This window comes from Suipraeoptans intestinalis (assembly GCF_034091795.1).
Classification (GTDB): domain Bacteria; phylum Bacillota; class Clostridia; order Lachnospirales; family Lachnospiraceae; genus Suipraeoptans; species Suipraeoptans intestinalis.
This window is the reverse complement of sequence record NZ_JAXFXH010000019.1, coordinates 230,686-316,444: the sequence shown is the minus strand read 5'-3', so window position 1 is coordinate 316,444 and position 85,759 is coordinate 230,686. Positions and strand designations below refer to the sequence as shown.

Below are 85,759 nucleotides of genomic sequence, written 5' to 3'. Positions count from 1 at the left end.
GGAAAACCTACTATTTTGACGCCGCGGGAGCTATGAGGACAGGCTGGCTGAAAAAGGGAGAGGACTGGTATTATCTGGGAGATAACGGTCTGGAAGTCTCCGGCTGGATACAGGTGGCCGGCGGCTGGTACTATCTGAATCCGGAAAGCGGAAACAGAATGGAGAAAAATGGCTGGAAAGTTATTTCAGGAAATTATTACTATTTCCATTCCTCCGGATGCATGGCAGAAGGCTGGACTTACGTGGCGGGAGAGTGGTATTACTTTTTCCCGGGAGACGGACGTATGGCTACCGGCTGGCAACAGATTCAGGGACACTGGTACTATCTGTATTATGAAGGGGATGGATATGGATTTGGACATGGGACGATGGCCAAAAACAGATATATTGGTTCTTTTTGGCTGGATATTTCCGGGAGATGGATCCCATCTTACCTGTATTCCATGCAGGTAAGAGCCAACGGATATTCCAGCCCCACGCCTTACCTGATCCTGGTAGACTGTACCGCCAACAAGGTGGCGATCTTCCATGGATCCCAGGGCAACTGGAGCAATGTACAGTATTGGGACTGCGCTTCGGGAGCACCGGGAACCCCCACAGTCAAAGGTGTGTTCCACGTGGGAAGTAAGGGACATCATTTTGATTCAGGCGGAGTGCGCCTGTACTGGTACACCCAGATCTATGGAGATTATCTGTTCCATTCTCTGCCTTACCTGAAGAGTAACGGGCGGCTCTGGGACGGACGGCTTGGAATCGGCACCTCTCACGGGTGTGTACGTCTTCCCATCGAGTGTGCAAAATGGATCTATGACGTTGTTCCTTACGGAACTACTATTGTAACCTACTAAAAGCACAGAGCATCTGCAGAAAAGAACAAACAGATATTCAAAAAAAAGACCCGAGCCGGAGGCGTATTCTCCGACGGGTCTTTTTAGCTGTCAGGATAAATGGCGGGCGATCAATAAGAAGGAAAAAGGATCGCCTGCGAGTTATAGGACAAAACGCCTGCGGCAGTGTTTTGGAGAAGAGAGATTATCTGTGAAACAGCTTTCGGGAAAACCAGTCTCTCACATAATCAAAGGTATACCGAATCAGCTGCCATTGGATCTGACAGTAATGGAAAAAATGAGAGGGCTGAAAGGGTACTTTTTTTTGCGTGGAAAGGGTGCGGATCCCCTCGGACAATCCCTTTCGGTAATCTTTGCCGTAACCGATCCTGACAAAAAAGGCATATTTAACCAGATAGCCCAAGAGAAGGAAGGGACTGTTCAGCAAAAGCTGCAAAAACGGCATATTTTTGTAATTCAGATAAACACTGTTGCGGGCAGACAGCTTTACCTTGAAGGAATTATATTTGGAACCACTGGTCCCGCTGCCTACATGAAAGACCAGGGCGGTAGGACAGTAGCGGTTCTGATATCCGTAGATCCTTGCACGATATCCGATGTCAATATCCTCCAGATAGGCGAAGTGGCTTTCATCAAAGAGCCCGATACGCTGAAAGGCATCTCTGCGGTAGATGGCGGCTCCGGCGCAGGCGGTAAAGACAACATCCGGTTTGCTATAATTTGAAACCGGACGTCCGCTGCCCCGGCATACGCCCCATCCAAGGAGGGTATAAAGATCTCCCGCACTGTCGATCAGATCCGGGTGATACATCTGGATCATTTTGCTGCTGACGGAAAAGATGGAAGGAGACTGTTCTATGGCGGCCACCATTTCCTTTACATAGTCAGGATCCACCGTGGTGTCATTGTTCAGAAGAATGACATAAGGAGTGGTGCTGTGGCAGATCCCGGTGTTGACAGCCTTGCTGAAGCCGTAGTTTTTTTCCAGACAGATCAGGCGGATTCGGGGATAGTGCTCCTTCATGTAGGATACGCTGCCGTCGGAGGACGCGTTGTCTACTACCAGAATATCAAAATCCCTGTAGGTTTGCCGCATCAGAGACGCAAGGCAGGGCTCCATAAAATGCTTTCCGTTATAGTTTGGGATCACGATCGTTACTTTCATGTTCATTGCCTCATTCTTCTTTCCATAAAATACTGATGTCAGTATAACAAAGAACAGAAAAATGTTCTATAAAAAAATGGAAAAGAAGAGGGAATCCCTCCCGGAAAAAAGGATGAAAGTGGCAGCGGAGAAGAAATAAGTGTTTCGCAAATATTACAATTATTAAGAAAGTGTTAAGAGAAAATCATGTGCAATGGGTTGTCGTAGGAGGAAAAATATTGTATGATGTTTGTTGACATTTATGATTTTTCTTGTCAAATGCTACAGAATCTTAAGAAAACAGGTGAATTACGTGATTAAGGATAATCAGAAGCTACTAAACAGACTGCACGTGGTGTTGGACGGCATCGTAATCGTTTTTTCTTATATATCTGCATGGTATCTGCGATTTAAGAGCGGGATCTTCCAACTGGATCCCTGGTTTTTTTCCTTGAAGGAGTACGCTAAGATCCTTGTGGCCATCGTTCCGGTCTACCTGCTGCTGTACTTTTTGTTTCAGCTTTACACACCAAAGCGGGTACAGGGAAGACGACTGGAAGCATGGAATATCATCCAGGCCAATGGAATCGGGCTGCTTCTGTTTATCCTGGGGCTGTATCTGCTGAAATATTCCGATATCTCCAGAACCATGATCTTCATCTTTTTTTGTGTGAATGTGTTTGTGGAGATCACTGTCCGGAACCTGATCCGGGAAGGTCTGCGGGATCTGCGAAGGAAAGGATACAACCAGAAACATATCCTGGTGATCGGCTATAGCCGGGCGGCAGAGCAGTATATCGACCGGATCAAAGCCAATCCGGAGTGGGGGTATATCATCCGAGGGATCCTGGCGGACAATGTTCCCAGAGGAGGAGAGTACAAAGGAGTCAAGGTACTGGGACGCACGGAAAATCTGCAGGTGGTACTGCCGGAAAACAAGCTGGATGAGATTGCCATTGCCCTGGGACTGGCAGAGTATCATAAGCTGGCTCATATTGTGGGAATGTGCGAAAAATCAGGAGTACATACCAAATTTATACCGGACTATAACAATATCATCCCTACCAAGCCTTACACGGAAGATCTGCAGGGACTTCCGGTGATCAATATCCGAAGGGTGCCCTTGAGCAATCCTTTCAATGGGTTTATGAAACGGATCGTGGATATTTTTGGTGCTCTTGTGGCACTGATTTTGTTTTCGCCGATCATGCTGGCGGTAGCTGTCATTATCAAGGTGACGTCACCGGGACCTTTGATCTTTAAGCAGGTGCGCATCGGACTTCAGAACCGTCCTTTTCCTATGTACAAATTCCGCTCGATGGTGGTACAGGAGGCATCTGCCGAAAAGGCGGGCTGGACTGTGAAAAACGATCCGAGAGTGACCCCTATAGGAAGATTTATACGGAAGACCAGTATCGACGAATTTCCACAGTTTATCAATGTGCTGAAGGGGGACATGAGTCTGGTGGGGCCGCGCCCGGAACGCCCGCAGTTTGTGGAAAAGTTTAAGGAAGAAATCCCCAGGTATATGATCAAACACCAGGTGAGACCCGGGCTGACCGGCTGGGCGCAGGTAAACGGATACAGAGGCGACACCTCTATCAGCGGAAGGATCGAGCATGATCTGTACTACATTGAAAATTGGACCATGGGATTTGATTTTAAAATCTTGTTCCTGACATTTTTTAAAGGGTTCATCAATAAAAATGCATACTAGCGTATCCCTTTGAGAGGAAGATACAGACAGTTAAAGGAGAAGCAGGATGAGTAGAAAACATACAGACAGAATGACGGAGAAGGAACGCAGAAAGCTGAGAAAAAAAAGGGGAAGAAAGCGGGCGTTTATCCTGATATCTGAACTTATCATATTGTCCGTCTTGTGCGTGGTGGCCTACGGGATCTTCAAGCTGGATATGCTGGATACCAGGACACTGGACAAAGAAAAGCTGGAGGTGTATAAGGACACCGGAGAGTACACCAACATTGCCTTGTTTGGTCTGGATTCCAGGGAAGGGGAGTTGGACGGCGGAGTGCAAAGCGATACCATTATGATCGCCAGCATCAACAATCAGACGAATGATGTGAAGATCATATCTGTCTTTCGAGATACACTGCTGCAGCAGTCGAATGGAAGCTACGAAAAGGCGAATTCTGCCTACACTATGGGAGGACCTCAGGAAGCTATCAGTATGTTGAACCGGAATCTGGATTTGGATATCCAGAGTTATGTCAGCGTCAACTTTAACGCGCTGGTGGATGTGATCGATGAGCTGGGCGGGATTGAGGTCAACCTGACGGCAGAAGAAGCGTTCTATACCAACGGGTATGCGGCAGAAACGTCCAAGGTAGTGGGGCAGGAAATGAAGGATATCAAAGAAGAGGCGGGGGTTCAGCTGCTGGACGGCGTCCATGCGGTGTCCTATGCCCGTATCCGGTATACGGAAGGAAATGACTTTAAACGGACAGAACGTCAGAGGATCGTACTGGAAAAGGTGGCGGAGAAGGCGAAGAAGGCAAATCTCTTTACGCTGAACAAGATCGTAGATAAGGTGTTTCCGCAGATTTCTACCAACCTTACCCTTCCCAATATGCTGGGATTTGCGGCAAACGCTGCAAAATATAACATTGTGGAAACCTCCGGCTTCCCTTATTCTGTCACTACCAGTGAAGAGGTGGCGGACCACGAAGGATCCTATGTAGTCCCCATTAACATGGCGGATAATGTAAAACGTCTGCATGCGGCGCTGTTCGGGGACGAGCTGTATGAGCCTTCTTCCAAAGTCTGGGAAGTTCATTCGGATATTATATCCCTGACCGGAATCACAGAAGATACATTAGAGATGCAGACAAGCTTTGGAGGGGAAGCGTCAAATGAGGAATCGCAATAAGATCATAATGGAATACGGAACATATATGCTGGCATATTTTGCCAGCTATATTGCGTCTTTGGCAGGACTTTATATACTGTCCGGTCTGATTTTAATGGGAGAAGCCCTGTATCTTTACATCCACCTGGTCAGAGAAAGCAAAAAGCTAGTAGAGCTGCGCGCCTTGTTTAGCCTGGCCTGGATCGGAGGGCAGGGGCTGGCTTGCCTCAAATTGTCTGAAATTCAGACGGACTGGCATTATCTGACCTGGCTTTGCTTTTTTCTGGCGTATATTGGCTTTGGGATCGGATATGAATGGAAAGAAAACTACCAGGAGATAGAAGACAGAGAGCCGGACAGAGAGCAAAGGCGGGCGGATCGGATGTTCGTGTGTATTCTGGTACTGTTTTTTGTGTCAGCCATTTGCTTTGTGATAGAGATCAGCCACATTGGATTCCTGCCCATTCTGGCTTCTAAAAATCTGGCTTACTCGGAACTCCATATGGCAGGCGTTCACAGCCTGACACTAAGCTGCATCCTGATTCCGGCCATGACAGTGCTGTATAGCAGGATCGCAGAAAAAAAGAAAAGGACGAGAGGGGGACTGCTGGCTGTCATAAACAGTATGGCGATCCTGATCCCGGCTCTTTGCCTATCGCATTTCCAGCTGGTGTTTGCAGTTTCTTTTGCGCTGATCACCTATATCATGACCAGAAAGGGCATGTCTTTAAAAATGATGGCAAAGCTTCTGGCGGTGATCCTGCCGGTTTATGTGATCTCCACGCTGCTCAGACAGCATGATCTGGAATACATCAACAGGATCTTTGCCATGAAATGGACCGGAACGCCGTTGTTTATTTCTCAGCCTTATATTTATATCACGAACAACTATGACAACTTTAATGTACTGGTAAAGGGACTGACAGGGCATTCCTTCGGACTGCGTATGCTGTTCCCGTTTTTTGTGCTGACCGGTCTGAAGTTCCATTTTCCGCAGGTTGCCAGTCTGCCGATCTTTATCACAAAACCGGAGCTCACCACATTGACCCTGTTTTATGATGCATACTATGATTTTGGCGTGGCAGGGGTATTTCTTTTTGCGGCGGTCCTGGGGTGGATTTCCAAAAAACTGATGAATTTCGTGAAGAAAAGCGATAATCCCATTGCCTGCCTGTTTTATGGACAACTGGCCATCTATCTGGGATTCTCCTTTTTTACCACCTGGTTCAGCAATCCGGCAACCTGGCTGTGGTTTCTACTGACGGGAATCATATATGTGGCAGTAGGCTGGGACAAGAAAGAAAAGAGAGGATAGATGGATGAAAACACCGGTAACAGTGGACGTGGTTATCCTGACCTATCGCCCTGATGAGAGGGTGAGAGAGATCATAAGGCGATTGGGACGTCAAAGCTATCCTATCCGCCATATTCTTTTGATCAATACAAGATCGGATTATTTTCCGGAGGATTTCTATAAGATCCCGGGGGTGAAAGTACACGAGATCCCTCAGGATCAGTTTGACCATGGGGGAACCAGAGATCTGGCGTTTCAGCTTTCAGATGCGCCCATTCTGACTTTTTTAACGCAGGATGCAGTCCCGCATGACGAGAAGATGCTAGAGGCGCTTCTTAGGCCCTTCTGGGAGGATGGAAAGATCGGGGTATCTTATGGAAGGCAGCTTCCCTGTGAGGACTGTGATGAAATAGAGCGGTATACCAGACAGTTTAACTACCCGGAAACGTCACGTGTAAAGAGCGGGGAGGACCTGGAAGAACTTGGGATCAAGACATTTTTCTGCTCCGATGTGTGCGCGGCCTACAGAAGAGATATCTATGAGTATGTGGGAGGCTTTCCCAGGAAAGCAATTTTTAACGAGGATATGATCTTTGCTGCAAGACTACTGGAAAAGGGAGGGAAGGTAGCTTATACGGCAGAGGCAAAGGTGGTACATTCCCACAATTATTCCGGGGTTCAGCAGTTTCGGAGAAATTTTGACATGGGAGTTTCCCAGGCGGATCACCCGGAGATTTTTTCAAAGGTTTCTTCGGAAGGAGAGGGAATCCGTCTGGTAAAGAAAACGGCGAGGCATTTGCTTACCAGCGGAAGGTTTTACCTTCTCCTGCCATTTTTCTACAAGACCGGATGTAAGTTTTTAGGATATCAGTTGGGAAAACGCTATAAAAAGCTGCCCATGTGGCTGGTACGCCGGTGTTCTGGGAGTGGGTGGTACTGGAAGAAGAAAAAAGCCGTTTAAAGTTTCAGATACCGAAGAAAAAGAAAGGAAAACAGGCGGCACAGGGGAATTCCCCTGTTTTTCTTGAAGTTATCAAAGAAATAATGTAAAATGATACAGATATGTATAAAGAACAGAAAGGACAATCAATAATGGCGAAGAGGAGAAGACGTTACAGACGAGGAAGAAGAGAGAAGAGGGGATTTTCTTCATGGTCGCTGGGAAAGAAAATTGGAGCCATTTTTGGAGGAACCCTGGCTCTTGTAGCAGCCGCAGGGGCGATTCTTTTAGCAAGTAAGCTGTCAAAAATGGAGACGACAGTACTGAATCCTGAGAAGCTGAATGTTTCCAAGGAAGCAAGAGAGCGGGGAACCGGTTATCTAAACGTAGCGTTGTTTGGAGTGGATTCCAGGGACAACAAGCTGGATGAGGACACTAGAAGCGATGCCATCATGGTGGCCAGTCTGAACCGGGAGACGTTGGAGGTTAAGATCGTATCCGTGTACCGGGATACGCTTCTGGAGCAGGATGACGGAAGCCTGAACAAGGCTAATGCAGCGTATTCCTTCGGTGGACCGCAGGAAGCCATTGCCATGCTGAACAAGAATCTGGATCTGGACATCGAGCATTATGTAACAGTCAATTTCAATGCCATGATCGATGTGATCGATGCGGTAGGCGGCGTGGAGATCGATGTACAGGAGGACGAGGTTCAGCTGATCAACGGATATTCGGATGAGATCATGCGGGTAACAGGGAAGACATCTCAGCAGGTACAGGCCACGGGAGTGCAGACGCTGAACGGGATCCAGGCCACAGCTTATTCCAGGATCCGTTACACGGCGGGAGACGACTTCAAGCGCGCGGAGAGACAGAGAGTGGTGCTAAGCGAGATCATCAAGAAGTTGCAGCATGCCAGCCTTCCCCAGATCAATAAGATCATTGACAAGGTATTTCCGCAGGTATCCACCAACTTTACGATTGCAGAGATCTTTGATTATGCGAAAGATGCATTTTCTTATAAATTAGGGGAGATGACAGGGTTTCCTTTTGATAAGACGACAGACACCTTAAATGAGGTGGGAAGCGTAGTCATCCCGGTTACGCTGGAGGACAATGTGATCCAGCTGCACAAATTTCTTTACGGGAACAGCGTAGACTATTCTCCATCCTCCACGGTAGCAGGGATCAACGGAAAGATCCTGTCCAAAGCAGGAGATCGTAATGCGGATTCCAATGAGATGAATCAGGAGATCATGAAGCAGCCGGAGGAGACCTATAATAACGGCCAGTATTACTACAATCAGGGCACTCTGGAAAATACCGGCAATTACAATAATTCTAACACCGACACCAGTCAGCAGTATAACCAGGGAACCGGAACCGGTACCGGAGGCGGAACCGGCGGAAATCAAAGTGGAGGCACAGATGTCACGGGCGGCGGAAATGCACCACAGAACTTTGCGGACCAGGCATCGCAATACTAACAGGGGAAGTATAAAAAAGGAGAAGGATAGGAATGAAAAAAATGAGAAAAACGATTGTGGCATGGATGATGTTATGCGTACTGTTTTGCGGCAGCCTGCTGACAGTGCATGCGGCAACTGCGGAGCTGTGGTTTTCAGACCCGTCTGCAAAGGTAGGAGATGAGGTGGAGGTGGAGGCGAACCTGGGTTCTTCTTCCAATATCAGCTCCGCCAATATCAAACTGAACTATGACGCTTCCATGCTGAAGTTTATCAGCGGAGACCAGACGACAGGAGGAGACGGAAATCTTACGATCACGGGAAGCGGCAGCAGTTCCAAGCTGACGTTTCGACTGAAATTTCAGGCGCTGAAAGAGGGATCTGCCAAAATAGAGGTTTCCAGTTCTGAAGCAAAAGATACATCGGGAGCGGCCATGCAGATCACAGATGGCAATTCTACCGTTACGATCGCAGCAGGAGATCCTTCCAAGATCAAAGAAGACAAAGAGACTTCCACCTCCAAAGCGTCGGGAGACGGACCGAAAGTGGAAGTGGACGGAACTTCTTACAATATCAGCAACGACTTTTCAGACAGTATCATTCCTCAGGGATTCACCAAAGGAGAGATGAGTTACGAGGGAGAGACCTGTCAGGTGGTGACGCAGGAAGCCAGCGGACTGTCGGCATTTTATCTGACACCTGTGGATGGGGGAGACAGCGATTTCTTCCTGTATGACAAAGAAAAAGGAAGCTTTCAGCCTTTTGAGCAGGTTTTGCTGTCTCAGGAGAGATATATCGTACTTCTTCGCAACGACGGTTCTGTGAAGCTTTCCAAAAACTATCAGGAAACGACTTTGACACTGAATGGAAAAGATTTTGCAGCATGGCAGAATATGGATGAACCGGACTATTATGTGGTGTATGCGTTAAATTCAGACGGAACCAAAGGGCTGTACCGGTATGATACGGTGGATGAAACGTATCAAAGATATACGGCGCCTACGGCAGACAGCAGTCAGGAAACCAAGACGGCCAGGACAGGACTTCTGGGAAAAGTGTTGGATTTTGTGGAAAATCATCTGAAGCTGGTAGGAATCGGCGTGGCAGCCTTATTTGCCCTGCTTCTTCTGCTCCTTCTTGTTGTGGCTGTGAAGCTTCGCCACAGAAACCTGGAACTGGACGATCTTTATGACGAATATGGGATCGATATGGAGGAGGAACCGAAAGAAGCCTTGGAAACTCCGGCAAGAGAAACAGTGGGAGGAAAGGCGTTGGGCCCGGCGGTGCGCAGACCGGTAAAGGGAGAGTTTAAAGAAGACGACTTTGAAGATTTTGCAGAGATGGATGAGTTTACCGAGGACGACTTCGCAGAGGAAGAGGATCCGGAAGACAAATTCAAAACAGAAGCATATCCGCCATATGAAAACTACGATGAAGAAGACGAGATGATCGATGATCTGGACGATCTGTTGAGCAATCAGCCCAAGAAAAAGAGAGGGCATATGGAGGACGACGATACCTTCAAGGTGGATTTTGTAGATCTGGATTAGGGAGCAATCTGTAAAACGGCTGATGATACAGGCGGCCTTTGACGAAAAGAAAAGGGGAGGCGTGATCCGGAAGGAGGCCCTCCTCTTTTTCATTTACTTTTAAAAGAAAATTTGGTAAAATCTGTATGATAGTGCAAAAAAAACGGATGTTTGTACAAACAGAGAAGAAAGGAAACGATAACATGTGTGGAATTGTAGGATATATAGGAGAATCACAGGCGGCGCCGATCCTTCTGGACGGACTGTCCAAGCTGGAATACAGGGGCTATGACTCGGCGGGAGTCGCAGTCTATTCGGAAGATAAGATCCTGATGGCCAAATCCAGGGGAAGACTGAAGGTATTGAAAGAGCTGACTCACGACGGAGAAATGCTTCAGGGAACGGTGGGGATCGGCCATACCAGGTGGGCCACGCACGGTTCGCCCTCCGATGTGAACGCCCATCCTCATTTTAACCGGGAAGAAAGTATCGTGGTGGTACATAATGGGATTATTGAAAATTATCTGAAGCTGAAAAAAAAGCTGGAAAAGAAGGGATATGTGTTTGTATCCGAGACAGATACGGAAGTGATCGCCCATCTTTTGGACTATTATTACAAGGGCAATCCGCTGGAAGCGGTCACAAAGATCATGCACCGGATGGAAGGCTCCTATGCGCTGGGGATCATCTTCAAGGAGCATCCGACGGAGTTGTATGCCGTAAGAAAAGACAGTCCTCTGATCGTAGGGAAGACAAAAGACGGACATATTCTGGCCTCTGACGTACCGGCAGTGCTGAAATACACACGAGACGTGGTTTTTATTGAAAATGAAGAGATCGTGCGGATGACGAAGGAGGATATGGAGTTTTATACGGTAGATGAAGAGCCCATTCAGAAGGCGACAACGCATATCGAGTGGGATGTGAATGCGGCGGAGAAGGGCGGATATGAACATTTTATGCTGAAAGAAATGTATGAGCAGCCCAAAGCCATTGCAGATACCTTTTCTCCCCGGCTGAAAAACGGTGAGATCATTATTGAAGAACTGGGAATGTCCCCGGAAGAGATCAGACAGGTGGAGAAGATCATGATCGTAGCCTGTGGTTCCGCTTCCCATGTGGGGCATACCGCCAAATATATTTTTGAGGATATGGCAAGGATCCCGGTGGAAGTGGACGTGGCTTCGGAATTTCGCTACAGAAATCCGATTCTAAACGACAGGACTGTGGTAGTGGTCATCAGCCAGTCGGGGGAGACGGCAGATACTCTGGCAGCTCTCCGGGAGGCGAAAAAGCAGGGAGCAAGAGTACTGGGGATCGTAAACGTAGTGGGAAGTTCCATTGCAAGAGAAGCGGACAACGTGATGTATACCTGGGCGGGACCGGAGATCGCAGTGGCAACTACCAAGGCGTATTCCGCACAGCTTACGGCTGTCTATCTTCTGGCGATGAAGTTTGCGTATGAGAGAAATGAGATCAGCAGGGAAATGTTGTCAGAGCTGATAGATGAACTGAAGGCGCTGCCGACACAGGTGGAAATGTTGCTGAACAACCAGGGAAAGATACAAAAGTTTGCAAACCGGTATCTGGCAGCCAAGAATATCTTTTTCATCGGAAGAGGGATCGACTATGCCATCTCCATGGAGGGATCTTTAAAACTAAAAGAAATCTCCTATATCCATTCAGAAGCGTATGCGGCGGGAGAGCTGAAACACGGAACGATTTCCCTGGTGGAGGAAGGAACGCTGGTGGTATCCCTGGTAACCCAGAAAGAACTGTACAAAAAGATCATGAGCAATATGGAAGAGGTACGTACCAGAGGCGCATTCGTTATGGGCGTGACGCTGGAAGGGAACCTGGAAGCGGAAAAATCGGCGGATTATACCGTTTATATTCCGGAGACCAGTCCTTATTTCACCAATTCTCTCGCCATCATACCACTCCAGTTGTTTGCATACTATATTGCAGTAGGAAGAGGCTGCGATGTGGACAAGCCGAGAAATCTGGCAAAGTCGGTTACGGTGGAATAACATGTGGGAGAAACAGCAGGGGCAGATCTGTCCGGAGGTTCTTTACGAAGAAGGAAAAGACGGCGTGATGATCCTGGGCTGCAAATCTGTAGACGGGATCTTGATCCTGCCGGATGAGATCTGCGGCAGGGCAGTGACGTCTGTCAAGGCATATGCGTTTTCCTCCTGGCAGGCAGGAAAGGACAGCCGGATCTGGAGGAATCCACAGAACTGGAAAGAAGAAGGGGTACATCCTGTGTTTGGGGAGGAGGTACGGGAAGTCTGGCTTCCCGCCTCTGTCTCCCATCTGGGAAGGTACGCCTTTTATCGCTGTAAAAACCTGAAAAAATTGACTCTTTCCGACAGGCTTCAGGAAGTCGGAGGCGGTGTATTTACCGGATGTGCGCCGGAAAAGATTGAGATCTATCACTGGGAAGGAGAAAAAAACTGTCTGAAGTCTATTGTGGATGAGGTACGGTTTTCCATAGACGCTACTCTGGTCTATGACACAAAAGAGGTGCAGGGAAGGGCAAGGGTCCTGTTTCCCGAGCATTATGAGGAAGCGGTAGAAAATACACCTGCCAGACTGCTGTTTACCAGGCATCACGGATCCGGAGGATACTACAGGCAGTGCTTTTATGACCGGACCCTGGACTATGGAAAATATGATCTGGCTTTTTTTCATGCAAAGGCAGAGGAAGAGAGAAAGACCACGGTAAAGCTTGCCGTCAACCGTCTGCGTTTTCCTTTTCGACTTGGAGAGGAAGCAAAAAAGATGTATACTGTCTTTGTGAAAGAAAAATTTGAACAGGGAATCCGGATGATGCTGGAGAGGGCAGACATAGACGGGATCCGGTTTTTGGTCAGAGAAATACAGCCGGAAGAAGAGGCGCTGGCAGCTGCCGTCCGGCTTGCGGGAGAGTACCGTCTGCCGGAAGCGGCAGGATATCTGCTGGAAGAAAAGAGGAAGCAGACGAAAGGCAGTCGGCTGCAGGAACGGTTTTCTCTTTGAGAAAAACGGACAGCCTTCTGAAAGGAAGCGGATGGAAAGAAAGAAGATCGGTGAGAAAATAGCAGAAGGGAAAGGGACGGGCTGGCGGGAAAGAGAAGAGCAGGTGGCAAGAAAGATTCTGCAGCTTTCCAGAACGAAGCTTTATTTTAGTATGCGCTTTCTGGATATGGCGTTTTCTGCTCTTTTGCCGCAGGCCGACTGGCAGGAGCAGGGAGTGGGAACAGACGGGGCTGTCCTTTATTTCCACCCGGCTTTTTTGTGTACCCTTTACCGCAAGGAACCGATACAGGTCAATCGGCTTTACCTGCATACGGTGTTACACTGCCTGTTTTATCATCTCACCAGAAGGAAAGGGCGGGAAGAGCGACTGTATTTTCTGGCCTGTGATATTGCGGTGGAATCCATTATCGAAAGTCTGAACCATCCGCCTCTTCGCAGAGGCCGGGCCTGGCTCAGAAGACAGACATATCACAGACTGGAGGATGCCGGGAAGGTACTTACCGCTGAAAGAATCTATGAGAAGCTGAAGAAATGGGAACTTTCAGAAGAGGAGATGTTTCGTCTGGAAGAGGAATTCCACCGGGACAGCCACAGCTTCTGGCCAAAGGAAGAGGATGAAAAATCCAGGGAGATGGAGAACCGCTGGCGGCAGCTTTCGGAGCAGACCCAGACGGATGTGGAGACTTTTGCGAAAGAATCAGCCGATTCCAGCAAACCCGTAGTGAAGCAGCTTCAGATAGAAAACAGAAAGCGGTATGATTACCGGGAGTTCCTGAGAAAGTTTGCAGTGCTGAAAGAAGAAGTGCAGATGGATGAAGATTCTTTTGATTATGGATTTTATACCTATGGCCTGTCTCTTTATGGGAATATGCCGCTGATCGAGCCGCAGGAATGGAAAGAGGTAGAAAAGATCGAGGAATTTGTGATCGTGGTAGATACCTCCATGTCCTGTTCGGGAGAGACAGTCCGCCGGTTTCTGGAAGAGACCTATGACATTTTGGCACAAAAGGAAAGCTATTTCAGGAATATCCATATCCGCATCCTGCAGTGCGACGATCAGATCCGGTCAGATGACCGGATCACATCGGCAGGAGAACTGAAAACATATATGGAAGGATTTCGACTTGTAGGCGAGGGAGGGACAGATTTTCGACCGGCATTTGCGTATGTGGAAAAGCTGGTGGCAGAGAAGCAATTTCATAAGCTGAGAGGATTGATCTATTTTACAGATGGAAAAGGAATCTACCCCGCCCGAAAACCTCCCTATCAGACGGCTTTTGTATTTATGAAACAGGATTATCAGGAAGAATCTGTACCGCCGTGGGCCATCCGGCTGATCCTGGAGGAAGAGGAGTGGAATGGATAGAAAGGAACAGAAATTGTGGATATAAAACGAGCAAAAAAAGAAATGAAAGATTCCCTGGAGGCCTATCTGGCAAAGGATGCATACGGGGACTATAAGATCCCGGCCATCCGTCAGAGGCCGATCCTTTTGATGGGACCGCCGGGGATCGGGAAAACCCAGATCATGGAGCAGGTGGCAAAAGAGTGCAGGGTAAACCTGGTCTCCTATACCATCACCCACCATACCAGGCAGAGTGCAGTGGGGCTTCCCTTTATCCGGGAAAGGGTGTACGCAGGAAAGACCTGCTCGGTAACGGATTACACCATGAGTGAGATCCTGGCTTCCGTCTACGAGAAAATAGAGCAGACGGGAAAGGCGGAAGGGATCCTGTTTATCGATGAGATCAACTGCGTGTCGGAGACTCTGGCGCCTACCATGCTGCAGTTTCTGCAGTGTAAAACCTTCGGAAATCAGAAACTTCCGGAAGGCTGGGTGATCGCAGCGGCGGGAAATCCTCCGGAGTACAACAAATCCGTGCGGGAGTTTGATGTGGTGACTCTGGACCGGGTCAAATGGATCGAGGTGGAAGAAAACTATCCGGCCTGGAAGGAATATGCACATCAGGCAGGGATCCATCCTGCGATCCTGGCATATCTGGAGCTGCGGAAAAACTATTTCTATGTCGTAGAAACAACAGTGGATGGGACGGCTTTTGTGACGGCTCGGGGCTGGGAGGATCTGTCCCAACTGTTGTTTGTATATGAAGATCTGGGGAAAAAAGTAGATGTACAGGTAATCCGGCAATACTTGCAGCATGAAAAGATCGCAAAAGATTTTGCGGCCTATCTGGAACTGTACGCAAAATACAAAAAAGATTATGGCCTGGAGAAAGTACTGGAAGGCGGATATGGGAAAGAAACGATAGAGAAGCTGAAATATGCCCCCTTTGACGAAAGACTCAGTATCGTAAATCTTTTGTACGGAAAAATGGAAGAGTGGTTCAGACGCTACAAAGAGCAGATGGACTATGTGACCGAGCTTCACAAAGAACTGCGCCGATGCAAGGAAGGGAGTTCCCTTTGTCAGATCCTGGAAGAAAGAGAACAGTGGCTAAAAAAACAAACCAGGGAGGAAGCCCTGTTCCCGGAAGAAAGGCATCTGCACAGGAGGGTTCAGGACAGACTGGAAGATATGCAGCGGATGAAAAGCGGCAGTGATCTGCCGGAACCGGACAGCGTAAAAGCCTTCTTCCAAAAAGACCTTCTGCAGTTGGAGAAGATAGAGGAAACCGTTCAGCGCTCTCTGGATACTGCCTTTGATTTTCTGGAGGAAGCATTTGGAGACAGCCAGGAGATGGTAGTGTTTGTTACCAGCCTCAACAGCGGATCTTACAGCCTGTATTACCTGAAAGACCATCTGTGTGAGAAGTATTTTCTGTACAACAAAAAACTTTTAACAGAAGAGCAGCATCAAACGATTATGGAAGAGATCAAAGATCTGGAAGGAGAAAAAGAAGATGAGTTTACTATTCATACATTATCCTAAGTGTACTACCTGTAAAAAAGCAAAAAAATGGCTGGAGGACCGGGGAATTGCCTTTGAAGAACGAGACATCAAACTGGATCGGCCCACCAGAGAAGAGATCGAGCAGTGGCACAAAAAAAGTGGACTGCCCCTGAAAAGATTTTTTAATACCAGCGGAAACCTTTATAAGGAGCTGCAGTTGAAGGATAAACTGCCTTCCATGTCGGAAGAAGAGCAATATGATCTTCTGGCAACAGACGGAATGCTGGTAAAAAGGCCCGTCATCGTAGGAGATGCCGGAATCAGAACCGGATTCAAGGAAAAAGAGTGGCTGGAGATGGGATTGTAAACCAAGGGATCCCTGTGAGAACATGAAAAGACACAGGAAGCAGTCTTTGTGTAGGGACAGGCTGTCCGGAAGCAGCGAACTTCCGGTAAAAAGCAAGGCAGGATAAGGGAGGGAGAAAGATGAAATGGAAACAATTTCGTCTCCATACGACGGTGGCGGCAGAGGATCTGGTCATTGATAAATTAATGGAACTGGGAATAGAGGGAGTGCAGGTAGAGGACAGTGTTCCCATGACCCGGGAAGAAAAGGCACAGATGTTTGTGGATATTCTTCCGGAGACCGGACAGGAGAGGGAGGAAGCGGTAGTAACCTTTTATCTGGAGGAGGAAGAGGGGAAAGAGCAGATATTGAAAGCGGTAAAGGAAGGTCTGAAAGAACTGGCTTCTTTTATCGATGTGGGAAATGGAGAGATAGAAGAATCGGAGACGGAGGATGTGGACTGGGTCAATAACTGGAAGCAGTATTTCCACCAGTTTTATATTGATGATATCCTGATCACGCCTTCCTGGGAACCGGTCAAGCAGGAAGATAAGGACAAGATGATCATCCACATTGATCCGGGAACAGCCTTTGGAACCGGGATGCACGAGACGACACAGCTTTGTATCCGCCAGCTGCGAAAGTGGATCAAGTCAGGAGATACCCTGTTGGATATCGGATGCGGAAGCGGAATCCTGGGAATGCTGGCAGTCAAATTTGGCGGACAGTTTTTCACGGGGATCGATCTGGATCCCTGCGCCATTACAGCCACCATGGAAAACATGGAAGAAAATCAGGTAGAATCCTGTCAGTATGAGGTGCTGTCAGGAAATCTCATAGAGGATCCGGCGCTTCCCGGCAGGATGAAGTATGAAACCTACGATGTGGTGGTCTCCAACATCCTGGCGGATGTGCTGGTACTCTTAACACCGTTTGCTGTCAGATTTTTGAAAGAGGACGGCGTGTATATTACCAGCGGGATCATAGAAGGAAAAGAGCAGACAGTGGCAGAGGCCATGGAGCAGGCAGGACTTCAGGTGATAGACATCTGTCGGCAGGGAGAATGGAGAGCGGTGATCGGAAGAAAGTCGCATACAGATCACACAGCAGGATAAGAGGAAGAACATGCATCATTTTTTTGTGACACCATGTCAGGTGGAAGAAACAGAGATCTTCATAGAAGGATCAGACGTAAACCATATCAGGAATGTATTGCGGATCCGGGAAGGGGAGCAGATATCCGTCAGTGACGGGCATAACAACACCTATCGCTGCCGACTGGACCGATATGAGGAAGACAAGGCAATCCTTGCAATAGAAGACCGTCTGGAAACGGATCGGGAATTGCCTGCCAGGATCTATCTGTTCCAGGGGCTTCCGAAGCAGGAGAAAATGGAGTGGATCGTACAAAAAGCGGTGGAATTAGGTGTATTTGCCGTGATTCCGGTGGAAATGAAACGGTCTGTGGTAAAGCTGGATGAAAAAAAGGCGGAAAAAAAGCAAAAAAGGTGGCAGCAGATCGCAGAGAGCGCCGCAAAACAGTCGGGAAGAGGCTATATTCCACAGATCGGGAAGGTCCGGACATTTTCAGAGGCGGTCAGACAGGCAGAGGAGCTGGATATGATCCTGTTGCCCTATGAACTGGAGCGGGGAATGGAAGAAAGCAGAAACAGGATGGCTCTTGCAGCAAAAGCAGGTTCCGTCGGGATCTTCATCGGACCGGAGGGCGGTTTTGAACAGGCGGAAGTGGAAGAAGCGGAAAAAGCAGGCGCTAAAAGGATCAGTCTGGGAAAACGGATCCTGCGGACGGAGACGGCAGGACTGGCCGTTCTTTCTGTCCTGATGTTTGCAATGGAGGAATAAAGCATGAAAAGAGAAGTATATCTGGATAATTCTGCCACCACCAGGGCTTATCAGGAAGTGGCGGAAAAAATGCAGGAGGTACTGTGCCGTTCTTATGGGAATCCATCCTCCCTGCATCGAAAGGGCCTGGAGGCAGAGCATGAAATCAGGGAAGCAAAGCGGATCCTGGCAAAGCTTTGGAAGGCGGAAGAAAAGGAAGTGTTCTTTACTTCCGGCGGAACAGAAGGAGATAATCTTGCCATTATCGGTGCGGCGAAGGCGGGAAGACGAAGGGGGAACCATCTGATCACCTCCTGCGTAGAGCATCCGGCGGTGCTTCAGGCTATGGCAGCTTTGGAAGAAGAGGGGTTTTCTGTCACTTACCTTCCTACGGATCCGAAAGGAAAAATCTCCCTGGCTCAATTGGAGGAAGCGTTGACAGAGGAGACCGTTCTGGTTTCCCTGATGCATGTCAATAACGAGATCGGGACGGTACAGCCGGTGGAAGAGGCAGGCAGGCTGATCAAACAGAAATGTCCGGAAACATTATTTCACGTGGATGCTGTCCAGAGCTATGGGAAATATGAGCTGTTCCCAAAATCGGAGAAGATAGACCTTTGTTCTGTCAGTGGCCATAAGATCCACGGACCGAAGGGAGTGGGAGCCCTGTACATCAAAAACGGAGTCAAACTCCGTCCTCTTTTGTATGGAGGCGGGCAGCAAAAAGACATCCGTCCGGGCACGGAAAATGTGCCGGCAATCGCGGGACTTGGAGTGGCGGCACAGAAGATCTATGAAGGCAGAAAAAGCAAGACGGAAAAAATGAGGAAATTAAAGAGCAGGCTGTCCGAAGGAATCAAAAGCCTTCCCGACACGGTCCTGCATGGAGGAGAGGGGGAGGAAGCTGCTCCACACATCGTCAGTGCAGGATTTAAAGGAGTCAGAAGTGAAGTCATTCTTCATGCACTGGAGGAGCAGGGGATCTTTGTATCCTCCGGCTCTGCCTGTGCGTCCAATCATCCCAGGATCAGCTCCGTATTGAAAGCGATCGGAGCAAAGGCCGAATACCGGGAGTCCACTTTGCGGTTCAGCCTGTCTGAGTTTACGACAGAAGAAGAGATTGACTACACTCTGGAAAATCTATATAATATAATACCAATGCTTAGACGATACACACGCAGATAGGAGAAAAAGAATGAGGTTTCGTACATTTTTGTTAAAATACGGAGAGATTGGTATCAAAGGGAAAAACAGATACCTGTTTGAGGACGCGCTGGTCCGGCAGGTAAGGCTTGCCCTGAAGGACGTGGAAGGAGAATTCCAGGTCTATAAATCCCAGGCCAGGATCTATGTGGACTGCAGTGAAGATTACGACTATGAAGGAGCGGTCCGGCACCTGAAAAGAGTATTTGGACTGGTAGGGATCTGTCCCGTTCTGCGGCTGGAAGATAAAGGGTTTGCACAATTGCAGGCAGACGTAGTTTCCTATATGGAAGAAATGTATGAAGAAAAGCAGATCACATTCAAGGTGGAAGCAAGAAGAGCAAGGAAGAGCTATCCGAAAAATTCCATGGAGATCAATTGTGATTTGGGGGAGGCGATCCTGGAGGCATTTCCGGAAATACGTGTGGATGTACACCATCCGGACGTCCTCTTAAATGTAGAGATCCGCAATGAGATCTACGTATACTCCCAAACCATTCCGGGAGCCGGCGGGATGCCGGTAGGGACCAACGGAAGGGCGACGCTGCTTTTGTCGGGAGGAATAGACAGCCCGGTAGCGGGATATATGATCGCCAAAAGAGGGGTGGCTTTGGATGCGGTCTATTTTCATGCTCCTCCGTATACCAGCGAGAGAGCCAAGGAAAAAGTAGTGGATCTGGCGCGTATCGTCGCAGGATATGCAGGGCCTATACGGCTCCATGTGGTCAACTTTACAGAGATCCAGCTGTACATTTATGACCAGTGTCCGCATGATGAACTGACGATCATCATGCGCAGATATATGATGCGGATCGCCGAGGAGTTTGCAAGAAGGAACGGCTGCCTGGGACTGATCACAGGAGAAAGTATCGGGCAGGTGGCAAGTCAGACCATGCAGAGTCTGGCAGCCACCAACGACGTATGTCGCCTTCCGGTGTATCGTCCGCTGATCGGCTTTGATAAGCAGGAGATCGTGGAAATCTCTGAAAAGATCGGAACCTATGAGACTTCGATCCAGCCCTTTGAGGACTGCTGCACCATTTTTGTGGCGAAGCATCCGGTCACCAAGCCGAATGTGGAGGTGATCCGAAGATCGGAGGAAGCCCTGCAGGAAAAAATAGAAGAAATGGTGGCGCGGGCTATTGATACGGCAGAGATCCTGCAGGTGGGAAGGTAGTACCGCTGGAAATCTCACGAAATAAAAAAAGAATCCCGGGAAGGGATTCTTGCAGTTTACCACAGCGAAAAAGATCAGAGGCTGACAAAGACAGGAAAACTCCGACCGTTCCGTCTAGATGGTGTAGGGCTTCAGAGATTCCAGCACGGCGTCCAGCTCTGCATCGTCCGCGTGGATATTAAGGTCGATGGGCTTGGACAGATCAAGACTGAAAATTCCCATGATGGATTTGGCGTCGATCACATATCTGCCGGATACCAGATCAAAATCATAATCAAACTTTGTAATATCGTTCACAAAGGACTTCACTTTGTCGATCGAGTTCAAAGAAATCTGTACTGTTTTCATAAAAAATCATCCTCCTTGCTTTATCGTTTACGTCTTTATCTTAAGAGGAGTGATGGCAAAAGTCAAGGACAAGTTGAAATCGCCAGGAAGGAACAAAACCTATGAAAAAAGCAGCATTGCACAATCTGGGATGTAAGGTCAATGCTTATGAAACGGAAGCCATCCAGCAGATGCTGGAGAAAGAAGGATACGAGATCGTTCCCTTTCGGGAGGGAGCAGATATTTACATTATCAATACCTGCACGGTTACCAATGTGGCGGACAGAAAGTCCAGGCAGATGCTGCACCGGGCAAGGAAGATGAATCCGGAGGCTATTGTGGTGGCATGCGGATGCTACGTGCAGACGGAGCAAAAGGAAATAGATGACTGTATTGACATTGTGGTGGGAAATAACAGAAAAAAAGACATCCTGTCTATCCTGAAAGAATACGAACAAAGCAGGGAGGAAAGCACCCTGTTGTATCAGGCGGTTCCGGAGGTGGAAAAGGAAGAGGACTACGAGGAACTGAGTATCCGGCATACGACCACCCACACACGGGCGTACATGAAGATACAGGACGGATGCAACCAGTTTTGTTCTTACTGTATCATTCCCTTTGCAAGGGGAAGAGTCAGAAGCAGAAAGAGGGCGCAGATCGAAGAAGAAGCAAGACAGCTGGTACAATCGGGATGCAAGGAGATCGTTCTGACGGGTATTCACTTAAGCTCCTACGGACTGGATACGGGAGATACCCTGATAGATCTGATGGAAAGCCTGCATCAGATAGAAGGACTTTTGCGGATCCGCTTGGGTTCTTTGGAGCCCCGGATCATCACGGAAGAATTTGTGAGCCGGTTGGTGAAGCTGGAAAAAGTGTGCCCGCATTTCCATCTGTCCTTGCAGAGCGGATGTGATGCAACCCTGAAGCGGATGAATCGGCGCTATGACACCGGAGAATATCGGGAAAAATGTCAGTTGCTGAGGCGATTTTTTGCAGAACCGGCACTGACGACAGACATTATTGTGGGATTTCCGGGAGAAACGGAAGAAGAGTTTGCAGAGTCTAAAAGGTTTGTAGACGAAATGGATTTTTACGAAACGCATGTGTTCAAATATTCCAAGAGGGAGGGAACCAGAGCGGCCTCTATGGCACATCAGGTTCCGGACGGAACAAAGGCAGATCGAAGCAGTGAACTTTTAGAGCTGAACCGGAAAAAGAAGCAGAACTATGAAAGCAGACTGCTGGGAACCACACAGGAGGTGTTGATCGAAGAGGAAGTTTTTGTGAATGAGGCCCCTTACCAGGTAGGGCATACCAGAGAGTATGTGAAGGTGGGAGTGCAGACCCGGGAGGATCTGACAAACCGGCTGATTCCCATAGAAATTAAAGATCCGGCACAGATCATGGGAAACTGAGAGTTCCGCCTAAATAGAAATAGAAATTGAGAATCCTTCACAAATCATACATTGAATTTTCTGACAGGATAGAGTAGAATGGAAGGAAGAGAAAGTTGGAGGATAGGGATCGATGAAAGAATTAACAAATACACAGTTTTTCCGTTTGGACAGCGGACAGCAGATACAGGCAAAGGAAGTGCTGGATACCGTGTACCATGCGTTGGTGGAAAAGGGATACAATCCGGTCAATCAGATCGTAGGATATGTGATGTCAGGAGATCCTACTTATATTACCAGCCATAATGGAGCCAGAAGTCTTGTCATGAAGGTGGAGAGAGATGAGCTGGTAGAAGAAATGCTGAAAGTATACATTGCCCATCAGCAGTGGAGCTAGACGGATGAGGATCATGGGGTTGGATTACGGCTCCCGGACGGTGGGGGTTGCAGTCAGCGACGGACTTGGGATCACTGCGCAGGCGGTAGAGACCATTTTCCGAAAAGAGGAGAATAAGCTGAGGCGAACCTGTGCCAGGCTGGAAGAACTGATCCGCGAATATCAGGTGGAAAAGATTGTCCTGGGGCTGCCGGTTCATATGAACAGCGACGTAGGGGAACGTGCGGAAAGGACCATGGAGTTTGCCAGATTGCTTGAGCGGCGCACCGGTCTGGATGTGATCCTTTGGGACGAGCGGCTGACGACGGCGGAGGCGGAGGAGATTTTGATCCGGCAGAAAGTGCGCCGGGAAGACAGAAAAAAACACATAGACCAGATCGCTGCGATGCTGATTCTGCAGGGATATCTGGATTTTGGACGATAGGATCTGAGGAAACAGAAGATATGGAAAAGATAGGATTTGTGTCTGAAGACGGAAAGACAGAGGAGTTTTTCGTTCTGGAACAGACAAGAGTAGGCGGGATTTCGTACATTCTGGTGTCGGATTCTACAGGAGACGACGGGGAGTGTATGATCCTAAAAGATACGTCGCCGGAAGAAGAAAAAGAAGCGACGTATGAGCCCGTGGAAGACGAGGCGGAACTGACGGCAGTCCTTAAGATTTTTGAAGAGCTGTTGGAAGATGTTTCGATTGAAAGGTAGGGTATTATGCCGGTCAGTAAAGAAAGATTTATACAGATGCTGAAAGAAAAGGGACTGAAAGTGACCAATCAGAGGTTACTTGTATTAGAGGTACTTGCAGCTCATAGGGATGCCCATATGACTGCGGAAGACATTTATGAACTGGTAAAGGAGGACTATCCTGAAATAGGGCTGGCCACGATTTACCGAACAGTGCAGTTGTTGCTGGAAATGCAATTGGTGGACCGTATCAATTTAAATGATGGATGTGTTCGATATGAGATCGGTGAGACGTTCGGAGAAGAGGGAAAGCACCGCCATCATCATTTAATATGCAATACGTGCGGAAAACTTGTTTCCTTTCGGAATGATTTGCTGGAAGATCTGGAGGAACGGATCGAAAGAGAAACAGGCTTTTGTGTGTCGGACCACGATTTGAAGTTCTATGGACAATGCCGGGATTGTAAGAAGAAAGAGAGTGTGGAGGAGCACACGGAGGTGTAGGATTGAAGAAAGAAAGTAAAGGAAAATTGCGTATCATTCCGTTGGGCGGACTGGAAAAGATCGGAATGAACATCACTGCCTTTGAGTATGAGGACAGTATCATTGTTGTGGACTGCGGACTGGCGTTTCCGGAAGACGACATGCTGGGGATCGACCTGGTGATTCCGGATGTTACCTATCTGAAGGACAACATTCAGAAAGTAAAAGGCTTTGTGATCACGCACGGACATGAGGATCATATTGGTGCGTTGTCCTATGTGCTGAGGGAAATGAATCTTCCCGTCTATGCAACCAAGCTGACCATGGGAATCATCGAAAGGAAGCTGACGGAGCACAATCTTCTGCGCAGTACCAGAAGAAAGGTGGTAAAACATGGGCAGTCCATCAATCTGGGACAGTTCCGGATCGAGTTTATCAAGACCAACCACAGTATCCAGGATGCGGCGGCACTTGCGATCTATTCCCCGGCCGGGATCGTGGTTCATACAGGAGACTTTAAGGTGGATTATACTCCGGTATTCGGAGATGCCATAGACCTGCAGAGATTTGGCGAGATCGGAAAGAAGGGCGTTCTGGCTCTCATGTCGGACAGTACCAATGCAGAAAGGAAAGGATTTACCCAGTCAGAAAAGACGGTGGGGATCACCTTTGATCATATATTTGCGGAGCACCGAAATACAAGAATCATCATTGCAACCTTTGCATCCAATGTGGACAGAGTACAGCAGATCATCAATTCGGCTTGTAAATACGACCGAAAGGTGGTGGTAGAGGGGCGCAGCATGGTCAACATCATTCAGGTGGCGCAGGAGCTGGGATATCTCAATGTTCCGGAGCACACGCTGATAGAGATCGACAGCCTGAAGAACTATCCGCCGGAGAAGACCGTTCTCATTACGACGGGAAGCCAGGGAGAGTCTATGGCAGCGCTGTCCAGAATGGCGGCAGACATCCATAAAAAAGTAACCATTCTGCCGGGGGATACGGTGATCTTCAGTTCCAGCCCCATACCGGGGAATGAAAAGTCGGTATCCAGGGTCATCAATGAGCTGTCTGCCAAGGGAGCGACTGTGATCTTTCAGGATGCCCATGTATCAGGGCATGCCTGCCAGGAGGAATTGAAGCTGATCTACTCTCTGGTCAAACCCAAATATGCGATCCCGGTACACGGAGAGTACAGGCATATGAGGGCCAATGCAGAGATTGCACAGAGCCTGGGGATCCCCAAGGAAAATATTTTCCTGATCAAATCAGGAGACGTTCTGGAACTGTCAGAAAAAGAAGCCAAGGTAGTAGATAAGGTACCGACAGGAACCATCCTGGTAGACGGGCTGGGAGTTGGAGACGTAGGAAACATCGTACTAAGAGACAGGCAGCATCTGGCGGAAGACGGCATTGTGATCGTAGTACTGACGCTGGAGAAAAGAAGCAACCGGCTTCTGGCAGGCCCGGATATCGTGTCCCGGGGATTTGTTTACGTCAGAGAGGCGGAATCCCTGATGGATGAGGCCAGACATGTGATGAGCGAAGCGGTTGAAAAATGTCTGAAGAACAAGAACAATGCAGACTGGAGCAAGATCAAGCTGGTACTACGGGACAGCATGAACGAGTTTATCTGGAAAAGAACCAAGAGAAGACCCATGATACTTCCCATTATCATGGATGTATAGACAGTCTTTGAAGAGCAAAAGGAGACGCAGACCTGAAAAAGGATGCGTCTTTCCTTTGTTGCAGAACGAGGCCGGATGGACTGCGGCCCGAAAGAAGGAGAGAAACATGAACATGGAAGACAGAGTGGCGACGTTTCTGCATTCTCTGGAGAAAGAAGAGGAAGCTGTGGTCGCGGCCATCGAAAGGGAGGCGCTGAAAGAGGGAGTCCCCATCATACGAAAGGAGACACAGAGCCTTTTAAAAGTACTTCTGGAAATGAAAAAACCGGAAAGGATCCTGGAAATCGGTACGGCAGTAGGCTTTTCCGCAATTCTTATGAGCCGGTTTTTGGGGGAATCTTGCAGAATCGTGACCATTGAACAATATGAAAAACGGATCGTAGCTGCCAGAGCAAATTTCAGACGGGCAGGAACAGAAGAGAGGATCACTCTTTTGGAGGGGGATGCCGATAAAATCCTTCCTACACTTTCGGAGACGTTTGACTTTATTTTTGTAGATGCGGCAAAGGGACAATACCTTTCCTATCTGCCCCATGTGCTCAGAGTATTGGAACAGGGAGGAATCATCCTGTCTGACAATGTGCTGCAGGAAGGAGAGATATTGGATTCCAGATTTGCGGTGGAAAGGCGCAACCGCACCATCCATAGCCGGATGCGGGAATATCTTTATACCATCAAACGAATGGAAGAACTGGAGACGGCCATTCTCCCGGTGGGAGACGGCGTGGCCATCAGTGTGAAAAAGGAGAAGTGTGATGAATAGGAAAAAACCGGAACTGCTGATACCTGCAAGCAGCCTGGAAGTGTTGAAAACGGCAGTGATCTACGGAGCAGACGCCGTTTACATCGGCGGGGAAGCTTTTGGACTTCGGGCAAAGGCCAAAAATTTTTCGTCGGAGGAAATGAAAAAAGGAATTGAATTTGCCCATGCCCACGGAGTAAGGGTGTATGTGACGGCAAACATTTTGGCACACAATGAAGACCTGGCAGGAGTAGCAGAATATTTTCAGGAATTGAAAGAGTATCAACCGGATGCCCTGATCATCGCAGATCCTGCAGTATTTCAGCTGGCAAAGGAGATCTGTCCGGAGATAGAAAGGCACATCAGCACCCAGGCCAATAATACCAATTACGGAACCTACCGCTTCTGGTGGGAGCTGGGAGCAAAGCGGGTGGTTTCCGCAAGGGAACTGTCCCTGCAGGAAATCCGGGAGATCCGGGACCATATACCGGAGGAGATGGAGATTGAAAGCTTTATTCACGGAGCCATGTGTATGTCTTATTCCGGACGGTGTCTTTTAAGTAATTATTTTACGGGCAGGGACGCCAATAGAGGAGCCTGTACACATCCCTGCCGCTGGAAGTATTCTCTGGTGGAGGAAAAAAGACCGGGAGAATACATGCCGGTGTACGAAAACGAGAGAGGAACCTATATTTTCAACTCAAAGGATCTGTGCATGATCGAGTATATCCCACAGATGATGGAGGCCGGGATCGACAGCTTTAAGATCGAAGGCAGGATGAAGACAGCGCTTTACGTGGCGACAGTGGCGAGAACCTACAGAAAAGCCATAGACGATTGTTTTCAGGACGAGGAATTGTATCGAAAGCAGATGCCCTGGTACCTGGAGCAGATCTCCAACTGCACTTACAGACAGTTTACGACAGGATTTTATTTTGGAAAGCCCTCTGAAGAAACTCAGATTTACGACAATAACACCTATATTAAGGAATATACTTATCTGGGAACGGTGGAAGAAGTGAAGGAGGGATGCTACAGGCTTCAGCAAAAAAATAAATTTTCCGTAGGGGAGATCATCGAGATCATGAAGCCGGACGGAAGAAATGTGGAGACGGTGGTAAAAAGGATCCTGGACAAGGAAGGAAGGGAGCAGGAAAGTGCGCCCCATTCCAAACAGGAATTATATGTAGAGTTAAGCGAAGAGGCGGAGGTCTACGATATTTTAAGGAGAGCGGAGAACGAAGCATGCTAAGAATAGGAACGCATATGTCCATCGCAGGGGGGATCGCAAAGGCGGCGGAGGCTACTGTGGCAATGGGGGCGGATACCATGCAGATATTCAGCCGGAACCCCAGGGGATCCGGATTTAAGGTGTACGGGGAGGAAGAGATCAGAAGGTTTTGGGAAATCCGGGACAGTCACGGATTTGCGCCGATCCTGGCTCACGCCCCGTACACGATGAATCTTGCCAGCGAAAAGGAAGAGGTGTACACCTTTGCCTGCAGCACCCTGAAGGAGGACGTAGCGCGGATGGACAGCCTGGGGATCGACCTGTTTGTGTTTCATCCGGGAAGTCATACAGGAATCGGGATAGAAAAGGGAATCGACAACATTGTCAGAGGATTGAATGCGGGTCTGACAGGACAGGAAAAGATCCGGGTCCTTTTGGAAACGATGAGTGGAAAGGGAACGGAGATCGGCAGCAGGTTTGAAGAATTGAAAGCGATCCTGGAGGGAGTGACCCACAAAGAGCGAATGGGCATTTGTCTGGATACCTGCCATGTTTTTTCGGCAGGATATGATATCCGGAAGAATCTGGAGAAGGTTTTGGAGGAGTTTGACCGGATCCTGGGATTGGATCTTTTGAGGGCGGTTCATCTAAATGACAGCAAAATGCCTTTCGCTGCAAGAAAAGACAGGCATGAAGTGACAGGAGAAGGAGAGATCGGATGGGAGGCGTTGCGTCGGGTGATCTGTCATCCGAGCCTCAGGGATCTTCCGTTTTATCTGGAAACGCCCCTGGATGATGCGGGACATAAAGAGGAAATTGCGAAGATCCGTAAAAAACTGCAGGAGGAGGGAGACTTATGATCAGGATTCGTCATGCGACCCCGAAAGATCTGGAGATGATCTGCAGGATCACGGAGGAAGCGAAGGAAAGTTTAAGAGGGCTGGGACTGTCCCAGTGGCAGAAAGGATATCCTTGCAGGGAGGTGTGGGTCAGGGATATAGAAGAAAGAAACGGCTATGTGGCCGTAGAGGAGGAAGAAGTGCTGGGAGTGTTTGCTTACCAAGAAACTTTGGATGCCTCCTACGGGAGCATCCGGGGGAAATGGCTTCAGGAAAAGCCATATGCTTCCATGCACCGGGTATGTGTGGCCCTGAAAGCGAGAGGGAGGGGAGTGGCAGGTCAACTGTTTTCCCATGGATGTATGCTGGCAAAAGAAAGTGGGTTTGCGGCGGTCAGGATTGATACACATCCGGGAAATCTGCCGATGCAGTCTGCACTTTTAAAGGCCGGATTTCAAAAGTGCGGAACGATCCATCTTGCTGCGGGACCGGAGGCCGGAGACGAGAGGATCGGATTTGAAAAGCTTCTGTCCTGAAAAAGAACGTCGAAAGAAAAGATAGCAGAAAAAGGTCCAAATAAAAGAAAAAGATGTCAGAAAAGACAAGACAAAAAACAAGAGCAGTAGATCACATTTGTGAACCTGACTGCTCTTATTTGTTTCATGGGAAATCGTGTCTGATAGAATCAGAAGTTTTCCTGAGAGGGTCATTGCGCGACCGCTTTGTCCGGTGAGAGGAACGGTCTATTCTAGTTCCAGCTGCCGGTAGGCGTGCTCCAGAAGATCCAGGAGATCCTCTTCGGAAAAGGCGCTGGTATCAAGACAAAGATGATAGCTTTCCATATCCTCCCAGTATTGATCCGTGTAATAGTTATAGTAGTAGCTTCTGTCCTTGTCCACCTTGTTCATCAACTTCTCTGCCTTTTTTTCATCCAGATCATACCGCTCCATGACGGTTTTGAGACGAAGCTCGTAGGGAGCATAGAAATAGACGCTGAGAAGAGAATCGGAATCCTTCAGAACATAGTCTGCGCAGCGGCCTACAATGATACAGGATTCCTGACGGGCCAGCTGCTGGATCACTTCCGACTGTACATGAAACAACTGCTCGTCAATATGCTCGTAGCGGTACCGCCGATCCAGCGCTGCATCCACATCAGCCTGATAAGACCAGGGTTTTTCGCGCTTTTCGTCAACGAGGGACAGCTGGTCAAACGGAATGTCCATTTTCTGGGCAGCCAGTTCGATCAGTTCTCTGTCGTAACAGTTGATTCCCAGCCGTTTGGCGAGCGCGATACCCAGATGACGCCCGTTACTTCCGAATTGTCGTCCAATTGTAATGATACGTTTGCTCATGTTCATTCCCCCTTCTGTGGTAAGTTTTCCTGTGCAGTAGGAATCGGCTGAACCTCCTCTTACACAAAGGCCTCAGGCAAGATGTGTACATCTGCGAAAAAGAAAGGAAACACTGTGTATGCCACATTCGGCATGAAGAGTTGCAACCTTTTATTATTCTGATTATAACATCATTACACGGGTTATTCTATGGTTTTTTGGAAATAGGAAGAACATTTTTTGAAAAACAGAGAGATCAGGAGACAAAGACAGGCAAGAACAGCAGGGAAGAAAAAGACATGATACAGGATCAGAAAACCGGCGGAAGGAAAACGGATCAAGAAGGTAGAAAAACGTGTAAAATCTCTGCAAAAAATAAAAATACAGATTGCAAAAAGATGAAAAGAAATGTAAAATAAATTAAAAACCTACTTGACAAATAGGAAAATGAATTCTATAATGGGCTTCAACAAAACATAGTAAGTTGACAGGAAAGGTAGGTATAATATGAGTAAAGTCTATGGAAGCGTAATAGAATTGATTGGAAAGACTCCCTTGTTGGAGGCAAAAAACCTTGAGGCATCTCTTGGACTGGAAGCCAGGATCCTGGTGAAGCTGGAGTATCTGAATCCGGCGGGAAGTGTGAAGGACAGGATCGCAAAGGCCATGATCGAAGATGCAGAAGAAAAGGGGCTGTTAAGGAAAGGATCTGTGATCATAGAGCCTACCTCCGGCAATACGGGGATCGGGCTTGCGTCCCTTGCCGCAGCCAAGGGATATCGCATTATCCTGGTGATGCCGGATACCATGAGTGTGGAAAGAAGAAACATCCTCAAAGCATACGGAGCAGAACTGGTTCTGACCGATGGGGCAAAGGGAATGAAAGGTGCCATTGAGAAGGCGGAAGAACTGAAACAGGAAATTCCGGGCGGTTATATCCCGGCTCAGTTTGATAATCCGGCGAACCCTGAAGTGCACCGCAGGACGACAGGACCGGAGATCTGGGAAGATACCGAAGGAAAGGTGGATATTTTTGTGGCGGGAGTGGGTACCGGAGGTACGCTTACCGGAACAGGAGAATTCCTGAAGGCACAGAATCCAAGCGTAGAGGTGGTAGCCGTTGAGCCGAAGGCGTCTCCGGTGTTATCCCAGGGAACAGCAGGACCACACAAGATCCAGGGAATCGGCGCCGGGTTTATTCCGACCAATTTAAATACAGCATTGTATGGGGAGGTGATCTCGGTAGAAAATGAGGATGCGTTTGAAACATCGAAAGCATTCGGAAAGCAGGAAGGAATCCTGGTAGGGATCTCATCCGGAGCGGCGTTAAGCGCGGCGATCCAGCTGGCAAAACGGCCGGAAAATAAAGGGAAGACCATAGTAGCAGTACTTCCTGACAGTGGAGATAGATACTACTCTACACCGCTGTTTGAAGAATAAAGGATATGGGGGCTGATCATGAAGTTTTCAAAAAAGAGCAGGTATGGACTGGTAGCGTTGATTGACCTGGCGGTCCAGCCGGAAACAGAGTATGTTGCTTTGAATACCATCGCGGAAAGAAATGAGATTTCCACACAGTATTTGGAGCAGATATTCGGAAGTCTGAGAAGGGCGGGGGTTGTAAACAGTGTAAAGGGTCCGCAGGGCGGATATCGCTTGTCCCAAAAGGCACAGGAAATCCGGGTTTCACAGATTTTGGAGGTGCTGGAGGGAGAGTACAGACTGGCAGAGGAGACGGGGGATTCCTCGATCTCCCGGACGATTCAAAGTATGGTAGTAGATCCGATAAACGATGGATTAACGAAGATACTGGAAGAGATCACGCTGGAGGATCTGGCAAAAGATTATCTGAGGCACCAAAAAGGCGAAGAACTGATGTATTACATTTAGGAGATGTCGCTATATGAAGGAGAGCAGAAAGTGTTTTTCGATGAAGATTCGATACAAATGCGTTCTGCTTTTTTTCATGAAAAAAATCGTGTATAATAAGGATGTTTCAAAAAACAGAAGCATAAGGAGGCAACGATGTCACTTTCTGAATATATGAAGGCTTACAAATCAGGAAAAAAGGAATATCAGACAAGACTTTTGAAGGGACTGCACCCGACGGTGGAAGTATTGGATGAACTGCTTCCTACCAGAGGAACCTTGTCGGAGGTTCCTCTGGGCCTTGTGCAGATCCCGATGGATCAGATCGTAGGAACCAAGACAAAGAGCAGGAGCAGTGCCTTTGCCCATAATTTTATGCCGATCCTGCGGGAAAATACCGAGTTTGCATACAAGTGGTCCAGATTGAGCGACAGCCACGAGCAGGAGGGAATCCGCGAGCCTATCAAAGCATACGAGTATATGAACCGGTTCTATGTGGAGGAAGGCAATAAAAGAGTCAGCGTCATGAAACATTATAATGTGGCGTATACTCCGGGAACTGTTGTCCGTATTATACCGAAGAAGACGGAAGAAACAGAAAACAGGATCTATTTTGAATTTTTGGATTTTTATGAGGCGGCTCACATGAACAATATCTGGTTCTCGAAGGTGGGAAGTTTTCCCAAGCTACAGGAAATGGTGGGGAAACGGGAAAAGGAGCCGTGGACGGAAGAAGAGCGGCGGGATTTTAATTCGGCCTACACCCGGTTTACGACAGAATTTCAAAGCCAGAATAAAAATCAATTGTCCGTTTTGCCGGGAGACGCCTTTTTGGCTTTGATCTCTCTTTATGGATACGAAGAGATCCGGGATATTGGGATCAGCGAACTAAAGAAACTGATCGCGGACAGCTGGGAAGAATTTGAATTGCTGGAGGAAGAAAAGGAAATCGATCTAAAGATGGATCCGGCGAAGGAGAAGCCGTCTATTTTCAGCCGATTCCTTCCCCTGAACGAGACGAAACTAAAGATCGCCTTCCTGTATGATAAGACGCCGGCCTCTTCCGCCTGGACATATGCCCATGAACTGGGCAGACAGCATCTGGAGGAATGCTTTGCGGATGCGGTGGAGACACTGGTCTTTGAAAATGTGACGGAACAGACGGTGGAAGAAGTGATGGAGGAAGCCATCCGGGCAGGGTGCAACCTGATTTTTACCACTACGCCGGTGTTTGTGACGGCCAGTGTAAAAGCTGCCATTGCCAATCCGGATGTCCGTATTTTAAGCTGTTCTTTGAACACCTCCCACAGATATATCAGAACCTACTACGCCAGGATGTATGAGGCAAAGTTCCTCATGGGAGCGCTGGCGGGACTCAGTACAGAAAAAGACAGGATCGTATATCTGGCAGACTATCCTATTTATGGGGAGATTGCCAATATCAACGCCTTTGCATTGGGAGTCAGGATGGTCAACCCCAAGGCAAAGGTGTACCTGGAGTGGTTTACGAGAAAAGGGGCGGATCCGGACGGATATATCCGGCAGTCGGAGGCGGACTATGTATCCGGAAAAGATATGGTGATACCAGAAGCGAATTCCCGGATGTTTGGAGTTTACAGAAAAGAGGGGACGGATTTTGCCAATCTGGCCATGCCGGTATGGCACTGGGGACGGTTTTATGAACAGTTGATCCAGACGATCTTTGACGGAACCTGGAAATACGATGATGCGCCGGAGGGAACGAAAGCCATCAATTACTGGTGGGGGATGTCGGCGGAAGTGGTGGATGTGATCTGCTCCGGAAGCCTTCCGGAAGGAACGAGACAGCTGACGGAACTTTTGAAGGAAACCATACGGCTTGGCATTTTTCACCCGTTTACCGGAACTTTTTACGATCAGGAGGGAGTGCTCCGGGGAAGAGAAGGAGATAGCCTGTCTCCGGAGGAGATCATCACCATGGACTGGCTGGCGGAAAATATTGAGGGAGAGATCCCGGATCTGGAAGAACTGGAAGAGAGCTTCCGGCCAGTGGTATTGCAGCAGGGGCTTCCCAGAAAAAAGAAAGAGGACAAATCATGAAAATACTTGCAATGGCAGACGTAGAATCCAAATATTTCTGGGACTATTTTGAAAAAAGCAAACTGGAAGGGATCGACCTGATCATTTCCTGCGGGGATCTGAATCCAAATTATCTGTCCTTTCTGGCCACCTTTACTTCTGCACCGGTTCTTTATGTACACGGCAACCATGATACAAAATATGCGGAGACACCTCCGGAAGGGTGCATCTGTATAGAAGACCGGATCTATGTTCATCAGGGGGTCCGGATCCTGGGTCTGGGAGGATCCATGAGATACAGCAAAGGAGATCATCAATATACAGAAGGAGAAATGAAACGCAGAGTCCGGAAGCTTTGGCCCAGCCTGTGCATGAAAAAAGGGATAGACATTCTGGTGACCCATGCCCCCGCCTATGGGATCAACGACGGGGAGGACCTTCCCCATCAGGGATACAAAGTATTTGATACGCTGATGCAGAAATACCGGCCCCGTTTTTTCATCCATGGACATGTGCATTTTTCTTATGGAAGAAAACACAAAAGATATCAGAAATATCAGGAGACGCACATTATCAACGCTTACCGGCACTGCATTTTTGAATATGAAGACGAGCAGCCGGAAGCGCATATGATCTGAAACGTGTTTCCCAGAAAGCTTTGGACACAGAGGACTTGCCCAAAAGAGTTTGATAGAGAACTCTGACAGAAGATTTTGGAATAGAGGATTTTAAATAGAGGATTTTGAGCGGAATGGTTTTGACAAGAGAAACCTGTCTTTCTATAATAGAGGGATAAAAGCAATGAAAGGAGAAAGGTATGGAGCAGGAAAAACAGCGGGTATATGACGCTTTACAAAAAATGAAGATCAGCTATGAGGCGGTGGATCATGATCCAGTCTACACGATGGAAGATATGGAAAGGGAAGGACTGGATAAAAAGGGAGTTTTGTGCAAGAATCTTTTTTTGAGAGACAGCAAAGGGAAACGACATTTTTTGATCACTTGTGAGGAAAAAAAGACGGTAGACCTGAAAAAACTGAGTAAAACTCTGGGGGCAGGAAACTTAAGTTTTGCATCAGAGGAACGGCTGGAAAAATATCTGGGACTGAAACAGGGAAGCGTTTCTCCCTTCGGATTGATGAACGATAAGGAGCACGGGGTAGAGTTTTTTATCGACAAGGATCTGTCCTCCTGTAAGAGCATGGGAATCCACCCGCTTACCAACACGGCCACGGTTTTTCTTTCCTTTAAGGATCTGGATAAATTTTTATGGAATCTGGATGTGGACGTGGTGAAAATACGTTTATAGGGCGGGAGAACAGGTTATGGAATGGAAAGATGACAAAAAAAATGCACCTCGCAGAGGCGGAAAAGGGAATATCTGGTATCTGGCGGGGCCGATTCTGATCAAGTGGGCGATCGCAGCGGGAGTTTCCACCATAGGGATGTTTGTGTTTTATCTTCTGTATGTTTCAGAACATTACGAAGAAGCGGCTTCCTATATGATGGATGTGCAGAAGATGAATCTGTTTGCCAGCGGACTTCTGAAGGAATTTGTGAAATACACCACATTACTGGAGGGAATCGCAGCGCTGATCACGATTCCTATTATGCTGCTTTTCATGAGACAGGACAGGTGGAGAGAACAGGAGCAGGGGATCCGGAGGACAGGAAAAGGATCCGGGGGAGTCTGCTGTCTGGGGGTTTTGATGGCGCTTGCCGCGTCGATCGCCTTAAACGGACTGATCCTGGTCGGGAATCTGTCTCAGTACAGTGAAAGCTACAAAACTACCATGGAGGCAATGTACGCTTCCCCCTTTGTGATCCAGATTCTGTCTCTGGGAATTTTGATCCCCATTTGTGAGGAGCTGGTATTCCGGGGCCTGCTGTATAAACGCTTGCGAGGACAGTACGGGTTTTTGTATGCGGCCGGATTATCGGCGGCTGTGTTTGGGGTGATGCACATCAATCTGGTACAGATGCTGTATGGATTCTGCCTGGGAGGACTGCTGGCATATCTCTACGAGAAGCAGGGCTCTGTGCTGGCTCCGGTGCTGGCTCACTCTGCCATGAATCTTTTTTCTGTGGTTGGAACAAGGTACAACTGGTTTGAATTTTTATTGCGGGACTACAGGTACATAGGAGGGGTGACGGTTGGCTGTGCAGCGGTAGCAGCAACCCTGTTTGTGCTGCTTCAAAGAGTAGAAAACGACGGATAAGAAGGAAGCCGCAGACCGATGTGAAAGCGCTAAATGTTACAAAAATATTAAAAAATATTGCAAAATCAATAATCTTAAGGTATAATCAATACCGTTAGGAAACTTGTGAGAGGGAAACAAGGTAAATAATATAAAAGGGTGGTAGGTATGAATAAGGTAGGAGTACGCGTTCTGGCGGCAGTTGCAGCGGCGTCTTTGATCGTGACACCGGTTATGGCAGCACCGTCAGCAGATGAATTGAAAAGTAATAAAGCGGCAAAGGAGCAGGAGGTCAGCAGTCTTCAGCAGCAGTTGACGGATCTGATGACCAAACTGAACTCTCTGGAAGCACAGCTGGTAGAAAAGGGAGAAGCGATCGCACAGGCGGAGGTGGATCTGGCAGCAGCTGAAAAGAAAGAGAAAAAACAGTACAAGGCGATGAAAAAGCGTATCAAGTACATGTACGAGGAAGGCAATGCCACCGTACTGGAGACGCTGGTATCTGCCGAAAGCTTTTCCGATCTGGTGAACAAGGCGGAGTATGTCCAGAATGTTCACGATTATGACAGGGATCAGCTGGAGGAATATGTTGCCACGAAAGATAAGATTACAACCTTGAAGGATACGCTGAAAGAGGAACAGAGTAAGCTGGAATCCATGCAGGAAGAGTATCAGGCACAGGAAGAACAGCTTGCAGCTACCATTGAAAGCAAGAAGGCAGAGGTGGCGGATCTGGATCAGCAGATTCAGGCGGCAGCAGAAGCGGCGGCAGCAGAGGCACGTGCAAGGGAAGAGCAGGAGAGAAAGGCGGCAGAAGAAGCGGCAGCCAGCCAGGCAGCTCAGAACAGCCAACCGGCAGCTTCAAGCAATACAGCCAGTACAGCTAATACCAATACTGCATCTGCCAATACGACGAGTTATCAGCCGGCGCAGCAGACAACAACGGTTGCACAGGGAAATACGGCGGTGGCTCAGATGATCCTCAATGCAGCCTACGGACAGTTGGGCGTTCCTTATGTATGGGGCGGGACCTCTCCGGGGGTAGGACTGGATTGTTCGGGACTGACGCAGTATTGCCACAGAGTGGCAGGGATCAGCATCCCAAGGACGTCGGGACCGCAGGGAGGCGGCGGTATGGCAGTCAGCGATCCGCAGCCGGGAGACCTGGTCTGCTATGGCGGACATGTAGGAATTTATATCGGCGGCGGGCAGATGATCCATGCACCACAGCCGGGAGACGTTGTCAGGATACAGGCAGTGTACGGTTCTCCGTGGTACCGCAGATACTGGTAAAAGGATACAGATGGGTGTTTCAGACTACGCTTCGGGATGGAGATACATCCCACAGCGCAGGGAAACACCCTTTTTTGTGCCAAAGGGTTCCGTTAAGATTTCTGCTGCAGAAAAAGCTTTTTAGTACAGGAAACACGTTGATAAGAGAGTGTGTGTCAGGTGTATGCGGGAGCGAATCCGGAAGAGTTTTGTCCGTAGATCTTCCGTAGATCTTCTGTAGAAAAAATGCTTGCAAATCTCTCAAAATCAGGTATAATGGTTGTTGTGACATGATTTTCATGTGATCTATGCTGGAATAGCTCAGTCGGTAGAGCACTTCACTCGTAATGAAGGGGTCGTCGGTTCAAGTCCGATTTCCAGCTTATAAAAGAGGGGATACCGGAGTCCAGGAGAGGGGATTCCCGGTATCTTTTGCTTTATGGAAACAGAAGGCAGAGACTTTCTGGGGAAGGAGTCACCATGAATTATCAAAAAGAGATGGAAAAGATCATTGAAACACTGAAAAAAGAGGGAAAGGTTCCCACCCTGCTGCTTCATAGCTGCTGCGGTCCCTGCAGCAGTTCCGTTCTGGAATATCTAAGCCGTTATTTTCAGGTTACTTTGTTTTTTTACAATCCGAATATTTTTCCGGAGGAGGAATACAGCAGAAGGATCGTAGAGCAGCAGATGCTGATCGATAAGCTGGAGGTTTTGCATCCGATTTCCTTTTGCGCGGGGACCTATGACAACGAAAGGTTTGAAGAACTGGCCCGGGGAAAAGAGGAGATGAAAGAAGGCGGGGAAAGATGTTTTGCCTGCTACGAGCTTCGGCTGCGGGAAGCCGTGGATATGGCCAGAAAAGGAGGGTTTGATTTTGTGACCACCACGCTTACTGTCAGTCCTATGAAGTCGGCGGAGAAGCTCAATGCCATCGGAAAAAAGCTGGCAGAGGAATATGGAGTGCAGTATCTGCCGTCTGACTTTAAGAAAAAGAACGGTTACAAACGTTCCATTGAGCTTTCCAAGCAGTATCATCTGTACCGGCAGGACTATTGCGGGTGCAGGTTTTCAGTCCGCACGAAATCAGCAAACAGCGAGAAGGAGAAGAGATAATGGCACAATTGTGGGGAGGGCGGTTTACCAAAGAAACCGATCAGCTTGTAAAAGAATTTAACGACTCGATCAGATTTGACAAACGGCTGTACAGACAGGATATCAAAGGCAGCATTGCCCACGTGGAGATGCTGGGAAAACAGCAGATCCTGACAGAGAAGGAGCGGGAGATGATCGTTTCCGGGTTGCGGCAGCTTCTGCTGGAAATAGAAGAGGGAAGCCTTGAAATTTCAGGATCCTATGAAGATATCCACAGTTTTATTGAGGCAAATCTGACAGAAAGGATCGGTGAGGCAGGGAAGAAGCTGCATACGGGAAGAAGCCGCAATGATCAGGTGGCACTGGATATGAAGCTTTACGTCCGGGAAGAAGTCGGTAAGTTCCAGCAGCTTTTACTGCGGTTTTTGCAGGTGCTGCTTTCTATTATGGAGGAGCATACAGAGACGGTCATGCCGGGATTTACCCATTTACAGAAGGCTCAGCCCATTACCCTGGCCCATCACATGGGAGCCTACTTTGAAATGTTCCGGAGAGATTTTTTTCGGATGAAGCATTTGGAGGAAACCATGACCACCTGCCCGCTGGGATCGGGAGCGCTGGCGGGGACCACCTATCCGCTGGACAGGATGTATACGGCCAGACTTCTGGGATTTCAGGAGCCTTCGGGAAACAGTATAGATGGAGTATCGGACAGAGATTATCTTCTGGAGCTGTTGTCAGATCTGTCTGTTTTGATGATGCATCTTAGCCGGTTTTCCGAGGAGATCATTCTTTGGAATTCCAACGAGTATCAGTTTGTGGAGATCGATGATGCCTACAGTACCGGAAGCAGCATCATGCCGCAGAAAAAAAATCCGGATATTGCAGAATTGGTCCGCGGAAAATGCGGCCGGGTGTACGGGGCGCTGCAGAGTCTTCTGACTACGATGAAGGGACTGCCCCTGGCATATAACAAAGACATGCAGGAAGATAAGGAGCAGGTCTTTGACGCCATAGATACCACGCGTATGTGCCTGAAACTTTTTACCGGGATGATGGACACCATCCGTTTCAGGAAGGAGAAAATGGAAGAAAGTGCCAGACATGGGTTTACCAATGCTACTGACGCGGCAGACTATCTGGTAAACAAAGGAGTTCCCTTTAGGGATGCTCACGGGATCATCGGAGCGTTGGTGCTGCTGTGCGTAGAAAAAGGGATCAGCTTGGATCAGCTGGAGCTTTCGGAGTACCAAAAGATCTCGTCCGTATTTGCCGAAGACATCTATGAGGCGATCTCCATGGACACTTGCATCAACAAGAGGCTGACGACGGGCGGTCCTGCAAAGGAAGCGATGGAAGAGAGTATCAAAAACTATGCAGCCTTTATTGGAACCTATGAGAAAGAGCAGACGGCAAAGGAGGAGAAGGAATGGAACAGAAGTTAAGAGTAGGGATTCTGGGAGCGACAGGGATGGTAGGACAGAGGTTTATTGCCCTGCTGGACCAGCACCCCTGGTATGAAGTGGTAACGGTGGCGGCAAGCCCCAGGTCTGCCGGCAAGACCTATGAAGAAGCGGTGGGAGACAGATGGAAGATGGAAACTCCCATGCCGGAATCTGTAAAGAAACTGGTGGTTCTGGATGTCAACCGGATAGAAGAGGTGGCCCAAACAGTGGATTTTGTGTTCAGTGCGGTAGACATGAGCAAAGAGGAGATCAAAAAGATCGAAGAAGCCTATGCACAGACAGAGACACCGGTGGTCTCCAACAACAGCGCGCATCGCTGGACGAAGGACGTTCCCATGGTGATTCCGGAGATCAACAGCAGTCATTTTGAATTGATCGAAGCACAAAAGCAGCGCCTGCAGACGACCAGAGGCTTTATTGCAGTAAAACCTAACTGTTCCATCCAAAGCTATACCCCCTGTCTCGCAGCCTGGAAGGAGTTTGAACCGGAGGAAGTGATAGCTACGACCTATCAGGCGATCTCGGGAGCCGGAAAGACGTTTGCAGACTGGCCGGAGATGGTGGAAAATATCATTCCTTTCATCGGAGGAGAGGAAGAAAAAAGTGAAGAAGAACCTCTTCGCGTTCTGGGAACGGTAAAGAAAGGAGAGGTGGAGAAGGCAGCGCTTCCCAAAATCTCCTGCCAGTGCGTTCGGGTACCGGTGCTGAACGGGCATACGGCGGCAGTATTTGTGCGTTTTAAAAAGAAACCAACCAAGGAAGAGCTGATCGATCGTCTGGTGCATTTTGAGGGATTTCCACAGGAAGCAAAGCTCCCCAGCGCACCGGGGCAGTTTATTCAGTATTTGGAGGACGAAAATCGTCCCCAGGTCAAAGCCGACGTGGATTATGAAAAGGGAATGGGAGTATCCGTCGGAAGACTGCGGGAAGATTCTGTGTATGACTTTAAGTTTATCGGACTGTCCCATAATACGGTACGCGGGGCGGCAGGCGGTGCAGTCCTTTGCGCCGAAGCGCTGACGGCAAAAGGATACATCGGCAGAAAATAGAGTGGGAAGCAGATAAGAGAGAGAAATACGGATCTGGGAAGAACAGGCGGAAACACACGATACAGACAACAAGCAGGATAAATGGGGATGGGATAACATGGCAGAAGAAATTCAGCTGTACGCACAAAACAGAGAACTATCTTGGCTGCGATTCAATCAAAGAGTGCTGGAAGAGGCAAAAGATACGAGGGTGCCTCTTTTGGAACGATTAAAGTTTGTGGCGATTTTTACCAGCAATTTCGATGAGTTTTTTATGATCCGGGTGGGTAGCCTGTTTGATGTGGCCCAGACAGACAAAAAGAATCGGGATATCAGATCCGGGCTGACGGCATCCCAGCAGCTGGAAAGGATTTTTGAGGAAGCAGCGCCTCTCTATAAAGAAAGAGACAGGGTATATGCAGAGATCAAAAAAGAATTAAATCCGTTTGGGATTTGTGGCCTGGATATTAAAGAATTGAAGCAGCAGGAAAGAAAATATGTAAAAAAACAGTTTAAAGAACAGATTCTTCCCCTGCTGTCTCCCCAAATCATTGATGCCAACCATCCGTTCCCACATTTGGTCAATAAGGAGCTGTATGTGATCGCCAGTTTGAAGATGACGAAAGGCGGAAAGGAAAAGCTTTTGAAGGGGATCGTTCCCGTTCCTGCTTTCGTATCGGAGATCCTCTACCTTCCGGGGCAGGATCTGCGGTACATCCGAGTAGAGAAGGTGATCATGGAATATCTGGACACCGTGTTCGAGCCATATGAGGTGTCGGAAGCCAATTATATCTGCGTCACCAGAAATGCGGATATCTCGCCGGAAGACGAAGCGATGGACGTAACGGAGGATTTCCGGAAACAGATGAGAAAAGCCCTGCCGAAAAGAAAGCGGATGGCTGTGGTGCGGCTGGAGACGGCAGAAAAGCTGCAGCCGGAAATGGAGCAGTTCTTCTGCCAGAAATTTAAGATCACACCCAGGCAGATCTTCCGGACTAAGATGCCCATGAAGCTGGACTATGTATTTGCCCTAAGTGAGAAACTGCCGGAGGAGATGAGAAAGACCTTTGTATATCCGCCTTTTTCTCCGCAGCCCAGCAAACAGGTAGAACCGGGCAGCATGATGTGTCAGATCAGAAAAAAAGACGTGTTGCTGTTTTATCCTTATGACAGTATGGAGCCGTTTCTCCGTCTGATCAAGGAGGCAGCCTATGACCCCAGCGTTATGACCATAAAGATCACCATCTATCGTCTGGCAAAAAAGGCGAAGCTGGTAGAATATCTGTGTGCGGCGGCGGAAAATGGCAAGGAAGTGACGACGCTGATCGAGCTTCGTGCCAGGTTTGACGAGCAGAACAATATTGACTGGTCAGAACGCCTGGAGGAGGCAGGGTGTCGGGTAATCTACGGATTTGAGGACTTTAAAGTGCATTCCAAGATCTGTCTGATCACATACAGAAACAAGGGAGAGATACAGTACATCACGCAGATCGGAACGGGAAATTATAATGAGAAAACAGCCGCCATGTATACGGATCTGTCTCTGATGACGGCAGATTCCCGGATCGGACGGGACGGGGCGGAGTTTTTCAATAACATGGCGACAGGAAACCTGAAGGGAGATTACCGGGAGCTCTTAGTAGCGCCCTTTGGCTTTAAAAACAGGATCCTGGATGAGATGGACCGGGAGATCGAAAAAGGAAGTCGGGGAAGGATCGTTATGAAGATGAATTCTCTGACGGATGTAGATTGTATGAAAAAGCTGGAAAAAGCTTCCCGGGCCGGAGTCAGTGTGGACCTGCTGGTGAGAGGGATCTGCTGTATCCTGCCCGGCGTTCCGGGACATACGGACAATATACGGGTAACGTCCATCGTGGGCCGGTTTTTGGAACATCCCCGGATCTATTCCTTTGGAGAAGGGGATTGCCAGAGGATCTATATCGGATCGGGAGATATGATGACCAGAAATACGCAGAAGCGGGTGGAGGTCACCTGCCCGATCCTGGATCAGGAGATCAGACAGCAGATCGGCGGGTATCTGAAAGTGATGCTGTCGGACAATGTCAAAGCGCGGGTGATGCAGATGGACGGAAGCCTGAAGAAAAAGCAGGAGGCGGCCGCTCTGGTGGATTCTCAGCAGGTATTTATGGATCGTGCGATGGAAGAACGGCCACAAAAAAAGAAACTGCCGTGGTGGAAGAGGTTTTGGAAAAGATAGGGGGATCTGAATGGGGAAGGCACTCTATATTGCGGAGAAGCCCAGTGTGGCGCAGGAGTTTGCAAAGGTGCTGCACATAAAAGCAAGAAAGCAGGACGGATATCTGGAATCAGAAGAGGCGATCGTTACCTGGTGCGTAGGTCATCTGGTGACCATGAGCTATCCGGAGGCCTACGGAGAGCAATACAAAAAATGGAGTATGGAAACGCTTCCCTTTTTACCGGATACTTTCTTGTATGAGGTGATTCCGGCTGTTTCCAAGCAGTTTCGCGTCGTTTCCGGACTTTTGAACCGGGCAGATGTAGACTGTATCTACGTCTGTACGGACTCGGGACGGGAAGGGGAATATATTTACCGCCTGGTAGAACAGCAGGCAGATGTCAGGGGCAAAACCAGAAAGAGGGTGTGGATCGATTCCCAGACGGAAGAAGAGATCCGAAGAGGGATCCGGGAGGCGAAAGATCTGTCAGAATATGACAATCTGTCGGCTTCCGCCTATCTGAGAGCCAAAGAAGATTATCTGATGGGGATCAATTTTTCGCGGCTTTTAACGCTGGAGTACGGACGCGGGATCTCCGGATACCTGAATCGGAAATATACGGTCATTTCTGTGGGAAGGGTCATGACCTGCGTATTGGGAATGGTAGTCAGAAGGGAAAGAGAGATCCGGGAGTTCCAGGAAACCGTTTTTTACAAGCCGCTGGCAAAACTGCAGGATCTGGACCTGGAGGGAGAGTGGAAGGTGTCGGAAGGATCCGACTGGTACGAAGCGCCGGGTCTTTACAAGGAGATTGGGTTTTTAAAGGAAGAAGACGGCCTGGAATTTTGCCGGATCCTGAAAAAGACAGAGCCGCTGGAAGCGGCGATCACAAGAATAGAAAAAAAGAAGGAAAAAAAGAACCCGCCCCTGCTGTATAATCTGGCGGAGCTTCAAAACGAATGCTCCAAAAGGTTCAAGATCAGTCCGGATGAGACGCTGAAGGTGGCGCAGGAGCTGTACGAAAAGAAACTGATCACCTATCCGAGGACGGATGCAAGAGTATTGTCTGCAGCCGTAGCCAAGGAGATCCACAAGAATCTGAACGGGTTGATGGGATATGAGGAAGCAGTTCCTTTCCTGCAGGAGATTGTTGCCATGAATTCCCATAAAAACCTGGCGAAAACCAGATATGTCAACGATAAGCAGATCACAGACCACTACGCCATCATTCCCACAGGACAGGGACTTTCTGCCCTGGGACGGACCTCCGGGATCACCAGGGATATTTACAGACTGATCGTTTTTCGTTTTCTAAGCATTTTCTATCCGGCAGCAGTGTACAACAAACTGTCAGTTGCTTTTGCGGTGGGGAAAGAGCAGTTTTCGGCTTCTGTGAAAGTCCTGGAAAAAGAGGGATATCTGAAGGTGGGAAGCAAAGAGACGGAAGATGCCCAGCAGGAACAGGCCGGTCGTTTTGCAAAATGGAACAGCCTGAAAAAAGGAAGCAGACTGCCGGTGGAGGATATTTATCTGAAAGAGGGAAAGACGTCTCCTCCCAAGCGATATAGCTCCGGTTCTTTGATCCTTGCGATGGAAAATGCAGGACAATTGATCGAGGATGAGGAGCTTCGGGCACAGATCAAAGGGAGCGGGATCGGCACCAGCGCTACCAGAGGAGAGATCTTAAAAAAGCTGTTCCATATCAAATATCTTGCTCTTAACAAAAAGACACAGATCGTAACACCCACCATGATGGGAGAGATGATCCATGACGTGGTGAGGATGTCGATTCCGCCCATGCTGAATCCGGATCTGACGGCCAGCTGGGAGAAGGGACTGAACTATGTGGCAAACGGGGAGATCTCAGCGGAAGAGTACGACAGAAAGCTGAAGGAATTTATCAGTCGGCGGACCAATGTGGTAAAGCAGCTGCACAATGGGGCTCAGCTTCAGAGACAATACGCGCAGGTACAGAAGATCTATCAGGAAAACGGCGCCAGCCATAAAAGAAGCGCCCGGAAAAGGGCGTCTGGAAAAGAAGCAGAAGAGAAACAGGCGGCAGCAGATGCATAAGAGGTACAGGCTTTAGGAAAGCAGGCTGCCTCCGAAGACAGAAGAAAGGGGATCATTATGAAAGAATTTCAGATAAGAGAGATGTACGACCTGGAGGAGACGCTGGCAAGGCCGTTTCTGGAAACGGTGACGTATCCGTGGGAAGCCCTTCCGGGGATCGGAGAGTTTATCTGCCGTTTGGGAGAGACTCTTTCCGCAGAAGAGTATGAAAGGGTCAAAGAGGACGTTTGGATCGCCAGATCGGCGAAGGTGGCGCCGACGGCAAGTATTACAGGTCCCGCCATTATAGGAAAAGAGGCGGAGATCCGCCACTGTGCTTTTATCAGAGGGAAAGTTCTGGTGGGAGAAGGAGCCGTAGTGGGAAATTCTACGGAGCTGAAAAATGTGATTTTATTTAACCGGGTTCAGGTTCCCCATTATAACTATGTGGGAGACTCTATTTTGGGATACCGCGCCCATATGGGGGCAGGATCCATTACTTCCAATGTAAAATCCGATAAAAGCCTTGTGGTAGTAAAAAACGGGGAAGAACAGATGGAGACCGGACTGAAAAAGTTTGGAGCGATGCTGGGAGATAATGTGGAAGTGGGATGCGGAACGGTGCTGAATCCGGGAAGCGTAGTGGGAAAAGGAACAAATATTTATCCCCTGTCCAGTGTGAGAGGATGTGTTCCATCTGGCAGCATTTACAAAAAACAGGGAGAAGTGGCCCAAAAGCGTTAGGGAAGTAACAGATGCGTCATAAAAAAGTGATAAAGATCCATCAAAGCAGAAGACTGCGCCAAAGCGGTAAAAAAAGGAGGGACTTTTATGCTGCAGGAAGACTATGTAACATTTGAGATCGGAAAGACGAAGCACATTGCTCTGGTAGCCCATGATGGGAAGAAAAAAGAACTGGTGGAATGGTGCGACCATAACAAAGAAATATTAAAGGCACATTTTTTGTGTGGAACAGGAACGACGGCCAGGCTGATCGCAGAGAAGACAGGACTGCCGGTAAAGGGGTATAACAGCGGACCGCTGGGAGGAGATCAGCAGATCGGCGCCAAAATCGTAGAAGGACAGATCGACTTTATGATCTTTTTGTGGGATCCGTTGGAGGCACAGCCCCATGACCCGGACGTAAAAGCCTTGCTGCGGATCGCGGTGGTGTACGACATTCCCATTGCCAATAATCTGGCTACCGCTGATTTCATGCTGCATTCCAGGTATATGGAAGAAGGCTATAGTCGAAGAGTGGAGAATTTCCAGAAAAAGGTGCAGGACAGAGTGCAGAGTATGAAATAACGGGTGGGATCCTAAGTGGCAGGACCGGTTAAACACAGAAAGACAGAGGAGGAAGAGTGCCGAGAAGGCTGCCTCCTCTGTTGTTTTATTTCAGAGAACAGCAGGAATCCTGTAGTGCAGAATCCTTTTCACAGAATTTTTCCACACAGAATTTTTCTCACATAAAAAGAGTTTCTGTGTTGACAGACAGAAAAATGTGTGGTAAATTGATACAAGCTTGCTTTAATAGTTTAAAGCGCAACGGTTTAAAGCGTAACGCTTTCAAGTGAAAATCAAGCTAAAGGGAACAGGAATGAAACGTAACAAGAAGGAAGAAGAACAGGAAAGAAGGGAGATGAGAGTGTGGAAATTAAGATAATAATGCTTGTTCTGTTTTTTGCCAGTATGACGGTGGTTGGAGTCTATGCAAGAAAGCATAGCAGCAGTGTGGACGGTTTTGTGCTGGGAGGAAGGAAAGCAGGCCCCTGGCTGACAGCCTTTGCTTACGGCACCTCTTATTTTTCCGCTGTTGTCTTCGTTGGATATGCAGGCCAGTTTGGATGGAAGTACGGATTGTCTTCCACCTGGATCGGAATAGGAAACGCTTTGATCGGCAGCCTTTTGGCCTGGGTGATCCTGGGAAGAAGGACCCGGGTTATGAGCCAGCATCTGAAAACCCGGACCATGCCGGAATTTTTTGAGAAGAGATACGGAAATAAGGGATTGAAGCTTGCGGCTTCCGCTATCGTCTTTTGCTTTTTGATCCCTTACACAGCATCGATCTATAACGGACTGTCCAGGCTGTTTGGAATGGCTTTTCACATCCCCTACACCTACTGTGTGGTGGCCATGGCAGTATTTACCGGAGTGTATGTGATCCTGGGCGGATATATGGCGACGGCGATCAATGACCTGATCCAGGGGATCATTATGCTGGCAGGAATTGTGGCAGTGATCCTGGCGGTATTGAAAGGACAGGGAGGATTTTTGGAAGCGGTAAAACAGCTGTCGGAACTGTCCAGTGATATTCCGGTTACCCTGGGACAGAAGGGAGCCTTTGCCTCCTTTTTCGGACCGGATCCGGTCAATCTGGCGGGAGTTGTGGTTCTTACTTCTCTTGGAACCTGGGGACTGCCACAGATGGTGGGGAAATTTTATGCCATTAAGGACGAAAAATCTATTAATACAGGAACCGTGATCTCTACTTTATTTGCCGTTGTAGTAGCGGGAGGCTGCTACTTTCTGGGTGGATTCGGAAGGTTGTTTGACGGACCGGAGATTCGAAGCAAAACGGGAGAAGTGATATTTGACAGTGTGATCCCTCATATGCTTTCTTCTCTGCCGGATGTTCTGATCGGGATCGTGGTGGTGCTGGTTTTATCGGCGTCCATGTCCACACTGGCTTCTCTGGTACTGACCTCCAGTTCTACACTGACGCTGGATTTTCTGAAGGAGAGTATCTGGAAAGAAATGAGCGAAAAGAAACAGGTATTGACCATGCAGATCTGCATCGTTCTGTTCATCGGAATATCGGTGGTTTTTGCCCTGCATCCTCCGGCGTTTATCGCGCAGATGATGGGGATTTCCTGGGGGGCGCTGGCGGGAGCATTTCTGGCTCCGTTCCTCTATGGGTTGTACTGGAAGAGAGTGACGGTACAGGGAGTCTGGGCAGGCTTCCTTTCCGGAGTAGGATTTACCGTGGGAAATTTGTTTGTTCCGGTCATCCCTTCCCCTATTAATGCAGGCGCTTTCGCCATGATACTGGGATTGGTCCTGGTTCCGGCAGTCAGTCTTTTGACAAAGAAGCCGGAAAAAAGTCAGGTGGATGCCATATTCAGCTGCTATGAGGAAACCGTTGTGATCACGAAAAAACGATCCCTTGAGCCTTAAAACATCGTCGGGAGAATGCAGCCGCACAGTCTTTTCTGAAATAGCTGTTGCGGTTGCTAAATAAAAAATGGCGGGATTCTGCCGGAGATAAGAGGCAATGAGAAAAAAATAGTTAAAATAAATCAAATAAAGAGATGAAATATCACTTCCCATTTAAGATATTCTGTGATAGGATACAATTGTTAAAAAAAGCAAAAAAAATTGATAAATATTACAAGACCTATCAGGAGGAGAATACCATGCAGCATGTTCAAAAATACGAAAAGACCTACTTTATGCCTCCCAAAGTAACCTACGACTGGGTGAAAAAGGAACAGATCAAGACGCCTCCCATCTGGTGCAGCGTCGATCTGCGGGACGGGAATCAGGCGCTGGTGGAGCCGATGAGTCTGGAGGAGAAGTTGGAGTTCTTTCAGATGCTGGTGAATATCGGGCTGAAAGAGATCGAAGTGGGATTTCCGGCAGCCTCGGAGACAGAATATCAGTTTATGCGGGCTTTGATCGAACGGGATATGATACCGGAGGACGTGACGGTACAGGTACTGACCCAGGCCAGGGAGCATATTATCCGCAGAACGTTTGAAGCGGTGAAAGGAGCTCCTCATGCGGTGATCCATCTGTACAATTCCACCTCGGTGGCACAAAGAGAGCAGGTATTTCGAAAAGGCAAGGAGGAGATCAAGGAAATTGCAGTGCAGGGGGCAAAGCTTCTGAAGGATCTGGCAAAAGAGACAGAAGGCAGCTTTACATTTGAATACAGTCCGGAAAGCTTTTCCGGGACAGAGGTGGAGTATGCGGTGGAGGTCTGTAATGCGGTACTGGACGTATGGAGACCGGACCTTACAAAGCCTGCCATCATCAATATCCCGACTACGGTGGAAAATGCCATCCCTCATGTATTTGCCTGCCAGATGGAGTATGTGCATAAGCATTTGAAGTACAGAGATCATGTGGTGCTGTCTTTGCACCCCCATAATGACCGCGGCTGTGCGGTAGCCACTGCGGAACTGGGAATCCTGGCGGGAGCAGACAGGATCGAAGGGACCTTGTTTGGAAACGGAGAACGGACCGGAAATGTAGATCTGGTAACGCTGGCTATGAACCTGTATTCGCACGGGATAGATCCGGGACTGGATTTTTCAGATATGAGAATGATCCGCGAAAACTATGAAAAATTTACGGGAATGCACGTTTATGAAAGACAGCCCTACGCAGGGGATCTGGTCTTTACCGCTTTTTCCGGATCGCATCAGGACGCCATTGCAAAAGGAATGGTCTGCCGGGAGGAGAGCAAGAGCGAGAAGTGGACGGTTCCGTACCTTCCTATAGATCCCAGGGATGTGGGAAGAAAGTACGATTCTGACGTGATCCGGATCAACAGCCAGTCCGGAAAGGGCGGAGTGAATTATATCCTGAAACAAAGCTACGGGATCAATCTTCCTAAGGCAATGCGGGAAGAGGTGGGATACCTGATCAAGGATGTGTCGGACAAGGCTCATCAGGAGTTGTCGCCGGAATGGATCTATCAGATTTTTGAGGAGCATTATATTTCGGCAAAGCCTGTCTTTCACGTGATAGATTGCGAGTTTGAAAGTGGAAATGGAATGACGGCGCATGTGACCATTCACCATGACGGCAGCGTCAAAAAGATCACGGCGGCCGGAAACGGGCGGCTGGATGCCATCAGCAACGCCTTTAAGCAGTATTTTGGCGTGGCCTATGAGCTGACCTTCTACGAGGAGCATTCTCTTACCAAGGGCTCCGCTTCCAAGGCGGTGGCCTACGTTGCCATTACCTACCAAGGAAAGCTGTTTTGGGGAACCGGTATCGATTCCGATATCATCAAGGCTTCCGAAGCGGCGCTTACTGTGGCGGTCAATAAGATTTCCGGAATCGCAGGAAAAGAGATCAGTCAGGACGCGCGGATGAATGAGATGATGAATTATATCCGGGCAAATTATAAGAAGGTGAGCCTGGATTCTCTTTCGGAACGGTTTTTTCTGTCCAAGCCGTATATTTCCAAGTATATCCGGGAAAAATCAGGGTCTACCTTCGGAGAACTGGTAAGAGAGCTGCGGATGGACCAGGCAAAGGCCATGCTCCGGGAAAGCAATATGACGGTAGAATCGATTTCCGGTTCAGTGGGCTATCAGAATGTAGAACATTTTAACAGACTGTTCCGGCGGGAGTTTCATATGACACCCATCCAGTACCGAAACGAAAGAAGCAGGGTAAAGCCGAAATAGACGAAAATACGGTGGAACCGCGTAATATCCCGGCAGAGGCCTTTCTTTCGGCAACAGACAGAAAGATGACAGAAAGATGACAGCCGGCGAAACATAAATGACTTGAAAAAGAAGAGGAAGTCTGTTATTGTCTAGGTGTAACGAAAAAAAGAAGTGTGCAGAGTAGATTATGATGCGTTAAGTGCCCGGTGTACAGGGAGTTGACACCGGGACGAAAATGGCGAAAGCTTTTGCGGTATCATAGTCGCATCCCGCTGCTACGTCACGATGCATAGTAGATAACCGGCTTTGCCGGAATTGCCTCCGATGTAGTGAAGGAACTGCAAAGGAGGTATGTTTATGTCAAAATTTAAAAATGTGCAGGTGTTGACCGCTGCAGCTATGCTTGCAGCAATTGCAGTGATCCTGGGGTTTTTCAAGATTCCCTTGTCCCCCACCCTTGAGATCCGGTTTGCGGTGCTGCCCATCGCTGTTTCAGGCGCCATGTTCGGGCCGGCGGTGGCGGCGGTGGTGGGGATCCTCTCAGATGTGGGAGGGTATCTGCTAAAGCCGACAGGACCTTTTTTTCCGGGCTTTACCGTCAGTGCGGCGATTTCCGGGGTAATCTTCGGACTGCTTTTGTACAAAAAGAAAGCAACCTGGCTGCGGGTCACCGGGGCTATGACGATCAGGACAGTGGTCGTCAGCATCCTGCTGAACAGTTATTGGCTGACCATGTTGTACCACAAGGGATTTGTACCTATTTTAGCCGGGAGGATCACAAAAGAACTGATCCTGTTGCCGATTTTTATCGCCATGATCCTGGCATTGTTAAAGCTTCTGGAGAAAACAGGGATGTTTTCCAGATTTGAAAGGAAGACAGATGAATCCCAGACAAGTTGAAGAATATTTAGAAAAACTTCCCGGATTTTCGCCGAAAGCACAGGGGAAAAAGCCTTTTTCCCTGGAAGCGCTAGAAAGGCTCCTTGAAAGACTGGGGAATCCCCACAAACATCTGAAGATCGTTCATGTGGCGGGAACCAACGGAAAAGGATCTGTTATTGCATTTTTAAACAGTATCCTGACTGACAGCGGGATCCGGACCGGAGTCTTTACTTCCCCTTTTCTTTGTAGAAAAGAAGAAATGTTCCGGATAGGAGAAAAGGAGATCACGCCGGAAATGCTTGCCTTTTGCTTGTCGGAAGTGATCCGGGAGTCCGAACTCTTAAAGAGAGAAACCGGTTTGTTTCCCTCAGAATTTGAACTATATACAGCAGCGGCTTTTTTGTGGTTTCAAAGGGAAGCCTGCGATCTGGTATTGTTGGAAACAGGGCTGGGAGGCGCTTCAGACGCCACCAACGTGATCCCGACTCCCAAACTGGCGGTTCTGACCTCCATCAGTAGAGATCATGTACAGATGCTGGGAGAATCCATTGGGGAAATCGCTACTGTGAAGGCGGGGATCATCAAGAAAAAGGGAAGAGTCTTATCCGCCTGCCAGGAGGAAGCGGCAAAGGCGGTCCTACAGGAAAGATGCCGGGAAACAGGAGCAAAGCTGTATTGGTCCTCCCAAGGGACAAGGATAGAGCAGACAGAAACAGGACAGCTCTTTGAGACGCCGGAGGGAAAGCGCTATCAGATTTCCATGCTGGGGAGCTGTCAGATAGAAAACGCTATGCTGGCACTTGCGGCAGCGTCTCTTTTACAGGAAGAATATCCCGGAATCTCCGAAAGGACGATAAGATCCGGGCTGCTTCGCACAAGCTGGAGGGTAAGATTTGAGAAAGTACAGGAGGATCCCTGGGTGATCCTGGACGGAAGCCACAACGAAGCCGGCGTCAGGGCGATGGCAGACAGCCTGAAAAGAGTGGCCCCCGGGCGAAAGATCCGGTTTGTTGTAGGAGTACTGGAAGATAAAGACTGGCAGGAAATGCTGTCTCCCCTGTTGGAAATGGGAGAATGCTTTTATACACTGACCGTGCCGACGAACAGAGGGCTGGACGGCAAGCTTCTGGCAGAGTGGATCCGGAAGCAGGGAAAGAAAGCACAGTTTTTTGAGCACTGGCTGGCGGCGGTAGAAAAAGGGATCATGGAGACAAAAGCAACAGAAGTTCTCTGTGTGTTTGGATCCTTGTACTACCTGGGAGAAGTCAGAAAGTATTTTAGAAAAGAATGAGAAAAACAAAAGAAAAAAGGAGGCGCTGCGAAATCATCTGAAACAGGTGAGAAGGAGGCGCTTCCTTTTTTGTGTTCTTTTCCGGTCAGGAAGAGAGGGTGGCTTCTGATATCTGCTTGACATAGGAGGTAAAAGAATGGACCAGAGGCGGATGATATACATTTTTTAAAGTAGCCATGTAAAAAATTCTTTCCCAGGAAGGTTTCGTAATGGGAATCGCTTTTACCGGCAGGTAGTCCAGAATAGGCATATTGGGAACGACGGCGATCCCGAATCCGGCGCCCACCAGACCGGCAACCGACTGATCTTCCTCCACTGTATAGGCAATACGTGGCTGCCCTCCACACTTGTCAAATAACTTTTTGATGATGGGATAAAGTCCGCTCCTTTTGGAAAAACCGATCTGGGTGTAGGAGAGGGTATCTTTCAGATCGATGCTCTCTCTGGTTTCCAGAGGGTGTCCCTCAGGGACGATCATAACCAGCTCCTGGCGTGCAATAGGCACGAAATCTATCAGGGGTTCGTTTTCCATGTAGGAGCAAAATGCAATATCATATTTTCGGTCCTTTAATCCCTGGATCATATCGGGAGTCAGACCGGTGGAGCTGTGAAAGTGAAAATCTACCTGATTGTGCTGGCTTTTTTCCAGAAATCCTTTTACAAGAGCAGGGACGATCAGGGTGCTGACGGCCCGGATCTGCACCAGGTCGATCCGCCCTTCCCCAATCCCTGTCAGCTGCAGCTTATTAACAGAGGAATCCAGCATGTGAAGAGCCTGTTCCACATCGGCAAGAAAAGCGCGGCCACATCGGGTGAGAACGATGTTTCGACCGTCTTTTTCAAACAATTTTACCCCCAGCTCTGCTTCCAGAGCTGAGATGGCATGGCTAAGACTTGGCTGGGTAATGGAAAGACGTTCGGCAGCCTGTGTATAGTGCTCCAAATGCGCCAGTGTTATAAAATACCGCAAATGATACAGATTCATATAAAACCTTCCTTTTCCTATATGGATAATAGATTGTTTATATAGTTTTCATTTATACATTTGTTCACATTGTATCATAACATATAAATAAAATCTATGGATTTGCATAGTATTAACAATTTGTTTTTATTTTAACGACCCAATATAATGAAGGCAACAAATGAAAAGGATGAAGACCGGATCAGAGAAACGGAATCTGTCCGGTGTAAAGAAGGAAGGAGATTATCAGTATGTCAAAGCAAAATCCTATCACATTAAGTTCCTGGACCCTGGGAGACCAGTGCAAATTTGAAGAAAGGGTAGCGGCTGCGAAAGAAGCGGGCTATGAAGGAATCGGACTTCGGGCGGAAACCTATGTAGACGCACTGAACGAAGGACTTCACGACGAAGATATCCTGGCCATTTTGGACCGGTATGAAATGAAGGTCACAGAGGTGGAATACATTGTACAGTGGGCGGAGGAGAAACGCTCCTACGAACAGAAATACAAAGAGCAGATGTGTTTTCACATGTGTGAGCTGTTTGGGGTAAACCATATCAACTGCGGACTGATGGAAAATTATTCCGTGGAACACACGGCGCAGAAGTTAAAAGAGCTTTGCCAGAGAGCGGGAAAATACATCATCGGAGTAGAGCCCATGCCATACAGCGGGATCCCGGATCTGAAAAAGGGGTATGAAGTGGTAAAAGCCTCCGGCTGTGACAACGCCATGCTGATCCTGGACACCTGGCACTGGGTAAGAGCAAACCAGTCTTATGATATCCTGACAAAAGAAATTGCGGAAAAAGTGATTTCCATCCAGATCAATGATGCTTACGAAAGACCTTATGCAGCTTCTATCCTGCGGGATGAATCCATGCATGACAGACTGGCGCCGGGCGCAGGAGTAAAAGATACAAAAGGGTTCGTAAAGATGATCAAGGAAGCAGGCATCAATCCCAAAGTTGTGGGAGTGGAAGTGATCTCCGATGAGATTTTAAGCAGAGGTCTGAAGGAGGCAGCCGCATATACGTTTGACAATACAAAAAAAGTACTGGAAGAAGCATGGAAAGAAATCCTGGAGTAGGAAACAAGACCCGGGCGGCTATGCGACAGAACACAAACAAAAGCGGAGGATAGATATGAAGTTTCAAGAAATGTTTTCACCCATTCAGATCGGAAATATGACGGTAAAGAACAGGTTTGTTGTTCCCCCTATGGGGAACAACTTTGCCAATACGGACGGGACCTGGAGTGAACAGTCAAAGGCTTATTATGCGGAGCGGGCAAAGGGACAGTTTGGACTGATCACCATAGAGGCAACGGTGGTACACGACAAAGCCAAAGGCGGCCCCCGGAAACCCTGTCTGTATTCGGATCACAGTATTGAAAGCCTCAGAAGAATCACGGATGCCTGTCATGCAGAAGGAGCCAAGGTTTCCGTGCAGCTGCAGAATGCGGGACCGGAAGGGAATGCGAAAAATGCAGGTGCTCCGATTCAGGCGGCAACGGCGATCCCTTCTGTATGTGGGAAGGATATGCCGGTGGAGGTTCCCACAGAGGAGGTTTACCAGCTGGTAAAAGGGTACGGTCAGGCAGCAAGACGTGCCATGGAAGGAGGAGCCGATGCGGTGGAGATCCATATGGCGCACGGTTATCTGGTAAATTCCTTTCTTTCTCCCAGAACCAATAAGAGAGTGGATGAGTTCGGAGGAAGCTTTGAGAACCGAATGCGGTTTCCAAGACTGATCATTGAGGAAATCCGGAAAGAAGTAGGAGATAGGATCGCTGTTCTTGCAAGAATCAACTGTTCGGATGAGGTGGCCGGAGGACTGGATGTACATGACAGCGCAGCGATCGCTGCCTATCTGGAGGACTGCGGACTGGATGCACTGCATGTGTCCAGAGCCGTTCACATCAAGGATGAATATATGTGGGCGCCCACAGCCGTTCATGGTGGATTTTCAGCAGATCTGGTTTCTGAAATCAAGAGGGCGGTGTCCATACCGGTCATTACGGTAGGGCGTTTTACAGAACCACAGTTTGCAGAGCTGATGATCCGGGAAGGAAGAGCGGATCTGGTGGCGTTTGGACGGCAGTCTCTGGCAGATCCTCACATGCCAAGGAAGGCGCAGGAGGAGAAACTGGATGACATGATCCCATGTATTGCATGCCTTCAGGGATGTGTGGCCAACATGTATCAGGGACAGCCCATCTGCTGTCTGACCAACCCGTTTTTAGGACACGAGGAAAATGAATTTCAGAAGGCAGAAACTTCAAAGAAGGTGCTGGTGATCGGAGGCGGCGTAGGCGGATTGTGCGCGGCTTTTGTGGCGGCGGAAAGAGGACATCAGGTCACTCTGTGCGAGCAGACGGAAAAACTGGGAGGCAACATGAGGCTGGCAGCTTATCCGCCGGGAAAGGGAGACATTACCAATATGGTAAGAAGCTACATTGTCCGGTGTGAAAAAGCGGGAGTACGCATCCTGAAAAATCAGGAGGTAACTTCAGAGTTTATCCGGGAGCAGAAACCGGATGCCGTTATCATCGCAACAGGCGCCAAAACGCTGATCCTGCCTATCGAAGGAATCGAAGATCCGGCTATCATCCACGGATCCGATCTGCTGGACGGAAAACGGACGGCAGGGAAAAAGGTGCTGGTAGTAGGCGGCGGTATGGTAGGCTGTGAGATCGCGGCATTCCTGGGAGAACAGCAGCATGAAGTTTCCATCATAGAATTCCGGGACAAAATGGGAGCGGACATGATCTCCGAACACAGAAAGTTTGTGATGAAAGATTTTGATGAGTATGGAATACGGGAGATCGTCAACGCGAAGGTATGCAGGTTCTTCCGGGACGGAGTAGAATATGAAACGCCCGACGGAATCAGGAAAGCGGAAAGAGGCTATGATTCGGTGATCCTTTCCATGGGATTCAGGAACTACAATCCGTTTGCAGAGCAGCTGGAAGAGCTGGGATGTGAATGCTATGTGATCGGAGATGCAGTCCGTGCCAGAAGAGCGCTGGACGCTACGAGAGAAGCTTATGAGGCGGCAATGAATCTATAGGAGAAAAGGAGAAAGACAATGGAAAAAAGGATTTCCGGACATACAGGATTGATGGGATTATTTGGAACGCCGGTGGGACATTCAGGATCTCCGGCCATGTATAACTTTAGCTTTGAAAAGGACGGACTGGACTATGCCTATCTGGCATTTGATGTGAAGGAAGAGGAGATGGAAAAAGCATTTGAAACCATCCGTCTTTTGAAAATGCGGGGAGGAAATTTTACGATGCCCTGTAAAAATGTGGCAGCAAGGCTGGTAGACAGACTGTCAGACGCAGCTAAGATCATCGGAGCATGCAATACCTTTGTGCAGGAAGACGGAGTCATTACAGGACATATCACAGACGGAGTGGGATTTGTCCGAAATCTTCAGAATCACGGATGCCAGGTGGCAGGAAAGAAGACGGTGGTTTTAGGGGCGGGGGGCGCTGCGACTGCAATCCAGGTACAGTTTGCACTGGAAAAAGTCAAGGAGATCAAAATCTTTGAAATAGAAGGGAAATTCTTTGAGAGGGCGCTGGAAACCAAGAAAAAATTGGAAGAAACCTGTCCGGACTGTGTTGTTACGGTAGAAAAAACAGAAGAGAAAGAAAAACTAGAGAAAGCAGTGAGAGAATGTGATATACTGGTGAATGCTACGATCATCGGAATGAAGCCCAGAGAGGATGAGACTCTGGTGGACGCATCCTGGCTGGATCCGAAGACGGTGGTGGCAGATACGGTATACAACCCGGAGATGACCAGGCTGCTGAAAGAAGCAGAGGCAGTCGGCTGTACCGTGGTATCCGGGAAAGGCATGCTCCTGCAGCAGGGAGCTGTCAATTATGAGTTGTTTGTAGGAAAAGAAATGCCCTTGGAGGAATTTGTAAAGTTTCAAAAAGAACAGTCCAAATAAAATGAGATCGACGGAGGGAGAGAGCGTATGCGAGCGAAAAAGTATATCTTATCCATGGCTGTAGTCTATATGGCATATTTTACCCATGGGATTCAGGCAATCATCCTGTCACAAAACAAATTGAATTTTTTTACACAGTGGGGTTATACCGATGAGATCGCAGGGGCAGCGGCCGTATCTCTGGCGATCACGGCGACAGGATTCGGAAAGTTTCTGACAGTCTGGCTGGGAGGAGAGATCTCTGATAAGATCGGCCGGAAAAAGATGGCGGTTGCAGGCGGTGTGCTGTACATTATCTGCTTTGCAGGCCTGTTGTTTTCTCACAGCTTTACGGTGGCCTGCATCTGCGCGTTCCTGGCGGGAGTGGCTACATCGGGCTTTTGGGATGCTTCCCTGTATCCGGCGGTACAGGAGGCGGTAAAACCGGCTTATGCCGGTTCGGCGCTGATCGGGATCAAAGCGTTTGTATCGGTATCGGGAATCATTTATCCGCTTTTGGCCGTACATTTTTCCGCTTCCGGGAACTGGAAGATCAATGTGTGGATCCCACTGATCTTTTCGGTGATCTGCGTGATCCTGGCGGTGATCGCACCCTTTGCCTATGATGATGACATGAAAGAGAAAGTAAAAGGGCAGGATGGAAATACCAGGACTGCGGCACAGGCGGAGATTGAAGCCATTAAGGCCGGCATGCTGGTAAAGCCCAACGGTCTGGTCAATTTTATCACCATGTTTTACGGATTTTTGTGTATGTTCATTATGTATGGAGCACAGCAGTACACAAAAGCTTTCGGAATGACCAATTGCGGTCTGACAGAGCTGCAGGCAGCGGGAATGACTTCCATCTATACGGTAGGGTCTATTGTTGCGGTGGTGTTCTGGGCGATCATGATGGGGAAATTAAGGTGGAATCCTCTGAAAGTGGTTTTGATCGATTCTGTTTTTACCGCGATCGCACTGGCGATCGTACTGCTGGTAAAAAATGTAACCGTGATTTATGTCGCCATTGCACTGCTGGGATTTTTTGCGGCGGGCGGAGCCCTTCAGACGGGACTGGGAGTCAGACAGAAAATGTGTCCGGGACCCAAGGGAAGAAATACAGGAATCTATTATACCTGGATGGGACTGGCGAGCTGTTTTCTTCCGTACATCGTATCGGCAATGACCAAGTCCATCGGGGAAACGGACGCTATTTATACCATGATGGGACTTTTGCTGGCGGCAGCCATTGTGGCAGTTTTGATGATGGCTTATCTGGCGGCACAGTATAAAAAAATATTCGGAGAAAGTGCGTTGGCAGAAAAAAGAAACGCATAGAAGGGAAAGTAGTAGGAGGAAGGTGTAATGGGGACAATGGGAAAAAAGAGGGCAGATGAACTTCCCTACATTCCGCTGGGGCCTTTTCAATGGAGGATCCCGGGAATTCATTACAAGATCGAAACGGTGGAGTTTTTTCAGGGACTGATACTTGGGGCAACCGCCCTGAGTTCTATCCCCTATATGACAGACACTCTGGGACTGCCTTATGAACTGGCGTGGAGCTGTGTCATTATTGAAGTGTTTTTATATATGCTGCATGGATGGCTGGGGGATCCGGTAGTACCCGGATGGATCACGCCCACCCTGCCCTTCACCCTGGCGTTTCTGACCGGATTTCCGGAAGGAAAAGAGCGGATCCAGGCCATGATAGCCGTTCAGCTTCTGGTAGCCTTCCTCTTTTTGTTCATGGGAGTGACAAAGCTGGCCGACAGCTTTGTCAGAAGGGTTCCGGCCTCGGTAAAAGGAGGAATTCTTCTGGCAGCGCCTATTACCGTAATACAGGGACAGTTAAAGGAAGGAAGCCAGCTTCTGACAGCTCCGGTAGCTACCTTGGCAGGAACACTGCTTCTGGCCTTTCTCAGCTTCTCGCCTTTTTGCGAAAAGAAAAGAAAGCAGTATAAGTTTCTGGATCTGATGGCTAAATACGGAAACCTGTTCCCCTACCTGATCGCAATGCTTTTGGGAGTTTTGTTAGGAGAACTGTCCAGACCGGCGCTGGAGGTGGGAACCATCATCCGTCTTCCTGATTTTACCAAAATCCTTCACACGGTCAGTGTGTTTCAGGTGGGGATCCCGCCCTTGTCCGTGTTTGCGAAAGCGGTTCCTTTGGCGTTTATCTGCTATGTGCTGGCTTTTGGGGATTTTGTCACCTCAGAAACTCTGATCCGGGAGGCGCAGGAAAGCCGGGATGATGAACACATCGATTTCAATTCCAGCAGATCGAATCTGATCAGTGGGATCAGAAACATGATCTTGGGAATCCTTGCGCCGTTCCCCCCTTTGGCAGGGCCCCTGTGGGTAGGGATGACTGTTTCGGTGGCAGTCCGCTACAAGGAGGGAAAGAAGGCGATGAAATCCCTGATCGGAGGGATGAGCAGCTTTCGTATGGCGACCTTTCTAAGTGTGATCCTGGTTCCCATCGTATCCTTTATGAAACCGATCATGGGAGTGGGCTCAGCAATCACCTTGTTGTTTCAGGCGTTTGTCTGTGCCAGAATAGGAATGGAATACTGTAAATCAAATATGGACAAAAGTATTGCGGGAATCATGGCGGCAACCCTTGCTTTTAAGGGATCCGGCTGGGCTTTGCTGGTGGGATTCGCTCTGAATCTTATTTTGTCCAATCTGGACATCCAGAGAGAAAAGCTGGATGTACCCACTACGGGAGAACTGGAGAGCCTGGAGAAAAAGCTGGAAGAAGAGCGAAAGCTTCTGATGAAAAGGAAGGAAGACTTTGTTTCAGACAGAGAAGCACAGAGATAGAAAGAACCGGATTGAGAGAAAATAAAGATACCGACAGAGAAAATCTTTTCAAAGAACAACAGGATCTTTTCGGATGCTGCTTTGAAAAGATTTTTTTTGCTTTGCGGGAATATTAGTAGCACTAAAAGAGAACACCTGTAAAACCATAAAAAAGAGAAGAAAAGGGCAAGGAAAAAGTTTGCAAAATTTCTGCGGGAGTGGTTACAATTTGTCGGCAGGTATGTATAATATACATGCTGTCGTTTCATAGGGATGGCAGGGAAAAGCAAAGTGAGAAATACACGCATTTTGTGACAGAACGAAGGAGTGAAATTTATGAAATATGATGTGATCATTATCGGAGCAGGGCCGGGCGGAATCTTCTCGGCTTATGAACTGCTGCAAAAGACAGAGAACCTGAAAATTGCGGTGTTCGAGGCGGGATTTCCGCTGCAGGAACGTCATTGTCCCATTGATGGAGAAAAGGTAAAATCCTGTATCAAGTGCAAAACCTGCGCCATTATGAATGGATTCGGAGGGGCCGGCGCATTCTCCGACGGGAAATACAATATCACCAATGATTTTGGCGGAACTCTCTATCAGTACATTGGGAAAGAACGGGCGCTGAGCCTTATGCGGTATGTGGATGAGATCAACCTGGCTTACGGCGGAGAAGGTACCAGGATGTATTCCACGGCAGGGACAAGGTTCAAAAAGGTCTGTCTTCAAAACAAACTGAATTTGCTGGATGCCTCTGTTCGCCACCTAGGAACGGACATCAATTATATTGTGCTGGAAAATCTTTACGAGGAATTAAAGAACCGGGTGGATTTCTATTTCCATACGCCGGTAGAGCAGGTGGAGCGTGAGGAGAACGGATATCGTGTTTTGTATAAGGGAGGAGAAGCAGATTGTGAAAACTGCATCGTCTCTGTGGGAAGAAGCGGAAGCAAGTGGATGGAGACCGTCTGCAAAAAGCTGGAGATCCCCACCCATTCCAACCGGGTGGACATCGGTGTCAGAGTGGAACTGCCGGCAGTGATCTTTTCCCATCTGACAGATGAACTTTACGAAAGTAAGATCGTCTACCGCACGGAAAAATTTGAAGACAATGTCCGTACTTTCTGCATGAACCCCTGTGGGATCGTAGTAAACGAGAATACCAACGGAATCGTCACGGTAAACGGGCACAGTTATGAGGATCCGGAACACCAGACGGAAAATACCAACTTTGCCCTACTGGTGGCCAAACATTTTTCGGAACCGTTTAAGGACAGCAACGGATATGGCGAAAGTATCGCAAGGCTTTCCAACATGCTGGGAGGAGGGGTGATCGTACAGCGTTTCGGGGATCTGGTAAGAGGAAGAAGGAGTAATACGGACCGGATCCGGGAAGGTCTGGTAACACCGACCCTGGCAGCTACGCCGGGAGACTTAAGTCTGGTGCTGCCAAAGCGTATTCTGGACGGGATTATAGAAATGATCTACGCATTGGATAAGATCGCACCGGGAACGGCCAATGATGATACGCTTTTATATGGGGTGGAAGTGAAATTCTACAACATGGAAGTAGAGATCGATCAGCACCTGGAAAGCAGGCATAAGGGACTTTATATCATTGGAGACGGAAGCGGCGTGACCCATTCTCTTTCCCATGCCTCTGCCAGCGGCGTCTATGTGGCGCGCCACATTGCAGAAAAAAGAACAGAGTGTCAATGATTTCAGAGAAAAGCACTCTGAAGTAAAAGCGGCCTCCCGGGATCAGACAGGTTTCTGAGCAGACGGGAGGCTGATTTTATGCAAAAAAGAAGAGAGGAATTGAAGCAGAGAAGAAGAGAGGTATCTGCGGGAAACCATAAAGAAACGTCTATAAACAAACGTGGCGGAAAAAATAGAGCGGCAGGGGAAAAAGAGATATAAATGTCAAAAAATTAACAGAAAAAGTGTTGCGTGAAATTGAACAAAAAGGTATACTATAATTGGTGGAAATTTTTGACTTTTACAAATATGGAAGCGACGACTAAAGAAAAAAATGGAGGACTGGATGATGGGCAATGATAAGACGGAAAATGCAGCAGGCAGAAGAATATCCTCTTTGCTGGATGCAGGCAGTTTTATTGAGATCGGCGGGGCAGTGACTTTGCGCAATACCGATTTTCAGTTAAAACAGCAGGAAGCGCCGGCAGACGGCGTGAGGACGGGCTATGGACTCATAGACGGAAACCTGGTCTATGTATACAGTCAGGATGTATCGGTGCTGGGTGGCTCGATAGGAGAAATGCATGCAAAAAAGATAGCCGGGATCTATGAGCTGGCAATGAAGACGGGAGCTCCGGTGATCGGACTGATCGACTGTGCGGGACTTCGGCTGCAGGAAGCTGCAGATGCATTGGAAGCGCTGGGAAGACTCTATCACAAGCAAGCCATGGCATCCGGTGTGATCCCACAGATCACAGGCATATTCGGAAATTGTGGAGGGGGCCTGGCCTTGATCCCTGCCCTGACAGACTTTACCTTTATGGAAACCAAAGGCAGACTGTTTGTAAATGCACCCAATGCTATCCTGGAAAACAGAATCGAAAAGAACGATACGTCTGATGCCGTTTTCCAAAGCAGAGAAACAGGGCTGGCAGATATTACGGGAACGGAGGAGGAGATTCTTGCTCAGATGAGGCGACTGATTTCTTTTCTCCCTGCCAACAATGAAGAGACGGCAGCCTATGAGTCCTGTCAGGATGACCTGAACCGCAGGTGTGATGCGGCAGAGGCTCTGGCGGATGACGCCGCCTGGCTGATGCGGGAGATGGCGGATTTGGGAGACTGCTTTGAGGTGAAAAAAGAACACGCAAAGGATATGGTGACGGGATTCATCCGACTGGCCGGCAATACGGTAGGCGTGGTTGGAAACCGAAAAAGGATTATAGATGAAGAAGGAAACACGACAGAAGAATTCAAAGAGGGACTTTCGGCAAAAGGAGCACTAAAAGCTGCGGAATTCGTGGAATTTTGCGATGCCTTCCAGATTCCGGTCTGCACGCTGACCAATGTTTCCGGATTTTCCAATTTGCCCGGAGAGGAGAGGCACCTGGCAAAACATACAGCCAGACTGGTCTATGCATTGTCCAATGCCACCGTTCCAAAGGTCAACGTGATCACGAAAGAAGCTTACGGAAGCGCCTATACGGTAATGAACAGTAAATCTGTGGGTGCGGATATGGTGTTTGCCTGGGAAGACGCAGGCATCGGTATGATGGATGCGGCCCTGGCTGCAAAGATCATGTATCCGGAAGAAGGAGCGGCAGTCTTAAAAGAAAAGGAAGCGGCATACAGGGAGCTGCAGAACAGTCCGCTATCCGCTGCCAGAAGAGGGTATGTGGATACCCTGATCGCACCGGAAGAGACGAGAAAATATGTGATCGGGGCGATGGAGATGCTGTTTACAAAAAGGGAAGAGCGTCCGCTGAAGAAGCACGGGACAGTTTAGTGAGGTGGATCGGGTGAAGAAAAAAATAAAAATGCTGTTAGGGCTTCTGGCTCTTTTGCTTGTAGTAACAGGGTGCTCCCAAAAGGAGACGGCTGTGACCTACAACGAGGAGGATCTGGAAAAAGTGGCGGAAGTCCTGATCAATTATTGTAAAGGAACAGATGCACAGAGCAAAGCGCAGATGAAGAAGGCGGGAGAATTTGCTCTTCAGCTACAGCTGGTACAGGCACAGCTTCCCGTAGAGCCCAGAAACTTTTTCGGGGTTGTGGATTCCTGGGACCAGGCAGTAAAGGAATGTGGATCCTATGAGGGGCATGGAGATTTTTCGCTGGAGGAAAAAAATGACGGGATCCGTCTGGTTACGACGGCTCAGTTTGAGAAAAGAGAGGCGGAACTGGTATTTGAGTTCAATCAAGAAGAATATCTGGAGAGTCTGACGGTAAACGCCCAGTATTCTACCGGGGAGATTCTGAAAAAAGCAGGGATGAATACAGTGCTGGGAATGGGAACGGTATTTTTGGTGCTGATCTTCATATCGGCCCTGATTTCCCTCTTCCGGTTTATTCCCCTGTTAGAAGCAAAACGGAAGAAAAGACGGGACCTGCACAAAGCAGAAAAGGCAGAGGAGACGGCAAAAGACGGGGGAGAGAAGGTCCTGTCACAGACGTCTGCAGACAGTCAGGAAGATTCACAATTGGTGGCAGTGATCGCAGCGGCGATCGCGGCGGCAGAAGATCGTCCGGCAGATGGGATCGTGATCAGAAGCATCCGGCGCAGGCCGGCAAACAACTGGAAAAAGTAAAGAAAAGGAGAACGCACCATGAAAAATTATACAATTACGGTAAATGGGAATGTTTATGATGTGACAGTAGAGGAAAAGACGGGAGCCGGTACGCTACAGAGGCCGTCAACTCCTGCAGCACCTGTGGCTGCTGCAGCGCCGGCGGCAAAGACGGAACCTGCTTTGCAGAAAGCTTCGACAGGAGGGATCGAAGTCAAGGCAGGAGCGGCAGGAAAGGTATTCAAGATTGAAAAAGCTGCGGGAGAGCAGGTGAAAAAGGGAGATGCTGTGGTCATCATAGAAGCTATGAAGATGGAGATTCCTGTCGTAGCTCCGGAGGACGGAACGGTAGCGCAGATAGAAGTGACAGTGGGAGATGCCGTGGAGGCAGGAGCGGTACTGGCAACGTTGGATCCGGCATAAGAGATTCAAACAGGAGGTTAAGACATGGACTATATAATGACGACATTGGGAAACCTGGTGCATCAGACAGCGTTTTTTAATCTGACGGCAGGGAATCTCATCATGATCGGAGTGGCATGTTTCTTTTTATTCCTGGCGATCCGACATGGATTTGAACCGCTTCTTTTGGTTCCGATCGCCTTTGGTATGCTACTTGTTAATATTTACCCTGATATTATGAAACACATGGAAGACGGAGCGTCAGGCGGACTGTTGTATTACTTCTATCTCCTGGACGAATGGGCGATCCTTCCGTCTCTGATCTTTCTTGGAGTAGGAGCCATGACGGATTTTGGCCCCCTTATCGCCAACCCTAAAAGCTTTCTTCTGGGGGCGGCAGCCCAGTTTGGTATTTTTGCGGCCTATCTGGGGGCAATGGCGTGGGGATTTTCAGATAAAGCGGCAGCGGCTATCTCTATTATCGGAGGAGCGGACGGTCCGACTTCCATCTATCTGGCGGGAAAGCTTCAGCAGACAGGACTTTTGGGGCCGATTGCGGTAGCGGCGTATTCCTATATGTCGCTGGTACCTATCATACAGCCGCCGATCATGAAACTCTTGACGACAGAAAAGGAAAGAAAGATCAAAATGGAGCAGCTTCGCCCCGTTTCGAAACTGGAGAAGATCCTGTTCCCTATTATCGTAACCATCGTGGTATGTACGATCCTTCCTTCTACAGCGCCTCTGGTAGGAATGCTGATGCTGGGAAATCTTTTCAGAGAATCCGGCGTAGTCAGACAGCTGACAGAGACGGCGTCCAACGCATTGATGTATATCGTGGTGATCCTGTTGGGAACGTCTGTAGGCGCTACCACCAGCGCAGAAGCTTTCCTGAATATCGCTACATTGAAGATCGTATTTTTAGGATTGATCGCATTTGCCTTTGGGACGGCGGCGGGTGTTTTGTTTGGTAAGCTGATGTGTGCCGTTACGAAGGGCAAGGTAAACCCTTTGATCGGATCGGCAGGCGTGTCGGCGGTTCCAATGGCAGCCCGGGTGTCCCAGAAGGTGGGAGCGGAGGCGGATCCCACGAACTTCCTTCTGATGCATGCAATGGGGCCCAATGTGGCAGGCGTGATCGGAACGGCAGTGGCGGCAGGTACCTTTATGGCGATCTTTGGAGTTATGTAAATCAACAGTAGATGGAGGAAATAAAAATGGCAGACATTGAAAAAAAACCAATCAAGATCATGGAGACCATTTTAAGAGATGCGCATCAGTCCCTGATCGCAACCAGAATGACGACGGAACAAATGCTTCCGATTGTAGACAAGATGGATAAAGTAGGGTATCATGCAGTTGAGTGCTGGGGCGGAGCGACCTTTGACGCGTCTCTTAGATTTTTGAAAGAAGATCCGTGGGAGAGGCTCAGAAAATTCCGCGACAGATTTAAGAACACAAAGCTCCAGATGCTGTTTCGGGGACAGAACATTTTGGGATACCGTCCCTATGCGGACGATGTGGTGTCCTATTTTGTGCAGAAATCTGTGGCAAACGGGATCGATATCATCAGGATCTTTGACTGTCTGAACGATCTCAGGAACCTGCAGACGGCAGTCAGTGCGGCAAATGCAGAAAAGGCGGAGGCTCAGGTGGCTCTTTCTTATACCCTGGGGGATGCCTATACCCTGGAATACTGGGTGGAGATCGCAAAACGAATCGAAGATATGGGAGCAGATTCTATCTGTATCAAAGACATGGCGGGACTTTTGATTCCGTATGAAGCAAGCAGGCTGATCAAAGCCTTGAAAGAAGCTACCAGTCTGCCGATCGAACTTCACACCCATTATACCTCCGGAGTGGCTTCTATGACTTACCTGAAGGCGGTGGAGGCAGGAGTGGATGTGATCGACACGGCTGTTTCTCCGTTTGCTTTGGGAACGTCACAGCCTGCGACAGAGGTTATGGTAGAAACCTTCAGAGGGACGCCGTATGACACGGGATTTGACCAGAGTCTTCTGGCAGAGATCGCAGATTATTTCCGGCCGATCCGTGACGAGGCGTTGGCAAGCGGCCTTTTGAATCCCAAGAATATGGGCGTGGATATCAAGACGCTGATGTATCAGGTTCCGGGAGGAATGTTGTCAAATCTGACATCCCAGCTAAAAGAACAGAATGCAGAGGATAAATACTATGATGTGCTGGCAGAGGTGCCCAGGGTCAGAAAAGATCTGGGGGAACCGCCTCTTGTGACGCCTTCCTCCCAGATCGTAGGAACGCAGGCAGTGTTTAATGTGCTGATGGGAGAACGCTATAAGATGGCGACCAAGGAGACCAAGGACATTCTCAGCGGAAAGTACGGAGCGACAGTCAAGCCGTTTAACGAGGATGTGAGGAAGAAGGTTCTGGGAGAAGATGCCGAGATCATTACCTGCAGGCCTGCGGATCTTTTGGAAGACGAGCTGGATACTTTGCGGGGAGAATGTGAGAAATGGATGCAGCAGGAAGAGGATGTGCTGACCTACGCCCTGTTTCCACAGGTGGCTACAGAATTTTTCAAGTACAGAGAAGCACAGCAGACGAAGGTAGACTATGGCGAAGCCGACGTCAAACATGGTAGTTATCCGGTTTAGAAGGGACGACTATGGGAAGCAAAAATGAATTGTTAAAGAAAATGGAAGAAAAATATCCCAAATTCAGCAAAGGACAGAAACGGCTGGCGGAGTTTATTCGGAATGAATATGACAAGGCGGCCTTTCTTACCGCCGCCAAAATGGGAGAGGAAGTGGGTGTAAGCGAATCGACGGTGGTTCGCTTTGCCGCCGCTTTGGGATATGAAGGATATCCCGGCTTCCAGAAAGCGTTGGGGGAGCTGGTTCGGACCAAGTTAAATTCCATACAGAGGATGGAAGTAACCTACGGACGTATTGGGAGAGGAGAGATCCTCGCTTCCGTTTTACAGGCAGACATCGACAAAATCAAGATGACCTTGTCTGCCATCGACGAACATGTTTTTGAACAGGCAGTGGATATGCTGCTGAATGCAAGAAAGATTTATGTGATCGGAGTCAGAAGCTGTGCTCCTCTGGCCAGTTTTTTGAGCTTCTATCTGAATCTTGTGTGTGAGGATGTGACGGCGGTCCACAGCAACAGCTCCAGTGAAATTTTTGAGCAGCTGATTCGGATCAGGGAAGAGGATGTGATCATTGGCATCAGCTTCCCCAGATATTCCATGCGGACGCTGAAAGCACTGGAATTTGCCAGCAACCGGAAGGCCAGAGTCATTACGCTGACGGATAGTGTCCATTCTCCCATGACACTGTATTCCTCCTGCAACCTGATTGCCAGGAGTGATATGGCGGGAGTGGTGGATTCGCTGGTGGCACCCCTCAGTGTGATCAATGCTCTGGTGGTGGCTCTTTGCATGAGGAAGCAGGAGGAAGTGATCACGACCCTGGAAACGCTGGAACAGATCTGGGAAGAATACCAGGTGTACAGCAAGGATGAATTAAACCGGATCAATGACAAAGTAGAGTTTGCATCCGGGAAAGAGGAGTAGCATGAGCCGTATAGTGATTGTGGGAGGCGGGGCAGCAGGAATGTATGCTGCCCTCATTGGCGCAGAAAAAGGACATCAGATCGATCTGTATGAAAAAAATGAAAAGCTGGGGAAAAAGCTGTACATCACCGGGAAAGGCCGATGCAATCTTACCAATGCCTGTGACGGAGAGACGCTTCTGGGATCCGTGATCAGCAATCCCAGGTTCATGTACAGCAGCTTTTACGGACACAGCAATCAGGATACGATGGCGCTGTTTGAACGGATAGGACTTTCCATCAAGACGGAAAGAGGGAACCGGGTGTTTCCGGCATCAGACAAATCTTCTGATGTGATAAAGGCGCTGGAACGGGAATTGAAAAAGAACCAGGTGAGGATCCATTTGAACACGGAAATCAGGGAGATTGTGGTAAAAGAAGGAAGATGTGTAGGGATCAGGACTGCCGGGGGAGAGAACGTACCGGCGGATGCCTGCATTTTGGCAACAGGAGGTCTGTCCTACAGAACTACGGGAAGCACAGGCGACGGCTATCGCTTTGCGAAAGCACAAGGGCACAGTATCGTGGAGTGCATCCCCTCTTTGGTTTCCCTGGAAACAGAAGAAGATTGGCCGGTAAAGGTGCAGGGACTGTCCTTAAAGAACGTGGAGCTTCTGGTGCAGAAAAAGAACAGGATCCTGTACAGGGAAACAGGAGAAATGCTTTTTACAGACCGGGGGGTCAGCGGTCCTTTGATCCTGACAGCCAGCAGTGTGGCGGGAAGAGATATCATGCAAAAAGAGGTGGAGCTTTTGATCGATCTGAAGCCGGCACTGACGCACAAGCAATTGGATAAAAGACTGATCCGGGAGTTTGAGGAGCAGAAAAACAGGCAATTTAAAAATTGTCTGGGAAATCTCTTTCCAAACAAATTGATCCCTGTTATGGTAGAGCAGAGTGGGATCGCACCAGAAAAACAGGTAAACCTGATCACCAAGGAGGAGAGAAAACGGTTTGCGGAACAGATCAAAGCGCTCTGCCTGCATGTGAAGCAGCTGGGAGGGTTTAAGGAAGCGGTGATCACCAAGGGCGGCGTCAGTACCAGAGAAGTGGATCCAAAGACAATGGAGTCCAAACTGGTAGAAGGACTGTATTTTGCCGGAGAGATTTTGGATGTGGATGCGGTGACGGGAGGGTTCAACCTGCAGATCGCTTGGTCAACTGCCTATGCCGCCGCAAGCCATGTGAAATAGGAGGAAAAGATGGGATATCAGATAGCCATTGACGGACCGGCAGGAGCCGGAAAAAGCACCATTGCAAAGCTGGTTGCAGAAAAACTGGATTTTGTGTATGTGGACACAGGAGCCCTGTATCGGGGACTGGCAGTTCATTTCCTGAAAGAAGGGATCGATGAGACGGATGAAACCGCGCTGACGAAGGCCTGTGAAAAAGCCCGTATTGACCTGGCCTATGAAAATGGGATCCAGCAGATACTTCTGAACGGGGAAAATATCACATCTTTGTTAAGAGAAGAAAGGGTGGGGAACCTGGCGTCCCGGGTCTCTGCCTTGCAGGTGGTCCGGGAAAAGCTGCTGCAGACCCAAAGAGAGATCGCACAGAAAAAGAATGTGGTAATGGATGGAAGAGACATAGGGACCTGCGTCCTGCCGGAAGCCGGGGTCAAGATCTTTTTGACGGCCAGTGTGGAAACCAGAGCCAAAAGACGATATGAGCAGCTGACCAGAGAAGGAAAACAGGCGGATCTGAAGAAGATCGAGGCAGATATTCAGGAGAGGGATCACAGAGATTCCCACAGGGAGATCGCACCTTTAAAGCAGGCAAAGGACGCTGTTCTTTTAGACAGTTCAGACCTTACGATCCCACAGGTGGTGGAACGGATCATCCGGGAAAAGGAGAATGCAGGTGGAAATTAAACTGGCAAAGACGGCTGGATTTTGTTTTGGAGTCAAACGTGCAGTAGAGACGGTGTACGAGGAAATAAAAAAGAACACGGATAAAAAAGTTTACACATATGGACCGATCATCCATAACGAGGAAGTGATCAAAGAACTGGCAGCTATGGGGGTGGAGGTGATCCGATCAGAGGAAGAACTGAAAAAGGTCACAGACGGGATCGTGATCATCCGTTCTCACGGCCTGCCGAAAAGGGTTTACCGGAAAATGGAAGAGTCCGGGATTTCCTATGTGGACGCCACCTGTCCCTTTGTAAAAAAGATCCATACGATTGTAAGCAGAGAAAGCGCGGCAGGCGCTCATGTCGTTGTGATCGGAAACAGGACCCATCCGGAGGTGGAAGGGATCCGCGGATGGGCGGGAGACAGGGTGAGCATCATTCAGACCAGAGAAGAAGCGGAAGATTTTCGGGTCGAAGAACCCGCAGGAAGAGTGTGCGTCGTAGCACAAACGACATTTAATTACAAGAAATTTCAAGAACTAGTTGAAATCATAGAAAAAAAAGGTTATGATATACTTGTTTTAAATACGATTTGCAGTGCCACCAGGAAGCGGCAGGAAGAAGCCGGGCGGATTGCAAAGAGTGTGGAAGCGATGATCGTCATAGGCGATAAGCGTAGCTCCAACACTCAGAAGTTATTTGAAATCTGTAATAAAGAATGTTTGAATACGTACTACATACAGACACTTGACGATTTGGATTTGAATCAATTAGGGTCCGTGGAAACAGTAGGTATTACAGCAGGGGCATCCACGCCCAAGAATATAATTGAGGAGGTTCAAAATAATGTCGGAACAAACTTTTGAACAAATGTTGGAGGAATCTTTTAAAACTATAAGGAATGGAGAAGTCGTAGATGGTACGGTCATTGATGTAAAGCCGGATGAGATCATTCTGAACATCGGATATAAGGCTGACGGTATCATTACACGCAGTGAATATACCAATGAATCCAACGTCGATCTGACGACTCTGGTACAGCCGGGAGACGAGATGACGGTGAAGGTGCTGAAAGTCAACGACGGAGAAGGTCAGGTTCTTCTGACGTACAAGCGTCTTGCGGCAGAAAAGGGAAATGAAAGACTGAAAGAAGCTTTCGAGAACCATGAGGTGCTGAAGGCGCCGGTGGCACAGATCCTAGGCGGCGGTCTCAGCGTAGTGATCGAGGAGGCGAGGGTATTCATCCCGGCAAGCCTGGTATCGGATACTTACGAGAAAGACCTAAGCAAGTATCAGGATCAGGAGATTGAGTTTGTGATCAGCGAGTTCAATCCGAGAAGAAATCGTGTGATCGGAGACAGAAGACAACTTCTCATTGCAGAGAGAGCAGAAAAGCAGAAAGAGCTGTTTGCAAGGATCCAGGTAGGAGACAGGATCCAGGGCGTTGTAAAGAACGTAACAGATTTTGGTGCGTTCGTAGATCTTGGCGGAGTGGACGGACTGCTCCATATTTCAGAGATGTCCTGGGGACGTGTGGAAAATCCGAAGAAGGTTTTCAAGGTAGGCGAAGAGCTGGAAGTTATGATCAAGGATATCCGCGATACGAAGGTGGCGCTCAGCTTGAAGTTCCCGGAGGCAAATCCCTGGGCGGATGCACAGGAGAAGTATGCCGTGGGCACTATCGTAAACGGCGTTGTGGCAAGAATGACAGATTTTGGTGCATTTGTGGAGCTAGCTCCCGGAGTGGACGCACTGCTGCATGTTTCCCAGATCGCAAGGGCACACGTAGAAAAGCCGTCTGACGTTCTGGAAGTGGGACAGGAGATCACAGCTAAGGTTGTGGATCTGAATGAGACGGACAAGAAGATCAGCCTGAGCATGAAGGTGCTGGAGGCAGACGCTGAGCCGGAGTACGAGGAAGCTTCCGAGGAAGAATAGTCTGCAGACGGGACGGAGAGATCCGGTCGTATGAGGAGATTTAAGATCAGGATAGAGAAGAAGACGAAGGTCAGACAGGGAGACGGATATCACGTCTCTCTGTTTTCATGTTAGGAAAACCACGCGATAGTTGCGTGGTTCTATTCGTCTCATAAAAAACCGACTTTGCGGCAGTCTGAAGATCCGTTGTATCGAGGAAGCCGGACAGGAAAAGAAGAGGGGAAGGATGGTTAAAAAAGTAACGGAATGTTTATGGAAATATACAAAGAATTCCGTGGAATCAGTGGAAAATTTAGGTATTTTCCTGTATAGTAGAAAAAGAGAAAATAGGAAGGAAGGATAAAGGGATGGCATTGTTTACATTTAAGGGTGGAATCCACCCGGATGACGGCAAAAGTCTGGCAAAGGACAAGGCAATCGTGGAAGTGAAACCAAAGGGTCAACTGGTGTTTCCTCTTTCACAGCACATTGGAGCGCCTGCGATTCCGGCAGTGGAAGTGGGGCAGAGAGTGTTGAAAGGTCAGAAGATTGCAGAGGCGGGCGGGTTCGTTTCGGCTCCCATATATGCGTCGGTGTCCGGTACGGTAAAGGGGATAGAACCGAGACTGAATCCTACAGGCGCACGGGTGACCAGCATCGTCATTGAAAATGATGAGGAATATGAAGAGGTGGAGTATGCATCGACAAAGCCGCTGGACGAGATGACAGAAGCTGAGATCCTGGAAGCGATCGGGGAAGCAGGCGTTGTCGGAATGGGAGGAGCAGGATTTCCGACCAAGGTAAAGCTCTCCCCCAAGGAACCGGACAAGATCGATTACATTATCGCCAACTGTGCAGAGTGCGAGCCGTATATCACGGCGGATTACCGGCGTATGCTGGAAAACACAGAAGAGCTGGTAGGCGGGATGAGGGTCGTCCTGAAATTATTCAAAAATGCAAAAGGACTGTTTGGCGTGGAAGACAACAAGCCGGACTGTATTGAGAAACTGAAAGAGCTGACAAAAGATGAGCCCCGGATGGAAGTGGTGACGCTGAAAACCAAGTATCCTCAGGGAGGAGAGCGTCAGCTGATCTTTGCTGCAACGGGAAGAGCGATTAATTCTTCCATGCTTCCGGCAGATGCAGGATGCGTGGTGGACAATGTGGAGACGATGATCAACATCTATCAGGCAGTCGTAAACGGCAGACCCTCCATGGAGCGTGTCGTTACCGTAAGTGGAGACGCAGTCTGTGAACCGGGGAACTTTAAAGCTCCCTTTGGAATGAACCAGGCAGAACTTGTAGAGGCGGCCGGAGGATGGAAAGAGGATCCGGAAAAGGTGATCTCAGGCGGACCGATGATGGGGTTTGCCATGTTCAGTGTAGATGTACCGGTAACAAAGACATCTTCCTCTATCCTGGGATTCACCAGGGATGAGGTAGCGAAACATGCTCCCAGCGCCTGTATCAACTGTGGGCGCTGCGTAGAGGTATGTCCCAGCAGATTGATCCCTTCAAGGCTGGCGGATTATGCAGAACATCATGCAGAAGAAACGTTTACGGCGCAAAATGGAATGGAGTGTATGGAATGTGGGTCCTGTAGTTTTGTGTGCCCTGCAAAAAGGCCGTTAAAACAGGCGATCGGTTCCATGCGCAAGATCGCGCTGGCGAACCGCAAGAAAAAATAAGGATCAAGAAGAGAGGAAGAGGTGAATAACGTTGAGTGAGAATCAATTTAAAATTTCAGCATCTCCCCATATCCGGTCCAAGAGTACGACCGAGGGGATCATGCAGCTTGTGACCATCGCGCTGCTTCCGGCAGCGGCATTCGGTGTGTGGAATTTCGGGATCTATGCGCTGGCAATGCTGGTGACGACCACGGCAGCCGCAGTGGCGACAGAATATATCTATCAGAAATTGATGCACAAGCCTGTGACGGTGCGGGACTTCAGTGCAGTAGTAACGGGCTTGCTCTTAGGGATGAATATGCCGCTTACGGCGCCTTTGTGGATGGGTGCGCTGGGAAGTGTGTTCGGCATTCTGATTGTAAAGCAGTTGTTTGGAGGGCTGGGACAGAACTTCATGAACCCGGCTCTAGGAGCAAGATGCTTCCTTCTCATTTCCTTCACAGGTCCTATGACCAGATTTGTATATGACGGAGTGACAGGAGCAACTCCTTTGGCGCAGCTAAAGGCCGGAGAAGCGGTAGATTCCATGGAAATGCTCATCGGAAGAATTCCGGGGACCATAGGGGAGACGTCTGTGATCGCCATTATTATCGGAGCGATCTTTCTGATCCTGACGGGAGTGATCGATCTTCGGATCCCGGGAACATACATCCTTACCTTTGTCATATTTGTAGGGATTTTTGGTCAGTTTACAGAAGCAAAGGCGGGCCTTTTTGATCCCCAGTACATCACCGCACAGCTTTGCGGTGGCGGACTGATGCTGGGAGCCTGGTTTATGGCGACGGATTATGTGTCTTCGCCTATTACAAAAAAGGGACAGTATGTGTATGGGATCCTTCTGGGAGTCCTGACAGGATTGTTTAGGCTTTTCGGAGGATCTGCGGAAGGCGTTTCTTACGCAATCATCATCAGCAACCTGTTTGTTCCGTTGATTGAGAAGGCGACTCTTCCCAAACCATTTGGTAAAGGAGGAGAAAAATAATGAATAAGATCATAAAAAACACGATAATTCTCATGCTGATCACCCTGGTCGCAGGAATCCTCCTGGGATTTGTATATAAGATTACCCAGCAGCCTATCCAGACGGCACAGGAAAAAGCAAAAAAGGAAGCCTGGAAGCAGGTGTTCCCGGAAGCAGATATGAGTGAATTCAAATCAGAATCCGTGGATACGGAGGCCTCGGAAGCAGCGGCAAAAGAGCTGGGCATCAAAGCAGAAGTAGGTGAAGTCTGTGTTGTGGGAGATAAAGGCTATATCGTTACCGTTACTGACAAGGAAGGTTATGGCGGAGATATCAAGATCACGGTGGGGATCACCACCGACGGTACGGTAAACGGGATTTCCATTCTTTCCATCAGTGAGACGGCAGGACTTGGTATGAAAGCAAAGGAGCCGGCGTTTTACGAGCAGTACAAGGGAAAGCAGACAGAGAAGTTTGTAGTTTCCAAGGATGGAGGAGACGGGGAACCCATCGATGCCCTGAGCGGAGCAACGATTACATCAAGAGCAGTGACAGGTGCGGTAAACGAAGCCCTGGCATACTATCAGAATGTGTTTGGGAGGTAGAGGAGAATGAACAAATATATCGAAAGATTATATAACGGTTTGGTCAAAGAAAACCCTACCTTTGTTTTGATGCTGGGAATGTGTCCGACGCTGGCGGTTACGACATCCGCTACAAATGGCGTGGGTATGGGACTTTCTACTACCGTTGTACTGGTGTTGTCTAATATGCTGATCTCCATGCTTCGGAAGATCATACCGGATTCTGTGAGAATGCCGGCATTCATCGTTGTGGTGGCGTCTTTCGTTACCATCGTGCAGTTTTTGCTGGAAGGTTTCGTGCCAAGCCTGTATGCGTCTCTTGGACTTTACATTCCTCTGATCGTGGTAAACTGTATCATTCTGGGACGTGCGGAAAGCTACGCATCGAAGAATCCGGTGGTACTGTCTATCATGGACGGATTCGGAATGGGACTGGGATTTACCGTAGGACTGACTGCCATTGGTATGGTCAGAGAGCTGATCGGAGCAGGGCAGATATTTGGATACCAGCTTCTTCCTCTGGCAGATGAGGCGGCCGGAAAGGCCGGATATGTACCGGTAACGATTTTTATTCTGGCACCGGGCGCTTTCCTTGTTCTGGCAGGACTGACTGCGCTTCAGAATAAGGCGAAGAATGCGGCAAAGAGAAAAGGAAAACAGGTAAAAGAATCCGGTGGCTGCGGAAGCGGCTGCGGTTCCTGCAGCGGCTGCGGAAACGACGGGAAAGTATTTCCGACAGGAAATGAAGAGTAGGAGGGGAGCATAAATGAAAGAATTATTGATTATTGCAATTGGATCTGCCATTGTGAACAACGTTGTGCTCAGCCAGTTTCTTGGAATCTGTCCCTTCCTGGGAGTTTCCAAAAAAGTTGAGACTGCGTCCGGGATGGGCGGGGCGGTTATTTTCGTTATTACGATCGCATCCTTTATCACCGGACTGATCTATAAGGGGATCCTTGCAAGATTTAAAGTAGAGTATTTACAGACCATCGTATTTATTCTGGTGATTGCGGCACTGGTACAGTTTGTGGAGATGTTTTTGAAAAAGGCGATGCCTTCTCTGTATCAGGCTCTGGGTGTGTATCTTCCGCTGATCACTACGAACTGTGCGGTTCTGGGTGTGGCGCTGACCAACGTTCAGAAAGAATATACCATTTTCCAGGGAGTGATCAATGGAGTGGGAACTTCTGTAGGGTTTGCACTTGCCATCGTTATTATGGCCGGGATCCGCGAAAAGATCGAATATAACGACGTATCCGAATCTTTCCAGGGAACGCCCATCGTTTTGATCACGGCAAGTCTGATGGCGATCGCGTTCTTTGGATTTTCAGGATTGATATAGGAGGAGCGGACAATGGGTGTGACGGAAATTGTAATAGGAGTAGTAGCGGCGGCAGTGATCGTTGGCGGAACAGGACTTTTTATAGGAGTATTCCTGGGGGTTGCCGGAAAGAAGTTTGCCGTAGAAGTTGATCCGCGGGAGGAAGCCATCATGGAAGTGCTTCCGGGAAATAACTGCGGAGGCTGCGGGTATGCAGGATGTTCCGGTCTGGCGTCTGCCATCGTAAAGGGAGAAGCAGAGGTGGGCGGATGTCCGGTGGGAGGCAGTCCGGTGGCGGCAAAGATCGGAAAGATCATGGGACTGGAAGCCGGTGAGCAGGTACACAAGGTGGCTTTTGTGAAGTGCGGCGGAAGCGATACCAATGCAAAAAAGGAATACGAATACCATGGAGTGAAGGACTGTGTCATGATGAACATGATGCAGGATGGAGGACCCAAGGCCTGCAGCTATGGCTGTCTGGGAGAAGGAAGCTGCGTGAAGGTTTGCCCGTTTGATGCGATTCATGTGGTGGACGGAGTGGCTGTGGTAGACAAGGAGGCCTGCAAGGCATGTAATAAATGCGTGGAGATCTGTCCGAAAAAGCTGATCGAATTAGTTCCCTATGACCAGAAACATCTGGTACAGTGCAGTTCCAGAGATAAGGGGAAGGATGTAACGAAAGCCTGCTCGGTAGGCTGTATCGGCTGTCGGATGTGCGAGCGGGTTTGTGAGCATGACGCTGTGCATGTGACGAATAACATTGCCTATATCGACACAGATAAGTGTACCAACTGCGGGGCATGCGCTGCAAAATGTCCAAGAAAGATCATTCTTCCGGGAAAGGCAGTATAAAAGGTGAAAAGACAACTGGAACAGAAGGGAATCCGTTTGTTTTTAAATGATGTAAAGAAGCAAAGGTGGGCGATCCTGGCAGTGATCGCCTGCCTTCTTTTGCTGAAAGCAGCAACGGGAGCCTCCTGTCCGATGGTAGCGCTGACGGGATTCCCCTGTCCCGGCTGCGGTCTGACACGGGCGGGGATCCATCTGATGCACGGGGAGGTGCAGAGCGCCTTTCGGATCCATCCTTTTATTTACGGCGTGGCGGCCTACGGAGCCGTGTTTGCCATAAACCGTTATCTTTTAGGAAGGAGGATGGGAAAGGTGTTGAGGGGAAGCCTGGTGCTTCTGGTGGCGGCCATGTGTCTGTTTTACATCTGGAGAATGATCCGTTATTTTCCGGGAGATCCTCCTATCAGCTATTACGGGCATAATCTGCTGAGACGGACGATGACTCTCTTTCAATATTTTTTGTTGAAATAAAGAGACAATACTGATATACTGGGTATGAGTATAAAGAAGGGAGAGAAGATCAATGGACAATCAGTTTGATAACCAGATCAATACAGAGGGGCAATACAATTAGACCAATACTGAGATTCCACAGCAGAATGTGCAGGATAATTATCAGTACAATGTAGGCGGAGGCCAGAGTTCCCAGTACAATCAGAACGGGGATGGGATGGACACAACGCCGCTTACGGTAGGAGAGTGGGCGCTCACGATCCTGGCGCTGGCAATTCCGTGCGTGGGATTCATCCTGTATTGTGTTTGGGCATTTAGTAAGACCGGCAATATCAACAGAAGAAACTTCTGCCGGGCAGGTTTGATCATTTACGCAGTATGTATTTTGATCTATGTTCTTATTTTCGTTGTGTTTGGCGCAGCGCTTCTGGGTGGTATGGGATCCTACTATTATTAGGAAGCAGCCCGGGAAGAGCATTGGATTCAGAAAGATTTTCAGAGAAGGTAAGGGTGAGAGTGCAAGCTTTCATCCTTCTTTTTTTGCAGGAAGGATGAGACGGTGCGCCGGATCGTTCCACATTCACGGCGATCACAGCCTTGCTTCCTGGTTGAAGGCGGGATGGGATTGTGATAGAATAAGGAGCGGAAAACAGGAGAGAACATGGAAACATATTTGTCAAAAAAAGATAAGAGAGTGATCGTGGCGGTGGTGATACTGTCTGTGGCCATCTATCTTTTCTGCGGACTATGGAACAAGGAAGAAGGCGCCAGAGTGGTAGTGAAGGTGGATGGAAATATACAGGGAATCTATTCCCTGAAGGAGGACAGAACGATCCGTGTAAATCATGGAAAAAATATTGTGGAGATCAAGAATGGGAGGGCGGCCATGAAGGAAGCGTCCTGTCCGGATCAGCTTTGCGTCCATCAAAAAGGAATCAGCGGAATGCGTGAGACCATCGTGTGTCTGCCGAACAAGGTGGTCATAGAGATTGAGGGCGAAGAAGCAAAGACAGATTCCACACAAGAAATTGACAGCGTTGCAGAATAGAAAGAGCAGAATAGAGGGATTCATGAAAAACAGAGTGGCATATTTTGGCGTATTTACGTCTCTTGCTTTGATATTGAGTTATGTAGAGAGTCTGATTCCCCTTCCCTTTGGAGTACCGGGAATGAAGCTGGGGCTGGCAAATCTTGTGATACTGATCGCCTTGTATCAAATGAAAGTGACAGATGTATATCTATTGGCGGTGGTGCGGGTGCTGCTTTCCGGGTTTTTGTTTGGAAATTACTTCAGCATTTTGTACAGCCTGGCGGGGGGCCTCTTCAGTCTGTCTATGATGTATTTTTTCAGGAAAAGGGAAGGATATACCAAGGTGGGAGTCAGTATGGTGGGCGGTGTGTTCCATAATGTGGGGCAGTGCCTGGTAGCCGGAGTGGTGGTCGGAACCTTCAAGATCGTGTATTATCTGCCGGTATTGCTTCTGACAGGGCTTGTGACCGGGTTTTTGATTGGGGTCATTGGACGGGAAGTGTTGAAACGACTTCCGGTTTTACGTAGCTTCTGACAAAAATGGAGGATACAGAACAAAAAACGGTTTTGACGTGGAGATCTGTATAAAGAGCGCAGGCTTTGTCAGATGCCTGCCTGTGTGAAAAGACAGAAAAGAGGAGAAGAAAGAATCAGGACACGTCGTTTATAAGGAGAGAAAATGATAGCATACATAAAAGGGGTTTTGGCAGACAAAGAAGAAAGCAGAGTCATCGTGGAAACGGGAGGGATCGGATATGGGATTTTTGTACCGCAGTCTGACATGGAGCGATTGCCCAAAACGGGAAACATGGTAGAGCTGTACACCTATTTCCACGTAAAAGAGGACGAAATGAAGCTGTTTGGATTTTTGTCAAAAGAAGAGAAGGAACTATTTAAACTGATCATAGGAGTCAGCGGGATCGGCCCCAAGGGCGGGCTTTCCATTCTGTCGGCGTTGTCTCCCAACGCCCTGCGGATGGCGGTGGTGTCGGGCGATGCCAAGGCGATCGCAAAATCCCCCGGGATCGGGAAAAAAACGGCGGAAAAGCTGATCCTGGAATTAAAGGACAAGCTGAATCTGGAGCAGATGCTGGAACAGACGTCGGAGGGAGCCGCAAACATAGAAAATACCGGAGTACAGGGAGAGGTCATAGAGGCGCTGACAGAATTAGGCTATGGCCAGACGGAAGCGTGGAGGGCAGTGAGAAATTCGGGCCTGGAAGAAGGAGATACGGCAGAATCCCTGCTGAAGCGTGCTCTGAAGAATATTATGTTTTAGTATAAGGGGAAGATATGAACAGAAGAATCGTGACAACGGAATATACGGAAGAAGAAAATAAACTGGAAAGCCATCTAAGGCCGCAGACATTGGAGGATTATATCGGGCAGGAAAAGGCCAAGGAGACGCTAAAGGTATATATAGAGGCGGCAAAAGCAAGAAAAGAACCGCTGGATCATGTGCTCTTTTATGGGCCGCCGGGGCTTGGAAAGACGACGCTTGCCGGTATCATTGCCAATGAAATGGGGGTCAATATGAAGGTGACTTCCGGCCCTGCCATTGAAAAGCCGGGAGAAATGGCTGCCATTTTAAACAGTCTTCAGGAAAATGACGTTCTGTTCGTAGATGAGATCCACAGACTGAACCGACAGGTGGAGGAAGTGTTGTACCCTGCTATGGAAGATTATGTGATCGATATCATGATAGGAAAAGGATCCTCTGCCAGATCCATCCGCCTGGAGCTTCCCAAATTTACACTGGTAGGAGCTACGACCCGTGCGGGGATGCTGACGGCGCCTCTCAGAGACCGGTTTGGAGTGGTGCATCGCCTGGAGTTTTACACGCCGGGAGAACTTCAGACCATCGTACTTCGATCAGCGCAGGTGCTGGAAGTAGAGGTGGAACTGGAGGCGGCAATGGAATTGGCAAGGCGCTCCAGAGGAACCCCCAGACTTGCCAACCGGCTGCTGAAAAGAGTCAGGGATTTTGCGCAGGTAAAGTATGACGGCTGTATTTCCAAAGAAGCAGCCAACTATGCCTTGGATCTTCTGGATGTGGATAAGGAAGGACTGGATCAGACAGACCGGGAGGTACTGCTGACCATGATCCAGCGCTTTTCCGGCGGACCGGTGGGACTGGATACACTGGCGGCTTCCGTGGGAGAAGATTCCGGAACCATAGAAGATGTCTATGAGCCGTTTTTGCTGAAAAATGGCTGGATTCAGAAAACACCGAGAGGAAGAGTCGTAACGGAAAGAGCCTACCGTCATCTGGGAATGGAAAAAGAATAGGAAAGTGTTAGAAAACACAGGAAAAATAGTTGGTTTTTTAGAAATTTTAGTTTATAATAAAAGAAATATGGATGAATGAGGGAGGCTTCTGATGGCATCATCAAAAAACTACACGGAAGTATTAATTGGGGGGAAGGTATTTACCCTCAGTGGTTTTGAAAGCGAGGAGTACCTGCAGAAGGTATCCACCTATCTGAATCACAAGATCGAAGAATGCAGCCGCAGCGACGGGTATCGAAAACAAAATTCCGAGACCAGGAGTATTTTACTTGCCCTGAATATTGCCGATGACTATTTTAAGGCGAAAAAGCAGGGAGGATCGCTGGAAAGCGATATCGAGACAAAAGACAAAGAGATGTATGACTTGAAGCATGAATTGATTTCTGTTCAGATCAAGCTGGAAAATGCAGAAAAGGCGATGGATAAGCTGAAGGAAGAGAACAAAGATCTTCAGATGAAGATCGTCCAGCTGGAGACAGAGATAAAAAACAAAGGAAACGGATCAAACTAACAGGATCACACCACAAAAAGAAAAGCAAAGGATAGGCTGTCTCTGGACAGTCTATTTTCGCATAAGAAAGAGGAGACTATGGGAAAACACGTTGAGATCCTTGCGCCGGCCGGATCTTTGGACAGTCTGCGGGCCGGACTTGCAGCGGGAGCAGACGCAGTCTATATAGGAGGGAGCAGGTTCGGAGCCAGAGCCTATGCGCAGAATTTTACCGAGGAACAGCTTCTGGAAGCGATAGATGAAGTGCATTTACAGGGGAAAAAGATCTATATGACGGTCAATACCCTTTTGAAGGATAAAGAACTGGCGGAGCTGTTTTCTTACCTGCTGCCTTATTATCAAAGAGGTCTGGATGCTGTGATCGTTCAGGATATGGGAGTGCTGCGGGCAGTTAGAAGCTGGTTTCCTGGGCTGGAAATCCATGCCAGCACGCAGATGAGTATTTCGGCTGCGGAGGGAGTCAGGTTTCTGAAGAAACACGGTGTTTCCCGGGTGGTGCCTTCCAGAGAGTTACATTTGAAAGAGATTGCAGAAATGAAGAAAGAAGGACTGGAGCTGGAATGTTTTGTTCATGGGGCAATGTGTTACAGCTATTCAGGGCAGTGTCTGTTCAGCAGTCTCATCGGCGGCAGGAGCGGCAACAGAGGACAGTGCGCCCAGCCATGCCGTCTTCCCTATCAGATAGACGGCCGGCCGGAGCAGGACCTTTTGAGTCTGAAAGATCTGTGTACCATCCATAAGATCCCGGAACTGATAGAGGCGGGGATCGATTCTTTCAAAATCGAAGGAAGAATGAAGCAGCCGGAATATGTCTATACGGTAACAAAGCTTTACAAGAAATATACGGATCTTTATCAAAAAAACGGACAAAGTGGATTTTCTGTAAGTGCGGAGGATGAAAGAAAACTGAAAGAAGTCTACCAGAGAAGAGGATATTCGCAAGGGTATTATCATCAGCGAAACGGAAAGGAGATGCTCTCCCTTGCAAGACCGGAAAACGTATCGACGGAGTCGCAGAAGAAGGAAGGGGCCTATCTTCCCGAACTGCTGCCCGTTTCCGGCAAGCTATGGCTCAAAAGCGGATGTCCGGCAAGCTTTTCTGTAGCTGCCGGGTCTGCCAAAGTAAGCTGCAAAGGAGAAGTGGTGCAGGAGGCGGTGCGCCAGCCGCTGGAACTTTCCAAGGTGGAAAAGCAGATGAAAAAAACGGGAAGCACCGGGTTTTATTTTCAGAATCTGGAGATCTGCATGGAAGAGGGAGTCTTTCTTCCGGTGCAAAGCCTGAATCAGTTACGGAGACAGGGGCTTGGAAAACTGACGGAAGCCCTCTTACAGCCTTACAGAAGAGAGTGGACGAAGGAGAACGGGAAGGAAGACGAAAGCGCGTTACATCCGGAACAGGGAGCTGCTGCCGAAGAAAACAGGGACCGAAGCGCTACTTACAGGGTGGGAGTGCTGGTGCAGACCAGAGAACAGATGAAAATAGCGATGGACGCCGAGATGGTTTCCCGGATCTATGTAGAGGATCCAAAACTTTGCAGAGAGGCGAAACTGTCAAAGAAATGTATCATTCTTGCGCTTCCTTCTGTGTTTCGTGAAGATACCGCAGAAAAGTGGGAGGCATACCGGGAAGAGATCCGTGCCTACTGCGATGAAGTACTGATAAGAAACTGGGACAGCCTTCAATGGCTTAGAGACAGAGGATTTGAAAAACCTGTGCGGACAGACTATAATCTCTATGTATGGAATCAACAGGGAAAGGTATTTTTCCGGGAAGAGGGGATCCGGGGGTATACGGCTCCGGTAGAATTTCGGGAAAGAGAATTAAAAGAATTGGAAATAGAAGGAGCCACCCTGATCGTGTATGGGCGTCAGCCGGTTATGATCACTGCCAACTGCGTACAGAAGACGGTGCGCGGATGCGACGGGCGTTCAGGCTGGCTGTATTTGACCGACAGGAAACAGAAAAAAATACCGGTTAAAAAATATTGTGATTCCTGTTATAATGTTATCTATAATCCCGCGCCGCTGTTTCTGGCAGATCTGGCAGAAGATGTGAAGCGTCTTGGGATGTGGGAGATCCGTCTGGACTTTTCCACAGAAGACAAAGAAGAGATGCAGGCGGTTTTAAAAGCCTATCAGGCGGGATTCCTGCAGGGAGATCCGGAACTGGGAGCTCCGTTTCAAAAGGAATTCACCAGAGGGCATTGGAAACGGGGCGTAAAATAGGAGTAAGGCATGATAAATATTATAGTAGAGCTTTCTAAATATATTTTGATCGTGATGGTCGTCGTCTATGCATATTTGTGTTTCGGAGTATTTGCCTATCGAAGCCCGGAGGCAAAAAAAAGAATCCTGACGCAGCAGAATGTGCTGATGTTTCTGATGCACATGACGGCGTTTCTGGTCATGTATCTGGAAACCTCGGATTTAAAAATGATCGCTTTTTATTTAATGCAAGTGGTTCTGTTTGGTGCCACTATAATCCTCTATACGAACCTTTATCCTAAAGCGTCGCGTTTGGTGGTAAATAATCTATGTATGCTTTTAAGTGTAGGACTGATCATGATCACCAGACTAAATTATGAGAAAGCGATGAAACAGTACATCATCGCAGCGGGAAGCATTGCTCTCAGCCTTGTGATTCCGGTGATCATCCGAAAACTGAAGCTGTTGTCCGAGTGGAGGCTTTTTTATGGAGGACTGGGTATCCTGTCTCTGGGCGTGGTGGCAGTCTTAGGAAGGGTATCCTACGGGGCAAGGCTGGGATTCACCGTTGCAGGGATCAGTATTCAGCCTTCGGAGCTGGTAAAGATCATCTTCGTATTTTTTGTGGCGGCCAGCTTCAAAAAATCCATGGAATTTAAAAATATTGTGGTTACCACAGCCCTTGCGGCATTCCACGTGCTGATCCTGGTGGCCTCTACAGATTTGGGCGCTGCCCTGATCGTCTTTGTGGTATACCTGACGATGCTTTATGTGGCAACGCATCAGTTTCTCTATGTGGCGGCGGGCGTCCTGTCCGGCGGCGCAGCGTCAGTGGGAGCGTATTATCTGTTCAACCATGTAAGAGTCAGAGTTCTGGTGTGGAAGGATCCCATTGCGGTGTACGACAAAGGAGGATATCAGGTAGCGCAGTCTTTGTTTGCCATCGGAACGGGAGGATGGTTTGGGATGGGCTTATTCCAGGGAGCGCCTGATAGTATCCCGGTTGCGGACACGGATTTTATTTTTTCGGCGCTCGCAGAGGAGATGGGATTGATCTTTGCTCTTGCGGTGATTCTGATCTGTATCAGCTGCTACGTGATGTTTCTGAATATCGCAATGCAGCTTCACAACATGTTTTATAAGATGGTGGCTTTGGGACTGGGAACCTGTTATATTTTCCAGGTGTTTTTAACGGTGGGCGGCGTGACTAAATTTATCCCTTCTACCGGAGTGACCCTGCCGTTGATCAGCTATGGAGGCAGTTCTCTGGTCAGTACTTTGATCATGTTTGCTATTATCCAGGGACTGTATATCCTGCGGGAAGATGAGGAAGAAGATATTGAGAGAAGACAACGAGAGAAGTTACGAGCAAAGAGAAGCATTGCGGAAGATGGAGAGAAAAATGGAAAAAAGGGCAATGCCGCGGAAAGAGAGAAAAGAAGCAGACAGAGAAGACCGGAGAAAAGCAAGGAAAAAACGATCCGGTAACAGGGAGTTTGCCAAGGTGACATATGTATATGTCCTGCTGTTTCTGGCTTTGATGGGATATATCATTTATTTTCAGGCGGTAAAAAGTAAGGATCTGATCAAAAGTCCTTATAATGCCAGACAGGATGCCAACAGCAAACGGATCACCAGAGGGCAGATCCAGGACCGCAACGGC

Annotated in this window: 81 protein-coding genes, 1 tRNA gene and 1 riboswitch (1 of these 83 cut by a window edge); of the genes, 78 read left to right on the top strand and 4 right to left on the bottom strand. The window is 48.6% G+C overall.

The window, feature by feature from the left end; genetic code table 11:
* Positions 1-848, top strand: an 848-nt coding sequence (locus tag SOW26_RS07295; protein ID WP_320652154.1) for a L,D-transpeptidase, incomplete at its 5' end; no start/stop codon positions are given.
* A 184-nt stretch (positions 849-1,032) separates the two neighbouring features.
* Here the strand turns inward: SOW26_RS07295 and SOW26_RS07290 are convergent.
* On the bottom strand, positions 1,033-2,013 hold the full coding sequence (locus SOW26_RS07290; protein ID WP_276959452.1) for a glycosyltransferase family 2 protein: 981 nt from the start codon (positions 2,011-2,013) through the stop codon (positions 1,033-1,035).
* 292 nt (positions 2,014-2,305) lie between these two features.
* Between SOW26_RS07290 and SOW26_RS07285 the strand changes: the two genes are divergently transcribed.
* The 15 genes from SOW26_RS07285 to thiI all read left to right on the top strand — a co-directional run bounded on the left by SOW26_RS07285 (position 2,306) and on the right by thiI (position 20,528).
* Positions 2,306-3,709 (top strand): undecaprenyl-phosphate glucose phosphotransferase, encoded by a 1,404-nt coding sequence (locus tag SOW26_RS07285; RefSeq protein WP_276959454.1) that lies wholly within the window; start codon positions 2,306-2,308, stop codon positions 3,707-3,709.
* A gap of 46 nt (positions 3,710-3,755) precedes the next feature.
* Entirely contained in the window at positions 3,756-4,880 is a 1,125-nt protein-coding gene (locus SOW26_RS07280; protein WP_154475809.1) for an LCP family protein, read from the top strand.
* On the top strand, positions 4,864-6,174 hold the full coding sequence (locus SOW26_RS07275) for an O-antigen polymerase (RefSeq protein WP_320652153.1): 1,311 nt from the start codon (positions 4,864-4,866) through the stop codon (positions 6,172-6,174). Before SOW26_RS07280 ends, SOW26_RS07275 begins: the two co-directional genes overlap by 17 nt.
* 4 nt (positions 6,175-6,178) lie before the next feature.
* A complete protein-coding gene (locus tag SOW26_RS07270) occupies positions 6,179-7,114 on the top strand; it encodes a glycosyltransferase family 2 protein (protein WP_276959448.1) in 936 nt (311 codons plus the stop codon).
* A 131-nt stretch (positions 7,115-7,245) separates the two neighbouring features.
* A complete protein-coding gene (locus SOW26_RS07265) occupies positions 7,246-8,580 on the top strand; it encodes an LCP family protein (RefSeq protein ID WP_276959446.1) in 1,335 nt (444 codons plus the stop codon).
* Between the two features lie 32 nt (positions 8,581-8,612).
* Entirely contained in the window at positions 8,613-10,109 is a 1,497-nt protein-coding gene (locus SOW26_RS07260) for a cohesin domain-containing protein (RefSeq protein WP_320652152.1), read from the top strand.
* 182 nt (positions 10,110-10,291) lie between these two features.
* Positions 10,292-12,118 carry a glutamine--fructose-6-phosphate transaminase (isomerizing) gene (gene glmS / locus SOW26_RS07255; protein WP_320652151.1) on the top strand — a complete coding sequence of 609 codons (1,827 nt, stop codon included), beginning with the start codon at positions 10,292-10,294 and terminating at the stop codon, positions 12,116-12,118.
* A gap of 1 nt (position 12,119) precedes the next feature.
* The gene (locus SOW26_RS07250) at positions 12,120-13,109 is read left to right on the top strand and encodes a leucine-rich repeat protein (RefSeq protein ID WP_320652150.1); all 990 of its coding nucleotides are present in this window, start codon (positions 12,120-12,122) and stop codon (positions 13,107-13,109) included.
* Between the two features lie 31 nt (positions 13,110-13,140).
* Positions 13,141-14,475 carry a vWA domain-containing protein gene (locus SOW26_RS07245; protein WP_320652149.1) on the top strand — a complete coding sequence of 445 codons (1,335 nt, stop codon included), beginning with the start codon at positions 13,141-13,143 and terminating at the stop codon, positions 14,473-14,475.
* A 15-nt stretch (positions 14,476-14,490) separates the two neighbouring features.
* On the top strand, positions 14,491-15,999 hold the full coding sequence (locus tag SOW26_RS07240) for an ATP-binding protein (protein ID WP_320652148.1): 1,509 nt from the start codon (positions 14,491-14,493) through the stop codon (positions 15,997-15,999).
* A complete protein-coding gene (locus tag SOW26_RS07235) occupies positions 15,971-16,327 on the top strand; it encodes a Spx/MgsR family RNA polymerase-binding regulatory protein (RefSeq protein ID WP_154475785.1) in 357 nt (118 codons plus the stop codon). Before SOW26_RS07240 ends, SOW26_RS07235 begins: the two co-directional genes overlap by 29 nt.
* 119 nt (positions 16,328-16,446) lie before the next feature.
* The gene (gene prmA / locus SOW26_RS07230) at positions 16,447-17,421 is read left to right on the top strand and encodes a 50S ribosomal protein L11 methyltransferase (RefSeq protein WP_320652147.1); all 975 of its coding nucleotides are present in this window, start codon (positions 16,447-16,449) and stop codon (positions 17,419-17,421) included.
* A 10-nt stretch (positions 17,422-17,431) separates the two neighbouring features.
* Entirely contained in the window at positions 17,432-18,169 is a 738-nt protein-coding gene (locus SOW26_RS07225) for a 16S rRNA (uracil(1498)-N(3))-methyltransferase (protein ID WP_154475781.1), read from the top strand.
* Positions 18,170-18,172: 3 nt separating this feature from the next.
* Positions 18,173-19,333, top strand: coding sequence for a cysteine desulfurase family protein (locus tag SOW26_RS07220; protein ID WP_320652146.1), 1,161 nt, complete (start codon positions 18,173-18,175; stop codon positions 19,331-19,333).
* Positions 19,334-19,343: 10 nt separating this feature from the next.
* Complete coding sequence (thiI, locus tag SOW26_RS07215; protein ID WP_276959430.1) at positions 19,344-20,528, top strand: tRNA uracil 4-sulfurtransferase ThiI; 1,185 nt, start codon at positions 19,344-19,346, stop codon at positions 20,526-20,528.
* 114 nt (positions 20,529-20,642) lie between these two features.
* Here the strand turns inward: thiI and SOW26_RS07210 are convergent, their stop codons facing one another.
* Positions 20,643-20,876 (bottom strand): HPr family phosphocarrier protein, encoded by a 234-nt coding sequence (locus SOW26_RS07210; protein ID WP_154475775.1) that lies wholly within the window; start codon positions 20,874-20,876, stop codon positions 20,643-20,645.
* A 101-nt stretch (positions 20,877-20,977) separates the two neighbouring features.
* Between SOW26_RS07210 and mtaB the strand changes: the two genes are divergently transcribed.
* The 10 genes from mtaB to SOW26_RS07160 all read left to right on the top strand — a co-directional run bounded on the left by mtaB (position 20,978) and on the right by SOW26_RS07160 (position 28,852).
* Entirely contained in the window at positions 20,978-22,273 is a 1,296-nt protein-coding gene (mtaB, locus tag SOW26_RS07205; protein ID WP_320652145.1) for a tRNA (N(6)-L-threonylcarbamoyladenosine(37)-C(2))-methylthiotransferase MtaB, read from the top strand.
* Between the two features lie 112 nt (positions 22,274-22,385).
* On the top strand, positions 22,386-22,649 hold the full coding sequence (locus tag SOW26_RS07200; RefSeq protein ID WP_154475771.1) for an IreB family regulatory phosphoprotein: 264 nt from the start codon (positions 22,386-22,388) through the stop codon (positions 22,647-22,649).
* A gap of 4 nt (positions 22,650-22,653) precedes the next feature.
* Positions 22,654-23,073, top strand: coding sequence for a Holliday junction resolvase RuvX (gene ruvX, locus SOW26_RS07195; protein ID WP_276959426.1), 420 nt, complete (start codon positions 22,654-22,656; stop codon positions 23,071-23,073).
* Between the two features lie 20 nt (positions 23,074-23,093).
* Positions 23,094-23,351 carry a DUF1292 domain-containing protein gene (locus tag SOW26_RS07190; protein ID WP_154475767.1) on the top strand — a complete coding sequence of 86 codons (258 nt, stop codon included), beginning with the start codon at positions 23,094-23,096 and terminating at the stop codon, positions 23,349-23,351.
* 6 nt (positions 23,352-23,357) lie between these two features.
* Entirely contained in the window at positions 23,358-23,834 is a 477-nt protein-coding gene (locus SOW26_RS07185) for a Fur family transcriptional regulator (RefSeq protein ID WP_154475765.1), read from the top strand.
* Positions 23,835-23,836: 2 nt separating this feature from the next.
* Complete coding sequence (locus SOW26_RS07180; protein WP_154475763.1) at positions 23,837-25,504, top strand: ribonuclease J; 1,668 nt, start codon at positions 23,837-23,839, stop codon at positions 25,502-25,504.
* A gap of 106 nt (positions 25,505-25,610) precedes the next feature.
* Positions 25,611-26,267: an O-methyltransferase gene (locus tag SOW26_RS07175; RefSeq protein WP_276959424.1), complete on the top strand. Its 657-nt coding sequence runs from the start codon at positions 25,611-25,613 to the stop codon at positions 26,265-26,267.
* Complete coding sequence (locus SOW26_RS07170; protein WP_276959422.1) at positions 26,260-27,498, top strand: peptidase U32 family protein; 1,239 nt, start codon at positions 26,260-26,262, stop codon at positions 27,496-27,498. The genes SOW26_RS07175 and SOW26_RS07170 overlap by 8 nt, the downstream gene beginning before the upstream one ends.
* Positions 27,492-28,337 carry a deoxyribonuclease IV gene (locus SOW26_RS07165; protein WP_154475757.1) on the top strand — a complete coding sequence of 282 codons (846 nt, stop codon included), beginning with the start codon at positions 27,492-27,494 and terminating at the stop codon, positions 28,335-28,337. Before SOW26_RS07170 ends, SOW26_RS07165 begins: the two co-directional genes overlap by 7 nt.
* Positions 28,334-28,852, top strand: a complete 519-nt coding sequence (locus SOW26_RS07160) for a GNAT family N-acetyltransferase (protein WP_154475755.1) — start codon at positions 28,334-28,336, stop codon at positions 28,850-28,852. The genes SOW26_RS07165 and SOW26_RS07160 overlap by 4 nt, the downstream gene beginning before the upstream one ends.
* A 207-nt stretch (positions 28,853-29,059) precedes the next feature.
* Here the strand turns inward: SOW26_RS07160 and SOW26_RS07155 are convergent, their stop codons facing one another.
* The gene (locus SOW26_RS07155) at positions 29,060-29,671 is read right to left on the bottom strand and encodes a cytidylate kinase-like family protein (protein WP_154475753.1); all 612 of its coding nucleotides are present in this window, start codon (positions 29,669-29,671) and stop codon (positions 29,060-29,062) included.
* An 83-nt stretch (positions 29,672-29,754) separates the two neighbouring features.
* Here SOW26_RS07155 and SOW26_RS07150 point away from each other — a divergent pair, with 83 nt between their 5' ends.
* From SOW26_RS07150 to SOW26_RS07055, 20 genes are all read left to right on the top strand, one after another.
* The gene (locus tag SOW26_RS07150) at positions 29,755-30,069 is read left to right on the top strand and encodes a hypothetical protein (protein WP_154475751.1); all 315 of its coding nucleotides are present in this window, start codon (positions 29,755-29,757) and stop codon (positions 30,067-30,069) included.
* Positions 30,070-30,157: 88 nt separating this feature from the next.
* Entirely contained in the window at positions 30,158-31,090 is a 933-nt protein-coding gene (gene cysK / locus SOW26_RS07145) for a cysteine synthase A (RefSeq protein WP_276959420.1), read from the top strand.
* Positions 31,091-31,108: 18 nt separating this feature from the next.
* Entirely contained in the window at positions 31,109-31,540 is a 432-nt protein-coding gene (locus SOW26_RS07140) for an RrF2 family transcriptional regulator (RefSeq protein ID WP_276959418.1), read from the top strand.
* Between the two features lie 135 nt (positions 31,541-31,675).
* Positions 31,676-33,598, top strand: coding sequence for a BMP family ABC transporter substrate-binding protein (locus SOW26_RS07135; protein ID WP_276959417.1), 1,923 nt, complete (start codon positions 31,676-31,678; stop codon positions 33,596-33,598).
* Positions 33,595-34,215, top strand: coding sequence for a metallophosphoesterase family protein (locus SOW26_RS07130; protein WP_154475743.1), 621 nt, complete (start codon positions 33,595-33,597; stop codon positions 34,213-34,215). The genes SOW26_RS07135 and SOW26_RS07130 overlap by 4 nt, the downstream gene beginning before the upstream one ends.
* Positions 34,216-34,394: 179 nt before the next feature.
* A complete protein-coding gene (locus tag SOW26_RS07125) occupies positions 34,395-34,886 on the top strand; it encodes a prolyl-tRNA synthetase associated domain-containing protein (protein WP_276959415.1) in 492 nt (163 codons plus the stop codon).
* A gap of 16 nt (positions 34,887-34,902) precedes the next feature.
* A complete protein-coding gene (locus SOW26_RS07120) occupies positions 34,903-35,796 on the top strand; it encodes a CPBP family intramembrane glutamic endopeptidase (RefSeq protein ID WP_276959413.1) in 894 nt (297 codons plus the stop codon).
* A 147-nt stretch (positions 35,797-35,943) separates the two neighbouring features.
* Positions 35,944-37,068 (top strand): C40 family peptidase, encoded by a 1,125-nt coding sequence (locus SOW26_RS07115; protein WP_154475739.1) that lies wholly within the window; start codon positions 35,944-35,946, stop codon positions 37,066-37,068.
* A gap of 289 nt (positions 37,069-37,357) precedes the next feature.
* Positions 37,358-37,430, top strand: a tRNA-Thr gene (locus SOW26_RS07110).
* Positions 37,431-37,527: 97 nt separating this feature from the next.
* A complete protein-coding gene (locus SOW26_RS07105; RefSeq protein ID WP_276959411.1) occupies positions 37,528-38,160 on the top strand; it encodes an epoxyqueuosine reductase QueH in 633 nt (210 codons plus the stop codon).
* The gene (argH, locus tag SOW26_RS07100; RefSeq protein ID WP_320652144.1) at positions 38,160-39,584 is read left to right on the top strand and encodes an argininosuccinate lyase; all 1,425 of its coding nucleotides are present in this window, start codon (positions 38,160-38,162) and stop codon (positions 39,582-39,584) included. The genes SOW26_RS07105 and argH overlap by 1 nt, the downstream gene beginning before the upstream one ends.
* Entirely contained in the window at positions 39,569-40,654 is a 1,086-nt protein-coding gene (gene asd / locus SOW26_RS07095) for an aspartate-semialdehyde dehydrogenase (protein WP_276959859.1), read from the top strand. Before argH ends, asd begins: the two co-directional genes overlap by 16 nt.
* 97 nt (positions 40,655-40,751) lie before the next feature.
* Positions 40,752-42,851, top strand: a complete 2,100-nt coding sequence (ppk1, locus tag SOW26_RS07090) for a polyphosphate kinase 1 (RefSeq protein ID WP_320652143.1) — start codon at positions 40,752-40,754, stop codon at positions 42,849-42,851.
* A 10-nt stretch (positions 42,852-42,861) separates the two neighbouring features.
* Positions 42,862-44,904, top strand: coding sequence for a DNA topoisomerase (locus SOW26_RS07085; RefSeq protein WP_320652142.1), 2,043 nt, complete (start codon positions 42,862-42,864; stop codon positions 44,902-44,904).
* Positions 44,905-44,961: 57 nt separating this feature from the next.
* The gene (locus SOW26_RS07080; RefSeq protein WP_276959857.1) at positions 44,962-45,627 is read left to right on the top strand and encodes an acyltransferase; all 666 of its coding nucleotides are present in this window, start codon (positions 44,962-44,964) and stop codon (positions 45,625-45,627) included.
* An 87-nt stretch (positions 45,628-45,714) separates the two neighbouring features.
* Positions 45,715-46,191: a methylglyoxal synthase gene (locus SOW26_RS07075; protein ID WP_276959856.1), complete on the top strand. Its 477-nt coding sequence runs from the start codon at positions 45,715-45,717 to the stop codon at positions 46,189-46,191.
* 342 nt (positions 46,192-46,533) lie between these two features.
* A complete protein-coding gene (locus tag SOW26_RS07070) occupies positions 46,534-48,060 on the top strand; it encodes a sodium:solute symporter family protein (RefSeq protein ID WP_276959855.1) in 1,527 nt (508 codons plus the stop codon).
* Between the two features lie 239 nt (positions 48,061-48,299).
* On the top strand, positions 48,300-50,306 hold the full coding sequence (locus tag SOW26_RS07065; RefSeq protein WP_320652141.1) for a 2-isopropylmalate synthase: 2,007 nt from the start codon (positions 48,300-48,302) through the stop codon (positions 50,304-50,306).
* Between the two features lie 156 nt (positions 50,307-50,462).
* A riboswitch (THF riboswitch) is annotated at positions 50,463-50,565 on the top strand.
* An 80-nt stretch (positions 50,566-50,645) separates the two neighbouring features.
* Positions 50,646-51,188, top strand: coding sequence for a folate family ECF transporter S component (locus SOW26_RS07060; RefSeq protein WP_276959854.1), 543 nt, complete (start codon positions 50,646-50,648; stop codon positions 51,186-51,188).
* Positions 51,169-52,461: a bifunctional folylpolyglutamate synthase/dihydrofolate synthase gene (locus SOW26_RS07055; protein ID WP_154475719.1), complete on the top strand. Its 1,293-nt coding sequence runs from the start codon at positions 51,169-51,171 to the stop codon at positions 52,459-52,461. Before SOW26_RS07060 ends, SOW26_RS07055 begins: the two co-directional genes overlap by 20 nt.
* A gap of 85 nt (positions 52,462-52,546) precedes the next feature.
* Here the strand turns inward: SOW26_RS07055 and SOW26_RS07050 are convergent, their stop codons facing one another.
* Entirely contained in the window at positions 52,547-53,446 is a 900-nt protein-coding gene (locus tag SOW26_RS07050; RefSeq protein ID WP_320652140.1) for a LysR family transcriptional regulator, read from the bottom strand.
* Positions 53,447-53,676: 230 nt separating this feature from the next.
* Between SOW26_RS07050 and SOW26_RS07045 the strand changes: the two genes are divergently transcribed.
* The 32 genes from SOW26_RS07045 to SOW26_RS06890 all read left to right on the top strand — a co-directional run.
* Positions 53,677-54,513: a sugar phosphate isomerase/epimerase family protein gene (locus tag SOW26_RS07045; protein WP_320652139.1), complete on the top strand. Its 837-nt coding sequence runs from the start codon at positions 53,677-53,679 to the stop codon at positions 54,511-54,513.
* A 55-nt stretch (positions 54,514-54,568) separates the two neighbouring features.
* Complete coding sequence (locus SOW26_RS07040) at positions 54,569-56,494, top strand: oxidoreductase (protein ID WP_276960032.1); 1,926 nt, start codon at positions 54,569-54,571, stop codon at positions 56,492-56,494.
* A gap of 18 nt (positions 56,495-56,512) precedes the next feature.
* Positions 56,513-57,388, top strand: coding sequence for a shikimate dehydrogenase (gene aroE / locus SOW26_RS07035; RefSeq protein WP_154475711.1), 876 nt, complete (start codon positions 56,513-56,515; stop codon positions 57,386-57,388).
* A 27-nt stretch (positions 57,389-57,415) separates the two neighbouring features.
* Complete coding sequence (locus SOW26_RS07030) at positions 57,416-58,705, top strand: MFS transporter (RefSeq protein WP_276960030.1); 1,290 nt, start codon at positions 57,416-57,418, stop codon at positions 58,703-58,705.
* A 27-nt stretch (positions 58,706-58,732) separates the two neighbouring features.
* Positions 58,733-60,190, top strand: coding sequence for a hypothetical protein (locus SOW26_RS07025; protein WP_320652138.1), 1,458 nt, complete (start codon positions 58,733-58,735; stop codon positions 60,188-60,190).
* Between the two features lie 315 nt (positions 60,191-60,505).
* Positions 60,506-61,888 carry an NAD(P)/FAD-dependent oxidoreductase gene (locus tag SOW26_RS07020; RefSeq protein WP_320652137.1) on the top strand — a complete coding sequence of 461 codons (1,383 nt, stop codon included), beginning with the start codon at positions 60,506-60,508 and terminating at the stop codon, positions 61,886-61,888.
* 328 nt (positions 61,889-62,216) lie between these two features.
* The gene (locus SOW26_RS07015; protein ID WP_154478767.1) at positions 62,217-63,653 is read left to right on the top strand and encodes an acyl-CoA carboxylase subunit beta; all 1,437 of its coding nucleotides are present in this window, start codon (positions 62,217-62,219) and stop codon (positions 63,651-63,653) included.
* Between the two features lie 13 nt (positions 63,654-63,666).
* The gene (locus tag SOW26_RS07010) at positions 63,667-64,455 is read left to right on the top strand and encodes an OadG family transporter subunit (RefSeq protein WP_276960027.1); all 789 of its coding nucleotides are present in this window, start codon (positions 63,667-63,669) and stop codon (positions 64,453-64,455) included.
* Positions 64,456-64,473: 18 nt separating this feature from the next.
* Positions 64,474-64,857, top strand: a complete 384-nt coding sequence (locus tag SOW26_RS07005) for a biotin/lipoyl-containing protein (protein ID WP_276960026.1) — start codon at positions 64,474-64,476, stop codon at positions 64,855-64,857.
* Positions 64,858-64,881: 24 nt separating this feature from the next.
* A complete protein-coding gene (locus tag SOW26_RS07000; RefSeq protein WP_154475699.1) occupies positions 64,882-66,027 on the top strand; it encodes a sodium ion-translocating decarboxylase subunit beta in 1,146 nt (381 codons plus the stop codon).
* Positions 66,028-66,053: 26 nt separating this feature from the next.
* Positions 66,054-67,469 (top strand): oxaloacetate decarboxylase subunit alpha, encoded by a 1,416-nt coding sequence (locus SOW26_RS06995; RefSeq protein WP_320652136.1) that lies wholly within the window; start codon positions 66,054-66,056, stop codon positions 67,467-67,469.
* Positions 67,470-67,480: 11 nt separating this feature from the next.
* On the top strand, positions 67,481-68,395 hold the full coding sequence (locus SOW26_RS06990) for a MurR/RpiR family transcriptional regulator (RefSeq protein ID WP_154475695.1): 915 nt from the start codon (positions 67,481-67,483) through the stop codon (positions 68,393-68,395).
* Position 68,396: 1 nt separating this feature from the next.
* Positions 68,397-69,626, top strand: a complete 1,230-nt coding sequence (locus SOW26_RS06985; RefSeq protein WP_320652135.1) for a BaiN/RdsA family NAD(P)/FAD-dependent oxidoreductase — start codon at positions 68,397-68,399, stop codon at positions 69,624-69,626.
* A gap of 9 nt (positions 69,627-69,635) precedes the next feature.
* A complete protein-coding gene (gene cmk, locus SOW26_RS06980; RefSeq protein WP_320652134.1) occupies positions 69,636-70,307 on the top strand; it encodes a (d)CMP kinase in 672 nt (223 codons plus the stop codon).
* Complete coding sequence (gene ispH / locus SOW26_RS06975; protein WP_276960022.1) at positions 70,297-71,154, top strand: 4-hydroxy-3-methylbut-2-enyl diphosphate reductase; 858 nt, start codon at positions 70,297-70,299, stop codon at positions 71,152-71,154. Before cmk ends, ispH begins: the two co-directional genes overlap by 11 nt.
* Positions 71,135-72,226, top strand: a complete 1,092-nt coding sequence (gene rpsA / locus SOW26_RS06970; RefSeq protein WP_154475689.1) for a 30S ribosomal protein S1 — start codon at positions 71,135-71,137, stop codon at positions 72,224-72,226. The genes ispH and rpsA overlap by 20 nt, the downstream gene beginning before the upstream one ends.
* Before the next feature lie 347 nt (positions 72,227-72,573).
* Positions 72,574-73,893: an electron transport complex subunit RsxC gene (gene rsxC, locus SOW26_RS06965; protein ID WP_320652133.1), complete on the top strand. Its 1,320-nt coding sequence runs from the start codon at positions 72,574-72,576 to the stop codon at positions 73,891-73,893.
* 31 nt (positions 73,894-73,924) lie between these two features.
* A complete protein-coding gene (locus SOW26_RS06960) occupies positions 73,925-74,875 on the top strand; it encodes an RnfABCDGE type electron transport complex subunit D (protein ID WP_320652132.1) in 951 nt (316 codons plus the stop codon).
* On the top strand, positions 74,875-75,459 hold the full coding sequence (locus tag SOW26_RS06955; RefSeq protein WP_276960019.1) for an RnfABCDGE type electron transport complex subunit G: 585 nt from the start codon (positions 74,875-74,877) through the stop codon (positions 75,457-75,459). Before SOW26_RS06960 ends, SOW26_RS06955 begins: the two co-directional genes overlap by 1 nt.
* A 6-nt stretch (positions 75,460-75,465) precedes the next feature.
* The gene (gene rsxE / locus SOW26_RS06950; RefSeq protein ID WP_154475681.1) at positions 75,466-76,191 is read left to right on the top strand and encodes an electron transport complex subunit RsxE; all 726 of its coding nucleotides are present in this window, start codon (positions 75,466-75,468) and stop codon (positions 76,189-76,191) included.
* A 13-nt stretch (positions 76,192-76,204) separates the two neighbouring features.
* A complete protein-coding gene (locus SOW26_RS06945) occupies positions 76,205-76,780 on the top strand; it encodes an electron transport complex protein RnfA (protein WP_276960018.1) in 576 nt (191 codons plus the stop codon).
* A gap of 12 nt (positions 76,781-76,792) precedes the next feature.
* The gene (locus tag SOW26_RS06940; protein WP_276960017.1) at positions 76,793-77,611 is read left to right on the top strand and encodes an RnfABCDGE type electron transport complex subunit B; all 819 of its coding nucleotides are present in this window, start codon (positions 76,793-76,795) and stop codon (positions 77,609-77,611) included.
* A 3-nt stretch (positions 77,612-77,614) separates the two neighbouring features.
* The gene (locus tag SOW26_RS06935) at positions 77,615-78,079 is read left to right on the top strand and encodes a DUF2752 domain-containing protein (RefSeq protein WP_320652131.1); all 465 of its coding nucleotides are present in this window, start codon (positions 77,615-77,617) and stop codon (positions 78,077-78,079) included.
* A 130-nt stretch (positions 78,080-78,209) separates the two neighbouring features.
* A complete protein-coding gene (locus SOW26_RS06930) occupies positions 78,210-78,518 on the top strand; it encodes a hypothetical protein (protein WP_320652130.1) in 309 nt (102 codons plus the stop codon).
* A gap of 204 nt (positions 78,519-78,722) precedes the next feature.
* The gene (locus SOW26_RS06925; protein WP_320652129.1) at positions 78,723-79,109 is read left to right on the top strand and encodes a NusG domain II-containing protein; all 387 of its coding nucleotides are present in this window, start codon (positions 78,723-78,725) and stop codon (positions 79,107-79,109) included.
* A gap of 22 nt (positions 79,110-79,131) precedes the next feature.
* Positions 79,132-79,626: a Gx transporter family protein gene (locus SOW26_RS06920; protein ID WP_276960014.1), complete on the top strand. Its 495-nt coding sequence runs from the start codon at positions 79,132-79,134 to the stop codon at positions 79,624-79,626.
* Positions 79,627-79,770: 144 nt separating this feature from the next.
* Complete coding sequence (ruvA, locus tag SOW26_RS06915) at positions 79,771-80,370, top strand: Holliday junction branch migration protein RuvA (RefSeq protein WP_154475671.1); 600 nt, start codon at positions 79,771-79,773, stop codon at positions 80,368-80,370.
* Positions 80,371-80,384: 14 nt separating this feature from the next.
* Positions 80,385-81,380 (top strand): Holliday junction branch migration DNA helicase RuvB, encoded by a 996-nt coding sequence (gene ruvB, locus SOW26_RS06910; protein ID WP_276959847.1) that lies wholly within the window; start codon positions 80,385-80,387, stop codon positions 81,378-81,380.
* A gap of 91 nt (positions 81,381-81,471) precedes the next feature.
* Positions 81,472-81,891 carry a cell division protein ZapA gene (gene zapA, locus SOW26_RS06905; protein ID WP_276959848.1) on the top strand — a complete coding sequence of 140 codons (420 nt, stop codon included), beginning with the start codon at positions 81,472-81,474 and terminating at the stop codon, positions 81,889-81,891.
* Between the two features lie 78 nt (positions 81,892-81,969).
* Positions 81,970-84,117, top strand: a complete 2,148-nt coding sequence (locus SOW26_RS06900) for a peptidase U32 family protein (protein ID WP_320652128.1) — start codon at positions 81,970-81,972, stop codon at positions 84,115-84,117.
* A gap of 9 nt (positions 84,118-84,126) precedes the next feature.
* The gene (locus tag SOW26_RS06895; protein ID WP_320652127.1) at positions 84,127-85,584 is read left to right on the top strand and encodes an FtsW/RodA/SpoVE family cell cycle protein; all 1,458 of its coding nucleotides are present in this window, start codon (positions 84,127-84,129) and stop codon (positions 85,582-85,584) included.
* Between the two features lie 52 nt (positions 85,585-85,636).
* Positions 85,637-85,759, top strand: the 5' portion of a protein-coding gene (locus SOW26_RS06890; RefSeq protein WP_276960013.1) for a peptidoglycan D,D-transpeptidase FtsI family protein. Its footprint extends 1,209 nt past the window's final position; only the first 123 of its 1,332 coding nucleotides appear in the window; its start codon is at positions 85,637-85,639; its stop codon lies off the right edge, out of view.

Coding starts and splice junctions, on each gene's coding strand:
- SOW26_RS07220 (WP_320652146.1), top strand. CDS start 18,173: ATGAAAAGAGAAGTATATCTGGATAATTCTGCCACCACCAGGGCTTAT.
- ppk1 (WP_320652143.1), top strand. CDS start 40,752: ATGGCAGAAGAAATTCAGCTGTACGCACAAAACAGAGAACTATCTTGG.
- SOW26_RS07210 (WP_154475775.1), bottom strand. CDS start 20,876: ATGAAAACAGTACAGATTTCTTTGAACTCGATCGACAAAGTGAAGTCC.
- SOW26_RS07120 (WP_276959413.1), top strand. CDS start 34,903: ATGGAATGGAAAGATGACAAAAAAAATGCACCTCGCAGAGGCGGAAAA.
- SOW26_RS07130 (WP_154475743.1), top strand. CDS start 33,595: ATGAAAATACTTGCAATGGCAGACGTAGAATCCAAATATTTCTGGGAC.
- aroE (WP_154475711.1), top strand. CDS start 56,513: ATGGAAAAAAGGATTTCCGGACATACAGGATTGATGGGATTATTTGGA.
- SOW26_RS06990 (WP_154475695.1), top strand. CDS start 67,481: ATGGGAAGCAAAAATGAATTGTTAAAGAAAATGGAAGAAAAATATCCC.
- cysK (WP_276959420.1), top strand. CDS start 30,158: ATGAGTAAAGTCTATGGAAGCGTAATAGAATTGATTGGAAAGACTCCC.
- SOW26_RS06985 (WP_320652135.1), top strand. CDS start 68,397: ATGAGCCGTATAGTGATTGTGGGAGGCGGGGCAGCAGGAATGTATGCT.
- SOW26_RS07015 (WP_154478767.1), top strand. CDS start 62,217: ATGGGCAATGATAAGACGGAAAATGCAGCAGGCAGAAGAATATCCTCT.
- SOW26_RS07135 (WP_276959417.1), top strand. CDS start 31,676: ATGTCACTTTCTGAATATATGAAGGCTTACAAATCAGGAAAAAAGGAA.
- SOW26_RS07020 (WP_320652137.1), top strand. CDS start 60,506: ATGAAATATGATGTGATCATTATCGGAGCAGGGCCGGGCGGAATCTTC.
- SOW26_RS07115 (WP_154475739.1), top strand. CDS start 35,944: ATGAATAAGGTAGGAGTACGCGTTCTGGCGGCAGTTGCAGCGGCGTCT.
- SOW26_RS07140 (WP_276959418.1), top strand. CDS start 31,109: ATGAAGTTTTCAAAAAAGAGCAGGTATGGACTGGTAGCGTTGATTGAC.
- rsxE (WP_154475681.1), top strand. CDS start 75,466: ATGAACAAATATATCGAAAGATTATATAACGGTTTGGTCAAAGAAAAC.
- prmA (WP_320652147.1), top strand. CDS start 16,447: ATGAAATGGAAACAATTTCGTCTCCATACGACGGTGGCGGCAGAGGAT.
- SOW26_RS07075 (WP_276959856.1), top strand. CDS start 45,715: ATGCTGCAGGAAGACTATGTAACATTTGAGATCGGAAAGACGAAGCAC.
- SOW26_RS07005 (WP_276960026.1), top strand. CDS start 64,474: ATGAAAAATTATACAATTACGGTAAATGGGAATGTTTATGATGTGACA.
- SOW26_RS07045 (WP_320652139.1), top strand. CDS start 53,677: ATGTCAAAGCAAAATCCTATCACATTAAGTTCCTGGACCCTGGGAGAC.
- SOW26_RS07000 (WP_154475699.1), top strand. CDS start 64,882: ATGGACTATATAATGACGACATTGGGAAACCTGGTGCATCAGACAGCG.
- SOW26_RS07245 (WP_320652149.1), top strand. CDS start 13,141: ATGGAAAGAAAGAAGATCGGTGAGAAAATAGCAGAAGGGAAAGGGACG.
- SOW26_RS07025 (WP_320652138.1), top strand. CDS start 58,733: ATGGGGACAATGGGAAAAAAGAGGGCAGATGAACTTCCCTACATTCCG.
- SOW26_RS06900 (WP_320652128.1), top strand. CDS start 81,970: ATGGGAAAACACGTTGAGATCCTTGCGCCGGCCGGATCTTTGGACAGT.
- SOW26_RS07170 (WP_276959422.1), top strand. CDS start 26,260: ATGAATAGGAAAAAACCGGAACTGCTGATACCTGCAAGCAGCCTGGAA.
- SOW26_RS07175 (WP_276959424.1), top strand. CDS start 25,611: ATGAACATGGAAGACAGAGTGGCGACGTTTCTGCATTCTCTGGAGAAA.
- SOW26_RS07185 (WP_154475765.1), top strand. CDS start 23,358: ATGCCGGTCAGTAAAGAAAGATTTATACAGATGCTGAAAGAAAAGGGA.
- SOW26_RS07265 (WP_276959446.1), top strand. CDS start 7,246: ATGGCGAAGAGGAGAAGACGTTACAGACGAGGAAGAAGAGAGAAGAGG.
- mtaB (WP_320652145.1), top strand. CDS start 20,978: ATGAAAAAAGCAGCATTGCACAATCTGGGATGTAAGGTCAATGCTTAT.
- thiI (WP_276959430.1), top strand. CDS start 19,344: ATGAGGTTTCGTACATTTTTGTTAAAATACGGAGAGATTGGTATCAAA.
- SOW26_RS07125 (WP_276959415.1), top strand. CDS start 34,395: ATGGAGCAGGAAAAACAGCGGGTATATGACGCTTTACAAAAAATGAAG.
- SOW26_RS07260 (WP_320652152.1), top strand. CDS start 8,613: ATGAAAAAAATGAGAAAAACGATTGTGGCATGGATGATGTTATGCGTA.
- SOW26_RS07155 (WP_154475753.1), bottom strand. CDS start 29,671: ATGAGCAAACGTATCATTACAATTGGACGACAATTCGGAAGTAACGGG.
- asd (WP_276959859.1), top strand. CDS start 39,569: ATGGAACAGAAGTTAAGAGTAGGGATTCTGGGAGCGACAGGGATGGTA.
- rsxC (WP_320652133.1), top strand. CDS start 72,574: ATGGCATTGTTTACATTTAAGGGTGGAATCCACCCGGATGACGGCAAA.
- SOW26_RS06925 (WP_320652129.1), top strand. CDS start 78,723: ATGGAAACATATTTGTCAAAAAAAGATAAGAGAGTGATCGTGGCGGTG.
- SOW26_RS07040 (WP_276960032.1), top strand. CDS start 54,569: ATGAAGTTTCAAGAAATGTTTTCACCCATTCAGATCGGAAATATGACG.
- SOW26_RS06945 (WP_276960018.1), top strand. CDS start 76,205: ATGAAAGAATTATTGATTATTGCAATTGGATCTGCCATTGTGAACAAC.
- SOW26_RS07080 (WP_276959857.1), top strand. CDS start 44,962: ATGAAAGAATTTCAGATAAGAGAGATGTACGACCTGGAGGAGACGCTG.
- SOW26_RS06940 (WP_276960017.1), top strand. CDS start 76,793: ATGGGTGTGACGGAAATTGTAATAGGAGTAGTAGCGGCGGCAGTGATC.
- SOW26_RS07200 (WP_154475771.1), top strand. CDS start 22,386: ATGAAAGAATTAACAAATACACAGTTTTTCCGTTTGGACAGCGGACAG.
- SOW26_RS07050 (WP_320652140.1), bottom strand. CDS start 53,446: ATGAATCTGTATCATTTGCGGTATTTTATAACACTGGCGCATTTGGAG.
- ruvX (WP_276959426.1), top strand. CDS start 22,654: ATGAGGATCATGGGGTTGGATTACGGCTCCCGGACGGTGGGGGTTGCA.
- rpsA (WP_154475689.1), top strand. CDS start 71,135: ATGTCGGAACAAACTTTTGAACAAATGTTGGAGGAATCTTTTAAAACT.
- SOW26_RS07275 (WP_320652153.1), top strand. CDS start 4,864: ATGAGGAATCGCAATAAGATCATAATGGAATACGGAACATATATGCTG.
- SOW26_RS07290 (WP_276959452.1), bottom strand. CDS start 2,013: ATGAAAGTAACGATCGTGATCCCAAACTATAACGGAAAGCATTTTATG.
- SOW26_RS07280 (WP_154475809.1), top strand. CDS start 3,756: ATGAGTAGAAAACATACAGACAGAATGACGGAGAAGGAACGCAGAAAG.
- glmS (WP_320652151.1), top strand. CDS start 10,292: ATGTGTGGAATTGTAGGATATATAGGAGAATCACAGGCGGCGCCGATC.
- SOW26_RS07165 (WP_154475757.1), top strand. CDS start 27,492: ATGCTAAGAATAGGAACGCATATGTCCATCGCAGGGGGGATCGCAAAG.
- SOW26_RS07105 (WP_276959411.1), top strand. CDS start 37,528: ATGAATTATCAAAAAGAGATGGAAAAGATCATTGAAACACTGAAAAAA.
- SOW26_RS07235 (WP_154475785.1), top strand. CDS start 15,971: ATGAGTTTACTATTCATACATTATCCTAAGTGTACTACCTGTAAAAAA.
- SOW26_RS07250 (WP_320652150.1), top strand. CDS start 12,120: ATGTGGGAGAAACAGCAGGGGCAGATCTGTCCGGAGGTTCTTTACGAA.
- ruvA (WP_154475671.1), top strand. CDS start 79,771: ATGATAGCATACATAAAAGGGGTTTTGGCAGACAAAGAAGAAAGCAGA.
- SOW26_RS07225 (WP_154475781.1), top strand. CDS start 17,432: ATGCATCATTTTTTTGTGACACCATGTCAGGTGGAAGAAACAGAGATC.
- zapA (WP_276959848.1), top strand. CDS start 81,472: ATGGCATCATCAAAAAACTACACGGAAGTATTAATTGGGGGGAAGGTA.
- SOW26_RS07160 (WP_154475755.1), top strand. CDS start 28,334: ATGATCAGGATTCGTCATGCGACCCCGAAAGATCTGGAGATGATCTGC.
- SOW26_RS07270 (WP_276959448.1), top strand. CDS start 6,179: ATGAAAACACCGGTAACAGTGGACGTGGTTATCCTGACCTATCGCCCT.
- argH (WP_320652144.1), top strand. CDS start 38,160: ATGGCACAATTGTGGGGAGGGCGGTTTACCAAAGAAACCGATCAGCTT.
- ruvB (WP_276959847.1), top strand. CDS start 80,385: ATGAACAGAAGAATCGTGACAACGGAATATACGGAAGAAGAAAATAAA.
- SOW26_RS06895 (WP_320652127.1), top strand. CDS start 84,127: ATGATAAATATTATAGTAGAGCTTTCTAAATATATTTTGATCGTGATG.
- SOW26_RS07190 (WP_154475767.1), top strand. CDS start 23,094: ATGGAAAAGATAGGATTTGTGTCTGAAGACGGAAAGACAGAGGAGTTT.
- SOW26_RS07060 (WP_276959854.1), top strand. CDS start 50,646: ATGTCAAAATTTAAAAATGTGCAGGTGTTGACCGCTGCAGCTATGCTT.
- SOW26_RS07030 (WP_276960030.1), top strand. CDS start 57,416: ATGCGAGCGAAAAAGTATATCTTATCCATGGCTGTAGTCTATATGGCA.
- cmk (WP_320652134.1), top strand. CDS start 69,636: ATGGGATATCAGATAGCCATTGACGGACCGGCAGGAGCCGGAAAAAGC.
- SOW26_RS06955 (WP_276960019.1), top strand. CDS start 74,875: ATGAATAAGATCATAAAAAACACGATAATTCTCATGCTGATCACCCTG.
- SOW26_RS06995 (WP_320652136.1), top strand. CDS start 66,054: ATGGCAGACATTGAAAAAAAACCAATCAAGATCATGGAGACCATTTTA.
- SOW26_RS07085 (WP_320652142.1), top strand. CDS start 42,862: ATGGGGAAGGCACTCTATATTGCGGAGAAGCCCAGTGTGGCGCAGGAG.
- SOW26_RS06920 (WP_276960014.1), top strand. CDS start 79,132: ATGAAAAACAGAGTGGCATATTTTGGCGTATTTACGTCTCTTGCTTTG.
- SOW26_RS07065 (WP_320652141.1), top strand. CDS start 48,300: ATGCAGCATGTTCAAAAATACGAAAAGACCTACTTTATGCCTCCCAAA.
- SOW26_RS07055 (WP_154475719.1), top strand. CDS start 51,169: ATGAATCCCAGACAAGTTGAAGAATATTTAGAAAAACTTCCCGGATTT.